96 protein-coding genes, 6 pseudogenes and 1 riboswitch (1 of these 103 running past the window's edge) are annotated in these 115,343 nt (G+C 57.1%); of the genes and pseudogenes, 64 read left to right on the top strand and 38 right to left on the bottom strand.

Annotated elements, in window-relative coordinates; translation table 11 throughout:
• A protein-coding gene (locus A6F49_RS04810) for a helix-turn-helix domain-containing protein (protein ID WP_052504738.1) crosses the window boundary here: on the top strand, positions 1–831 show its 3' portion. The gene continues 138 nt to the left of window position 1, outside the view; 831 of the gene's 969 nt are visible here — the last part of the coding sequence; its start codon lies beyond the left edge, outside the window; the stop codon is at positions 829–831.
• Here the strand turns inward: A6F49_RS04810 and A6F49_RS04805 are convergent.
• Positions 790–2,631 carry an FAD-dependent oxidoreductase gene (locus A6F49_RS04805; protein ID WP_052504739.1) on the bottom strand — a complete coding sequence of 614 codons (1,842 nt, stop codon included), beginning with the start codon at positions 2,629–2,631 and terminating at the stop codon, positions 790–792. The two genes, A6F49_RS04810 and A6F49_RS04805, sit on opposite strands and share 42 nt — an antisense overlap.
• A gap of 78 nt (positions 2,632–2,709) precedes the next feature.
• The gene (locus A6F49_RS04800; RefSeq protein WP_043057204.1) at positions 2,710–3,651 is read right to left on the bottom strand and encodes an MBL fold metallo-hydrolase; all 942 of its coding nucleotides are present in this window, start codon (positions 3,649–3,651) and stop codon (positions 2,710–2,712) included.
• Between the two features lie 133 nt (positions 3,652–3,784).
• Between A6F49_RS04800 and A6F49_RS04795 the strand changes: the two genes are divergently transcribed.
• Genes A6F49_RS04795 through A6F49_RS04785 form a run of 3 tightly spaced genes read left to right on the top strand, consistent with a single transcriptional unit; the run spans position 3,785 to position 8,309 of the window.
• Positions 3,785–5,509: a CocE/NonD family hydrolase gene (locus A6F49_RS04795; RefSeq protein WP_067605606.1), complete on the top strand. Its 1,725-nt coding sequence runs from the start codon at positions 3,785–3,787 to the stop codon at positions 5,507–5,509.
• Positions 5,510–5,538: 29 nt separating this feature from the next.
• Positions 5,539–7,005, top strand: a complete 1,467-nt coding sequence (locus A6F49_RS04790; RefSeq protein WP_327019938.1) for an FAD-dependent monooxygenase — start codon at positions 5,539–5,541, stop codon at positions 7,003–7,005.
• Positions 7,006–7,055: 50 nt separating this feature from the next.
• Positions 7,056–8,309 carry a type III PLP-dependent enzyme domain-containing protein gene (locus tag A6F49_RS04785; protein WP_043057207.1) on the top strand — a complete coding sequence of 418 codons (1,254 nt, stop codon included), beginning with the start codon at positions 7,056–7,058 and terminating at the stop codon, positions 8,307–8,309.
• Positions 8,310–8,316: 7 nt separating this feature from the next.
• Here A6F49_RS04785 and A6F49_RS04780 read toward each other — a convergent pair whose 3' ends face one another.
• Positions 8,317–9,447: an NAD(P)/FAD-dependent oxidoreductase gene (locus tag A6F49_RS04780; protein WP_043057208.1), complete on the bottom strand. Its 1,131-nt coding sequence runs from the start codon at positions 9,445–9,447 to the stop codon at positions 8,317–8,319.
• Positions 9,447–9,647 (bottom strand): ferredoxin, encoded by a 201-nt coding sequence (locus A6F49_RS04775; protein ID WP_043057209.1) that lies wholly within the window; start codon positions 9,645–9,647, stop codon positions 9,447–9,449. Before A6F49_RS04775 ends, A6F49_RS04780 begins: the two co-directional genes overlap by 1 nt.
• 109 nt (positions 9,648–9,756) lie before the next feature.
• Between A6F49_RS04775 and A6F49_RS04770 the strand changes: the two genes are divergently transcribed.
• From A6F49_RS04770 to acs, 4 genes are all read left to right on the top strand, one after another.
• A complete protein-coding gene (locus A6F49_RS04770; protein ID WP_201120240.1) occupies positions 9,757–10,716 on the top strand; it encodes a LysR family transcriptional regulator in 960 nt (319 codons plus the stop codon).
• Positions 10,717–10,792: 76 nt separating this feature from the next.
• Positions 10,793–11,986: a cytochrome P450 gene (locus A6F49_RS04765; protein ID WP_043057211.1), complete on the top strand. Its 1,194-nt coding sequence runs from the start codon at positions 10,793–10,795 to the stop codon at positions 11,984–11,986.
• A 66-nt stretch (positions 11,987–12,052) separates the two neighbouring features.
• Positions 12,053–12,940, top strand: a complete 888-nt coding sequence (locus tag A6F49_RS04760; protein ID WP_201120238.1) for a metal-dependent hydrolase — start codon at positions 12,053–12,055, stop codon at positions 12,938–12,940.
• Positions 12,941–12,985: 45 nt separating this feature from the next.
• Positions 12,986–13,076: riboswitch (SAM riboswitch) on the top strand.
• Between the two features lie 136 nt (positions 13,077–13,212).
• Positions 13,213–15,219, top strand: a complete 2,007-nt coding sequence (gene acs, locus A6F49_RS04755; RefSeq protein ID WP_082911602.1) for an acetate--CoA ligase — start codon at positions 13,213–13,215, stop codon at positions 15,217–15,219.
• 19 nt (positions 15,220–15,238) lie between these two features.
• Here acs and A6F49_RS04750 read toward each other — a convergent pair.
• From A6F49_RS04750 to A6F49_RS04740, 3 genes and pseudogenes are all read right to left on the bottom strand, one after another.
• Positions 15,239–16,477: pseudogene (locus A6F49_RS04750) on the bottom strand (winged helix-turn-helix domain-containing protein).
• Positions 16,477–17,280, bottom strand: a complete 804-nt coding sequence (locus A6F49_RS04745; protein ID WP_150119387.1) for a hypothetical protein — start codon at positions 17,278–17,280, stop codon at positions 16,477–16,479. The pseudogene A6F49_RS04750 and the gene A6F49_RS04745 overlap by 1 nt, the downstream one beginning before the upstream one ends.
• Before the next feature lie 178 nt (positions 17,281–17,458).
• Positions 17,459–18,352, bottom strand: a complete 894-nt coding sequence (locus A6F49_RS04740) for an alpha/beta hydrolase (RefSeq protein WP_052504741.1) — start codon at positions 18,350–18,352, stop codon at positions 17,459–17,461.
• A gap of 389 nt (positions 18,353–18,741) precedes the next feature.
• On the opposite strand from A6F49_RS04740, the gene A6F49_RS04735 reads away from it, so the two are divergent.
• Entirely contained in the window at positions 18,742–20,040 is a 1,299-nt protein-coding gene (locus A6F49_RS04735) for an MFS transporter (protein WP_043057213.1), read from the top strand.
• On the opposite strand, the gene A6F49_RS04730 is transcribed toward A6F49_RS04735, so the two are convergent.
• Positions 20,024–21,121, bottom strand: coding sequence for an alcohol dehydrogenase catalytic domain-containing protein (locus A6F49_RS04730; RefSeq protein ID WP_067605603.1), 1,098 nt, complete (start codon positions 21,119–21,121; stop codon positions 20,024–20,026). The two genes, A6F49_RS04735 and A6F49_RS04730, sit on opposite strands and share 17 nt — an antisense overlap.
• A 227-nt stretch (positions 21,122–21,348) precedes the next feature.
• Here A6F49_RS04730 and A6F49_RS04725 point away from each other — a divergent pair, with 227 nt between their 5' ends.
• Entirely contained in the window at positions 21,349–22,764 is a 1,416-nt protein-coding gene (locus A6F49_RS04725) for an aldehyde dehydrogenase family protein (protein WP_235604868.1), read from the top strand.
• 171 nt (positions 22,765–22,935) lie between these two features.
• On the top strand, positions 22,936–23,904 hold the full coding sequence (locus A6F49_RS04720; RefSeq protein ID WP_043057215.1) for an AraC-like ligand-binding domain-containing protein: 969 nt from the start codon (positions 22,936–22,938) through the stop codon (positions 23,902–23,904).
• Positions 23,905–23,961: 57 nt separating this feature from the next.
• On the opposite strand, the gene A6F49_RS04715 is transcribed toward A6F49_RS04720, so the two are convergent.
• Both A6F49_RS04715 and A6F49_RS04710 read right to left on the bottom strand, forming a co-directional pair.
• Positions 23,962–25,305: a flavin monoamine oxidase family protein gene (locus tag A6F49_RS04715; RefSeq protein ID WP_043057216.1), complete on the bottom strand. Its 1,344-nt coding sequence runs from the start codon at positions 25,303–25,305 to the stop codon at positions 23,962–23,964.
• 32 nt (positions 25,306–25,337) lie between these two features.
• The gene (locus tag A6F49_RS04710) at positions 25,338–26,840 is read right to left on the bottom strand and encodes an APC family permease (RefSeq protein ID WP_052504742.1); all 1,503 of its coding nucleotides are present in this window, start codon (positions 26,838–26,840) and stop codon (positions 25,338–25,340) included.
• Between the two features lie 218 nt (positions 26,841–27,058).
• On the opposite strand from A6F49_RS04710, the gene A6F49_RS04705 reads away from it, so the two are divergent.
• Positions 27,059–27,400 (top strand): cupin domain-containing protein, encoded by a 342-nt coding sequence (locus A6F49_RS04705; protein ID WP_052504743.1) that lies wholly within the window; start codon positions 27,059–27,061, stop codon positions 27,398–27,400.
• Between the two features lie 76 nt (positions 27,401–27,476).
• Here A6F49_RS04705 and A6F49_RS04700 read toward each other — a convergent pair whose 3' ends face one another.
• A complete protein-coding gene (locus A6F49_RS04700; RefSeq protein WP_043057217.1) occupies positions 27,477–27,779 on the bottom strand; it encodes an MGMT family protein in 303 nt (100 codons plus the stop codon).
• 321 nt (positions 27,780–28,100) lie between these two features.
• Between A6F49_RS04700 and A6F49_RS04695 the strand changes: the two genes are divergently transcribed.
• The 4 genes from A6F49_RS04695 to A6F49_RS04680 all read left to right on the top strand — a co-directional run bounded on the left by A6F49_RS04695 (position 28,101) and on the right by A6F49_RS04680 (position 33,939).
• Positions 28,101–28,952, top strand: a complete 852-nt coding sequence (locus A6F49_RS04695; RefSeq protein WP_043057218.1) for a Rieske (2Fe-2S) protein — start codon at positions 28,101–28,103, stop codon at positions 28,950–28,952.
• A gap of 85 nt (positions 28,953–29,037) precedes the next feature.
• On the top strand, positions 29,038–29,565 hold the full coding sequence (locus A6F49_RS04690) for a DUF488 domain-containing protein (protein WP_082911600.1): 528 nt from the start codon (positions 29,038–29,040) through the stop codon (positions 29,563–29,565).
• A 46-nt stretch (positions 29,566–29,611) separates the two neighbouring features.
• Complete coding sequence (locus A6F49_RS04685; RefSeq protein ID WP_043057219.1) at positions 29,612–32,131, top strand: excinuclease ABC subunit UvrA; 2,520 nt, start codon at positions 29,612–29,614, stop codon at positions 32,129–32,131.
• Positions 32,132–32,427: 296 nt separating this feature from the next.
• Positions 32,428–33,939, top strand: coding sequence for an MFS transporter (locus tag A6F49_RS04680; protein ID WP_067605600.1), 1,512 nt, complete (start codon positions 32,428–32,430; stop codon positions 33,937–33,939).
• A gap of 431 nt (positions 33,940–34,370) precedes the next feature.
• On the opposite strand, the gene A6F49_RS04675 is transcribed toward A6F49_RS04680, so the two are convergent.
• A complete protein-coding gene (locus A6F49_RS04675) occupies positions 34,371–35,246 on the bottom strand; it encodes a siderophore-interacting protein (protein ID WP_235604867.1) in 876 nt (291 codons plus the stop codon).
• A gap of 210 nt (positions 35,247–35,456) precedes the next feature.
• Between A6F49_RS04675 and gatC the strand changes: the two genes are divergently transcribed.
• From gatC to A6F49_RS04635, 8 genes are all read left to right on the top strand, one after another.
• Entirely contained in the window at positions 35,457–35,762 is a 306-nt protein-coding gene (gatC, locus tag A6F49_RS04670) for an Asp-tRNA(Asn)/Glu-tRNA(Gln) amidotransferase subunit GatC (RefSeq protein WP_043057220.1), read from the top strand.
• Positions 35,759–37,303, top strand: a complete 1,545-nt coding sequence (gene gatA, locus A6F49_RS04665; RefSeq protein WP_043057221.1) for an Asp-tRNA(Asn)/Glu-tRNA(Gln) amidotransferase subunit GatA — start codon at positions 35,759–35,761, stop codon at positions 37,301–37,303. The genes gatC and gatA overlap by 4 nt, the downstream gene beginning before the upstream one ends.
• A complete protein-coding gene (gene gatB / locus A6F49_RS04660) occupies positions 37,300–38,808 on the top strand; it encodes an Asp-tRNA(Asn)/Glu-tRNA(Gln) amidotransferase subunit GatB (RefSeq protein ID WP_043057222.1) in 1,509 nt (502 codons plus the stop codon). Before gatA ends, gatB begins: the two co-directional genes overlap by 4 nt.
• Before the next feature lie 204 nt (positions 38,809–39,012).
• Positions 39,013–39,777 carry a dihydrofolate reductase family protein gene (locus tag A6F49_RS04655; RefSeq protein ID WP_043057223.1) on the top strand — a complete coding sequence of 255 codons (765 nt, stop codon included), beginning with the start codon at positions 39,013–39,015 and terminating at the stop codon, positions 39,775–39,777.
• On the top strand, positions 39,770–40,273 hold the full coding sequence (locus tag A6F49_RS04650; protein WP_043057224.1) for a flavin reductase family protein: 504 nt from the start codon (positions 39,770–39,772) through the stop codon (positions 40,271–40,273). Before A6F49_RS04655 ends, A6F49_RS04650 begins: the two co-directional genes overlap by 8 nt.
• Positions 40,274–40,341: 68 nt before the next feature.
• Positions 40,342–41,097: a hypothetical protein gene (locus A6F49_RS04645; RefSeq protein ID WP_043057225.1), complete on the top strand. Its 756-nt coding sequence runs from the start codon at positions 40,342–40,344 to the stop codon at positions 41,095–41,097.
• Positions 41,098–41,173: 76 nt separating this feature from the next.
• Positions 41,174–42,529, top strand: coding sequence for an MFS transporter (locus A6F49_RS04640; protein ID WP_043057226.1), 1,356 nt, complete (start codon positions 41,174–41,176; stop codon positions 42,527–42,529).
• A 154-nt stretch (positions 42,530–42,683) separates the two neighbouring features.
• Positions 42,684–44,123 (top strand): MDR family MFS transporter, encoded by a 1,440-nt coding sequence (locus A6F49_RS04635; RefSeq protein ID WP_043057227.1) that lies wholly within the window; start codon positions 42,684–42,686, stop codon positions 44,121–44,123.
• Here A6F49_RS04635 and A6F49_RS04630 read toward each other — a convergent pair.
• The 6 genes from A6F49_RS04630 to A6F49_RS04605 all read right to left on the bottom strand — a co-directional run bounded on the left by A6F49_RS04630 (position 44,120) and on the right by A6F49_RS04605 (position 51,702).
• Positions 44,120–46,105, bottom strand: coding sequence for a BCCT family transporter (locus A6F49_RS04630; protein ID WP_067605598.1), 1,986 nt, complete (start codon positions 46,103–46,105; stop codon positions 44,120–44,122). The two genes, A6F49_RS04635 and A6F49_RS04630, sit on opposite strands and share 4 nt — an antisense overlap.
• Positions 46,106–46,199: 94 nt before the next feature.
• On the bottom strand, positions 46,200–47,783 hold the full coding sequence (locus tag A6F49_RS04625) for an arylsulfotransferase family protein (RefSeq protein WP_043057228.1): 1,584 nt from the start codon (positions 47,781–47,783) through the stop codon (positions 46,200–46,202).
• Between the two features lie 42 nt (positions 47,784–47,825).
• A complete protein-coding gene (locus A6F49_RS04620; protein ID WP_043057229.1) occupies positions 47,826–48,581 on the bottom strand; it encodes a hypothetical protein in 756 nt (251 codons plus the stop codon).
• Positions 48,582–48,641: 60 nt separating this feature from the next.
• A complete protein-coding gene (locus tag A6F49_RS04615) occupies positions 48,642–49,100 on the bottom strand; it encodes a GNAT family N-acetyltransferase (protein ID WP_043057230.1) in 459 nt (152 codons plus the stop codon).
• Positions 49,101–49,158: 58 nt separating this feature from the next.
• The gene (locus A6F49_RS04610; RefSeq protein ID WP_043057231.1) at positions 49,159–51,255 is read right to left on the bottom strand and encodes a helix-turn-helix transcriptional regulator; all 2,097 of its coding nucleotides are present in this window, start codon (positions 51,253–51,255) and stop codon (positions 49,159–49,161) included.
• 45 nt (positions 51,256–51,300) lie between these two features.
• The gene (locus A6F49_RS04605; RefSeq protein WP_043057232.1) at positions 51,301–51,702 is read right to left on the bottom strand and encodes an ATP-binding protein; all 402 of its coding nucleotides are present in this window, start codon (positions 51,700–51,702) and stop codon (positions 51,301–51,303) included.
• 386 nt (positions 51,703–52,088) lie between these two features.
• On the opposite strand from A6F49_RS04605, the gene A6F49_RS04600 reads away from it, so the two are divergent.
• Entirely contained in the window at positions 52,089–52,475 is a 387-nt protein-coding gene (locus tag A6F49_RS04600) for a PLDc N-terminal domain-containing protein (protein ID WP_043057233.1), read from the top strand.
• Between the two features lie 185 nt (positions 52,476–52,660).
• On the opposite strand, the gene A6F49_RS18820 is transcribed toward A6F49_RS04600, so the two are convergent.
• Together A6F49_RS18820 and A6F49_RS04590 are read right to left on the bottom strand one after the other, a co-directional pair.
• On the bottom strand, positions 52,661–52,927 hold the full coding sequence (locus A6F49_RS18820) for an ion channel (RefSeq protein WP_407643828.1): 267 nt from the start codon (positions 52,925–52,927) through the stop codon (positions 52,661–52,663).
• A gap of 444 nt (positions 52,928–53,371) precedes the next feature.
• Positions 53,372–54,736, bottom strand: coding sequence for a hypothetical protein (locus A6F49_RS04590; protein ID WP_043057235.1), 1,365 nt, complete (start codon positions 54,734–54,736; stop codon positions 53,372–53,374).
• A gap of 278 nt (positions 54,737–55,014) precedes the next feature.
• Here A6F49_RS04590 and A6F49_RS04585 point away from each other — a divergent pair, with 278 nt between their 5' ends.
• The gene (locus tag A6F49_RS04585) at positions 55,015–56,307 is read left to right on the top strand and encodes an O-acetylhomoserine aminocarboxypropyltransferase/cysteine synthase family protein (RefSeq protein ID WP_043057236.1); all 1,293 of its coding nucleotides are present in this window, start codon (positions 55,015–55,017) and stop codon (positions 56,305–56,307) included.
• A 9-nt stretch (positions 56,308–56,316) separates the two neighbouring features.
• The gene (locus A6F49_RS04580; RefSeq protein WP_043057237.1) at positions 56,317–56,829 is read left to right on the top strand and encodes a CoA-binding protein; all 513 of its coding nucleotides are present in this window, start codon (positions 56,317–56,319) and stop codon (positions 56,827–56,829) included.
• A gap of 114 nt (positions 56,830–56,943) precedes the next feature.
• Here A6F49_RS04580 and A6F49_RS04575 read toward each other — a convergent pair whose 3' ends face one another.
• A complete protein-coding gene (locus tag A6F49_RS04575) occupies positions 56,944–58,263 on the bottom strand; it encodes an HNH endonuclease (RefSeq protein ID WP_052504744.1) in 1,320 nt (439 codons plus the stop codon).
• A 224-nt stretch (positions 58,264–58,487) separates the two neighbouring features.
• On the opposite strand from A6F49_RS04575, the gene A6F49_RS04570 reads away from it, so the two are divergent.
• The 4 genes from A6F49_RS04570 to A6F49_RS04555 all read left to right on the top strand — a co-directional run bounded on the left by A6F49_RS04570 (position 58,488) and on the right by A6F49_RS04555 (position 62,113).
• Positions 58,488–59,096, top strand: a complete 609-nt coding sequence (locus A6F49_RS04570; RefSeq protein ID WP_043057238.1) for an STM3941 family protein — start codon at positions 58,488–58,490, stop codon at positions 59,094–59,096.
• Between the two features lie 164 nt (positions 59,097–59,260).
• Complete coding sequence (locus A6F49_RS04565; RefSeq protein WP_043057239.1) at positions 59,261–59,737, top strand: Fur family transcriptional regulator; 477 nt, start codon at positions 59,261–59,263, stop codon at positions 59,735–59,737.
• Positions 59,738–59,838: 101 nt separating this feature from the next.
• The gene (locus A6F49_RS04560) at positions 59,839–61,359 is read left to right on the top strand and encodes a catalase (RefSeq protein ID WP_043057294.1); all 1,521 of its coding nucleotides are present in this window, start codon (positions 59,839–59,841) and stop codon (positions 61,357–61,359) included.
• A gap of 79 nt (positions 61,360–61,438) precedes the next feature.
• Positions 61,439–62,113, top strand: a complete 675-nt coding sequence (locus A6F49_RS04555) for a mismatch-specific DNA-glycosylase (RefSeq protein ID WP_043057240.1) — start codon at positions 61,439–61,441, stop codon at positions 62,111–62,113.
• Here A6F49_RS04555 and A6F49_RS04550 read toward each other — a convergent pair.
• Complete coding sequence (locus A6F49_RS04550) at positions 62,110–62,928, bottom strand: SDR family oxidoreductase (RefSeq protein ID WP_043057241.1); 819 nt, start codon at positions 62,926–62,928, stop codon at positions 62,110–62,112. The two genes, A6F49_RS04555 and A6F49_RS04550, sit on opposite strands and share 4 nt — an antisense overlap.
• Positions 62,929–63,092: 164 nt before the next feature.
• Between A6F49_RS04550 and A6F49_RS04545 the strand changes: the two genes are divergently transcribed.
• Both A6F49_RS04545 and A6F49_RS04540 read left to right on the top strand, forming a co-directional pair.
• Positions 63,093–64,472, top strand: coding sequence for an aldehyde dehydrogenase family protein (locus A6F49_RS04545; protein WP_043057242.1), 1,380 nt, complete (start codon positions 63,093–63,095; stop codon positions 64,470–64,472).
• 36 nt (positions 64,473–64,508) lie between these two features.
• Complete coding sequence (locus tag A6F49_RS04540; protein WP_043057243.1) at positions 64,509–65,441, top strand: MBL fold metallo-hydrolase; 933 nt, start codon at positions 64,509–64,511, stop codon at positions 65,439–65,441.
• A gap of 110 nt (positions 65,442–65,551) precedes the next feature.
• Here A6F49_RS04540 and A6F49_RS04535 read toward each other — a convergent pair.
• The 5 genes and pseudogenes from A6F49_RS04535 to A6F49_RS04515 all read right to left on the bottom strand — a co-directional run bounded on the left by A6F49_RS04535 (position 65,552) and on the right by A6F49_RS04515 (position 71,813).
• Positions 65,552–66,871 (bottom strand): annotated as a pseudogene (locus A6F49_RS04535) (ISL3 family transposase).
• A 281-nt stretch (positions 66,872–67,152) separates the two neighbouring features.
• Positions 67,153–68,547: an MFS transporter gene (locus A6F49_RS04530; RefSeq protein ID WP_235604864.1), complete on the bottom strand. Its 1,395-nt coding sequence runs from the start codon at positions 68,545–68,547 to the stop codon at positions 67,153–67,155.
• A 131-nt stretch (positions 68,548–68,678) separates the two neighbouring features.
• Positions 68,679–69,878 carry a cytochrome P450 gene (locus A6F49_RS04525; RefSeq protein ID WP_067605589.1) on the bottom strand — a complete coding sequence of 400 codons (1,200 nt, stop codon included), beginning with the start codon at positions 69,876–69,878 and terminating at the stop codon, positions 68,679–68,681.
• Positions 69,879–69,893: 15 nt separating this feature from the next.
• Positions 69,894–70,874: a PDR/VanB family oxidoreductase gene (locus A6F49_RS04520; RefSeq protein ID WP_082911599.1), complete on the bottom strand. Its 981-nt coding sequence runs from the start codon at positions 70,872–70,874 to the stop codon at positions 69,894–69,896.
• A gap of 147 nt (positions 70,875–71,021) precedes the next feature.
• Positions 71,022–71,813 (bottom strand): IclR family transcriptional regulator, encoded by a 792-nt coding sequence (locus tag A6F49_RS04515; RefSeq protein ID WP_082911598.1) that lies wholly within the window; start codon positions 71,811–71,813, stop codon positions 71,022–71,024.
• Between the two features lie 130 nt (positions 71,814–71,943).
• On the opposite strand from A6F49_RS04515, the gene A6F49_RS04510 reads away from it, so the two are divergent.
• Positions 71,944–73,227, top strand: coding sequence for an MFS transporter (locus A6F49_RS04510; protein WP_043057245.1), 1,284 nt, complete (start codon positions 71,944–71,946; stop codon positions 73,225–73,227).
• Positions 73,228–73,506: 279 nt separating this feature from the next.
• Here A6F49_RS04510 and thrC read toward each other — a convergent pair whose 3' ends face one another.
• Both thrC and A6F49_RS04500 read right to left on the bottom strand, forming a co-directional pair.
• Positions 73,507–74,928 carry a threonine synthase gene (gene thrC / locus A6F49_RS04505; protein ID WP_043057246.1) on the bottom strand — a complete coding sequence of 474 codons (1,422 nt, stop codon included), beginning with the start codon at positions 74,926–74,928 and terminating at the stop codon, positions 73,507–73,509.
• Between the two features lie 5 nt (positions 74,929–74,933).
• On the bottom strand, positions 74,934–76,226 hold the full coding sequence (locus A6F49_RS04500; protein ID WP_043057247.1) for an adenylosuccinate synthase: 1,293 nt from the start codon (positions 76,224–76,226) through the stop codon (positions 74,934–74,936).
• Positions 76,227–76,831: 605 nt separating this feature from the next.
• Here A6F49_RS04500 and A6F49_RS04495 point away from each other — a divergent pair.
• Genes A6F49_RS04495 through A6F49_RS04485 form a run of 3 tightly spaced genes read left to right on the top strand, consistent with a single transcriptional unit; the run spans position 76,832 to position 79,963 of the window.
• Positions 76,832–77,437 (top strand): TRAP transporter small permease, encoded by a 606-nt coding sequence (locus tag A6F49_RS04495; RefSeq protein WP_052502276.1) that lies wholly within the window; start codon positions 76,832–76,834, stop codon positions 77,435–77,437.
• The gene (locus tag A6F49_RS04490) at positions 77,437–78,810 is read left to right on the top strand and encodes a TRAP transporter large permease (RefSeq protein ID WP_043057248.1); all 1,374 of its coding nucleotides are present in this window, start codon (positions 77,437–77,439) and stop codon (positions 78,808–78,810) included. Before A6F49_RS04495 ends, A6F49_RS04490 begins: the two co-directional genes overlap by 1 nt.
• A gap of 16 nt (positions 78,811–78,826) precedes the next feature.
• On the top strand, positions 78,827–79,963 hold the full coding sequence (locus tag A6F49_RS04485; RefSeq protein ID WP_043057249.1) for a TRAP transporter substrate-binding protein: 1,137 nt from the start codon (positions 78,827–78,829) through the stop codon (positions 79,961–79,963).
• Between the two features lie 79 nt (positions 79,964–80,042).
• Here the strand turns inward: A6F49_RS04485 and A6F49_RS04480 are convergent, their stop codons facing one another.
• Positions 80,043–80,303, bottom strand: a complete 261-nt coding sequence (locus A6F49_RS04480; RefSeq protein ID WP_043057250.1) for a hypothetical protein — start codon at positions 80,301–80,303, stop codon at positions 80,043–80,045.
• 12 nt (positions 80,304–80,315) lie between these two features.
• Entirely contained in the window at positions 80,316–81,677 is a 1,362-nt protein-coding gene (locus tag A6F49_RS04475) for a TRAP transporter large permease subunit (protein WP_043057251.1), read from the bottom strand.
• Between the two features lie 390 nt (positions 81,678–82,067).
• Here A6F49_RS04475 and A6F49_RS04470 point away from each other — a divergent pair, with 390 nt between their 5' ends.
• The 4 genes from A6F49_RS04470 (at position 82,068) to A6F49_RS04455 (ending at position 86,087) form a co-directional block, all read left to right on the top strand.
• Positions 82,068–82,820, top strand: a complete 753-nt coding sequence (locus A6F49_RS04470; RefSeq protein ID WP_043057252.1) for a GntR family transcriptional regulator — start codon at positions 82,068–82,070, stop codon at positions 82,818–82,820.
• 128 nt (positions 82,821–82,948) lie between these two features.
• A complete protein-coding gene (locus A6F49_RS04465) occupies positions 82,949–84,337 on the top strand; it encodes an acyclic terpene utilization AtuA family protein (RefSeq protein WP_043057253.1) in 1,389 nt (462 codons plus the stop codon).
• Positions 84,338–84,658, top strand: a complete 321-nt coding sequence (locus tag A6F49_RS04460) for a DUF4387 domain-containing protein (RefSeq protein ID WP_043057254.1) — start codon at positions 84,338–84,340, stop codon at positions 84,656–84,658.
• A 112-nt stretch (positions 84,659–84,770) separates the two neighbouring features.
• Positions 84,771–86,087 (top strand): amidase, encoded by a 1,317-nt coding sequence (locus tag A6F49_RS04455; protein WP_043057255.1) that lies wholly within the window; start codon positions 84,771–84,773, stop codon positions 86,085–86,087.
• 138 nt (positions 86,088–86,225) lie between these two features.
• Here A6F49_RS04455 and A6F49_RS18815 read toward each other — a convergent pair.
• Positions 86,226–86,369 (bottom strand): annotated as a pseudogene (locus A6F49_RS18815) (hypothetical protein); the annotation flags it as partial.
• Positions 86,370–87,419: 1,050 nt separating this feature from the next.
• A pseudogene (locus A6F49_RS18810) lies at positions 87,420–87,821 on the bottom strand (PucR family transcriptional regulator ligand-binding domain-containing protein); the annotation flags it as partial.
• 114 nt (positions 87,822–87,935) lie between these two features.
• On the opposite strand from A6F49_RS18810, the gene A6F49_RS04445 reads away from it, so the two are divergent.
• The 9 genes and pseudogenes from A6F49_RS04445 to A6F49_RS04405 all read left to right on the top strand — a co-directional run bounded on the left by A6F49_RS04445 (position 87,936) and on the right by A6F49_RS04405 (position 98,824).
• Positions 87,936–89,486 (top strand): CoA-acylating methylmalonate-semialdehyde dehydrogenase, encoded by a 1,551-nt coding sequence (locus A6F49_RS04445; protein WP_082911595.1) that lies wholly within the window; start codon positions 87,936–87,938, stop codon positions 89,484–89,486.
• An 8-nt stretch (positions 89,487–89,494) separates the two neighbouring features.
• Positions 89,495–90,865: pseudogene (locus tag A6F49_RS04440) on the top strand (aminotransferase class III-fold pyridoxal phosphate-dependent enzyme).
• A 173-nt stretch (positions 90,866–91,038) separates the two neighbouring features.
• Entirely contained in the window at positions 91,039–91,596 is a 558-nt protein-coding gene (locus tag A6F49_RS04435; RefSeq protein WP_043057257.1) for a DUF7010 family protein, read from the top strand.
• Positions 91,597–91,630: 34 nt separating this feature from the next.
• Complete coding sequence (locus A6F49_RS04430) at positions 91,631–93,031, top strand: plasmid pRiA4b ORF-3 family protein (RefSeq protein ID WP_043057258.1); 1,401 nt, start codon at positions 91,631–91,633, stop codon at positions 93,029–93,031.
• Positions 93,032–93,064: 33 nt separating this feature from the next.
• Positions 93,065–93,322: a PspC domain-containing protein gene (locus A6F49_RS04425; protein WP_043057259.1), complete on the top strand. Its 258-nt coding sequence runs from the start codon at positions 93,065–93,067 to the stop codon at positions 93,320–93,322.
• Between the two features lie 430 nt (positions 93,323–93,752).
• Positions 93,753–95,336, top strand: a complete 1,584-nt coding sequence (locus A6F49_RS04420) for an ABC transporter substrate-binding protein (RefSeq protein WP_082911594.1) — start codon at positions 93,753–93,755, stop codon at positions 95,334–95,336.
• Positions 95,333–96,283 carry an ABC transporter permease gene (locus tag A6F49_RS04415; RefSeq protein ID WP_043057260.1) on the top strand — a complete coding sequence of 317 codons (951 nt, stop codon included), beginning with the start codon at positions 95,333–95,335 and terminating at the stop codon, positions 96,281–96,283. Before A6F49_RS04420 ends, A6F49_RS04415 begins: the two co-directional genes overlap by 4 nt.
• On the top strand, positions 96,280–97,155 hold the full coding sequence (locus tag A6F49_RS04410) for an ABC transporter permease (RefSeq protein WP_082911593.1): 876 nt from the start codon (positions 96,280–96,282) through the stop codon (positions 97,153–97,155). The genes A6F49_RS04415 and A6F49_RS04410 overlap by 4 nt, the downstream gene beginning before the upstream one ends.
• A gap of 10 nt (positions 97,156–97,165) precedes the next feature.
• Complete coding sequence (locus A6F49_RS04405; RefSeq protein WP_043057261.1) at positions 97,166–98,824, top strand: ABC transporter ATP-binding protein; 1,659 nt, start codon at positions 97,166–97,168, stop codon at positions 98,822–98,824.
• Between the two features lie 429 nt (positions 98,825–99,253).
• Here the strand turns inward: A6F49_RS04405 and A6F49_RS04400 are convergent, their stop codons facing one another.
• The gene (locus A6F49_RS04400; protein ID WP_043057262.1) at positions 99,254–99,517 is read right to left on the bottom strand and encodes an antitoxin VbhA family protein; all 264 of its coding nucleotides are present in this window, start codon (positions 99,515–99,517) and stop codon (positions 99,254–99,256) included.
• 207 nt (positions 99,518–99,724) lie between these two features.
• On the opposite strand from A6F49_RS04400, the gene A6F49_RS04395 reads away from it, so the two are divergent.
• From A6F49_RS04395 to A6F49_RS04380, 4 genes are all read left to right on the top strand, one after another.
• Positions 99,725–101,443, top strand: a complete 1,719-nt coding sequence (locus A6F49_RS04395; protein WP_043057263.1) for a choline/carnitine O-acyltransferase — start codon at positions 99,725–99,727, stop codon at positions 101,441–101,443.
• Between the two features lie 292 nt (positions 101,444–101,735).
• A complete protein-coding gene (locus A6F49_RS04390; RefSeq protein ID WP_043057264.1) occupies positions 101,736–102,617 on the top strand; it encodes an ABC transporter permease in 882 nt (293 codons plus the stop codon).
• Entirely contained in the window at positions 102,614–103,483 is an 870-nt protein-coding gene (locus tag A6F49_RS04385) for an ABC transporter permease (RefSeq protein ID WP_043057265.1), read from the top strand. The genes A6F49_RS04390 and A6F49_RS04385 overlap by 4 nt, the downstream gene beginning before the upstream one ends.
• The gene (locus A6F49_RS04380; protein ID WP_043057266.1) at positions 103,483–105,138 is read left to right on the top strand and encodes an ABC transporter ATP-binding protein; all 1,656 of its coding nucleotides are present in this window, start codon (positions 103,483–103,485) and stop codon (positions 105,136–105,138) included. Before A6F49_RS04385 ends, A6F49_RS04380 begins: the two co-directional genes overlap by 1 nt.
• On the opposite strand, the gene A6F49_RS18680 is transcribed toward A6F49_RS04380, so the two are convergent.
• On the bottom strand, positions 105,135–105,335 hold the full coding sequence (locus A6F49_RS18680; protein WP_043057267.1) for an LLM class flavin-dependent oxidoreductase: 201 nt from the start codon (positions 105,333–105,335) through the stop codon (positions 105,135–105,137). The genes A6F49_RS04380 and A6F49_RS18680 overlap by 4 nt on opposite strands.
• 207 nt (positions 105,336–105,542) lie before the next feature.
• Here A6F49_RS18680 and A6F49_RS04370 point away from each other — a divergent pair, with 207 nt between their 5' ends.
• The 4 genes from A6F49_RS04370 to A6F49_RS17980 all read left to right on the top strand — a co-directional run bounded on the left by A6F49_RS04370 (position 105,543) and on the right by A6F49_RS17980 (position 107,968).
• Positions 105,543–107,237, top strand: a complete 1,695-nt coding sequence (locus A6F49_RS04370; protein WP_043057268.1) for a choline/carnitine O-acyltransferase — start codon at positions 105,543–105,545, stop codon at positions 107,235–107,237.
• A gap of 72 nt (positions 107,238–107,309) precedes the next feature.
• A complete protein-coding gene (locus A6F49_RS04365) occupies positions 107,310–107,564 on the top strand; it encodes a PspC domain-containing protein (protein ID WP_043057269.1) in 255 nt (84 codons plus the stop codon).
• Between the two features lie 37 nt (positions 107,565–107,601).
• The gene (locus A6F49_RS04360; RefSeq protein ID WP_043057270.1) at positions 107,602–107,841 is read left to right on the top strand and encodes a type II toxin-antitoxin system Phd/YefM family antitoxin; all 240 of its coding nucleotides are present in this window, start codon (positions 107,602–107,604) and stop codon (positions 107,839–107,841) included.
• Positions 107,831–107,968, top strand: coding sequence for a hypothetical protein (locus tag A6F49_RS17980; protein WP_161485768.1), 138 nt, complete (start codon positions 107,831–107,833; stop codon positions 107,966–107,968). The genes A6F49_RS04360 and A6F49_RS17980 overlap by 11 nt, the downstream gene beginning before the upstream one ends.
• 60 nt (positions 107,969–108,028) lie before the next feature.
• Here A6F49_RS17980 and A6F49_RS04355 read toward each other — a convergent pair whose 3' ends face one another.
• Together A6F49_RS04355 and A6F49_RS04350 are read right to left on the bottom strand one after the other, a co-directional pair.
• Positions 108,029–108,244, bottom strand: coding sequence for a helix-hairpin-helix domain-containing protein (locus A6F49_RS04355; protein WP_043057271.1), 216 nt, complete (start codon positions 108,242–108,244; stop codon positions 108,029–108,031).
• Between the two features lie 9 nt (positions 108,245–108,253).
• Positions 108,254–108,652: a DUF3151 domain-containing protein gene (locus A6F49_RS04350; protein ID WP_043057301.1), complete on the bottom strand. Its 399-nt coding sequence runs from the start codon at positions 108,650–108,652 to the stop codon at positions 108,254–108,256.
• 126 nt (positions 108,653–108,778) lie between these two features.
• Between A6F49_RS04350 and A6F49_RS04345 the strand changes: the two genes are divergently transcribed.
• The 6 genes from A6F49_RS04345 (at position 108,779) to A6F49_RS04315 (ending at position 114,961) form a co-directional block, all read left to right on the top strand.
• Positions 108,779–109,783: a methionine ABC transporter ATP-binding protein gene (locus A6F49_RS04345; RefSeq protein ID WP_043057272.1), complete on the top strand. Its 1,005-nt coding sequence runs from the start codon at positions 108,779–108,781 to the stop codon at positions 109,781–109,783.
• Positions 109,780–110,460, top strand: a complete 681-nt coding sequence (locus A6F49_RS04340; RefSeq protein ID WP_043057273.1) for a methionine ABC transporter permease — start codon at positions 109,780–109,782, stop codon at positions 110,458–110,460. Before A6F49_RS04345 ends, A6F49_RS04340 begins: the two co-directional genes overlap by 4 nt.
• A 55-nt stretch (positions 110,461–110,515) precedes the next feature.
• Complete coding sequence (locus A6F49_RS04335; protein ID WP_043057274.1) at positions 110,516–111,382, top strand: MetQ/NlpA family ABC transporter substrate-binding protein; 867 nt, start codon at positions 110,516–110,518, stop codon at positions 111,380–111,382.
• Positions 111,383–111,633: 251 nt separating this feature from the next.
• Complete coding sequence (locus A6F49_RS04330; protein ID WP_043057275.1) at positions 111,634–111,927, top strand: hypothetical protein; 294 nt, start codon at positions 111,634–111,636, stop codon at positions 111,925–111,927.
• 1,229 nt (positions 111,928–113,156) lie between these two features.
• Positions 113,157–113,909, top strand: a complete 753-nt coding sequence (locus tag A6F49_RS04320) for an OBAP family protein (RefSeq protein ID WP_043057276.1) — start codon at positions 113,157–113,159, stop codon at positions 113,907–113,909.
• A gap of 32 nt (positions 113,910–113,941) precedes the next feature.
• Positions 113,942–114,961, top strand: coding sequence for an SDR family oxidoreductase (locus A6F49_RS04315; RefSeq protein WP_043057277.1), 1,020 nt, complete (start codon positions 113,942–113,944; stop codon positions 114,959–114,961).
• 82 nt (positions 114,962–115,043) lie between these two features.
• On the opposite strand, the pseudogene A6F49_RS17650 reads toward A6F49_RS04315, so the two are convergent.
• Positions 115,044–115,208 (bottom strand): annotated as a pseudogene (locus tag A6F49_RS17650) (aquaporin Z); the annotation flags it as partial.
• Between the last annotated feature and the right edge of the window lie 135 nt (positions 115,209–115,343).

Below are 115,343 nucleotides of genomic sequence, written 5' to 3'. Positions count from 1 at the left end.
GGCCAAAACGATAGCCTTGGCCTTGATCTGCTGCAGGTGGAACGCCCGGGCCTACAGGTCCACCGCACCGCCGATCACATTGCACAGACGGCCCAGACCGCTCATATCATCGTTATTCAATTGGAAGGCCACAGCCTGCTGCATGCTGGTGATCGGGAGGACCCCATCGAATTAGGCCCGGGTAGCGTCAGTTATGGCAACCCCAAAGTGCCATATCGCTGGGAATTCACCGAGCCCATGACCCTGATGATGTTGCGTTCCACCGCCGCGTCGATGCCACTGGCCCCAACCGTGCTTCGGCCACTCATCGGACAGCCCTTTGATGCAACCTCCGGGTATGCTCAGCTCACGGTCGATATGGCTCGGCGCGTTCTCACCGACGACCAGCTATTGTCCGGATCTACAGGACCCCGAATACTCAACGATGTCGCCAGCATGTTTGCGACCATGTTGACCACGGCCCTTGACCAAGTAGAAAGCGCTCAGGACCCTGCCCTCGGCCAACCAGCGTTGCGTCGGGTCATGGACTATATCGAAAGCCATTTGCACACTGACTTGCGAGTAGCGCACATCGCTGAAGCACTTGGCATGTCGCCGCGTTATATCCAATCCTTATTTCAAGGCCAACAACTCTCGGTTTCCGAATGGATCCGACGGCGACGGCTCGAGACGATCCGTAATGCGCTCGTCGACCCGGCGTGGGCACACGCGGATATCTTCGATATTGCCTATGCCCACGGGTTCAGTGATCATTCGCACTTCAGCCGGGTCTTCAAAGCACAATTTGGTCTAACGCCCAGCCAATGGCGTCAAGACAACCTCATCATCTAACTGCGCATTCTCACGGTCCAGCACTGTCAGCATGGCCTGATAGAGCACGTTGACAGGGTCATCTGCTAGCTGTTGAACCCGCATCGCGATGTGTTGATCTGGACGAACCAACAAGCAACCATCTTCGTGAATGTCACTACGGCGACCGAAATCCCCATAGAGATCCTGCACGTCCCCGGCGTGACCAATTTTCACGGTTGCGATCTGAATGCCCAGCTTGGTAGATACTACCGCGGCGGCATCGATCCACTCCTGGCCACGATCACGTACCAACAGTGTGAAGCGCTCCTGTCCTACCAGATCCAGCGTGGAGACGGTCTTGGTCGCGTCACCAATCCAGGCGTGTGGGATGCGGGCCCCCGGATGCGAAGTCGGTTGGATATACAGTTGCGGATCGCGCTGGTAGACCAGTTCTGTTCCGTCGTCGATGACGGCATCAGAAGTATAGACCTGATTCATTTCCACGCCGTGGGCTTCGAAAATGTAGGATTCCTCATCCAGGACCGTCCGCAGGTGCGCGCGGCGCTGTTGACCGGCTTCGGAGTCTTCAGCAAGCTGGGCAAAATCGGCTTCGCGTTGTTCATAGGAATTCGTTGGTATTAACCCAAGAGCTGGAATTAAACCAGTACCAAGCTTCCAGGAATCCACTGCACGGTTGACGACCTGGGAACCGACCGGCTGTCGCTCTGTGCTATAGGACTTCAACAGGCCGGGTCCCGCATAGCCTTTCAGCACGTATGCCAGCTTCCAGGCAATGTTGAATGCATCTTGGATGCAGGTATTGGCTCCTAGCCCATTGGTTGGCGGATGACGGTGTGCCGCATCCCCGGCCAAGAATACCCGGTCATAGTCATAGCGTTCGGCAACCAGGCGGTTAATCCGCCATGGAAACAGCCCCTTGATCGTAATTTCGACGGAATCATCACCGATGGCCCGTTGCAGTTCGGCCTTTGCGGTCTCCGGGGTGAGGCTTTGTTGGTTCTTGCCCAGATAGACCAGCGAAGCGGACCACTCGGTCCACGGATGCACCATGCGAATCATCGCACGAGTTGGGCCCTCTGGACGGTTTTGAATAATTTCATACAGGGACCCTGGGCGGTGGGCGACCAAGTGGGTCAGATCGGCGGTGAAGCTGATGTTAAACGCATCGGCGAGCCCGGATTCGCCCTCAAAGGTGGCACCAACAGCTTTAGCCACCGGGCTGCGGCCGCCGTCAGCGGCCACCACGTATTGTGCGCGCAGGGTCTCAGCTTTGCCGGTGAGTCCGTCGACAACGTGAACGTCCACGCCGTCGTCGTCTTGATCGAGGCTGACAAATGACGTCTGGAACCGAATGCGAGCGCCCAACCGTGCCGCTTCACCTAACAGGATGGGTTCCAGGCGATCCTGCGGGATGTCACAGCCCTGCATCGGGCTGGCGGTGAGGTATTCGCCTTGCCGCGCAGGGTTATTGCCCCACGACCAGGCGCGCCCAAGTTCCGGACCGTTGAAGGCGGTGGCCACAACTTGGGAAGCCATGTATTCACGGGGAGCGGCTTTTTGCTTGACCTGGTCTTCCACACCGATGGCACGCAGCACCTCCATGGTGCGTTGGTTGGTGATGTGGGCGCGGGGCGAATCGGCAACCCAGGTCTCGCGAGTAATCACGGTGACCTGGATGCCGTGCCGTGCGAGCATGAGCGCGGTGCTGACACCGGTTGGGCCGGAGCCGATGACGATGACGTCATGGTGGGCTGCTTGACCTTCGATATGTTGGGTGGCGGACGACCAGGATTCACGGGTGAGATTGTCTTTTTTCATACTCTTATCGTGACATGGCGCACATTTGCCGGTTAGTCTATTTGCGCACCGTCGTTGGTCAATCCGCGCACCGAGGTGTTAGTGCTCGAAGATAGTCCGGTAGCCGTGCAACGAGGTGAAAAATGGTGCTGGCTCGCGGGTCGGGTCCCCCGTATAACCAATGGTCTGAGCGACATGATCAAACGGCGAGTACACGGTGCCGGTGTCGCTAAGGCCGGCATCCACGGCTTGTTGTGCCGCAGCGCGTACCCGGGCTTCGATCTCCAAAGATTCATTCAGCGCAGCCTGGGTTTCTTCGGCATTCAACTCCACCCCATAGGGTTCGCCAGCTGTGGTGCGGTACGGGTGGCCCAGATACAGGTTGGTGGGTTTGACCTCGTCGACGAGGTATTCCAGCGAGGCGCGGTATGTGTCGGGGTCCTCAAAACCTGGGAACCCATTGGCGGCGCCATGCACCTGGACAGAGTCGCCGACAAACACGGACCCTTGACCGAGCACTTCATAGGCGACGGAACCGGCGGTATGCCCCGGAATGTGGTGCACCTTTACTTGCACTCCCCCAAGGTCTAGCGTCTCTCCACCGTGAACAATGACGTCTGGTTCCATTTCACCGGAGATCGCAGCCTGGGCGTTGGATTCTTGTTCTTGGCGGGCGTTGGGATTGTCAATATAGCTGTCGCGGGCGGCGAAGTACTGGTCGACATGGTGCTGACGCGAACGCAAATATGGTGCATCGGCTTCGTGAATCACGACCTTGGCCTGACGCCCGGTCATCTCCCACAGTTCGTAGGCTCCCCCGAGGTGATCGATGTGACCGTGGGTCAACAAAATCCAGCGAACATCTTCAATGTTCTTGCCGAGTTTTTCCAGCTCCGGCTTCATGCCATCGGTTGGCGAACCGGTCACACCCGTATCCACGATGGCTGGCTCTGGTGCATCAATGAAGAAACTGTAGAGCCCAAAGCGCCCCCACGGGGAAACGAGGGGATGAATTGCGACTGGCGAGGTAGTATCGCTCATGCCTACTCCTTACTCAATTAGTTGAATTAGCACTCACGTCCTTGCCGGAGCACCTTTATTATAATAATATGTTGTTGATCACAAGGTGTACATACCCGAGCCCTCGGGACCTCGACATTAAGGAGATGATCTGATGTCGCATACCACTACCTGGACAGCAGGCAGTCAACAAATCAGAATCGAAAAGGACTTGCAGGTCCCGATGCGCGACGGCGTCAAACTTGCAGCCGACACCTACCGCGGCATGGACGACAAACCGCGTCCGGCGCTTGTGGCCCTGAGCCCCTACGGCAAAGAGCTGCAAGCCATGGCTTTGACGATGCCGCCGCAACGTCGCCCCTCGCCAATGTGGGATGGCTGTATCGAAGCCGGCGACATCGCCAAGATCGTCCAAGAAGACTACGTCCATGTTGTTGGGGACATTCGCGGTTCGGGTGATTCCGAAGGTGAACACATCGGCAACTATAACGCCGGTGGCGTCTCCCTGGGCCAAGACGCCTACGATTTCATCGAATGGGTCGCTGCTCAACCATGGTGTGACGGCAATGTGGGCATGGTCGGCATCTCCTACTTCGGGTCCATGTCAGTGCTGGCAGCAGCAGAGCGCCCACCAAGCCTGAAAGCAATCTTTGTTTCCGGTGGCCATTATGACTTCTATGAAACCACCTATCACGGCGGCATCATGTGGCTCATGCCGCGAGCTGCTCGTGAAGGCCGCGGTGGTGACTCCGGTTGGGCATTCACCGACCGCATCAAGTCCCGCATGCTGGAAGAATACTCGGAAGCCGAGCTGAAAGAGCTCGTCGCAGAGCGGCTGAAAGATCCGGATATTGCCGCCTGGCCAAACATGGTCCACACGCTGAACTATCCAAAACACCACGAAGCCTGGTTCGACATCATCATGAACGATCTCGACGGCGAATGGTACGAAGAGCGCAACCCGATCAACCTGGCCGACAACATCGATATCCCGGTCTGGTTGCAGATCGACAACGGCCGCGGATGGACCATCGACGGCACCATCGAGTTGTACAACAAACTCAAAGGACCAAAGAAACTCGACATTGGTCCTTCCCCGCCGATGCAGTCGCGTCCCTGGATTGAAGAACACGACAAGATGTTCCGGTGGTATGACTACTGGATCAAGGGCATCGACAACGGCGTCATGGACGAACCTGCGGTCACCGTCCACGTTGAAGGTAGCCACGAAACTTCCACCGGCAATCAGTACCCGACCAAGGACACCGAATACCGTCCACTGTATTTGCGTCCGCGGCACAAGTTGTCGGAAGAACCAGAACTAATGGGTTCAGAGCATGCGGCTCCGGATGGTTTCTTCCAAGCACCGCTGACCGTCACCGATACCGTGCACAACATCCGGTGGGAAACCGCACCATTTGCCGAAGACACCGAAATGATGGGCACCGGGGCTGCGCACATCTTCGCAGAAATCGACCAGGATGACACCAACTTCATCATGCGTCTCTGGGATGCCGCACCAAACGGTTCCCGCCAGCTCATCACCACCGGCTTTTTGAAAGCCTCCCAGCGTGAACTCGATGAAGAACGCACCACCGAGGGCAACCCGTATCACCCACACACCCGCAAGGTACCGGTCGAGCCCGGCACGATCAATGAATACGTGCTGCGCCTCTATCCGTTTGCCAATACGTTCAAACCCGGCCACAAACTGGTTGTTGAACTATCGAATAACGAACCCATGGAAGACGAGCACAATGCGCTGCTGCCACCAGATGCGTTCCACCTGCCGGTGGGTCGTCCGGTGACGCACAAGATCTACCGCGATGCCGAACACCCATCCCGGTTGGTCCTGCCATTTGTAAAGTCCAGCAACTAGTCAACGCCTGGTGATGGGCGGGCCGAACGATTACATTCGTTCGGCCCGCCCATATACTTTTAATCATGACTGCCCCGACCCAATCCCCTGACGTACTGGTCGTGGGTGCTGGACCCACGGGCCTGACCGCAGCCCTTGCGGCCGCCCAATTGGGGCTGCGCGTGAGAATTATCGATCAACGGCTCGAGCGCGCCAGATACTCAAAAGCGCTGGTCACCCATGCCCGCACCATGGAAATCTTCGAGTCGCTTGGCATCGCCGACGACGTCCTCGCGGCCGCAAGCCAACTCGAGGCTCTGAACCTGCGCGGCTCCTTCGGTGTCCACGGTCGCATCGTGCTCGACAAACTCGACTGGGGTGATACCGCATACCCGCACTGGCTGATCATCCCCCAATACGAAGTGGAAAACCTGTTAGAAAAGGCCCTGACCCGCCAGCAAGTCGCCGTAGAATGGGGTACCGAGCTCACCGGACTGCAGCGGTCAGCTTCGTCGGTGACCGCGGCAGTATCGACACAAGATCAACCGCAGACCATCACAGCGTCGTGGATTGTGGGTGCCGACGGCGGTCACAGCACGGTGCGCGCGAACATCGAGTCCAAATTCAAACGTGCTGAATCCCAGGCACCGTTCATTCTTGCGGATGCTTATACCACCGCCCACCTACCGGATCGCGAAGCCCAGGTCTCCCTCGCCCCGGAAGGTTTCCTGCTGTTGATCCCATTACCGACACACGGATTATGGCGCATCGTCGCGCATCTGCCGTATCAATCTGAAGATTGGGCAGAACCCATCACCCCCGAACTCCTGGATGGGCTCATTGCCTCACGTGCCCGTATTCACTTTGGTGCACACGAGATTGCATGGACCTCGCGATTTTCGCCGTCCTACGGCATTGCTTCACCGCTGCGCTCGGGCAGGGCTTTTCTCGCCGGCGACGCCGCCCATGTGCACAGCCCCGTCGGCGGACAAGGCATGAACTTTGGGGTCCACGATGCGCATAACCTGATCTGGAAGCTCGCGCTGGCCAACAAATTGCAGCCCAAACAAGCCGCGAGACTGCTTGACAGCTACGAAGCCGAGCGCCGTCCGGTCATCGAACGCATGGTGGCTCGGGTGCAACGGATCACCACCCTGGTCACGGATTCCCGCCGCGCCGGCCGACGCGTCTTGGGCACTGCCGCGCCCACGCTGTTGCCGCACACTGGCGCCCGACAAATCCTGGGCCAAACCATGGCCGGACTCAATATCGCCTACCAGCACGGACCCCTGGTCCTGGGCCGCGACAAACTCTCCGGCAAGCGCGCAGCCAGCAACATCAGCAAACACCAGTCGCCCGGCACCTGGTATTGGCATACTGACAACCACGGCATCCAACTGATTCGGCCTGACGGCGTCGTCGCCGTGTCCGGGGCGACACGCCGCGAGGTCGATACGCGTATTCGACGCAACAGCTTGCTCAAAGCCATTCTTGACGTCGTGGAACCGACACGTTGAGCGGTGCGACAATCGCTAACGTGTCCTACCTGTGCGCGTAGGATCGTGCCATGGCTTCTTTCGGATCTCGCATCACAACCCAGCGGTTGACCGCTGTGAAACGGCTCGCCCCGGCGCTGACGGATGCCACACCGGTGCTGGGTGTGGTCGATTACAACATCCTGGATCAACTCATCCAACTGGTACACGACACGTATGCCGAAGACTGGTTTCAGCCCGCAGTTTCCGTCGGCACCATGGCGCTACCCGGTGTGCTCGAGCATTTTCGCGCCCGCGGCATCGGCGTGCAAACCCGTACGGCCGTCGAACTTGAGATTGCCCGCCACAGTGGCTATTCCCTCCACGAAATCGTCCATAACGCCCCGGTAAAAACGCCCTCGCAGCTGCAGGAACTCACTGATGCTGCCCTGAGCTTTAGCATCAGTAATTTTGCCGAATTGACTCGCGTGGATGAATTACTGCGTGACGCCGCAGACTACGACGGCGCCATTGGGCTGCAGGTCACCCCGCAGGCTTCAGCCGATGACAACGCCACCACATTCGCCCACGTGGGCATTGGGCTGCGCGATCACCGCAAAGACCTCATTGAAGTCTTCCTCGAACGCCCGTGGCTCACCCAACTGCATGTCAGCTTTGACACCCCGCCCACCACGCTGCAACAGACGGCAGAACAAGTTGCCGCGGTCTATCAGTTCGCCGAAGATATTGAACATGCTGTGGGCGGTCCACGCATCCGGGGCTTGCATTTCAGTGCCGGAGACGCCGTGCAACAGACCACCGATGACTGCGATCCGGTGTTGGATAATCACCGGTTTGTCCACCAGGCGATGATTCCGGATCTGATACGTGGCAAATACGATTTCACGATAGATTTCAGCGGGTTTCTGACGTCTCAAGCCGGGATGATCTTGGCGCGCGTGGAATATACCAAGGACCTAGACGGACGGATGATCGCCGTCGTCCATGCTGATGCCCAACCGCACCCAGACATGACACGCGTTGTGGTCTTCGACGATGACGGCCACCCGAAAGACGATTTCCAGCAGTATTACTATGACGTTGCTGGACCCAACGGCCTGGTAGCCCAGAGCGTGCCACTGCCCGCGGTCAAAGAGGGCGATACGCTAGCAATACTTGATGTCGGTGCCTCAACTTTTGGCGCGCGGGCAGGCTTTAGCGCACCCGTTTACGGCATCCGTGCGGATGGGTTATTAACCGAATCCAGTGTGCTGGCCCCCGGTCATTCCGTGCGTGACCTGGCCAAAGCCGCCGGGATTTACCAGCCCGAAAAACTGCTGCATTAAGTCTTGTCTAAGCACTCACCACAGTCTCTCGAGCCAGTTTATGCAGCTTGGGTAGAGACATCCGGAGATTCCACGCTGCAGCTGCACCGTACTCTGGCCAATGTAGGACCGCAGCGCGCTCTTCCAAGCTGCCTCTGACCACCACGGGGGCGGTCTCGGGTAATCGCGCAGGACCGGAAATCTTGAGATTCATCCCCCACTGATCAGTCCAGAAGTATGGCTGAAAGTTCAGTTGGGTAGCATCTTGCGGGTTCAGGAGTGAAGCAGCAGCGATTTTGGCTTGTTCAATTGCACTGGTCCACACCGGATAGCGCTGCGGCCCCTCGGGCGTTTTGAGCCAAGCGACATCACCTGCGGCCACAATATTGTCCTGAACACGGCACTGCCGGTCAATGACTAAACGGCCGTCGTGCAAGAGGCCGGCCTGGGCTAGCCACTGGATATTGGGCGCATCTCCAATGGCTGAGATGACGATGTCAGAAGATACCTGTTGCCCATCGGCAAGCTGGACTGCCATGCCGGTTGAGAGTTCATCAACTGCATTCACCCGGCCGTCAATCAGCCGCAAACCATGTTCGATCGCAACCTGGCTGATCAAGCTGGCCAAGAGCGGACCGATGTGGTCGGTCATCGGCGTTCCGCAATGGATTAGCGTGACATCGCAGCCCATGGCGTTGGCACCGGATGCAAGCTCCATGCCTAATACCCCGCCGCCGATCACAGTGACTGAAGGCCGAGTTGCCAGACGGTTCCGAAGCGCGATCGCGTCGTCAACGGAACGCACGGTAAATTCACGATCACTAGTTGAAAAACGGCGAGCGCTCGTGCCGGTGGCGATAATCAAACCGTCATATCCCAGCGTGTTGCAGTCATGCAACGTGAGCCGTTGCTGCTGGGTATCCAGTGCGACTGCGGTAGTCCCCAACAACTGTGTTCCTGCGTGGGTTGCCTCGGGAAGATAACTGACCTGAAATTCTTGGTTTGGGTCCAAGGCCGTTTTCGACAAAGCAGGACGAGAATAGGTGGGTCGGTCTTCCTCGCCAACCAGCGTCATCTCACCATCAAAGTCCAAACGGCGCAGCGTGTCCGCTGCAGTCAGCCCGGCAATGCCATTTCCAACGATGACAATGTGGCGCATTAGGAGACCAATTTCAGCGCGGCCACCGGGCAAACACGAACGGCATCCTGTGCCGCTTGAAGATCCTTGGAATCGACCTCCACCTGGTCAATGATCAGTTCGCCGTCATCATCCAAGTGCATCAAATGTGGTGCGGCCTCTTCGCATAGGCCGTGTCCTTCACAGCGTGGCCGATCTAATGCAAATCGTGCGGTAGTCATAGCGGAGCCCTTTCATCCGAGATACAGCTTGACGGAGAAGAGATCTCCATCACGGTGTTGTTGCATGAGCTTTCCAGATCCCGCCACCACTGTCTAATGAATACTGCACATGAAGTACATTAGTGTCATGAATATCGAGGCTCCGAACCATCAGCCACCGGGCGTCAATTTGGCCAATGTTGACCTGAATCTCCTGACCTCCTTACATGCTTTACTCGAGGAAGGTTCGGTCACCGCTGCAGCGCAGCGGGTCGGGTTATCACAACCGGCCATGAGTCATGCACTGCGGCGTATCAGGCGGCTCTTCGATGATGAGATTCTGATTCGCCGGGGCAGTCGGAATGTCCTGACACCCAAGGCGCTGGAACTCATCGGACCGCTGCGCGATGTAGTTCATCGAACAACTCAGCTGCTTGGCGGCGAACCCTTTCGCCCCGAGTACAGCTCCCGCACGCTAACGATCGCAATGTCTTCGAGCGTGTCTTATATCCTTGGTCGCTCCATCACCCACCTTCTGGAACAGCAAGCACCGCGAATGAAGCTGCGGACCGTACCCATCCCGCAAGACCATGACACGATTTTTACAACCCACGGAGCAGATGTTCTCCTGCTGGCCGAGGGATATGAATCGGACTATCCGCGTGAACGGCTCTTTGACGACGAATGGGTTGTCATCGGAGGCACTCCGGAATTCCTCGAGAGCGATCCGATTATGCAGCTACAGGATTGGCCGCACGTTGCACTTGACACACCACACCGCACTCGGCCATACGAAGTGCTTCTACATCGTGGCATTGACGCCAAGATTCATGTTCGTGTCGACGACTACCTGCTGCTGCCACGCTATGTAGCGGGCGTGCATCGAGTCGGCCTCCAGCGTCGTCGGGTCATCGAACAAATGGCACGAACCGATGAACTCTACACCGCGAAATTTCCGTTTCCCATTCTCGGATTGGGAGTCGACATGGTGTGGAACCCTTGGCTTGGCGATGAGCCTTATAAGCAATGGGTGCGAGCATTACTCACCGAAGCAGACCGCATAAGCCAAATGAATGATGCCGATTCGTAGAATTCATTTGCATCATAACCCAGCCTGCGGTTGAGTATGGGGCACATCACACTTACCTGATCCAGTGAGGTTTCCTATGACCACCCATGGTGTTTTTCAGTCGGAGATCAATTTATTCTCAGACCACACCCTACTGAACACTCAAGAGGTTTTCACCCAACTGCGCGAAGCGGCGCCGGTTGTGTATCTTCCCGCAAATGACGTGTGGGCGGTGACTCGCTATGAGAATATTCGCGATGCTCTAAGCGACCCAACGTCATTTTCGTCCAAGGCTGTGGCCTTCAACCCACAAATGAATGAAATCCTCTCGGGCACCAGCCTGGCTGCTGATCCACCGGAGCACGGACCGCTACGTGCCGTGCTTACCGATAATCTCTCGCCCCGGGCGATGCGTTCAATGAAAGCCGACATTTACGCCAAGGCGGAGCAGTTAGTCAAAGATCTTGCCACCCACGGCAGCTTCGAGGGAATGGCCGATATGGCCGTTGCTTTCCCGGTCTCCATCGTGTTGGATCTGATCGGCATTCAGGGCGATTTACGGGCGAAAATCCTGCCGTGGGGTGAAGCGGCTTTCAACCTGTTGGGTCCGATGAATGAACGCTCCCAACAGTCCATGCCCATTGCAGGTGAGCTTTTCCAGTGGACGCACGAACAGATGCGCGGTACAGATCTGGCCGAAGGGTCGATCGGTCGCAATATTTGGGAGGCAGCCGAACGCGGCGACATCTCGCATGAATCTTTCGGGTACATTGTCCACCAGATTTTAGCGGCTGGCATGGATACCACGATCACCACAATTGGGAATGCTCTGGTGTTGTTGGGACAAAATCCCGACCAATTCGAATTGCTGAAACAGGATCCGTCGCTGGTGGCTGCCACGCTGACCGAAGTTCTGCGACTTCGCACGCCGGCACCTGTATTCGGGCGTCTGGCCACTAAAGATATCGACATTGATGGCACTATCATCCCTGACGGTGCCCAGGTCGCGCTGCTGTACGGCTCCGGCAACATGGACCCACGAAAATATGACAACCCAGAGGTCTTTGATATCACCCGCAACGCGGTGGATCACTTGGGCTTCGGATACGGTATCCATGCTTGCGCCGGCCAGGGCCTGGCCAAACTAGAAATTCATGGGCTGGTCGAGGCCTGGGCGAAACACGTCGAGAGCTACGAGATTGGCGACGTCGTCCAGCGGCTCAACAATATGACCCGCCCCTATGAGTCCATCGAAATCAAAAACATCCAGCTGGCAAAGGTGAACGCCTAATACGTCCACCACTAAAACGGTCGGTCTCCCTGGTGGGGAGGCCGACCGTTTTGCGTCTGCGTTAACATGTCCGGGCCACCGGCTACAGTCAGTGAGGATCATTTGCACGCAAACGAAGGGACAATAGTCATGGTCATGGGGCCTACCCACGCAATGAGTGGGGCAGCAGTCGGTCTGGCGGTGGCACAGATCCTGCCCGCCCAGTGGGGCGGGGTCACGACCATTCCGGATGCACTCATGTTTGCAGGCATCGCCGCTGGCGGGGCCTTGCTGCCGGACCTGGATTCTCCGCAGGCGACGGTATCGCGCTCCTTCGGCCCGCTGTCGCAGGGGTTGTCGCGTGTGGTGGAGAACGCAAGCCAAACCTTCGTCAATCTCACTCGCAGCCGCAAGGATCCGTACTGCCGCAATGGGCACCGAACAGCCACGCACACGCTCTGGTTCGCGCTGGGGACGGGTGCCGCCGCAGCAGCGCTGATGTCGGCGTTCGGTAAGGCTGCGGCCGTGGCATTGCTATTCGTGTTGCTTGGCCTGGCAATCCGGGGCCTGTTGCCCGAATGGTCAAAGAAAGCCGACTGGCTGGTGATCACCGGGGTGTCAGCACTGGTGGCATGGGCGGCCTGGCAGTGGGCGCCGAATTCGGGCAGCGGCGTCGTCATGGGCTCGGCGGTGACGATCGGCGTGCTCACCCACCTGGCAGGAGACTTCATTACCAAACGCGGCATCCCCCTGCTTGCACCCCTACCCTTGGGGCGGCAGCGGTGGCGCAACCTCGGCACGCCCAAGCCGCTGCGGATCGCGGCAGCAGGCCCAACGGACAAGGTGTTGCTGACAGCATTCACCCTCATGGTGCTGGTGCAGCTGTACCTGGTGATTACCGGCACGACCATCGCACAGCAGAGCCTTGTCCCGGCGCTCACCGAGTCGAAGCTTCGCTGGTGGCCAGCATTATGACCGGTAAATTTTCGTTCAGCCCAAATATTGCCTAAAGTATAGGCGTACCCATCCAGAGCGGCTAAGAGATCTGGCTCGACGACGCCGCAGCAACCCCACACCGTTGTGCAGGTGCTACCGCCAGAACCGATGGAAAGGTTTGATTCTTGACGCAATCCAGCATCACCGCCACTGACACGACCCTGGTCTACCGCACCGGGCTGGCCGCCGAACTCTTTGACGAACAATACGCCCCACTGCCCAACGGGCTACCCGGTCCCCTACCGCAAGTCATGGTCGATGCCGCAGACCCCGATGTGAATCCGGGCCGTGAGCCCGGCCAGGCGCACCACCGCGCAGATGCCACCGGCCAGCAGGTCGATGAGCGCGCCCGCATGGCCTACTGGGAAGCCGCCGGCCAACGCCTGGACTGGGATACAGAATTTTCCACCATCCATTCCTGGACCAAACCACATCCCGACGCCGAACACGGCCCGGTGGCCCGGTGGTATGAAGACGGCACACTCAATGTGGCCGTCAACTGCCTGGACCGTCACGTCGCAGCCGGCCATGCCGACAAAGTCGCCCTGTATTTCGAAGGTGAACCCGGCGACCGTCGCGCCGTGACCTACCAGGACCTGTTAGACGAAGTCTCCCAAACCGCCAACGCGCTGACCGAATTGGGCATTACCGCCGGCGACCGCGTGGTCGTCTACCTGCCGGTCATTGTGGAAACCGTGGTCATCGCCCTGGCCTGTGCCCGCATCGGTGCTGTGCACTCGCTGGTCTTTGGTGGGTTCTCGGCCGACGCCCTGAAATTCCGGGTCGAAGACACCGGTGCCAAACTGTTGGTCACCTCCGATGGCCAGTTCCGCCGCGGCAAGGCCGTGCCCGTCAAGACCGCCGCTGATGAAGCCGTCTCGGGTGACAACAACATCGAACACGTGCTGGTGGTCAACCGCACCGGCCACACCGATATCCCCTGGACGCCAGGCCGCGATGTCTGGTGGGACGATGTGGTCACCAAGCAACCAACAACCCACGAGCCAGAGTTCTTTGAGGCCGAGCACCCACTGTTCATCATGTACACCTCGGGTACAACCGGCCAACCCAAGGGCCTGGTGCACACCTCAGCGGGCTACCTGGCCCACGCCTCGATCACGTATGATTTTTTGTTCTCCAACCCGGATGTGACCCAGCGCGAGGCCGATGTCCACTGGTGCACCGCCGACCTGGCCTGGGTCACCGCCCACACCTACGAAATGTACGGTCCGTTGTCCAATGGCGCGACCCAGGTGATCTACGAGGGCGTGCCCAATGCACCACACACCGCGCGCCACTTTGAAGTCATCCAACGCTATAAGGTCACCAGTTACTACACCGCGCCAACCCTGCTGCGCTCGCTGATGGGCTGGCACGAAAACGGCCCGTCCACCGAGTACGATCTGTCTTCAATCCGCCTGATCGGCACCGTAGGCGAAGCCGTGAACCCCGAGGCCTGGAACTGGGCGCGCACCCACATCGGCCGCGACACCCCCGAGGGCGTTCCCATGGTTGATACCTGGTGGCAGTCCGAAACCGGTTCGACCATCATTTCCCCGCGTCAAACCGACACAACCTTCAAGCCCGGCTCCGGTTCGCGCCCGCTTCCCGGCGTCAATGTCGCGGTGGTCGACGACGCCGGCAACCCCGCAGAAACCAATCAGCAGGGCGTCATTGTGGTCACCCGTCCCGGCCCCGGCGCAGCCCGCACAGTGTGGGGCAATCCGGCGCGCTTTTATCACTCGTACTGGACCGATTTCCACTGGGCCGAAGACGGCCGCGGCTGGTTCTTGGCCGGTGACGGTGCGAAAACCGACGACGACGGCGACATCTGGATTCTGGGACGCATCGACGACGTCATCAATATTTCCGGGCACCGCCTGTCGACCATCGAAATTGAATCCGCGCTCGTTTCGCACCCCAAGGTCATTGAAGCCGGCGTCACCCCGGTCCCCCACCCCAAAACCGGCCACTGCGCCATCGCGTTTGTGGTGTGCCGTGGGGATTTCACCGACGAGGCCGCAAAAGCCGAACTCACCCAATTGGTCGCCAAGCAGATCGGTCCGGTCGCCAAACCCAACGACATTGTGTTCGTCCCGGATGTGCCCAAGACCCGTTCGGGCAAGATCATGCGCCGATTACTCACGCAGCTGTACACGGGTGACACCCTGGGTGATACGACGTCGCTCCAGAACGAACCAGCGGTCGCCAAAATCGCTGAGGTGCTGGAGCAGCGCTCAAGTAGCCAAGGCCGGTAGTTTTCACAGTCCGGTAGTTTCACCGCTTGCAGCGAAGCCGTTCTATCAGATCACCGTGCGCCTCATCGGTAATCACCACTTGGTTGGCGCCAAGCCACTGTGCCATGACCCGAAGTTCGGCGCACAACTCGTTGGCGACGGTCTGCCGATCCGGCAGGGTTGAAACTGTATCGTCTAGGTCCGGATCTTCTGCGTAGGCGGATGCCACTACGAGCGCGCCCCTGGTGCGGTCATGCTTGAGATCGACTCGGGCAACCAGGTGTTCGCCAAGTAAAAACGGCAACACATAGTAGCCGTAGACGCGCTTGGCGGCGGGCGTGTAGATTTCCAACCGGTAGTGCATCCCAAAAAGTTCTAACAGACGACGTCGCTCAAACACCAATGGATCAAACGGTGCTAATAACGCTCGCGCGTTGACCTGCCGCGGTACGCGGGCTGCGGCATGCATCCACACCGGCCGGTCCCAACCCGTCACCGCGACCGGGATCAGCTCACCAGTGGTCTCGAGTTCTGCAATAGCCTGACGAGTCTCGTCTTGCTTTAACCTAAAGTAGTCTGCCAAGCAGCGGACCGTGCCGATGCCGTGGGCACGAGCTGCGATTCGAATCAGTTCGGTGATCGCCGCTTCGCGTTCGATGGGTGGTTGTGCACGGACTGCAGGAGGTAGGACGCGTTCGGTCAGGTCGTAGACCCGTTCGAACTGAGCGTTTCGGCGTGCCGGGGTGAGGACACCGGCGTCGAAGAGAATTTCTAACGCCGTTTTGGCAGGAGTCCAGGCCCACCCCCACCCGTGCTTCGGGCGTTGTGCGTGTTCTTCATCGACGTGAGCCTGAATGTCACGGCTGGTCATCGGCCCGTGGTCGGCCACCACATTGCGGACGCGGTCCAGTAACCCGGGATAGCGATGTTCCAGGCGTTGGACATCCATACCGCCCCATCTCCGACGGTTCCACGTCAGCAAGGGGAACGTTGAAGCTGGCACATAGGAGGCCTCGTGCGCTCAGGTTTCTACGATTCTTCGTGGTGCGCTGCCTGAAGCGCGATCCACCAGCTCAGTGTTATAGGGACCAAGGCGTGCAAACAGTGGCAGCAAATGGGCTCGCGCTAAGACATTGACCGAATCAATCTGCACGACACCCAGTCGTTTCACCGTGTCAGTGAGGTGCCGAAGTGTCACGGTGTCGGGCCGCGGTCGGTGCAGCCCCTGGGCTGCGATGGCGACGCGTCGAGCCTGCGAGAGGGTAAGCGTTCGTGTCATTAAAACCCAGCCAAAAGCGACAACATATCTTCAACGCTTACCTTACGGAATGATTCGGTGCGCACGAGTCGGTCTCCGACGCGGTGACGACGCTGGGCTGTTGATAGGCGGATGGCATCCCGATCGACTTCGTCTTTGCGGCTTTGGACGTGATCGACCCACCGATCGGTGTCGGTTGGAACCGACGGGCCGGCCAAGCTCATGGACTCGGGTGCAGCATAATATTTTTCCAAGATCGGCTCGCGGTCCAAAGTACGTGGAATATTGGATTCAAAGGATGCATGGTCGGATGACAAGACGACGTCGGCATCGTCAGTACGGCCGCTGGCGTTATAGACAAAACACGAAGCCAACAGATTTCTGGCTGAGCCGATGTCGGCAAACGTATTGGCGCCGTCCTTGAGGAGTTCAGGATTGCCCGGTGTGATGTCTGGAACTGCGAGCCGGGTGATGCCTCGGTCTACGATCGCGGCGAGCAGGTCGGCAGGCTGGTGCGCTTGAACGAAGATTTCTTTACGCGCGGGCCAGAAATCAAATGAGCTATGGTCCCCGAAGGCCCCGCCGACGTGGAACATGTAGATTTCAGGGTACATGGGTTCGGTATCTCGTCGTGCGGGGTCGATGTCGTAGAAGTGTACGATAGCCGCTTGGATCAGCAAGCTTGCCCCAAAGCTACCGTATGGTTCGGTGATGAGGAATCCGTACCGGTCGAATTTGTGGCCATTTGGAAACAGCATATTCAAGTCGGCGTCCTGCTGATCAATGGTGACCTGCAGGTTTTCTTGTTTGAGTTGATGCGCCACGTGCACAGTATTCCTCCATGCTTGAGAAATTGGCTATGGACTGTGAGTCTAAGGACCGACCTTGGATCATTCAATATGCAATCGGCACACTGTGGAAATTCGTTGAAACCGGCACAGCCTGTGGATTATTTCCGCTCCGATTCCGAGTGCCGTAGCCGACGTCGGTTCGCATCTTAAACTAGGCGTGGGCCAACGCTCGTCGAAGGAAAGCAAGTTGGGATTTGATGATCTCATCAAAGTGACCCACGAATCCGTCAAAATGTCCACTTTCGAAGGTTCGAAGTTCGGCATTTGGCGCTTGCTGCGCTAGCCGACGGATGGGAGCCGCCGGAACCATCGTGTCACGGGTTGCCAGCCCGACCCAGAGTGGACAGGAAATTTCTTTGGCATGACGGATGGGACGAATCCGCACTTGCGGTTGGGTGGGTTTGACTAGGATTTCATTGAACCACAGTGAATTCTCTGAACGCATTGCTTCAAATCCAGCAACGGCTTCGGGCTGGTTGAACAAGGCCAGTTGGCGAGGTGGCGCGGTGACTAACATTCGAATGGGTTCGCGGACCCAAGAGGCCTTGGCCGCTGCTGCCATCCGTCGCAGTGAATTTCCGATGCCCGAAGTAGCCGAAAATACCAGCCCGTCAAGAAATGGGCACAGGGTCAACACTGCAGCCAACCGTTGGTCTTCAGCGCCCACACTGATCGCATGGCCGCCGCCAAAAGAAAACCCCCACAGAATAATCTGTGCGGGATCAACGCCGTCAAGCGTGCGCGCGAATTCCACTGCGGCACGTAGGTCTTCACGTTGTTGCTGATAGTCGACGAGCTGGCGGGGTTCGCCCTCGCTATCTCCGACGTATCGATAATCGAATACCAAGGCGGCATAACCTGCCGCCGCGAATCGTTCAGCAAAGCGGGGATATCCATCCATCCGCGTTTGATTCAGACTGGCGGCCAACACTACACAGGGCACTGGGCCATCGATCATGGCCGGCCGATACAGTGTCGCGGCACAGACAACACCTTCGGAAATGAAGGTTCGTTCTTCTGTTTGAAAATCAGTCTGCGGTTCCATGAGGGACTCCTGTCGGTTCCCTGACGCCAACCGATGCTGTTCACCGGATGAGCCACAGCGTCGAAGATATCCTCATTTTACCCTGTGCACTTCGCAAGTGAAGATGGCCAGAGCCTTGTCAGAGTTCCGTCGTCATCATTTGTGCATTATTGACTCGATATGAGGTCATGTTGAGTCGTTGGAGTTAGCGGATCTTGTCGTATCACACCGTCGACAATGTATGCCACGACGATCTTGCGTTGAGCGTCGTCTGCTTTCTCTGTGGCAACACTTCGTTTTCAGAATTCCCGTGTATGTCGTCGTTCGACATTTTCGTTACGTCTCGGCGTACCCTAGGAGGTTAGAGAGTCATCCCCTGCTGTCAACGGGGTCGAAGTAGAGAAGGTAACATGTCAGATCAGTCACGCGGCGCCAAACCTCTAGCGGATGCGTTTCAGATCTATGCGCCCTCGTTGATCTATGCGATTGGTCTTGGCGCCATCATGCCGGCCATTGCCGGGGCCTCCACAGGATTTGGGGTATCCCTAGCAGTGGCGGCCAGTACGGTCACACTCATCGGCATCGGTTCCCTGATCGCAAATGCTCCAGCAGCCCAACTGGCCTCACGTGCCGGAGAGCGTCTTACGATGATCGTCTCGGCTGGCGTAGGAACCCTGGGTGTCACGCTGGCCTGGGCGATGGTCGCCGGCTGGTTTCCGTTGGTTGAGCCCTATGATTTTGCAGGCTATACCGTGGGTATCTTGTTGATCGGGATGGCAGGGGCTGGGTTCAATCTGGCACGCCAGTCTTATTTGGCGGTGGCGGTTCCGGTCTCGCACCGTGCCCGGGCCATGTCACTGCTGGGTGGCATGATTCGCATTGGATCATTCGTGGGGCCCTTTCTTGGTGCCGGGGCTCAAGCGTTTCTAGGCATGCAGGGCGCCTTTGCCGTCGGAGCGGCGTGTATGGGCACCGCCGTCATCGTTTCGCTGTTTATTCAAGAACTGGCTGAACCCACCACGCCCACGCACTTGGAATCAACAACAACCAACCCGCTTGAGATCATCACCAATCCAACCATGACGTCGTTGGCCAAGGAGCATTGGCGGGTGCTGTTGTCTTCGGGCCTGGGCGTGCTGTGCCTGTCGGCGATGCGTGCCTCGCGCACCGCGGTGATCCCGCTGTGGGCCGAGCACCTAGGACTCAGCCCTGCCCAGGCATCACTCATTTACGGGGTGTCCGGGGCCATTGATCTGATCATGTTCTATCCATCCGGTCTGCTGATGGACCAAAAAGGACGTCGTGTGGTGGCGGTGTCCTGTCTCACCGGACTGGCCATCGGCACTGCGGCCGTGCCTCTGACGGGCACGAGTGGATGGTTGATGGTCGCGGCCGTATTAATTGGGCTGGGCAACGGCTTCGGTGCGGGCATCGTCATGACCCTGGGGGCTGACTACTCCCCGACCGTGGGCCGACCAAAATTCTTGGCCCTGTGGCGGTTGCTCTCCGACTCTGGAACATTGACCGGGCCGCTGCTGATCTCCGTGGTCACTGCCATCTCCACGCTGGCCTTTGGTGTTTGGGCCATCGCAGCCCTGGGGTTGGTGGGTGCTGGGATCTTTTCGCGTACGTTACCGCCAGGGCCCGGGCCGGTCACACGCGACGCCGCGCTCCACCCACCAACAACCAGCACTAAGAAAAGTCGGTGATAACGATTCGGTTCACCTTTGGATCGCGAATCATCTCATAACCCTTATTGACCTCAGATAGTTTGATCTCACCAGAAACAATGTCATCAAGGTTCAGGCGACCAGCTTGGTACTGTTCAACAAGCATGGCCATGTCGCGTTTGGGCCCCCCCGACCCCATGAATCCGCCCGGGACGGCTTTGCGCGAAACCGCGTTCTGCATGGGGCCCGTACCCAGCGTATCTGTGCCCGTCCCCATGCCATTTTGATACAGCGTCCCGCCGTTATCTAACATGTCGTAACCCTGACGTGCAGTGGCGCCAATTCCGACGACGTCAAAGACCGTGCGAACACCGTGGCCACCGGTCAGTTCTTTGACCGCGGCAACAGGATCAGTCTCAGCTGAGTTGATGGTGTGGGTTGCACCAAAAGATTTGGCGGCATCCAGCGATTCCTGGTTCAGGTCCACGGAAATGATTTTGCCAGCACTGGCCAGCACGGCACCGGAGACAACGTTGAGTCCAACCCCACCGGCACCAATGATCACCACATCTTCACCGGGCCGGACTTTGGCAGCGTTTAGGACAGCACCGGTTCCGGTGATCACCCCGCACCCCAGCACCGCAGCCTGGGCAAAAGGCATATCTTTGGGCAGTTTGACCAGCATATTCTCATGGACCAGCGCCTGTTGAGCAAATCCGCCCAGCGCCATGCCTTGCGTCACTGGGTTACCGTTGGCATCTTTGAGCCGTGGTTCTTCGCCGTCGGCACGCAGGGTCAGGTCTGGAGAACGGCACAGGCCTGGTTCGCCATCTAAACATTGCTCGCATTTACCGCAGAACTGCACCAGACAGGCGGCAACGTGGTCGCCTACTGCAAATTCTGTAACGTTAGGACCAATTTGTGTGACCACCCCGGAAATTTCGTGGCCCAGGACTGCCGAAGGCGGATACTGGACTTCATTACTCATTTTCATGAAGTCTGAACCGCACAGTCCAGAGGCTTTCAGCTCGATCAGTACTTCTTGACCGATCGGATCGGCAATCTGAATATCTTCTTCTACCCAGCCGCCACCGAGGTCTCGAACTACCATTGCTTTCATTGCAGGATACCTCCGTATCTTGTGGTCAACGTCGTATATTCAACGCCCTTTCGCTGTACAGAATCAGACCATCCGCTCCGCCCGCCACGCAGCCTGGCGACTTTCAGCCCTGCGCTGGAATCCAAGTGCCATGCACGTCAGTCCTAGCTCAGCGACCGCATTTTTTGGCAGCCTAGAATACAACAGGGACCCACTTTGCGATCCCATGAATGAACACGGAGGAATACATGTCTACCGATCTGACGACATTCGACAACCTGCTTGCCGCCGTCACCGTCACCGATGGCCAACCGGTGCATGATCCGGCCACCGGTGAGCTGGTTGGCAACACCAAAATGTCGAGCACCGACGACGTCGATGCAGCCGTTGCGATAGCCAGCCAGGCCCAAAAATCCTGGGGTGCCCTCTCCCATGCCGAGCGCGCCGATTACCTGCACAAGGCCGCCGACGCGGTCAACGCTTCGGCTGAAGCGCTCGCCCAGATTCTGGCCCGTGAGGTCGGCAAACCACTCAATGGTCCCAACGCTCGTTTCGAAGCCGGTGCGTGTGAAGCCTGGCTACGTGCCAACGCGGACTTCCCGTTGGAAGACGAAGTCCTAGTTGACGACGAATCCGGCAAATCCGTGCTGAGCTATGTGCCCATCGGTGTGGTCGGAGCCATTGGTCCGTGGAACTGGCCGATGATGATCTCGGTTTGGCAGTTGGCCCCGTCGCTGCGAATGGGCAATGCGGTTATTCTCAAACCATCTGAACACACCCCGCTGTCGGTCCAGGCGCTGGTTGCGGTGCTGAATCAGGCGCTACCCGAAGGTGTGCTGCAGGTCGTGCCGGGCGAAGGCGACATTGGTCAGGCAGTTTCCGAACACCCTGACATCGACAAGATTATGTTCACCGGTTCGACCAAAACCGGGCAGGCGATCATGCGCTCGGCTGCTGCGGATATGAAGCGTGTGACCCTAGAACTCGGTGGTAATGACGCCGGTATCGTGCTGGAGGACATCAACGTTGCGGACATGGCTCAGGATATTTTCTGGGGCGCGTTCATCAACACCGGCCAAACGTGTGCCGCGCTGAAACGTCTCTACGTGCCAGCCTCGATCTACGACGAGCTGGTTCAGGCACTAGCCAAGATTGCCGCCGAGACGCCAATGGGCCAGGGCGTATCCGAGGAGAACGTCCTGGGGCCACTGCAAAATGCCGCCCAGCAAAAAATTGTTGCCGATCTGGTCGAAGAGGCCCGCAAAGATGGCGCCACCATTGTCACCGGTGGCAACCCGGATGACCATCAGACCGGTTATTTCTACCCGGCAACAATTGTCTCGGATATCGACCAGAAGAACCCGTTGGTGCAGATCGAACAATTTGGTCCGGCACTGCCGATCATCAAATACGACGATCTCGATCAAGCCATCGAATGGGCCAACGAACTTGAAGTCGGGCTGGGCTCATCAGTATGGTCCTCGGATGCCGACCGCGCACGCGAAGTCGCCAACCGCCTGATTGCCGGGACCACCTGGATTAACAAACACGGTGCCGTGGACCCACGGGTGCCATTCGGCGGCGTCAAGAAATCCGGCATGGGTCTAGAGTTCGGAGTCGAAGGTCTCAAACAAGTCGCCCTGCCAAAGGTCACGACCCTCTAAGACATTTTCGCTGTGACGCAGCGCTGTCATCCCACCTTCTTATAGGTCGCGGGTGACAGCGCTGTTTGCTTTCGTGATCAAATTCCTCATTGATATAGTTAATCAATAATTCATATCTGACGGGTGTCAGCCAGGCCGCGAGACGTATAGAAGGGACTGGGCAAACTCGATATGCAACAACAGCAGCAAGACGCCGCAGTCCAACTCAATTCCGCTCCAGTACGAGACCAAGATTATTGGACCTGGGCCCAGAACGCTCAAGCAAGCTTTCCCAATATTGAACTCAGCACACCCGACCGACAAGCTTTCCGTGCAGGTCAGCACCACGTATCGCTGGGTGGGGTCGAACTTTTCGACATGTACACCGGTCCACATACGGTAACCCAAAGCAAGGTTGTACCGATTGCCGAGCATGAAGCGTTGTGCAAGCTCTCATTGCAATTTTCCGGGACCACAGTCCTGACTCAGGACGGTCGTGAATGTCTGCTCCAACCCGGTGACCTTGCCCTGTATGTCGCGCATCGTCCCTATACCCTGGACTATGCACAAGACCAGCGCAGTCTGATCATTCAGTTTCCACAAGAGCTGCTGCACTTGGTACAGAATCAGATCTCCCAAGTGACGGCGGTGCCCATTAGTGATGAATCTGGGCTTGGAAAAGTAGCCGTCCCACTCTTTAAACAACTCGCGCTGAACCTGCACATTTTGCAGGGACCACACGCGCTGCAGCTGGTACGGTCCGCTCTTGAAATGCTTGTCACGGTACTATTTGCAGCGGCCCGGAACCACGACGACCTGCAAGAAGACAATCCGCTATTTCAGCAGGCCGTGGCATTTATTGATGATCACTTGCACGATCCCCAGTTGGGACCGCAAATGATTGCCGACCATTTTTACGTCTCGCTGCGCCAACTCCACGGCAAATTCTCGGAAGAACATCAGACGGTCAGCGCCTATATCCGCAATGAACGCGTCCGACGAATCCGCGATGACCTTGCGAATCCGGCCTACCGTGATGAAACCGTTCAATCGATTAGTTCTAGGTACGGGCTCACCGATGCTTCACATGTTTCCAAATTATTTAAACAAACCTACGGTGAAACTCCTTCGGGTTATCGCAACTCCATTTTTAGTGTTTAAACGTCAACGGGTCACACGGCTGAAAAGCAGCAGCGTGACCCGTTGATTTTGTACGATTTATGCCTGCTGTCGGAAGTCTTGGATGATCCGACGTGCTGTTATCATGCCAGATTCTAGCGCGCCGTCAATGCAAACTCCGCGCCAGCCGTTCGACCATTCGGTCCCGGCAAAGAACATCTGAGTGCCAGTGTCTTTGAAGTTGTCCCAGCCATCGCTGAACTGGCCCCTCTGTAAGGTGCCCCAGGCCTGGCCGGACCATTTATCAGCAACCCAGTCATGCCCGGTGGAATCGACCACCTCAAGTTCCGGATTGAACTGGTTGATGATTTCTTGGGCTACCGCCGTATCGTTGAGATCAACCGCCGAGTGGTCCCCACCGAAGCCCACAAGAATGGTGGTGTTGTCATCGGTAAAGTACTCGGATCGCACCACCGACATCTTTGCGGGGAATGGCGCGTAGCCCAGGATCTTGTGGTGGCCTTTAATCTTGATCCAGATCTTGGCACCCTTGGAGTTCCAGCCGCGGTCGACCACCTTTTGCATCTTCTGCGGCAGTGCCGGAGAAAACTCGATCGTATTCATTGCCCCGGCTGGAACGGTGACAATCGTTGCATCAGCTGTGATAACTTCGCCATCTTCCAAAGTGAGTGATACGCCGTCGGTGGTGTGCTGAACCTTGGTCACTGGAGTATTCAGTCGAATATTGCAGGTCAGATCTTCAGCCATCGCGTTGTAGATGCCCTGCATCCCGTTGACCAGCTTGAATTTCAACGTGATGTCGTCCAGCAGTCCCAGATCCATATTCGACAGTGCCGCCCACTGCTTGGCCATCAAGGATGACCCGGTGTCTGGGTTGCCGATGTAGCCGGCTGCCCAGTAGGAGCTCATCAGATCGAGTTGTTCGTGGCTGAATTTTCCCGATTCACGGATGATGTCGAGCACGGATTTCTGGTCATCGGCCAGAAATTGTTCGCGCAGTTCTGCTGGTCCGTCATACCGGTCCGACAGAATCCACATTGGGTCTAACGGATTGGGAAAATATTCGTCGCCTCGGGCAAAGACTTCGGCCATGGCCGGACGCAGCAGTGCATCAACCTCGTCCATCGTGCCCTGGCAAGTTTCACCGGTAGAGCGATTCCAATACACAGTCTGCGGCTCGGGCGAGGCCACGATCGGTTGGTTGTAGCGCACGATCTCGGTCCAGGTGTGCGCCTGGTACCAGTGCACCCAGGTTGCCCCGAGTTCCAGCGGACGCCCCATCCGCTCCTCGGTCCAGGCACGCCCACCGATGCGATCCCGGGCTTCAATAATCTCGACGCTGATTCCGGCGGCTTGCAGTTCACGAGCTGCCATCAGGCCCGCAAATCCAGCACCGACTACAACAACATGTTTCTTCGTCACGACATTTGCCTTTCGTGTGAGTGTTCTGGGGTTTAGTTTGTGCTACGTTCGTTGTCATCAAGCGAGCCCTGGGCGATCGCAATTTCTTCGTCGTCGCTGATCATGTCCTGGTCACGCATTTCTTCGTAGTCTTGCGGACGACGGCGCTGAATAATTTCTCCCCAAATCAAGCCGAGTACGCCACTGAGAATAATCAGACCGGGCATGATGTAGATCAGCGCGGAGCCTGCTTCGGCATCGATCATCAAATCGAAATTGACCAGGATCATGATGAACACGGCGGTCAAACCGATGGTGGCGACGCTTGGTGCAATAACGCGCGTCCAAATGCCGCGCTGCAGCTGATTGGTACGGAACCATGCAATGATCGCAACCGAAGTGACGGCCAGCAAGAAGACCAGACCGAATGCCGCGGCGTTGGTCAGCCAGGTGAACAGCGTGATGACTGGGAACAGATCGCCCAGTTCGTGGCCAATGCCGGCGATCGCAAATCCCGCAACAACGACGAATGCAAGTCCTGACTGCATCATCGATCCGTTGCGTGGTGCACCGTTTGGTGCCGTCGTCCCCAGGGCCTTGGGTAGTACGGTTGAGCGGCCCAGTGCAAAGAAGTAGCGGGCCACGGCGTTGTGGAAGGCCAGCAGTACTGCCAGCAAACTGGTGACAAACAGCAGGTTGGCAAAATTCGCCAGCATCGGTGAGTGTTGGCCCAGCCAGTTGAAGATCAGATCTGGGCCGAAGGCCTGGGATTCTTCGACAACGCTGCTTGGCCCCACGCCAACGCCGACTGCCCAGGCAGAAAATGCGTAGAACAGTGCGATAACGATCAGCGCAATATAGGTTGCTCGCGCTACGGTGCGACGTGGGTCAACAACTTCTTCGGAGTAGATGGCGCCGGATTCAAATCCCATAAACGCTGCGACGCCGAAGGCCAGCAGCACGCCGATGCCGGGAACGAAGAACTCATCGGCGGCAAAAGCAGCGGCCGAAACACCTTCTGGGGCAATCGAGATGGCCATGATGTCAACAATGACCACGACCACGAATTCCAGCATGACGACGACGCCGAGCACCTTAGCTGACAGATCAATAGATCGGACACCAAGCAATGCAACGATCAGCCAGGCCGCCAGTGCGGTCAACCACCACGGTAGGGCTAGCCCGGTGAAGTTGGCGATGAGGTTGGAGGCGGCAAAACCGAACAGCCCGTAGAGCCCGATCTGCATCATGTTGTACGACACCAGCGCCAGGATGGCCGCGGCGATGCCCTGCCGGTTCCCCAGGCCCTCGGTCACGTACGCGTAGAAGGCACCGGCATTTTGAATTTCCCGGCTCATGTCCGTGTAGCCCACGGCAAAGAGCACCAGGATCAGTCCAAGCACAATATAGGTTTGCGGCACCCCGAGAAGTCCGGCAACCGCATAGTTGGTCGGAATACCTCCGGCCAGAACGGTTAGTGGAGCCGAGGCCGCGATGATAATAAAAACCAGCGATGCGGTGGACAGACGCCGCCGATCTAAACGTGTACTTTCCATTTGGGGTCTCCTAAGTCCAAACAATAATCCCAGTGTGGCCCACAACACGCAGTGATTGATTGGCCGTGCGTGCACGCCACTTGGTAAACAGTGCCGGACCTCACATTTGCCGTGCACCCCTGGGCAAGACCTGTGCACTGGGATCACAGAATCAGCAGACGCCCATCAGCCAAGATCAATGCGTAGCCAGTTTGAGTTGTCGAAAATAAGGAGACTTCATGACCTACGATATTGGCCGCCTGGCCGAGGCCGAATTCCAGCCCTTCCCCCACCCAGCCGACCCTTCGAAATCAGCCGGTGAGTTCGCGTGGATTCGCCAGGGCAAGGCCCAGTTCTGGCGTGGGACTCAAGACACCATGCCACAGGTAGCGCCCTACCCATTTGCCCGGGCCGAAATTATCCACGTCATCGAAGGCGCTGTTGACATTGAAATGCCCGACGGCGAGGTGATCCATCTGGGTGTCGGCGATGTCGGTGCGTTTGATCAGAACATCGACACCACGTGGACGTTTACCTTCCCGTTCACCAAGCTTTCGGTGTTTCCCGAAGACGACGCCTAACGGGTCTTCCGACCACGGGCCTGCAGTCATCCAAGAGCGGTGGCAGCAGGCCCGTCGTCGTTTTCTACAACTCGGTTTATTCGAGATCGGCGGGGTCGTCGTCAGGGTCCCACCGGTAGCGTTGCATATCGATTTTATCGCCCGGGATCTCGAGCCCTTCGTCGCGCAGCATGGGAAGTTGCTGAGGTTTGGCCACGGTGCCGTCGGTTCGCACGATGCGCTGCCATGGCAGATCGCCGCCGTCTTCTCTCAGAACCCACCCGATAATGCGCGGACTGGGAGCATCCGTCATCGCGGCAATATCTCCGTAGGATGCAACCCGGCCGCGCGGCACACGCGCAATGGCCGCACGGATGCGCTCATGTGTTTCTTCATCCATGGTTCCATTGTCACATGCCGCGCAAGAACCGGGTTCGGCGATCATCCGGCCAGGTGCAAGTACAGTGCTGGGCATATTGCTCTACGATTTTTCAAGCTCCCCCGCATGAGGGCGCGGAAGTCACGGCGTCGTCAGTACTCAACGGTATGGCCAGATCCGCGCCAACGGTATGACAATCATTGAATATCGCTGCATTGCGGCGAGTCTCAGGGGATGTCAAAAGCGCCTGTCAAAAGCTAAGGTGGCGGGTACTACGACCGATACAAATATTGGTGAACAGCAGCTGATCTGCCATCTGTTTGAAGAAAGAGGGAACAGCGCATGTTTGGGTTATCACGTGTCGTCAAACGTATCGAACAAGAAAAAACCTTGGACGAAATCTCTGAACCACTGTCCAAGTGGTATTCAAAGCTGACTGCTCCAGATCCGGTGAAGTATGTACTGTCCGGTTCTTGGCTGGGGCATCAACTCCACCCGATGCTCACCGACCTGCCGATTGGCGCGTGGGTTATGGCCAGCGCACTGGATGTCACCGGCGGTAAGAAGATGCAGCCGGCGAGCCAACGACTCGTGGCGCTGGGTTTCTTGTCCGCGATCCCAACCGCGATCACTGGCGCGTCAGACTGGTCCGAATCCTATGGCAAGGAACAACGCGTCGGCATGGCGCATATTCTCGGCAATGCCTGGGGCATCACTCTGCAAGGACTGTCTTGGGTGGCTCGCAAAAACGACCGCCACAAACTCGGTGCGGGTTTATCACTCCTGGGGCTCGGATTCACGACCTCTGCGGCGTATCTCGGAGGTCATTTGACGCTGAACGACGGCGTCGGAGTCAATCACACGGCATTTGAACAGCGGACGAAGAAATGGACCGACGTCGCGGCCGAAGATGACGTGCAGGAAGGTCAACTCATCCGCGTCACCGCCAATAAGACCCCCGTGGTGTTGACACGTCACCAGGGTGAACTCCACGCACTGTCGGCCACCTGCGCTCACGCGGGCGGCCCACTGAATAAAGGACACATTGAGGACGACTGCATTGTGTGCCCTTGGCATCACAGCAAATTCCGCATCACTGACGGGACTCCGATGCGCGGCCCGGCAGGTTCGGCTCAACCCACCTGGGACGTGCGCGCCCAAGAAGGCCGCGTCCTGGTCAAAGCAGCCGACTAACGCTGCCCACTATCTGTGTGACGCATCGGCAAGCACCTTGCGTGCTGTCGGTGCGTCACGTGTTGTCTGGTGAGGGGAATGTTCTGTGACGCAGGTGTTCTATACGATTGGTCACTCCAACCGGAGTATCGAAGAGTTTTACGAACTCCTCGAGGAACACCATATTGCCCACGTGGTGGATGTGCGGAAGCTCCCCGGGTCAAAGCGCTACCCTCACTTCAACGCCGATACCTTGGGCAACTATCTGGCAGAACACGACGTCCAATTTTCTCGCAGTGCGGGCCTAACTGGACGACGCAAGGTCAGCAAAGATATCCCCTTCCAGGTCAATGCCTGGTGGCAGAATCGCAGCTTTCACAACTATGCCGACCACGCCCTGTCACAGGAATTCCACGAGGCGCTGCGCGACTTAGAAAAGCGCGGCACCGAAACCTCGACGGCGATTATGTGTTCCGAGGCGGTCTGGTGGCGTTGTCACCGTCGGATCATCGCCGACTATCTGCTGGTGCATAACCATCAGGTGGAACACATTCTGGGCCCCGGTCAGCTGATGTCCGCAGAACTCAGTGACGGCGCCGTCGTGCAAGATGACGGCACAATCCACTACGCATGATCAATTGGCCGCTAGCGTTGAAGTATCAAACAACTGAAGGGTGGCCATGACAACATACAGTGACGCTGACTTTGTGCGCGTGGTAGACGCCAAACTGCACAACCTCAACAACGTTTCGGTGGAATTCCCGCGCGGTGCCGTCGTCGCCTTTACCGGAGTTTCAGGTTCCGGGAAATCGTCCCTGGCCTTTGGCACGATTCACGGTGAGGCACAGCGCAAGTATTTGGAATCAGTCGCCCCGTTTGCTCGACGGCTCATTGGATCGGCGGTTGACCCGCAAGTCGAACTGGTCGAAGGCATGCCACCCACGGTCGCACTAGAACAGCGCACTTCGGCTGGCGGGGCGCGTTCCGACGTCGGAACGATTTCAGCCCTGTCGAACTCGCTGCGCCTGTTATTTTCTCGGGCCGGGGATCATCCTGAACACATCTTGGACAGCTCACATGGGATCGCCGGTGGTCGGCTAACGGCTGGACACTTCTCGCCCTACACTTCAGAAGGCATGTGCCCGGACTGTCAGGGGGTGGGGAAACAATTCGAGCCGGCCGAAGAACTCATGGTCCCGGATCCCAACTTGAGCATTCTCGATGGCGCGATTGCAGCCTGGCCCGGGGCGTGGTTGGGCAAGAACTTCCGCGAAATACTGGAAACCCTCGGCGTCGATACGGCGCGTCCGTGGCGCGAACTCGATGAGGCCACCAAGCAGTGGATCCTGTATACCGATGAGACCCCAATCATCACGGTTCTACCCGTCCGAGAAGCCGGGCGCACCCAAGGGCCGTATGAAGGCAAATGGGAATCGGTGTCTCGGTATCTGCGTCGCACGGTGGCCGCGACCCAATCAGACAAAAACCGAGCCCGTGCCCTGAGTTTCTTCACCGCCAGCACCTGTCCAACGTGTCACGGTCACCGGCTCAACCCGGCCGCGCTGCAGGTGCGCTACCTCGATGCGGCCATCTGGGAACTGACACACCTGGATCTGGATGCGCTGCTGGCACTGCTACGGCGTCGTTATAACCATATCGCCACGCGTGCTCCGCGAGATGACGGTCCAGAAATCGGTGCCGAACGGATTCTGCTGCCCACAACGCTGGCGATCTTGGACGCGGTCACCCAGCTGGGCCTCGGGCACTTATCGATGGACCGCCCCGCTGACACCCTGTCCACCGGGGAACTGCAGCGGCTCCGTCTGGCCTCCCAGGTTCATGAGGGACTCTTCGGCGTGGCCTACGTGCTCGATGAGCCGTCAGCGGGTCTGCACCCGGCAGAAAAACACACGCTGTCGAAACTCTTCGCGCGCTTTATCGCTGAGGGGAACTCCGTGCTATTGGTGGAACATGACATGTCACTGGTGACCCAGGCCGATTGGGTTATCGACGTCGGCCCCAAAGCCGGGGTGCATGGTGGCCGGATCGTGTATTCAGGACCGACTCACGGTCTGGCCACTGTGGAGGAATCCATCACGGCTCGCTTTGTGCACCCCGGGCCGCTGCGCCTCAATGATGCACCGCGCCATCCCGTCCGTGGCGAATTGAAACTGGCAGGAATTACTGCTCGGAACATCGTGGACCAGGACGTCACTATTCCTCTGGGTCAGCTCACTGCCGTCACCGGCGTCTCGGGTTCAGGCAAGTCCACCCTGGTAACGCATGTGATCGGAAGTCTCGTCCGTAAAGCAGTGTCGACCACCGTGACGGATGAACCGGCTGGCGAGGAAGCTACCACCGACGACGCCGTTGCAGTCACCTCGGTGGCAGGACTGGAACAGATTCAGCGTCTGGTCCACATTACCCAGCGGCCAATTGGTCGGACTCCCCGATCCGTGGTGGCAACCTATACCGGGCTATTTGATCGAGTTCGCCGAATCTTTGCCGACACGGATCAAGCGCGACGACGCGACTGGGGCATTGGCAGGTTCTCGTTCAATGTAGCCGAAGGGCGCTGTCCGGAATGTTCCGGGCTTGGCCAGATCGAGGTGGAACTCATTTTTCTACCGGGCTCATATGCCACCTGTCCGGTGTGCCACGGTCAGCGGTTCAATCAAGAAACGCTGACCATCACCTGGCGCGGCTTTACGGTGGCAGATATTCTAGCGCTGTCAGTGGCTGAAGCGAAGTCGGTTTTTGAAGATGAGCCACACGTCTTGCGGGCGCTGCAGGCTCTGGAGGCCATCGGATTGGGCTACATTACCCTCGGCCAGCGGGCAACAGAACTCTCCGGCGGTGAGGCCCAGCGCATCAAACTGGCCACTGAGCTGCAACGCAACGCCGCGGCCCACACCCTATATCTCTTCGATGAGCCTTCCACAGGATTGCACCCGGCCGACGTCGATTTACTCAACGCACAACTGCATCGGCTCGTCGATCAGGGACACACGGTGATTGTGGCAGAACATCACCAGGCGATGATCGCCACGGCAGACCATGTCATCGACCTGGGACCTGGTGCTGGTGACGACGGTGGACGGGTTATTGCCGCCACAACTCCAGCTCGGCTCGCAGCGCTTTCAGGCTCGCTCACCGGACAATATCTTGCAGCTGAGGCTGACATCATAAAGGCGGGTTAGAAATATCACCATTCGGCTCTTAGCGACCCGAAAAACGAGGTGCCACAAAAAGGCAACAGTTGAGGCACGATTATTTTTTGTGACCGACTTGCGGTAACCCTGTGACCAATTGGGCAAATTTGTCCAGGGGCTTTGATTGAGTATGCAAAATATACGTCGCATCGCATTGTGACGCCTTCGGAGAGCCTAGTGCCCCGATTCACGAAAATGGTGGTTTTGCACCGAATTTGTAGATTTGCGTGACGGCAAAAAGAGGAGGAAAGTGGATTCGTTGCAATGAAAGGTGAAACACAGCTATGCGTCCACAGGTCACAAATAGCGCAGGCGGATCGTCTTCACAGCCGAGCCCCAGTGCAAAGGAAATCACACCGAAAGAACGTCGTCGCGTTCTGACTGGAACCCTGATGGGTACCGTCATCGAATGGTACGACTTCTTCATCTACGCTCTTGCGGCAAACATTGTTCTTGGTCCACTCTTCTTTGCCCCCGCTGGCCAAGAATTCGAGCGCATCGTCTCGCTGGTCACCATCGGTCTGTCCTTCTTATTCCGTCCATTGGGCGCAGCAATCGCAGGCCGCTTGGGCGACCGGTTCGGACGCAAACCGCTGTTGGTCATCACCCTGATCATGATGGGTCTTGCAACCACGACGATGGGCTTGCTACCAACCTACGAACAGATTGGCCTCTGGGCACCATTCTTACTGCTTGCACTGCGTATCCTGCAGGGTATCTCCGCAGGTGGTGAATGGGGTGGTGCGGTCCTGATGTCCGTGGAGTATGCACCAAAGGGCCGCCGTGGATTCTTCGGAGCGTTCCCACAGATCGGCGTGCCAACCGGTATGCTCCTGGCTTCTGCTGTGCTCGCCGTCGTGAACTGGATCGCACCCGGTCAAGCCTTCTACGATTGGGGATGGCGCATCCCATTCCTATTGTCCCTAATCTTGGTCGTTGTCGGGCTCTTCGTTCGCTCCGCAGTCGATGAATCACCGGTCTTCAACGAGATTGCTGAACTCAAGAGCAACGATAAAGCAGCTGGCAAAGTCAACGTCAAACCACCGAAACTTTTCCCGAAATTCGGCATCATCGTGATGTTCGGCATCCTGCTGATCGCAGGCAACGGCGCCTCGGGTTACATGATCACCGGTGGCTATATCCAAGGTATGACAACACGTCCAGTTGACGACGGCGGCCTGGGCTACGACCAGGTCGGCGTCCAATTAGCCGTATTGGTTGCCGCTGCCGTGTGGCTCATCTCGACACTGACGTCGGGCTGGTTAGCTGATAAATTCGGACGCCGCCGAGTCATGGCACTGGGCTGGTTCGTCCAGGCTGCCGGTATTATCCCGCTGTTTGAATTGATCAAGAACTTCGGCGTGCTGGGCGTCTTGGTGAGCACCTCGCTGCTGGCCATTGGCCTGGGTATGACCTACGGTCCACAAGCCGTGTGGTACGCCGAGCTGTTCCCAGCATCCGTTCGGTACTCCGGTGTTTCAATCTCGTATGCACTCGGTGCGATTCTGGGCGGCGCGTTCGCTCCGACCATCGCCGAGCTGCTGATGAACGGCTTTGGCACTACCTGGGCGATTGTCATCTACTTGTTGGTGATGGCTGCACTGGGTCTGCTGGGTACCGTGATGCTCAAAGAAACCCGCGACATCCGCATCGACTACCAGTTCGAAGCGAGCGGTGACTGGGATAAATGGAATAATCGTGAGCTCCCACTGTCCGAATGCCTCGTGGAAGATGAACCGCAACAGTCGGCCCCGGTCATGGCCGAAGCAGCAACGTCCGAACCCACGAAGCTGTAACACACAAGACTTCTCAAAAGTGTCGGGGTTGTATCTTCACGTGATGCAGCCCCGACGCTTTTGTGTCTTTATTCGCCTCACAAGCTGGTACGGCCCCAGCCGGCTACAGCTGGGGTGTGCGGAGAACATTATTGAGGGCACCAAGCGCTACTGCTGGTGACGCAAGGTCTTGCAGCTTCGTCAGCTGATGACTTCTTCCACGCTTCCCAATATAAATATCGCCGAGTCTTCTCTTGGGCGGTGGTCCGATATTATGTGCGCAAAACTTACACATTACCGCCGTGTGGCCAGCTGGGCGGGTGAGCGAAGGACTGTTTGAACCAAAACCGCGAACCCCACCAAGACGCCACACTTGAGGCATCTCGATGGGGTTCCGCGGTTTGTGGTCATGTGCCAACGGTCATTGCGTTGTCACTACAGACTGAAGGCCTCTAGTACTGTAGTCCAGCTTCTGGATAAATCTGGCCGATCGGCAATGTCTTTTCGGCCTGGAAATCATCTTCGGCGCGACCGTAGGCCCAGTAGGCCGACAGCGACATATCGCTCCGTTCGACGCCGCGTTCTTCGTTGAGGTATACGCGCAGGGACTTCATGATCTCGCGTTCGCCGTGCACAAAGGCCTGGACGCGTCCGTCACGCCACGAGAGAGCCTTGACGGCCTGTTCGATCACCGTGGATTCGGGAGTGAAGGGGCCACCGCGGTGCAACCAGGTGACTTCTACGCCTTTCGGGGCGGTCAAGTTCCATTCGTCGTCGCCGGTCGCAACCTCAATCAGCGCGTGGCCCACGGCGTCCTCAGGCATCGCTGCCAGGGCGGCGCCAATGGCAGGAATCGCCGCCTCATCTCCGATCAGCAGGTGCCAGTCGGCTGCTGGATCGGGCTGGAATTTGCCGCCCGGACCGGAGAATTGCAGCAGGTCGCCGACCTTGGCCTGATCAGCCCAGGGGCCTGCTAGCCCATCGGCACCGTGAATGACAAAGTCCATTTTCAGGGTTTTGGCGTCGTGATCGACCGAGTGCACGGTGTAGGTGCGGCGCAGGGGCATCTCATCTTTGGGCAGGGTTTTGCGCAGCTCATCAAGATCAAATGGTGGTACCAGCCCGGCGTCAGGGTTCTGCGGCAGCAGGAGTTTGACGTATTTATCAACCGCCTCGGAATCCTGAAAGAGGTCGAAATCTGGACCTCCGAATGTGATGCGCTTAAAGGTCGGCGACAGTTCCTCGACGTCGACGACCTCCATGACCATTTGGCGTTGACGTGGACGGCGGACACGAGCGCTCGCTTCGCGAGCAGACTGCTGAGTCAAGAAATCTCCTTGAATTAGAACACATGGTTATTGCCTAATATATAAGGCTAGCCTCAGATCGCGCGATTGTGAAGAGAAGTCTCGGCGAGCACAATGCTCTCAACTGGGCCAAGTTGAAGAAAAACTGCTGTACATATCACAGGTCCTATCCTGTACGGTCCCGACGGGTTTACACTGGCATCACAACAGCCCCCGAGGTGAAGGAGCGCCATGTCTGACCTGACCCGGGACCAGATCACCCACCTGGCCCAATTGGCTCATGTGAATCTGACCGAAGAAGAATTAAACCGGATGTCGCAGGAAGTCAGTAAGATCCTCGACTCAGTTGCCAAGGTCCAAGAAGTCGACACCGAACACGTGATGCCGACCTCGCATCCGATTGCCCTAACGAATGTGTACCGTGATGACGTCGTCGGGCCGGTACTGAGTCAACAAGAGGCGCTATCCGGTGCGCCCGACGCCGAGGCTGGCCGCTTCAAGGTGCCAGCCATTCTGCATGCGGAGGATGACCGATGACCCCCGAGCAGATGATTCGACTGACGGCCTTAGAGATGGCCGAGCACCTGCGGGCCGGGACGTTGACCTCGGTTAAGCTGACGCGCGCGCATTTTGACCGCATCAAAGCAATTGACGGCACGGCCGAAGAAGGCATTCACGCGTTTCTGCATCTCAACGAAGCAGAAGCGATGGCCGTGGCCGAGCAGGTGGATGCGATCCGTGCGTCCGGTGGCCCCGAAGCCGATGAGCTGCACCCGTTGGCCGGGGTGCCGATTGCGATCAAAGACAATATTGTCACGATCGGCCAGCCCACCACGGCGGCGTCGAAAATTTTAGAGGGCTGGATGCCGCCCTATGATGCCACCGTGATCCGCACAATTCGGGCGGCGAAACTGCCGATTCTAGGCAAGACGAACCTCGATGAATTCGCGATGGGGTCTACCACTGAGTACTCGGCCTACGGGGTGACTCGCAATCCGTGGGATCTGCACCGTGCCCCGGGTGGTTCCGGTGGTGGTTCGGCCGCTGCGGTCGGGGCCTTTATGGCACCGCTGGCCCTGGGCAGTGACACGGGTGGGTCGATTCGCGAGCCGGCGGCGTTTACCGGAACGGTCGGCGCCAAGCCAACGTACGGGTCGGTATCTCGCTACGGTTTGATTGCCATGGCGTCGTCGCTGGACCAGATTGGCCCGGTCGCCCGGACCACCGCCGATGCGGCCGCGCTGCACGAGCTGATTGCCGGGCACGATCCGAAGGACTCCACATCGCTGCATACCCAGTGGGATACGCTGCTGGAGGCGACCAAGCGTCACGACTTATCTGGGCTGCGCATCGGGGTGCTGCAGGAGTTACAGGGCCCGGGTTTTACCGACGGTATTTGGGAGAAATTCCAGGAAACCTTGGACATGTTGCGTAAGGCCGGGGCTGACGTTACCACGGTCGAATGCCCGCACATGCCCTACGCCCTGCACGCCTATTATTTGATTGTGCCCTCGGAAGTGTCGTCGAATTTGGCGCGTTTTGACGGGGTGCGCTACGGCAAACGGGTGGTCCCCGAGGGTGGTGGCACCGTGGCCGAGGTGATGGCCGCCACCAGGGCTGCTGGTTTTGGTGATGAGGCCAAGCGCCGCATCATTTTGGGCACCTTTGCCCTGTCGGCCGGGTATGTGGATGCCTATTATGGCACCGCGCAGCGGATCCGCACCCTGGTTATCAAGGATCTGCACGACGCGTTTGAACACGTTGATGTGATGGTTTCCCCGACGACGCCGACGGTGGCCGTGCGTCTGGGTGATCAGTTGGAGAACCCGTTGACCATGTATCTCAACGACGTCGTCACTATTCCGGCAAATCTTGCGGGGATCCCGGCGATCTCGATTCCGGCTGGCACCGCTGAACATGGCATGCCGGTCGGTTTGCACATTCAAGGCCCGGCGAAATCCGATGCCAGGATCTACCGGGTGGCCGCGGCCATTGAGTCGCTGGTCGAGGCCGATCTTGGCAAGCCGTTTTACGACCTCGCCCCCGAGGTTCCGCGCGTACAAGGAGCTCGTTCATGACCGCAACTACCACGCTGCCCTTTGCCGATGCCGTGGCGCAATTCGATCCGGTGCTCGGGCTTGAAATCCACGTGGAACTCAATACGGCAACCAAAATGTTCTCGGAAGCCCCCAATGCGTTCGGAGATGAGCCCAACACGAATGTCACCGAGGTGGACCTTGGCATGCCGGGCGTGCTGCCGGTGGTCAATCGCACCGCGGTCGAATCCGCCATCAAACTCGGGTTGGCGTTGAATTGCACCATCGCGCCGCGCTCGGAATTTGCGCGCAAGCACTATTTCTACCCGGATCTGCCCAAGAACTTTCAGACCTCGCAGTACGAACAGGCGATCGCCCAAAACGGTTGGGTCGACGTCGAGCTGGAGGACGGCACCGTATTTCGGGTCGACATCGAACGCGCCCACTTAGAAGAGGACGCCGGCAAGCTGACCCACGTGGGCGAATCCGGCCGCATTCATGCGGCCTCGCACGCGCTGGTGGATCTGAACCGCGCCGGGGTGCCCCTCATTGAGATCGTGTCAAAACCGATTCCAGGCGCCGGCGACCGCGCACCCGAACTTGCCCGGGCTTATGTCCAAACCATCCGCGATATTGTGCTGGCCCTGGGCATCTCGGATGCCCGCATGGAACGCGGCAACCTGCGCTGCGATGCCAACGTCTCGCTGATGCCCAAGGGCGCCAAACAATTCGGTACCCGCACCGAAACCAAAAACGTGAACTCGCTGCGCGCGATCGGTCATGCGGTGGAGTACGAAATTCGCCGCCAGGCCGCGATCCTGAGTGTCGGCGAACCGGTCATCCAACAGACCCGGCACTGGCAGGAAGAAACTCGGACGACGACGCCGGGCCGGACTAAATCCGATGCCGATGATTACCGTTACTTCCCCGAACCTGACCTGGTACCCATCGTGGTGGACCAGGCCTGGCTTGACCAGTTGGCCGCACAGCTTCCCGAGCTGCCCGCGGCTCGTCGTCACCGACTCAAAGCTCAATGGGGATTATCGGATGCAGCCTTCCGGGATATAGTCAATGCCGATGCCCTGGATGTTGTCGAACAGACCATTACCGCCGGGGCCTCCCCCGCTGCCGCCGGGAAATGGTGGATGGGTGAAATCGCCCGCCTGGCCAATGCCACCGACACCGGTGTCACCGAGCTAGGCATTACCCCGCAACACGTAGTTGAGCTTGAAATCCTGATCACCGCTGGCACGATCAATGACCGCCTGGCCCGCCAGGTGCTAGGGCATGTGGCCGACGGCGAGGGCAGTCCGGCCGAGGTGGTCGCTTCACGTTCGCTGGCGGTCGTCTCCGATGACGCCGCACTGACCGCCGCGATCGATGTTGCGATTGCCTCCAACCCGGATGTGGTGGCAAAAGTTCAAGCCGGCAAGACCCAGGCGATCGGTGCGTTAATTGGGCCGGTCATGCAAGCCACCGGCGGCAAGGCCGATGCCGGGCGGGTCCGTCAATTGTTATTCGAAAAACTCGGGCTGGGGAATACGTAACTCTTTCTTCAACACTGTTCTACTATTGGGAAAATGCACGCGGATTTTCCCAATAGTAGGGCAGCAGACTTTTGGCCCATACGTGCCCCGTTCGTTTGGTTGTAGAACGAGTCCTTTACCAGACGCTTCGCTTACGTGAGATCAGGATGATTGGGCGTTGGTCAAGCACAGACAGTACCCAGGCCGGATTCGTACACTGGCAGCATGAAAATTCTTTCACCTGGCAACACCTTAGATGACCCAATGGCCACCTATCTGGCGGTGGACCGCAGTGCTCCGCGCCATGAATGCTGGGTCGCTGGACACATGGTCGCGGGCCTGGATGGTACCGCGGCCATTGGCGGCAAGGTCGGCGCGTTATCCACCGACGTCGACCAAGATCTCTTTCGACGGATGCGCCAAATCGCCGATGTCGTGCTGGTCGGAGCAGAGACGGTCCGAAAAGAGGGCTATGGGCTGGTGCGATTATCCGATGAAGCCATGGCCGCACGCCAAGCAGCGGGCAAACCGCCCACTCCCCCGGTGGCGATCGTCAGTGGCAGTCTGGAACTGAATTGGAAACTCAAACTATTTCGCGAAGCACCGGAGCACGCCAAGACAATGATCATCACCGGTGAGTCAGCCGATCCTGCTGCACTGGCTGAAGCACAACAGCACGCCGAGATCATCTTTGCCGGCAAAGATCGTGTTGAGCCCGACGCCGCACTGCAGGCTTTTGCCCAACGCGGCTATCAGGTCGTGTTGTGTGAAGGTGGGCCGACCCTATTAGGCGAGCTCGTGGCCGCCGATCGGCTCGATGAGCTATTATTATCGATCGCCCCGGTCATGGGTGGCGATAATCTGCCGGTCAGTCTCAGGCCCGACGGCGCGGGCATCAGCCGGTTTCAACTCCAACACGTCATGGGCGAAGATCACACCCTGTTCTTGCGCTACGAAGCCCTCCGAGACGAGGATCCCAACCATGAGTAATCCCTTTGCCACCCTGATGAGCTCAGAAAACACGTCGTTGATCGTCGTCACGACCGCGGCAGAAAACGTTCGTGCCGGGTGCCTGGTGAGCTATCACACCCAGGCCAGCATGAAGCCCCAGCACTACAACATCTGGTTGTCCAAGGCCAACCACACCTATAAGATCGGGCTGCTGGCCAACCGGTTCGCCGTGCATTTCCTCGCCCAAGATGACCTCGCATGGGCCGAACACTTTGCGACCATATCCGGCCAACACACCGACAAATTCGCCGGGCTCGAAGTCGAGATGCGCCACGAGGTGCCATTGCTTACGGCGCTGCCAAATCGCATGATCGTGGAACAAATTTCCATGCTGGACGACGGCGGCGACCACGTCTGCGTCACCGCCCGCGTCATCGAGGCCGAAACCTCCGGGCACTTCACCCCGTTACGGCTCAGCGACATTGGCAACCTGCGCCCAGCCCACGACACCTCCGAGCGCATCATCGAACCATAAACCCCTGACACAGCCGGGCCCGGTTCGCACTGTCAGCTTCACCTGCGCGCAGTGTTTAGACTGAAGACATGACGATCTCTGGTTCCTTTCTGCTTCGTGCCACCGCAATCGGCCTGACCGCCGGTCTACTATTGGCCGGTTGTTCCTCCGATGACGCCGAATCCCCCAACGGCGGGGGTGGCCAATCGGATCTGGATGTCCCTGAAGCACCCGCAGAAACCCCACAAGAAACCGCACTCGCGGAGACCTTGGAAACCGATTTTGATGTCACCCAGGTCATGACCATGGAAGAACAGTGGCCGGATATTTACGCGATGGCTTCTGCATTATCTGGCACCGAGGACCCAGACCTCTGTCAGCAAGCCGGTGCCGCACAATATACCCTCCTGCTGGATGCCCAGCCCGCCAGTGTGCGCGCGACCTTTGAGACAGACGCCAATTTGGATGAGCACTCCAGCGGAGAAACCGTCACCATGTTTTACGCCAACGACGACGCCAGCTCAGCACAACTCCACGAAGCGTACGAACACACTGACACCTCGTGCGTTGAAGAATACGAAAACGCGATCGCACACGACGTCACCTCCGCAGAAGCTGGCGGCCGCCCAGTTGAGGTCCACACCTGGCAGGTCGTGGCGTCCAATCAGCTCACTGGGCGCATGATCGACGTCGTCTCCAATGACATCTTCCTGCGCTACGCGGCAGCCTATCCCCCGCAGGTTATTGCCGATGAACTCGAAGACGACGCCGAGCAGCAATTCAACGACGCCGCCACCCAACGAGCGCTGGAGATCTTTACGGCCGCCGTCGCGCCCGCAGAATAAGACTATTGCGCGCATTCTCAAGTATTCGTAACGCACACCATCTGCGGGCTATGCTCCGGCGGATTACGATGAAGGTGTGAGCCAAACCCAATACGTGCCATCCGGCAGCGAAGTCGTTCAGTCTCTTCCGTGGAAATGGAATGTCCAGGGCCGCATTTTTATTATCGGCGGCCTGGGTTTCATGTTCGATGCCTGGGATGTTTCCCTCAATGGGGTCCTCATCCCATTGTTATCCGAAGAATGGAACCTAGCACCTGGCCAAGCAGCCTGGATTGGGACGGCCAACTTGCTGGGCATGGCCCTGGGCGCCTTCGTATGGGCGACCATCGCCGACCGCATCGGTCGCAAAGCCGCATTTTCGGCGACCATCGCCGTGTTCGCGGCCTTCACGATCGCCGGAGTCTTTGCGCCCAACCTGGTGGTCTTTGCCATCCTGCGATTTCTGGCCGGCTTCGGATTAGGTGGAGCGATCCCGGTCGATTATGCCCTGGTGGGGGAATTTACCCCGCGCAAACACCGCGGCCGAGTACTCACCGCCATGGACGCCTGGTGGCCGGTCGGTGCCGCGCTGGCCGGGTTCGTCTCCGCGTGGCTTGTGACCATCTGGGCCGACTGGCGTCCACCACTACTGGTCATGGTCTTACCGGCCATCCTGCTGATCTTTGTGCGCCTGTGGATCCCCGAATCGCCCATGTTCCTGATCCGAACGAACCAACACGATAAGGCGCGCGAGGTCATCGATGGACTCGTCAAGGCCACCGGTGCCCAACCCGTGGCCTACCGACTCGACACAATGCAAGACATTCCCAAAATGTCGGCCGGCGCCGTCATCGACCAACTCCGACGCGTCTGGTCGTTTTCCTGGCGCACAACCCTGGCCATCTGGCTATTGTTTTTGACCGTCATGTTCGTCTATTACGTCTCCCTGCAGTGGCTGCCAACCTTCCTCATGGACGCCGGTTTTGCCCAAACTCAGGCATTTCTGACCACCGGTGGCATGGCCGCCATCGGCCTGGTGGGTGCACTGATCGCCACCGTGCTGGTTGAGACCACCGGCCGCAAACCCCTGCTATCCGTCGCGGCAGTCACCGGCTCCATTCTGTTGGTCATCGTCGCGGCATTCCTTCACGTCCCGGCTGCTGTGCTCCCGCTGGTGCTGGTCTACGGGCTGATCATCCAGATCGCCATCCCGGTCATGTACGCCTACGCCTCGGAGCTCTACCCCACAAGCCTGCGGTCCTCGGGCTTCGGCTGGGCATCGGCGGTATCGCGCATCTCAGCGGGCATCGGGCCGCTGATCTTCGTCACCCACCTCGTCCCGGCCTTCGGACTGACCGGGGCATTTACCTTCGCAGCGGCCACGGTGGTGCTGGCCGTCGTCGCCATGTTCATCCTGGCACCCGAGACCACGGGCAAAGATTTGCAGGATTAGCGGTTTTCGTGTTGGATCAAGGGGTGAACTTTCGTCAGGCTCCCTGACGAGGCCTGCACAACTTCTGGCAGGGTTCACCGCCTTCAATGTACTCACCACACCCGGTGGGTACCTTTTTGTCATTTCTTACACCTGCTGAAAGGTCAGTGCGGTCATGTCCCAACCCACGACGCAACCCGCTAGCCCGTTTCGCGTGATCGCTATCCTGTCGGTCGCCGCGTTCGTGGTCATCCTCAACGAAACCATCATGTCGGTGGCACTGCCCCGGCTCATGGTTGAGTTCAACATCACCGAAGCCACCGTCCAATGGGTCACCACCGCGTTTATGCTCACCATGGCCGTGATCATTCCCACCACCGGCTGGATCCTGACCCGGTTCAGGATCCGCAGCGTCTACCTGGCCGCGATGGCCATTTTTACCATCGGCACCGTTGTGGCAGCCATGGCACCGGTCTTCTTGCTCTTGGTGGTCGGTCGTGTCATCCAGGCCATCGGCACAGCCATCATGATGCCACTGCTGATGACCACCGTGTTAAACCTGGTGCCGTTTGAAAAGCGCGGCCGCGTGATGGGAATCGTCGGCATGGTCATCTCAGCCGCACCGGCCCTGGGCCCAACCGTGGGTGGCATCATTTTGGAACAGCTCGACTGGCGCTGGATGTTCTGGACCGTGCTGCCCATCGCCGTCCTCACCCTGGTAATCGGCGGGGCGCTGATGCGCAACATCACCGAAACCCGAGCCATGCAACTGGATATCCTCTCGGTCATCTTGTCCGCCGTCGGTTTCTCTGGCCTGATCTATGGGCTGAGCTCACTGGGTGAAGCCGCCCGCGGGGTGGCGTTCATTCCGGCCTGGATCCCACTGGTCATCGGTGGCACCTGCCTGATCATCTTCGTGTTGCGCCAGCTGACCCTGGGCCAGAACGCGTTTCTCAACATCCGCGTCTTCGCCGTGCCAACCTACGCATTTGCCATCATGCTGACCATCATTTCCTCAATGGCCATGTTCGGCACGTTTATTGTGCTGCCCATTTACATCCAACAGGTCCTGGGCTTTGACGCCCAGGTTGCCGGCATGGTTATGCTGCCCTCGGGCGTGCTGATGGGTGTGCTGGGTATCTTTGTGGGACGCATGTTCGACGCCGTCGGCGCCCGCCCACTGCTGATCCCCGGTTCGCTGATTGCAGCGACCGGCCTGTGGGGCATGGTGACTCTGCATACACAAAGTCCCCTGTGGTCGGTGATTTTGTGGAATATTCTGATGGCAGTAGGCATCGGAATGATGATGGGACCGTTAATGACGTCGGCGCTGTCCGCGCTGCCGGGCGGGCTGTATCAGCATGGTTCGGCGATCTTTTCCACGCTGCAGCAGGTAGCCGCAGCCGGTGGTACTGCCCTGTACATTACCGTCATGTCGGTGGCCGCGGTGGTCGGCGCGGGCCAGGGTGAAGACCCACTGGACGCGCAGATGACCGGCATGCACAACGCCCTGATCTGGGGTGCAGTGCTGATGCTCATTCCGGTCATCGGAGCCATCTTCTTCCGCCCGAAGCCCCACGCCGAGCAACCCGAAACTGTTGCCGTGGCTGACTAGTCGTCGTCGGCGGCTCCACGATGCTTGCCTTCTGATGGTGTAGAGCCGGGGCGTTCGTCCTTGACCTTGCGGAGATCGCGCATGCGCATGCCGGTATTGCCACGACGACGCGGCCCGGTGGTCGCAGAGATCCGGTAGTCAATGGGTTCGCCGTCGGGGCCGCGACGGCTGGCATGGGCCAGCTCCTCATTCAGCTGGTAGACGTCGCCGACGTGTTCAGAGAACAATTTCATACGACGTTCCAGTTGGGCTTGGGTTGCCAGGGCCGAGTCGAGTCGCAGCCCGCGATACACCGCGATCGCCATGAACACCATGATGATCGAAAACGGTAACGCGGTGGCCAGGGAGGCGGCTTGCAGGCCTTCAAGTCCACCGGCGAGCAGCAGACCGATCGCAATGGCACCTTCTAATACCGAGAACAAGATGCGCGACCATGTCGGCGGATTCGGGTGGCCACCGGCGGTGAGCATGTTTTGGACTAGGGATCCGGAGTCGGATGAGGTGATGAAGAACAGCACCACCAGGACAATCCCGATGATCGAAAATACGGTCCCCAGGGGCAGGTCTTGGAGCACGGCGAATAGCGATCCTTCAGGTGAGACTTCGCCGTCGGTGACCAGATCCCCTTCGCCGAAGAGTTGGCGGTAAATACCGGAACCACCCAGCACCCCGAACCACAGCATGCCGACCAGGGTGGGGACCAGCATGACGCCGATAATGAATTCTCGGATGGTCCGACCGCGCGATACCCGGGCGATAAAGATACCAACGAAGGGTGCCCAGGCGATCCACCAGCCCCAGTAGAACAGGGTCCAGGTCGAGTACCAGGCCCTGCCTTCCGGTCCGGCGTAGGCGCCGATGTCAAACGACATTTCAAAGAAGTTCGCCAGCCACACGCCCAGTGATTCAATGAAATTCTCGACCAGAAACAGGGTGGGGCCCAGCAGTAGTGCGGAGATGGTCAGCACCCCGGCCAACGACAGGTTGATTGACGAGATCCATTTCATCCCCTTGCCGACACCGGACACCACCGAAGCAGTTGCAATGAACGTGATGGCGATGATCAGGATGATCAACAGCGTATTGTCGGCTTGATCCACAACACCCAGGTGTTGCAGACCCGTGGCGATCTGTTGCACACCCAACCCCAGGGAGGTGGCAACACCGGCCATGGTGCCGAAAATCGCTAACACATCGACGACGTCGCCCATCCAACCTTTGACGCGTTTGGCGCCGATCAAGGGTTCAAATACCCAGCGGATCGACACGGGCCGACCACGGCGGTGGATCGTATAGGCCACCCCGAGTCCTAGTACCCCGTAGACCGCCCAGGGGTGTAAGCCCCAGTGTAAAAACGTTTGGGCCATACCCATTTGGGCGAGCTCTTCGGGGGTGCCCTCCCAGCCGGGTTTGGGGTCCACGGTTGCATAGGTGAGCGGTTCGCCAACGCCGTAGAAGATCAGCCCGATGCCCATACCTGTGGCAAAGAGCATCGAGAACCAAGCACCGCGGGAGAATTCTGGTTGATCATCGGGATCGCCGAGTTTGATCCTGCCGTATTTGGATAACGCCACGAACAGGCAGAAGATAATAAACCCGAACATGATCAGAATGTAGTACCAGCCCAGGGTGTCCACGATCCAGGATTGGGCACCCAGCAGGGCCCTGCCCGAGGCATCCGGAAAGACGATGGAAATGGTGGCGGTGAGTGCTAACACGATGATCGCCGGGTAAAACACGCGCGGAGTAATCAGGCCGCGTTTCAACCGCACGCCTTGACGCAGCAGTTTCAGGGTGGTGGTGTCATCGGAGTCCAGGTTGCGGATCTGGATGTCCCGCGGCAGCACATCGGAACGGTCTTGGGCCTTGAGGTCTTGGACTTCCTCATCGACCTCTGGATCAGTTTTTACCGCGGGTTGCTCTACATCTTCGGGCGGTAGGTCCGGGTCGGTGGATTTGCGGTCATCTGTGTTATCCGACATGCGCTGCTATCCTTTCCACGTGGTTCTGCAGGTGGTCAGTCTACCCATCCTAGGGAATCCATTGTCACAAAGAAATCTACTGGTCAGCCCAGCATCACGGGGTTGGTGTGCCGGTGCCTAACACCTCGCCTTCGGCATCCAGTGCCTCAACAGCAAGGTAATCGGTTGAAGTTTCAAGCGGGATGGCCGTTTCGAATCCCGTCTTCCCGACGACGGCGGCCTGGGTCGCGCTCTGAGCATTTTGCCCGGTCACAAGGCGCCATTGGGTCACCTCGGTGGCACCGTTCCACGAAACGTACACATGGTCTTCGCCCTGGGTACTTTGTTGTACAACTACGGCCGGATTTGTGGTCGGATGACCCTCCCAGGTGCCCTTATACGCACGATAGCTGCCACCGCCGCCCCCGGTGCCGTCATGGCAGGCATCGCCGTGACAAAATTCGTAGATCAGTTCGCCGTCCCGGGTAAATTCAGAAAAGTAGGGTTGTTGGCCCCAGCCGATGAACATATTGCCGTTGTCTAATGGCTGGGTGTTGGCCATGGAACCGGCCGGGCGCTCATCCCGGGGGAGATATTCGGTGACCACACTGGCCGTCATAGCGTCTTCATCAACGTCTAGGCGTAGCCCGCGAGAGGACTGATCGCCATCGGCATTGCGAGCGTGGTTATCGAAGAGCGTGATCGTGCCATCGTCATCTCGGGCCGCGGTATGTTGCCAGGCGAATACGGCGTCGTCGTCCAGGTCAAAATCGCTCGAGGTCCCACCCAGGATCCATTGGACGTCACCGGAATTGCGGTCGATTTTATATACCGCATTCGTGTGCCGGGCTGACGTCAGGATGGCGCCGTCGTCATCCAGTGTGGCCGAGTTGATGTGGAAGTAGTCAAAGGCATTATCGAATGTGCCGAGTTCGGGCTGGTCTTCTTCCGCATCGGCTGCAGCTTCTACTTCAAAATCTAACAATCCATCGGTGAGCGGAATATGGTCCAGTGCGCTCCATTCAAAGACCACCTCGCCGGTGTCAATGTCGACTTCCTGGATGACGCCGTCGTGCACCCACCCGTCCTCGGGGCCGCCGAACTCGGAGAGGTCGGCGGGTTTTCGGTGGTAGGCCAGGATCAACATGGTCTGGTCGTCGGTGATCACGGCGTCGTGGAAATCAGTCTCGTGCGGGGGTATCGAGCCGCCGGTCGTGACCGCATCGAAGACCTGATAGGTGTCATCCATGAGGAAGATGTCGCCGTAGCCATACCCGATGTCGGCTGGCCCCTTGAAGTAGGTCAGGATGGTTTGGTTTTGGTATTGCTGGGGGCGCAGATCAAAGTGGCCGTGGTCGTTGATGTGGCGTTTGGACGGGTCCATCCACACGAGCTCGCCGCGAGCATCGACGATCATCGCCGCGCTAGCGGGGGTTGCGGTGTCGTAGTCGACCGTGAGAAAGAAGTATTCGTCAGATTCCGCGTACTGTTGGGTCCAGGCCGGACCCTGGGAGAATTCAAATTCCGGAGGTTGCAGATCGGGCCGGGAGACGAAATTCTGGTGCGGAATCGGAGGGTCCGTGGACTCGACCTCGGCATCAGCACTGCCGCAGGCGGCCAAAACCAAGCCCAGCACGGCGGACCCGCTCAGTACCGCAAGTCGAGGTCGTGGGGATCGGGGGCGCACCTGGATATCCATAACTTCTGGTGTACACGATCTACCCGGTGCGAGCAATGGCCACTAGGCCGACCAGTGCTGATATCCGATCAGATCCGGCAGCGGACTCAGCGTGATCCCTAGCTCGGTGTCGGTGGCATCGATCTTCCAGTCGCCTTGCGCCCAGACCATATTCAGTAACACCGAGGTCCGGGAGGTTTCGGAGCCATCAAATGAGGTGACCGCCATATCGATCTGCGCGGTCTGGCCGTCATAGTTAACCAGGCGGAAGCCACCCAGCGCGGTGTCGGCTTCCGAAAACACCGTGGTGAACAGCTCTTGGGCTTCCGCGCGGTGTGCCTCGGCGTGCTCGCCGGCAAACAGCTGCAGGTCGCCTTCCCAAGAGGCCGGGTTGGTCAGCTGGCCGGTGTAGGCCGAGGCGGCAAACAACATGCCGCGCGGTGAGTGTTCAAAACAGCTAAATTCACCCTCGGAACCATCATCCCCCGGACCATATTCTTGCGAGGTGGGCAGCCAGACTCCGCGGTATTCGACCCATTGTGCATCCGGAGTATCGGCGATCGACCCCTCCAGCGCCACCCCGCCCAGCCCACATACCGAGTCGGTCGGGACATCGCTGTAGGTGGCCGGTTGGCCGAATTCGTTGTCGTTGCTGAGCGTAGAAAAAATAAACGTGATGACGACGGCGGTTGCGGCCACCGCGATCCCAATAATGGTCAGCACGCCCTTGCCCGTCGTCCAGAAGTTGGATTCATGAAGCTGTGGCGGGTTTTGGGAACTGGAGGGCTGCCGTTGGGGTTTGGACTCTGGCGTCGTCATGACTATCGAGTCTAACTGGCGCCGCTGGGTAGGCCCTAAGTGCTCCCCCGTCAGCTGATGTCACAGTTCGCGCAGATATAACAGCATCTGCGTGCCGGTGTCGGGTTCCAGGTTGGAAAAGCTGTGGCGCTCATAGAATCGGCGGGCATCCGTGTCGACGGCGTCTACACCGATATGCATTTCGCAGCAGCCGCGGGCCAGGGCGTCGTCGAGTGCGAATTGCAGCAAACGGGTGCCGATTCCGGCATCGCGCAGCGCCGGGCGGACATAGAGTTCCTCTAGATAGGCCAGTGGACCGTCGCAATATGGGGTCGGCCGGAAGGTGAGCATCGCAAAGCCAGCGGGTTCCTCGGCAGACTCGGCCAACAGCACCAGCACATCGTCGCGGCCCAACAGGTGACGAAACCGCTGCGCGAAGTCCTGGACAGTTGGGGTCTCGGCGTCGAATTCGGTGTTGAAATCCCACAGTAGCTGTGCCACGATTTCGGCGTGGTCAACTGTTGCGACAAAGGTCGTCATGATCGGACACTACCACGCGATACTCGCGCATTGACAGAGAAGCAAGAAACCACAGGCCTCACAGCAGACCATAGTGGCGCGCTTTAGCAACCGCTTCGCTACGCCCGGTGGCGTCGAGTTTCTGATAAATATTGCGCAAATGTGATTTCACCGTGTTCACACTCAGTGTCTTCTGATACGCGATTTCGCTGACACTTTGATACAGCGGTAGTTCATGAAGAATTTCGTGTTCACGTGCGGTCAGCAGGTCCTTTGGCGCTCCTTGAGATGCTGACACCGGGTAAAGCTCTGTGACGCGTTGGCGAATCTGGACGGCAAAATCTTCGAGCGGCCCCAATCTTCCAGCTCGAGAGGCAAGCATCTTTGCCCCCGCAGCTTCAAACGCCGCAAAAGGTTGGATTACTTGCACGCGGTGGGCATCCCGCAAGCTATTGAGCAACCGAGCTGTTGCCTCATCGTGTCTTCCTTGGCTCTCAGCTGCGCGGGCCAGCAAAAGCCAGGCGGCAACCGAGGCGCCCGCGTGCCAGGCTGTCATCGAGGAATTCGTGTGCCACGAACTGCCTTTTGGATCAATTGCCGCGATCAACTCGGATTCCGCGGGGTCACCAGCTCGATTGGAACGTCTGAGAAGAAAACGTATGGTCTTTGATTCCACACACTCAGGCCCAAGGGCAACAGCAAACCTCTCGGCCATCTCTGTGGCCCGCTGCCGACCATCAAGCCGAAGCGCTACATCGACCATCCGCAGCGCAACTATTGAAAACAGCTGCGGACTGTACATGGCATGTGCGCCCGCCAGTCGGTCCAGTGTTTCCAACGCGGGACGCGGATTGTCAACCGAGTCGAGCTCAGGGAAATTGAGCAGCGCTGCGGCCAGGACATCCAGCCCAAACATGGGACCGTCTGCGTCATCGGCGATAATCCGCTCAAGGCTATCGGCCGGTAGGGGCTCACCGAGGCGAAATGACCGTTTAGCAATCATAATGGCAGCTATGGCATTGACACGGTCTCCGACACGTTGAGTGTAGCGGCTCGTGACGGCATCAAGTTCTTCCTCGCACGCTGCCGCTATATGCCAATCACCCGTCTGGTTGGCTATATCAATGGCCAATTGGGTCGCCAAAAGATATAACCATGTATATCCGGCACGTTTTGTAGTAATGCGCACATCACGCAGCATCTTCTGGGCTTTCTGAGTCTCGCCCAGCTGACTCATGCCCCATGCCTCGGCAGTGCTGATGAGGGCATCCAATGCCAGCTCTCTCCGACGCAGGATGGTGATGTTAAAACCTCGAAGGCGAGTGAGCCGATCATTCAGCGGAACCCGCGAATCTTTCTGAAAGCACTGCAATGCCAGCACGGCAGCCAACCATTTGTTGTTTGTCAGCCGAATGGGGCGTGCCTCAGTCAACGCTTGATCGAACAGGTGGGAGACCTGCATCGTGTCGACGAAATCTGGGAGTTCAAGAAGAAGGTGCGTCACAATGACCATAAGGTGAGGCGTTTCAGAAGGCAGGCGTTCTACTGCCTGCAGCACCGGACTACTATTGCCCCGCAGGATGAGTTCAAGTCCAAAACGGTCAACCGCTGAAGTTATAACCTTTGGTTGCTGTGAAAGTGCGGCTTCGGCCAGTGCTTGTTCCGCTTCGCCACGTTGATAGTGCCATTGAGCAGCGATCGCGTGGGCCCGCAATAATGTGTTGGTGTCATGCAGCTCAGCGTTGGACTGAAGATAATTGAGCAGCACGGGATGAAAGTAGTAGTAGCCCCGCCGGGAAGTGACAAAGGAAATCCGCTGCGAGATCTGGTCCAAAATTTCGCACGCGGTCGGATTTTCTGTCAGTGCCACCGCTAGTGCACGTGGTACGTGGTGTCGTATGGCCGTCTTCGTCAGCACTGTGGCCTCTTTGGTGCTCAACGAATCCAGCACTTCGTGTTCTAATAACTTGGCGGTAGTCGTCTGCTCGTCGTTGATATGCAAGTCTGTCGCATCAACATCGTTGGTGGCGCGCAATTGCTGCATCGCCGTGACGATCGCAGCTGCCCAGCCGCCGGTCTCGTCTAAGAGTCGCTGATTAGCCGTTTCGTCGAGGGCAAGCCCGTACTTCTCACCGAGTCTGATCGTTTCAGTTTCGTCAAATGCAAGGTCGGCCATGTGCAATCCAGTCACATCCCCGAGAGCCTGCAGCAAGGAATGGCTTCATGGTGGTTGATACCGTCCAGAGAGCACCAGACCAACATTGGCAGGCAGTCCGTGCATGATTGACAGCGGGCTGTGTCGGCTTGTGTCTGTGGTTATTCGGTGAGCATCTTGCACGATACAAATGCTTTGCCGTGATGCTTCATCACCAGAGTTGGCTCGGTGGATTTGGTCTGCCAATGCTGCGGAGCCGTTGAACAATGCCTGACCGTCAACCACGAGAACGTCCACGTTGCGTGATGCTGCATCATGCGCCCATTGCCGAAGTAAGGTGCTTTTCCCAGATCCTGCCGCCGCCCAGATGGTGACGACTCGGCTTTCTCCGGTGATTAAACGTTCCAGAGGATAGGCGAGTCGAGGGCGATTAATGATGTGGCGAGATAGGCCTGACAAAGACTTCATCGAGAGGTCCCTTATGCGTTGAGTTCGACCCTGAGAAGATCGTATCGATCGAGTAATCCATTCACTTTCATAGTCATAAGGCCCCTACAGGATTGTGCAGGTACGAAAAATCTAGAATGGTGAGGGTGCTGACAGTGGCCAGCCCCGGACTTTTATTGGTCTTCAGAGGTACTTCATTTTACACCCGCAACAAGGTTAAAGTACCTGTGAACGTTGACGAGCAGCACAGAACTCGAAGCGATCAGGCGATCCCAGGCTAGGACCAGACAAGCGCTGGGTCTGGCGTGATATCACCCGTTCTGGGGGTGGAATCCTATTCCGAAGTCCAATACAAAGTAAATAGCCGAGGAATTCTCCGAGGCCATGATCCCAAAGGAGATGTGGCCATGATTGTTATAGATACCGTGTGGGAAGTTTTCTGGTGGTGTTTTTTCGTCTATCTGATCATCGCCTTCCTTTTTGCGCTCTTCACGGTGATTCGCGATCTCTTTCGCGACCATGAGTTGAATGGCTGGGCGAAGGCAGGATGGCTTGTCTTGCTGATCTTTGTACCCATCATCACGCTTCTTATCTACGTAATTGTCCGCGGAGAAGGAATGCATGAAAGAAGCGAGCATGCCCGGTTAGCAGCAAAGGACGCAATAGACCAATACATCCGCCACGTTGCAGGCGCTAGTCCGGCTGACGAAATTGAGAAAGCTAAAGCGTTACTGCTTGCTGGCTCAATCACCGAATCCGAGTACCAGAGCTTGAAAGCCAAAGCGATGGCTTAACAGGTCGCCGGCTCGCTCGTGAGTTCTTGCATGATCTCATGAGCGAGCCGCCAACTATGTTTGCACCGCTACGATATTCAACGTGACGTCGCGCTTTGAACAGGCGACCATCAGCTGCAGGGAACCACATCTGCCAGCTTTGATACCTCAGGAGTTTGCCCGAGACCAACGGTTATATAGTCTGCCTATTGAGTCGGGTTCCGTAGCGCGTGGCTCCACCCTGATGCAACATGGGCTACTGCGATAATCAGAAAAAGCTGTCCCGTGATGGCTTCACCAATTGCGATGCTCTGGACACCCGCACCGGCGGGGATCATATTCCCGTACCCAATGGTCGTCAACGTAGTAAACGAGAAGAACACTATATTCGTCAGGTGATCCGGCTGGCCCCCTGCAAAAATCGGCTCTGGGGTCCAAAGCGCGAGCGCGTGATAGAAATATGTGAAAAACATTCCGATAAAGAGATACGTACAGACCACCGCAAACAACGTTTGTTGATCGGTTTTTTGTCGGCGAAGCTCCGTCGAAAGTATGACAACTGGGGCTACCAGATAGGCAAGGGTCACTGCGATAGCCAGCACAACATCAAGGGTCTGACTCACCAAACCGCTGATCAGCACAGCGATACTCAAGACCATGCTGCTACCAAGAACCCACCAGGAGACCCGCTGAATAGATCGTCGTAACCGAACGGTGTGAAACACTATTGCCACGGTGACCAATTGGATGAGCAATACGATGGCTCGAAGGTTGTCCGTGTCTTGAAAAGCGGTGACCCAATATGAGCCTGCAATGAAAACAAGCACCAGCGGATAACCCGACAGCCACCGCAGCCCACCACGTTTCCGTTTTGGAGGGGTAGCGCGAGTCCGTTCTGTGTTATCCGATCCCACGTATCAGCTCAGCTCCTTCTCCGCCAGCCCCCGATCCTCGATGACTGGCGGACGTTGTAAGACTTGCAAGATAACAATGAGCAAGAGCGCGATCACTGCGGTGCTCAAGATGACACCGAGTGTCAGCGGGCGAAAGACGAGAATAATCGTTGCGCCACCCAGTGCGATCAGTACGTAGAGTGGAACACGCATTCTGTATAGCCATTCTCCGACTGAGCCCGTCGTTAAGTGATGTTCCTCCCCCATGCTTCGGATAGCCGTTGCCGCCGATGCCCCAGCGGCTCGTAAGCGGCGCGGGACCCGAAACGGCCCCGTAAGCCACGCCACAATCGCGACTACCACAGCTAATACAACCAGGGCGATAGTAGTTTGGTTGATCGTTTCGACAGTGGTCTCATACAGCGCATTTGCGGTGTCGGCAGGCATCATCGACAGCGCACTGACCGTCAGTGGTCTACCGATAGCTATGAGTGCAAGCAGCAACAGCGCTGTGAGCGCCACAGCAATCGCCGCCCAGATCAGTGCGCGCATACGTCGACGTGCTACCACCACACCTGCGGTAAGAGAGACTAGCGCGACCCACGGCAACCACACACCCAGCACTGTGGTCAGCGCATAGACCGTCTGCGCGGTGGGTGCTGCTTCAGAACTGGCAATGACGATCGTCCGGTCCACTTCGGGGATGCGTTCTGCAATACCAATGCCCCGGTCAATCAAAGCAGTTTTAACTTCTGCCACGATTGGGCCGAGTTCAATGCCAATCGTTCCGTCTGACTCAATATTAATGACAGCGTTTGGATCGCCCTGCATTGTGGCAATCATTTGCACATGGCCACGGCGCACTACGCGCTCAAAAATATCCGAGAACTGTTGGGATCCAACAAGTCGTTCTACTGTGCTGGTCACCAGCGATTCAATCGCCTGAGCAGCAGGACCCTTGAGGGCTAAGAGTGCCGACTCTGCCTGTGGTCTCAGATCCAGTTCTGCTATCCCGTCAAAAAGCTCTGTCGTGAGTTCAGATGCATCCAGATTCTCGTTGACTACCGCCGTGACCTGATCGGCTATATACGCTTGCACCGCAGGGTCATCAGCTAGCGGGGCAAAAGTCTCCACAAAATAATCTGTATCAGTCAGTTGACGCTCGGCCCAGGCGCTGACAAGTGCCATGGGTGCCAATAATGCGCCGATGATGATCAAAATAGTAGACAGCAGGGTCCATCCCCAGCTGTCACGCTTCCAATGGGCTGCGTCGACGTCATCGGGAGGTGGCGTGCTTGGGTCTGATTCCACACGCGCCCGAAGGTGGGCATTCTCAGCCTGCAGTTGCTCAATAACCTCGCGCAGTCGCTGGTCGTTTGATGTAGACATGGCAGGCCCGCTTTCTTAAGGCTTCTCCATTAGAAAACCATCTCACGATTCACCAGACATCGTTCGAAGAGGGTGATTTTGGACCGGTTGGGAAAATCGACTTCCACTGACCTTGTAGCACTGCCCTGCAGCTGCAACCCAAGGACGTCCCGGACCGCGGGTATGCTGTCAGAGGATGAATTGTAGCTCGAAGTAATATCAGCATGGCCTTGGCCACAGATTTAGGACAATAGGCACAGACCATAGTCTCATGCTGAGAATTCAACGAAAAGGATGCCATGGCAGATCACAAATTTGGGTTTCGTACGCGTGCCCTCCACGCCGGTGCCGTGCCGGATGCGGTGCACGGTTCACGTGCGGTGCCGATTTATCAGACGACGTCGTTCGTCTTCGAATCCCAGCAGGATGCCGCCGACCTGTTTGCACTGCAAAAATACGGCAGCATTTACTCGCGGATCTCCAACCCCACCGTGGCAGCTTTTGAAGAGCGCATCGCATCGCTAGAAGGTGGCATCGGTGCGGTGGCCACCGCTTCGGGTCAGGCCGCGGAATTCGTGACCTTTGCCGCCCTAGCCGGTTCCGGCGACCACATTCTGGCGTCGTCGAAACTCTACGGTGGTACCGTCACTCAGTTGGATGTGTCGCTGCGCCGCTTTGGCATTGACACCACGTTTGTAGACTCGACCGAGGTTGAGGCATTTGCTGCGGCAATCCAGCCGAATACCAAGGCGATTTACACCGAGATCGTGGCCAACCCATCCAGCGTGATCATGGACCTGAAGGGTCTGGGCGAATTGGCCGCCGAACACGGCATTCCGCTGATTGTCGACTCGACGCTGACGCCACCGTACCTGATCCGTCCGTTAGAACACGGTGCCGATATTGTCATTCACTCGGCCACCAAATTCTTAGGCGGCCACGGCACCACCTTGGGCGGCGTCGTCATTGAATCCGGAAAATTCCCCTGGGATAACGGAAACTTCCCACTGATGACCGAACCGGTCCCGTCGTATAACAATCTTTCCTGGTATGGCAACTTCGGTGAGTTTGGTTTCCTGACCAAGTTGCGCAACGAACAGTTGCGCGACTTTGGTCCGTCCCTGCCAGCGCAGTCGGCATTCCAACTGATGATTGGTGTGGAAACTCTGCCACAGCGCATGGATGAACACCTGGCCAACGCGATGAAGGTCGCCAAATGGTTGGATGAAGACGACCGGATCGCTTACGTGAATTACGCCGGCTTGGAAGACAACCCATACTACGAACGCGGTAAGGAATTGCTGCCGCTGGGTGTGGGTTCGGTATTCAGCTTTGGTGTGAAAGGGGGTCGTAAGGCTACCGCTGACTTCATGTCTAACCTACAGTTGGCATCACACCTGGCCAATATTGGGGACGCCAAGACCCTGATGTTGCACCCGGGTTCGACCACCCACCAGCAACTGTCTGCTGAGCAGCTGGTTGCCGCTGGTATTCCAGATGATCTGGTGCGCATTTCGGTGGGGATCGAAGATGTCGACGACATCATTTGGGACCTCGACCAGGCGTTGACTGCAACCATGAAAAACGCCTAAGGAGTATCGATGACTGTAGTAACTGAACGCAAATGGGTCGGACCGGGCGCCGTTGAGCGCCTGAAGATCCTTCAAGACACCAAGACCATCGCTATTGTGGGCGCCTCCGATAAGCTCGAGCGCGCCTCGTATTTCGTGGCGACTTACCTGCTGTCGTCCTCGACCTACGATGTCTATTTCGTCAACCCGATCCTGGCGGGCAAGAGTGGCACCATTCTGGGTCATCCGGTCTACGCGTCGCTGGCCGATATCCCGGTGGAGATCGATATGGTCGATGTGTTCCGTCGTCCAGACGATACTCCAGAGATTGCAAAAGAGGCCGCCGAGATTGGTGCCAAATACTTCTGGCTACAGTTGGGCATCTGGTCCGATGAAGCTGCTGAAGTTGCCGAAGACCTTGGTCTGCAGGTTGTGATGGATCGCTGCGTGAAAATTGAGCACGCTCGCTTCCACGGTGGACTAAACCTGGCCGGTTTCAATACCGGCGAGATTTCTTCGAAGCGCCAGCGCATCGACGCCTAACAAACACATTTTTTGTACCGGCCGTTGGGATCCTTTGGATTTCAACGGCCGGTACTTTTGTATGTTTATTTCCACAGTGGCTCCGCTCGCCAGATCGGCGAGGGCAGGTTGAGATCAGGCCGCGGTGGCCCAGGCGATGTCGATTGCGCCGAGTGGGGGTGGGTCGCTGTTCCAGTGTTTGATCTCGGCCAGGGGTGGTCGGGTGTCCACGGTGTAGGCGTGTCCGGTTGGGGTGGTGACGGTGAGTTCATCGCAGGTGCCGGTGTAAGACCAACCGCGGCGCTCTTTGCGCTGATTACAGCGTCGACAGAGCCCGGTGGCATTGGTCCAACCGGTCGCCCCTCCGTCAGCCCAACGGATGCGATGATCAGACTCTTGGAACGGGCTATTACACCAGGGGGTGGCACAGGTATCTTCACGAATTTTCAGCATCTTGGCCAGCCCGTCGGGGAAGCGGCGGGCTCGGGAGTCCATGGCCACCAGCTGCCCATCGGTGGGCCGGGTGTAGAGCCGGCGGAAGAATGTTGCGGCGTGGGGATCAGCTAGCCAGTCTTTGACCGTGCCGGCTGGCAGGGGGCCGTGTCCCAGTAGCCAGGCGGGTAGATTATCGTCGCCGAGGAATGTGGTGTCGTGCATGACCACGACAACTTCGGCTCTGACTCCATCGGCGGTGGTTTGCCCGGTGAGCAGTTCGACGAAGAGATCGGTCATGACCTGATCCCGGGTCAACGGCTGGCCATCTTCGTCGAGGGCCGCACCCGCGGAGATGCGTTTGTCCGTGAGTTGTTTGATCGTGTCCATGATTGCTAGGCCTTGGTGGGTGGGCAGTTCAGCGGTGACATACACCTGCCCATCGCCGGCCGGATCCAGACAGACCCGGCGCCGGGCTTTATGCTGCTCGGCCCGGGCTTCGGCGGCCTCCCGGTCTAACCGGTAGGCGTGGCCTTGAATGAGTCGACGCAACTGGGTGGTGGAGGCCTGACCCAACCGGTGGGCGATGGCCGCATCAATCTCGCGGCGGTGGGCTTCGGCAAGATGGCTGGTTTGTTCGGCGACCACCCGGGCGTGGTATTCACTGACCCGGCCCGCGTTGAGTGCCGCGAACGTCTGGGGTAACACGGTGGTCAATGCCGTGGCCGTAGAGGTCAGGGCCGCCCCCACATACGGGGATTCCCCGCGGGCCAACCCCACTTCTGCTTCAATGCCTTTGAGGCGATCGGAGGTCGGGACCCGCACGGCGGCCTCATCAGCTTCGCGGTAGTCCACAAACCTGGACGTGGTCTGGGCTTTATCGCCGGCCAGCATCCTGGTGGCTTGCTCCACCAACTGGAGCCGATCAATACAAGACTCCTGGGAATCAGGATCCGGCAACGAACCTAGCAGCGCCATCGTCCGCTGCACCGCGTTTCCTGCTGCCACATCCTGTGTATCCATATCCCCACCCTAGTCAGAGGGTAGGACACGATAAGGAAAAATCCTGCCCGTGTGCACTACCACCGTCTACACCCCACCCCTGTGGAAAACCGCCACATCGGGCAAATTCATATGCTAGATGTCCTTCGGGCATTATGAATTGTCGCAGAGGTTCGACACTTGCGCAGAGTAACAGCCTTGATCTTTTGTACGTTCAAACCCGGGTCGCGGTAATGTTTGCAGGTATGTCTTACGATGCTGTTGCTGCCGAACCTGTCATCCGCATTCCGTGGCGAAAGGGCCGCCGGATGTTGGTGTTATTCGGGTCAGGCGCATTCGTCATCGTTTCAGCCCTGATGCTCTGGCTGAGTGCCTCCAGTCTGCTCAATGATTCAACATCTAGTGGTCGCACCTGGATCGTGTGCATCGTTGGGATCATTGGGGTGGTGTTCTTCGGAGCAATCGCCGTCGGAGCGATCAAAAACTATTTTGGGCACAAGGACACCACAGCTCTGGCTCTCAGCGCCGCCGGAGTAACCGACCAGACCCAAATCGTGGGGCCATTACCAACGATGCCCTGGTCCATGATTGAGCAATACAACATCGCCGAGTATCAGCGGCAGCTCTTTTTAGTGTTTCAGCTGCGTGATGTTGAGGCGTATCAGCGAATTATTGAGTCCTCACGCACCATGCGTACGGCGTTCAAATTCAACACGAAAATCTTCGGCGTCCCCGTGCATGCCATCACCATCAAAAACTTGCAGGGCAGCCCCGAAGATATTATCGGCGCCCTGTATCAGGTCACGAATGTCCCGCCCGGTCATCCCCTGGCTCGGACAGACCAGACGCAATAAGTTGTTCACCGAACTGTGTTCATAATCTGTTGACCGCGGCGTCTTCGTCCGTTTGACGTTCGGCTAAGTCGACACGACGTCGGGCGATTCGTTCAGTATCTTCTCAGGCAGTGTGTGGGGAATGCCCCTTGTTACGAGCCATTCACCATTGTAATAATGGCGGTATGAAGGCAGCAGCTGGAGATCATGACTCTCCGTTCGCCGGAGATCGACCCACCGACTGGAGTCAAGCGCTCCGTGCCGCCGGACTGCGCGTAACGCGTCAGCGACTTGCGGTGATCGATGCCGTAATTCAGAAACCGCACGGCACCATCGAAGACATTCTTGATGAAGTCCGCCCGCACCTTCCCAGGATTACGATCCAGTCGGTGTACTTCGTCATGAATTCCCTGGTGGCAGCAGGCATAGTACGCAAACTCGAACTGCCCGATTCCCCGGCTCGTTATGAAGTCGAGGACCACGACAACCACCATCACGCAGTCTGTCGGTACTGCGGGCGAATCGAAGATGTTGCCTGCGTGACCGGGGAGGCGCCGTGCTTGCGGCCCGAAGCCCACGTGGATATGACCATCGAAGTGGCCGAGGTGATCTTCACGGCCGTGTGTCACGAGTGCGCAACGACGCAGCAGGCACGTATCTAATGCTGTACTTTTCCGTAATCCCCAGTATCCGCCCATGTCCATTGCGCCATGAACAGTTCTTCGAAATCTTAAAAACCACAGAACACGTTGATGAGAAAGGCATGACAATGACGAACCGAAAAACCCCGCACAGCACCGGATCCACCACCATGGCCGGTATTCCTGCTGTCAGTGACCGCAACTCGCTGACCGTTGGTCCAGACGGCCCAATCATGCTGCACGATAGCCACCTGGTGGAAACACTGCAGCATTTCAACCGGATGAACGTGCCTGAACGTCGTCCGCATGCGAAAGGCGCCGGCGCGTTCGGGACGCTAAAGATCACCGAAGACGTCTCGAAGTACACCTCGGCCGCGGTTTTCCAGCCGGGTACTGAAACCGACATGCTCGCCCGTTTCTCAACCGTTGCCGGTGAGCTCGGCTCGCCTGATACCTGGCGTGACCTGCGCGGCTTCGCCCTGAAGTTCTACACCACCGAGGGCAACTTCGATCTGGTCGGCAACCACACGCCGATTTTCTTCGTGCGTGACCCCATGAAGTTCACCCACTTCATTCGCTCCCAGAAACGCCTGCCAGAATCTGGCCTGCGCGATAACACGATGCAGTGGGACTTCTGGACCCAAAACCCAGAATCCGCTCACCAGGTTGCATACCTGATGGGGCAGCGTGGGCTGCCGCGCACGTGGCGCAATATGAACGGCTACGGTTCCCACACCTACATGTGGGTCAATGCCCAAGGTGAACGCTTCTGGGTCAAGTACCACTTCCTAACCAACCAGGGCATGGAGTTCTTCACCAACGAAGAAGCCGAAGAAATGGCCGGCGTGGATGCTGACTTCCACCGTCGTGATCTATACGAAGCCATCGAGCGCGGCGATTACCCATCGTGGGATCTGTGGATTCAGGTCATGCCGTTCGAAGAGGCCAAAACCTACCGGTTCAATCCGTTTGACCTGACCAAGATCTGGTCAAAGAAGGATTACCCGCGCATCAAAGTCGGCACGATGGAGCTCAACCGCAACCCGGAAAACTTCTTCGCCCAAATCGAGCAGGCCGCATTCTCGCCTGCCAAAATGGTGCCCGGCATGGGCATGTCGCCCGACAAGATGCTGCTGGGTCGCAACTTCGCTTACCAGGACGCACAGCGCTACCGCATTGGGACCAACTTCCAGCAGCTGCCGGTCAATGCCCCAATTGTCGATGTGCACACCTATAACTTCGAAGGTGCGATGACCTACCATCACCAGAGGAATATGCGTCCATATGTACCGAACTCGTTCGGTGATTCCTGGTCGGATGAAGAAGGTCGCGTCGACGCTACCTGGGAAACCGACGGTGAGCTGGTTCGCCAGGCTTACACCCTGCGCGAAGACGACGACGATTTCATCCAGGCCCACATGCTCGTCCGTGAGGTCATGGATGAAGCTCAACGCCTAGAACTCGTCGACACCGTGGCCGGTTCCCTAGAAACCGTCATCGAGCCGGTCTTGTCCAATGCCATCCAGTATTGGAAGAACATTGACGAAGAAGTCGGTCAAAAGATTGAGGAGAAAGTCCGTGGCGGCAGTCTCCAAGAAGGCGCACAGCAGCCAGGTGGCGATCCTCTCGATCTGAAGCGCTAACTATCAGCTGAAAACCACGCTACATTCCGGTGCTCCATCCCGGGGCACCGGAATTCGCGTTTAATTCACAAGGACGACTATGAGCACACAGTTACCAGCCAACTGGACCCCGTGGCGAGCCGACTCGCCCTTGGCGGGACGACGACCAACAAGAGCCGATTTCGCCACCGCGATTGACTCTGGCCTCGGGCGCGAAGATGTGTTGCCATACCCGACCGATGAGGCTTCCGCAGGATTGCTCCGCATGCTCATTGTCGGTATTAACCCAAGCCCGTGGACGGCGGCGGTCAACGCGCCTTTTGCGCGTCCGGGCAACCGGTTCTGGCCTTCGCTCGCCGAGGCCGGAGTGCTGCCGCATAGGGTAGATGCCTCGACCGGGCTATCCCGGGGCGATGAGCGCCTTCTTGCCGAACGTGGCATTGGCATAACCAACTTCGTCTCCCGACCGAGTGCACGCGCTGACCAACTGACCGCCGAAGAATTACACACCGGGGGCCAGCAGCTGGTGGACCGTGTCAACGTGTTGCAGCCCCGAGCAGTCGCAATCGTTGGTATTACCGCGTTTCGGACGGCTTTTTCACTACCGGAGGCACAACTGGGACGCCAAGATGTCGAGACCATTGCAGGCTGGCCCGAGCGCGTCCAGCTGTGGGCGTTACCGAACCCCAGCGGACTCAACGCTCACGAAACCATCCAAAGTATCGCTCACAAGTGGCAAGCGGTGTGGGATGTCTCCGCAAAAAGCTCACACTAAGCTTGGACGGGCTGCTGCGAACCATCTCGGAACTGAGCAGTTTCTCGGTACGCAGTCAGCCCACCGTCGACTCGCAGATCAGTGCCGTTGACCCACGCGGCTTCAGGACTCAACAGGTACGCGATGCACTGGGCGATATCGGCCGGTGCCCCGAAACGTCCTAGAGTGGTCGCAGCCGAATTCACTTTGTCGCGGCCGTGGTCGTTTTTGAAGTCCTCCAGGATCGGGGTCTCAACCGGACCGGGGCTGACCGAATTGACGCGGATGCCGTCGGCAACAAATTCAGCGGCAAAATACTCGCTCAGCAGGCTCACGCACTGTTTAGAAAACAGGTACGAGTGTCCCACGATATGGTCGTCAGCTAGAGCTTGGGTTATTGCTTGCTGCCGGTCGGCAGCTAATGCGAACTCCGCCAACTGTGCCTTATGTGCTCGCCACTGGTAAGCCACAGCGGAAGCTAAGTTGACAATCGATGAGCCACGTTGCAACTGGGGACGGACCGCTTGGATCAGATCTCGGACACCGAAAACGTTGATGTTCAGCACGACCTCTGTCGGTGCAGTACCGGGGACACCCGCGATATTCGCCAACCCGTGAATACCTGCCGGAGCCGTCTCACGAATCTTGTGAGCAATCTGGTTGACGCCGGTCGGGTCAGAAAGGTCGCCTTGAATAAAGGTACCGGCAAAGTCTTCTACGGGGGCTCGATCCACACCGATGACGTGATAGCCCTGCGAGCTCAGCAGCTGGGCAGTCTCCTTGCCAATACCTGATGCAACTCCGGTGATAACTATTTGTGGGCTGTTTGAAGTCATGGTGCAGCTCCTTTACCTTTGATGATTGCCAACCATATATAAGCATCATGCGGCATGGACGCACGGTCTACCCCATATTTTCTATCCAATGGAAAGTTCTGAGCATTTCGGTGTTTGGGTGGCGACACTGGAAGCATTCAGAACGTTAGATCGGAGGGAGTGTCATGTCGGCACCGACGTATGCGGTATATGATCCTGCGACACTGGAGCTCGTAGGTGAAGCGCCACAGCACACCGAGGAAGACGTGCGCCAAGCCATCAGGCACGCACAACAAGCCAGCACCAGTTGGGCGGCTGATCGGGAGTCCCGGCGGGCAGCGCTACGACAGATCGCCACCTTGATTCGTGACGACGCCAACCGGCTTGGACGGTTACTGTCGCTCGAACAGGGAAAGGTCCTGGCCGAGGCCATCGGCGAGTTCAAGACCGCAGCCGACCTGTTCGCGTACTATGCCGACCTGGAATGGGACGCAACCGAGACGCTGCCACCACGACAGGGTCGCACTATTGAGGTGCAAAACCGTCCGGTGGGCATTGTGGGGACCATTACCCCGTGGAACTTTCCAATCTCGCTGCTGGCGGTCAAGCTAGCCCCTGCCCTTGTGGCAGGGTGCACGGTGATCGCAAAACCCTCCCCTACAACACCGCTGTCGACCATTGCATTAGTAGAACTGATGAATCAGGCGCTACCCAGTGGTGTACTGCAAACACGTACCGGTAGTAATCGCACGGTCAACGTCGCACTGAGCACGCTGCCAGAGATTCGAAAAATCTCGTTCACTGGCTCCACCGACGTCGGTACCGCCGTCGCGGCCCAAGCCGCCGAAACAGTCAAACGCGTGACCCTGGAGCTTGGTGGCAATGACGCCGCCCTGGTTCTAGAAGACGCCGATATCGAGCACACGTCTCAGGGCATTCTCAACAGTGCCTTCCGTAACGCCGGGCAGGTGTGCATGGCCGTCAAACGCGTCTACGTGCCCCGCAGTATTGCCACAGAGCTCGCCGAGGCTATGGCAGCACAGACTCAAGAAATTGTCATCGGCCACGGTATCGCCAAAGAGACCACCATGGGACCAATGCACAACGAATCCCAGTTATCCACCGTACGCTCGTTGGTCGATAACGCGGTATCCTCAGGGGCTCAAGTGATCACCGGAGGCTCTTCCAGCTCCGAGCTACCAGGGTACTTCATGGATCCGACCCTCGTGATCAATGCCCACGCCGAAATGCCACTGGTCTATGAAGAACAGTTTGGTAGCGCACTGCCAATTGTCATCTACGACGATCTCGACACCGCCGTGGCTGAGGTCAATGCGGGTCCCTACGGCCTTGGAGCTTCGGTATGGTCTCAAGACCTGGATCGCGCCAAGGGTCTGGCTGGGCGTTTGGAATCCGGCACCGTATGGATTAACCAGCACACAGTCGTCGAGCTCGACGCACCATTTGGTGGGTGGAAAACCTCGGGGCTGGGTCGTGAACGAGGCCGCTGGGGACTCAACGAATACCTTGAACCTCGTACCGTTAACACCTTCATCGGCGCGTAGTTCAGCCGCGCCGAACAACCATTGCTAGGACATATTATGGAGAATAAGTCTTCAACCGAACTCATCACCCTCGGCACTGCTGCGGGGCCAGCCATCCGAGGTAGAGAAAATGGGATGGCTAGCGCCGTCGTCGTCAACAACCAGTTTTACATGGTGGACTTCGGCCTGGGGTGCGTTCGTTCTGCTCATGAGGCGGGCCTGCGCGGTAAGGACTTCAAAGCCGGGTTCATCACGCACCTGCATTCCGACCATGTGGCTGAGTTCCCCGCATTTCTCATGTGGAACTGGGGCGCACCGGTCGAAGGTTTCGCCCACCCGATTTCTATTCACGGACCCGGACAGGACGCCAACCACCCGCTTGGCACCAAACTATCGGGTACCCGCGGTCTTGTAGACCACACGTTGGAAGCATTCTCCTATGACTTGAATATCCGAGTCACCGATGAAGCCCGACCGGTGATGTCAGACCTTATCAATCCCGTTGAGATTGCTCTGCCCCAGACCTCAGCGACGGAACCATTCTTGGTCTACGAGGATGATCACGTCAAAGTGACTGCTGTACTAGTGGATCACCCTCCGGTCCATCCGGCATTTGGGTTCCGTTTCGATACAGCCGATGGTTCAATCACGTTCTCGGGGGACACCGCTGAAAGTGCGACGCTGGCCAAGCTGGCTTATGATACGGACATCTTGGTGCACGAAGCAGTGAACCTTGAGTTCTTCGCATCGAGGGGTTTCGATGCAGCGTTTTTGAACCACCAACAACAGTCCCACACCACGCCTGAAGGCGCCGGTCGGGTCGCGACTGCTTCAGGCGCAAAGCGCCTTATCCTCTCGCATCTGGCAGGAGTAGCGACTCCGGCAGAATGGGCGGCTGGTGCAGCAAGCACCTATGCGGGCCCGATCGATGTTGCCACCAGTGGACAGCGGTTTAGCCTCGTCGCCGACACTACCTACGCCACCATCTAGTCGCGAGCTTAATGTTCCTGGCCGTCTTCGGCAGCGTTTCAAGCGCTGCCGAACACGGCCAGAATGCTTTTAATAGGAGAAACTTTTCTGCCAGGAGTCCCTTTATGGGCTCATCGTAAAAGTGAGTGTAGTTGGTGTCTGAATCCGCCGGTGTCGAGCAGTGCTCTGGTGATGTAGTGCGTGAGGTTTCGGAAGCCAAGTGCTGTGCCGCGTAGGTGTTCAATTCTGCCGTTGATGGCTTCGGTGGGGCCGTTACTGGTGCGGTCGTGATCGAAGTAAGCCAGGATGTCATCGGCTCGGCGTTTCATGGTCCGTCCTAGGGTTCGTAGCTCGACAAGTTCGGGCGGCACTGCGGTGCTGATCGAGTCAATCACTGCCCTGAGGTCGTGTTTGGCCTGGGACCGGTTGGGATTGCGATACGCGGCCATAATCTGTTGATAGACCTGCCAGGTGGCTTGGACTGGGTCATGGTCGGTGTTTTCAAAGACACCGGTGAGTTTGGTGCGTTTTTGGTGCGTTGTTTTTCCGTGAGATAGTCCTGGCCGGTGCGCAGGGTTTTGCGGATCCCATAGAGCGGAGCCCCGGTTTTGCCGCGCCGACCCAGGGTGGCCTGTTGGATCCGTTGACGACACTTGTCCAACGCTGTGCCTGCCAGGGCCACCACGTGGAGTGGATCCATCACCGTGACCGCTTCCGGTAGTTGTTCGGTGGCGGCTGTTTTGTAGCCAGTGAACCCATCCATGGCCACGATGTCGATCCCTTTTCGGAAGGCTGTGGTTTGGGCTTGGAGCCAGTTAATGAAGGTTTGTTTGGACCGGCCCGGGACCATGTCCAATAACCGGGCTGGCCCTGTCCCATCGGCCACCGGGGTCAGGTCAATGACGACGGTGACATAGCGGTTGCCCCAGCGGGTGTGTCGCCACACGTGTTCATCGACCCCGAGGACTCTGACACCGGTCAGGCGGTTAGGATCACAAACAAGCCGGCGACCGGTGGTCAACACCGCGTGGTTGGCGGTATGCCATGACACCCCAAGATTGTCACCGACCCGGGCAATCGAGGCCCGGTCAATGACCACGGACTTCAACGCCCACAATGCCGCAGCATGCGACAATTTGGCTTCTGGTGCTACCACCCTGGCGGTGTCTTGTTGCCACACACAAGCGCAATCATCACACCGGTAACGGCGCAGGCGCAGATGCAGTTGGGTTGGTCGCCACCCCAGCGGCACGTGGGTGACCCGTCTCACCAGACTGCCACGAACCCGGGCTTGTCCACCGCACTGGCGACAGAACTGATCAACCTCAACGACCCGACACTCCAGCGCTGCTCAACTGGCTGGTGAGGTGTTGACCGGTCACGGTGACACCGTAGTTATGCAGCATGCAAAATGTGTCGAGAGCTGGGCTCGAGAAGGTAGGCTTAACCAATGTCGAGGTCTTTCTTCAGATGTGTAGTTTCGTCACTTCCATCATCGAAAGACCTCGACACTTTTATGCGCTCAACACGCCCAAACCCACAACCTCATCTACACCCAAAATTCCGAAGAGCCCCTTTATGCACCATACTTCGTGCAGGCCTACGCTAACCGCAGCCCATATATACACTGCACCTCGCGCGTGGCTCACTCCAAAAACGCCAAAGCCGGCAGCTCATCGAGTGTTCCGATGAGCTGCCGGCTGATGGACGAGCCGGTGGAGTGGCTATCTCATTAGATGAGGTCCAAGCCCAGCTTCTTGCGATCACGCTGCTGATTGATGCCCAGGGCAGCCAACAGACCGATACCACTCATGACACCGCCGGTGATCAAGAAGGATAGCTCGTATCCCATGGCCGGAGTGGCGGCGGCTCCCACGAGAATGCCAACAAACATGGGGGCACACAGCCCGCCCGTGGTAAGAAACGCGTTGGTGAATTGCAGCATCGCACCACGCTGACCGATGCTTGTCATCTCGGCTGCTACTAAATATGTCAGAGCAAAGAGAGCTGGTGCGGTACCAAAACCGAATGTGAAGCAGACTATCGCTAGAAGCGGTGTACTTGCCATAGTGCCCAGCAGCACCATAACGCCCGAGAAAATCGTGGACAAGCTCAGTACGAGTCCACGGGAATACCGTGTAGACCATCCGCGGCTACCTAAGACCTCTGTCAACCAGCTCAGTCCAACGGTTGCGATAGCGCCCCATAGGGCTGGTAAAGCGATAAGTGAGCCCGACTGTTGAGTATTGGCGCCCAGGACATTTTCAAAATATGCCGGTAACCAAGTGGTTGCGACTGTGAAGGTCCAATAGCCGAAGAATGAGCACAACACGGCCAGGATCCAACTTGGGGTCAGCAATGAACGACGGTATTTAACTTTGCTGTCAGCCGCTGCGGTTTGGGCCGCTGCCGCGGGGTCTGCGATGTCATCGACGGGGTAGCCTTCGATGTCCCGTTCGGCTTTGACAGAAGTATAGGGGCCCTCTTTTCCAATGAAGAGCCAGATCGCCGCCCAGACCACGCCGATGAGAGCGACAAAGATAAATGCAGATTTCCAGCCGAACGAGGAGGTAATCCACGCCAGGACGGGCGCGAACGCCACGATGCCCAGGGTCACTCCGGCTGAGGCAAGAGCTGCGGGGGTCGCACCTTTCGCCGCGGGGAACCATTTGTACACCGCGTGCATGGTGATCGGTGCCAAAGGGCCTTCACCTGCGCCCAGCAACAGTCTGCTCAACCAAAGGGCCGGCAACGACGCAAAGATGATCACTGGGACTTGAGCGATCGACCAGATCACGCACAAGATCAACAAGATCCATTTGGCTTGGACGCGGTTAGCAATAGGTGCAGCTACCAGCTGTGCGATCCCGAAGAGCATGAACACGGCACTGCCTAATAAGCCAAACTGGGCTTCGGAGATGTTGAGATCTTCCATCAAAGGCACCGCGACAATGCCGAGGATGGCCTTATCGGCCCAACTGATCATCATCAGGATCAGGAGCATTACGGTGATCAGCCATCCGTAGCGTTTTCGGCGACGGGCACTCCACGTAGCTGGGTCTGCGTTTTGCATCTTGTCGGCTGAACCCGTTGGGGATGACGGTCTAATTGATATTTGGCTAGCCATGAGCTGTTCCTATCGAGAGGTAACGTCAAAGAAAGGTGACGTGGTCAAAAGCCTGCGGCAAACAGACAGGTCAAATAAGCCTCCCGGTGTTCACGAGACCACCGGGAGGCCTCAGAAAATAAGACGCTACGTTAGCGCTTCGGAGAGACTTTTAGCGGAACCGATTCAAAGCCGCGCAGCACGTTGTGAATAAACGGCACCGGCTCGTCAGCAAGTTCGAGGGTTTCGAATTTCTCGAGGAGTTGTTGTAAAACGATTTCCATTTCGAGCCGAGCGATCGGTTGCCCCACACATTGGTGAAGTCCCATACCAAAAGCGACGTGGCCCGAGGAGCTGCGGTCTAGGCTAAACTCTGCGGCATCGTCACCCCACTTGGCGGGGTCACGATTGGCTGCGCCAACAAACACCAGAACCTTTGCACCTTCCGGCAGATCTACTCCGCCTAAAGTGGTGGCGGTTGCGACAGTGCGGTGGAATTTCTGGAAAGGTGACTCCACGCGAAGGGCTTCGTCGATGGCAAATTTGGCCATCGACGGGTTTTCGCGTAGGCGTTGCCACGCTTCAGGGTAACGGGCAAGCACCGACAGGGTGTTGCCGATACCGAAGATGGTGGTGTCGACTCCGGCGGACAGCAAGGCGCGAACCAGCAAGGCGGCTTGTTCTTCAGTGATCAATCCGTCGTTAATGCGCTCGTAGATCTTGGCACCAAAACCGCTGTCGTCCAACGATTCACGCTGGCATAGTTTCATAACAGCCGCTGAGTGCGCGTCGCCTTCGGCGAAAGCCTGCTGGTAAATGTAGTTTTCGGGACCGAAAGCATTAAAGACCATGTTCCCGTACGGCAACAGGTGTTCGCGTCCTTCTTGTGGCAGACCCACAGCATCCGGGAAGACGCGGATCGGGTACTTCTCGGCCAAGTCCGTGACGGCGTCGAAACGATCGAACTGTGTCAAGTCGTTGACAATCTCGACTGCCGGCGCGGTAAACGGTTCCCGCAGGGCTCGAACTGTGGAGGGGTTAATGACACCCGTAAGTGCGCGGCGCATGACGGTGTGAATCGGCGGATCCGATTCCAAGATGCTTGGTGGTCGCCAGGCTTCGTCTTTGCGAATATCGTGCGGACCCAAGCCTCCAGAGGAGATGAAGGTTTCGAAATCCATGAGCACTTCGTAGCCCTCGTCGTACCCGACGATCGCATACGAGCCGGTGGCTTCCAGATAACTTACGGGTCCGGCCTCGCGCAAACGCTGTAAGAACGGGTAGGGATCCTTCAGTGCGGCTTCGTCGAAGGGGTCTTCAGTGAAGACTGCTGGTTCAATAGTGGTGGTCATAATTACTCCTCAGACTCACAAATCAAGAACTAAACGACTGCAACCAGCGGCTGCGCGTGATACACAGGGCAGCATGACTTCGCCCGCTGCTTTATCTTCTTCGGTCAGGACAGCATCACGATGCTCTGGTTCACCTGCGATGATGCGGGTTTCGCATGTGCCACAGACTCCAGCACGGCAACTGGAGAGAACGCGAGCGCCGGCTTGTTCCACGGCGTCTACGATGGTTTCGTCTGGTTGCACGGTGACGGTTGTGCCGGTCTGGGCGAGTTCAACTTCGAATGGTTCGCTGTTTGCTGCGGCTCCAAATTCGGTGGCGACAAAGCGTTCGATGTGCAGCGCTCCGGGAGGCCAGCCCATGCAGAGGTCTTCGATTGCGTTGAGCATTCCGCCGGGCCCGCACGCATAGACCAACATGTGGGCGCGTGGCATAGCAAGGACCTGGGTGAGGTCTAACATGTTGTCTTCATCGTTAGCGTAGATGCGGATCCTCTCAGGCCCATATTTGGTCACCAGCTCGTCGAGAAATGCCATGCTGGTGCGAGAGCGTCCACCGTAGTGCAGCACCCATTCTTTGCCCGCTGTTTCAGCAGCTTCCAGCATCGGAATGATCGGGGTGATCCCGATCCCGCCGGCAATAAACATGTATTTGCGCGACTTTACGAGCGGGAAGTTGTTGCGGGGTGCTGAGATAGTCAGTTCGGTCCCGGGCCATAAGTTGTCGTGTACAAACGCTGAGCCGCCACGAGAGTCTGGTGTCCGCAGTACGCCAATTTGCAGCGTGGAGCGGTCTGCTGTGGGCGAGCAGAGAGAGTATTGTCGAATCAGACCGTTTTCGAGGTGCACGTCAACATGTGCTCCGGGCTCCCAAACAGGGAAGTTAGCACCATCGGTACGACGTAGCACCAAGGTGACAACTTCATCTGCGGCACGATCTACCGAGTCAATGACGGTATCGATCGTAGCGGGGGCTTTCGATGGTGCTGTGAGAGTCACGCGTTAGCTCCTTGTTGTTGGAAGGGCCACGGCTAAGCGGGCTTGGGTTACACCCAGGCTAAGAGTAGTGCATATCACAGGAAGAACTGCTTTCCATCCAATGGAAAAAAACTTTCGTGTTGCTATGACGCTCGGGGCTGAGTTGCTTTACGATAGCTCAACTGAAGTAAGCCTGCGGGCTATCCCCCGGGCAGCAATGCGCAGGACGGGGACGACAGATCCGATCGCGGGCGCTTTTTGGTGGACAACACCAAGCGCAGCAACTGCATAGCCCATCGCATCAAGTACCGGTACCGCCACAGCGTGATTGTCTAATCCTGTTTCCTGGCTCGAGATCGCATAGCCAGATCTTTTCACTTCGGCGACGGCGGCCTGTAATGCGGCCGGAGAGGTGATCGTGTACTTGGTCAGGCTGGTCATGTTGTTGATGGCTTGCGACATCAGATCCTGTCGGGAAAAAGCCAACATGACCTTGCCGGCGGCTGAAGCATGAAGCGGCAGGGGGTCACCCACCTTTCGAAAGGGGGTCCCAACCTTGGTGCCGGAGATACGCTCCAGCAGCAGCACCTTCGACGATTCCAAAACAAAAAGATTCACCACATTATGCGTCACAAATAAGACGTCTTGCATATGCGGGGCAGCAATTTCTGCAATGTTCTGACGTATCGGAGCCAACAGCCCCAGTTTCCACAACCGCTGTCCAATAACGTATTCATTATGCACTCGCTCTACCGCACCCCACTCGACGAGCTCGGCCACGAGACGGTGAGCAGTCGATACAGGCAAGTTTGCACGGCGCGCCATCTCGCTCAAAGACAATCGCGGGCGTTCGGCACTGAAGGCAGCTAGCAGTGCCAAGGAACGAGCGGTCACCGTTTCAGCTTTTGTTGCCGCATCTTGCGATTGACGTCGCGGCTCCCGTGGACGCGGGTTGGCCATAATGCCCTCCTTCGATTCGTCGCCTTATTGTACGGTGCCATCCAGTAGCTTTCCATTAGATGGACAATTATCCACTCCCAGGGCAGAGATCCAGGCAAACTCAAGGACGGAAGCCAAAAGGAGCCCAGTTGTGACACAATCGTCCGAACACCAGGTCTCGTCACCCACCCTGCCTACGACCCGCGCCTGGGTCACTGTAGTAGCAGTGGGAGTCGTTGCCGCTGCCCACATTTGGAAACTACCCGTTGCATTGCCGCTGCTTGAGGCAGAACTTGGCATGAGTTTGATAACTGCAGGCATGTTAGTCGGGATTATTCAGCTGGCCAGCATGGTCGGTGGTCTTTTCGTAGCCTGGGGCGGAGAACTCGCCGGTCTACGCCGCTTGATCATGCTAGGCCTGCTACTGCTCGCGATAGGCTCGTGTTTAGGTGCCACCACCTCGTCGACGCACTTCATGATGGTTTTTCGGGCTATCGAGGGAATCGGATTTCTGCTGTGCACGGTCTTGGCACCAGCACTGATCCGGCGCATTTGCCACCCCGCTCAACTCAACATTGCCCTGTCTTCTTGGGGCGCATTCCAGGGCACCGCCACGGTGATAGGCTTCGCCGGCGGAGGTCTCCTTCTGGAGCTCGTCAGCTGGCGGGTACTGTGGGTGGTGATGGCGGCTGTCACGATCGTGCTCCTCGTACTGGTCGCACGTTTTACAGAAGCGGATCCACCGCTACCAGACGATAAGCCTCTTCGAGGCTCCTTTAGCCGGATTCTCAATACGGTGCGTACGTGGCGCCCCTGGGTGGCCGGACTGGCCTTTGCGTCTTACACGTTGCAATGGATGGCGGTGATGGGATTCTTACCGACGGTCTTCGTCGCCGTCGATGTGGACCGGTTACCCGCCGCGCTGCTGTCCGCCCTGGTGGGCGGAGTAAATATTCTTGGCGCTTTAATGGTTGCCACTTTACTCAACAGAGGTTTTCGGCCACGCCACATCATCAACGTCACGTTTCTGGTGATGTCGATGTCATCGATCTCGTTCTTTGCACTTGATTGGGCTGCCAATCCCCTGGGCTTCGCCGGACAGCTGGCGTGCGCGATTGCTTTTTCGATGATAGGCGGCACGATCCCAGCATTATTGACTCGGATGGCGGTTGACCTCGCGCCGCAGGAGGGTTCGGTGGCCGCTGTCATTGGTTTGATGCAGCAGATCTTCAATGTAGGCAATTTCTTTGGACCTGCCGCCTTAGCATGGGTCGTCACTGCAACCGGCACATGGGAGGCCTCCTGGTGGGTCACGTGCTCATGCAGCCTGATCGGCATCGTCGCAACGTTTTACCTCACTCGCCAACCGGATGCTCCACCAGCTGGTGCTCATACCAGGCAAGAGCAAACGGCTCTTGGCGGAGGTTCATATTAAAAAAACCAGGGCCCCCATAAAACTGGGGGCCCTGACACTCATCACTCACACCTTGAAGAGGTAGTTACTACTATAGCTACTTACCCTGGGAAATACTTGAGAATTCCTGTAAATTCCCTCCAAATTCTGCAGAGCTTGCAAAAGCAGAACGCCCCGGCCGGAAACTTGCGCTTCCGACCGGGGCGTTCACTATTCACTCACACCTTGAGGTAGTTAAAGGTAAACATATCAGCCTTGAGAACGTGTGATAATTCCCTGCTGAAACCCTGAGAACTGAACTTAGACGTAGTGCAGCGCGATGTATTCGCGAAGCGCCTGAGCCTCGGTACCCAGCTCCACGGTGTGCTGCCCGAGCTCCAGGAGCTTGGCGTATTCAGGCAGTAGTTCTGGTTCAAAACCGAGGGCTTCGTTGACGATGTCGGTGAATTTCTCGGGCTTGGCCGTTTCTAATACCAGCATTGGCTGGTTGGGTTTCTGGTAGCCACGCGCCACGGTGACGCCGTCGGCGGTGTGCGGGTCGATGACCACTTTGGATTTCTCGTAGGTTGCACGAATCGTGGCAACCCGGTCCTCGTGGGTCGAGGTTCCCGAAACCATGCCGAATTCCTGCTGGAAGCGTGGCTGATGTTCGGACAGATCCAAGGTGCCGTTTGAATCCAGCTGTTCCCACGCTTGAGCGAGTGCCTGCGCATCTTGGCCGAGCACCAGGTAGATGAAGCGTTCCAGGTTGGAGGCCTTGGAAATATCCATCGACGGCGATGAGGTCGCCAGGGTGTTGGCAGCCGAGCGTGGCTCGTATTTACCGGACCGGAAGAATTCATCCAGCACGTTGTTTTCGTTGGTGGCCAGCACCAGAGTATCGATGGGTAGCCCCATCTGACGGGCCAGTTGACCGGAGAAGACATTGCCGAAGTTACCCGATGGCACAGCAAAAGACACGCTGAAACCTTCGCGCTGGTCGGCAGGAATACCGGTGGTCACACGCAGCCAGGCCCAGAAGTAGTAGACCGACTGGGCAATGAGCCGGCCCAGGTTGATCGAGTTGACGGTGCCCAGTGAGTGCTTGGCTTTGAAGTCCAAATCACCGTTGAGTTCTTTCACCAAGTTCTGCGCGTCGTCGAATACTCCGTCGATGACAATGTTGTGAATGTTGTCATCGGTCAGGGTGTACATCTGGGCGCGCTGGAACTGCGACATGCGGCCCTTGGGCGACAGCATGAACACACCGATGTTCGGTTTGGACCGGAACGCGTACTCGGCAGCAGAACCGGTGTCACCGGAGGTGGCGCCCAGAATGTTCAGGGTCTGGTCGCGCTGTTTCAGCACATACGGCAGCGCTTCACCTAGAAACTGCATGGCCATATCTTTAAAGGCCAGCGTTGGGCCCTGCGACAGGTCCACTAAAGCGGCCATCTGATCGATTGGGGTCAGCGGAACGACGTCGTCGGCATTGAACTGGTCCCCGTAGGCGGCCTGGCACAGTTCTGCTAAGTCTTCACGTGGGATGTCAGTCCAGTACAGACCGATTACTTCGGTGGCCAGCTGCGGGTAAGTTAGCTCGCGCCAGGATTCGATCGTGGCCGCGTCAACGGTTGGAATCTCAACCGGGACGACTAGGCCGCCGTCGGGAGCCAGGCCTTCAAGTAAGACATCGGAAAAGTTCGACGGCGCCATGCCGCCGCGAGTGGATACATATTGCATAAGCGTTAGTCTTCGTAAATCAGATCGCGAATTTGGATAACTTCATCGCGGCCCGGGCCAACGCCCACACCGGAAATGCGCACACCGGCCAGCTCTTCGAGCTTGGCGATGTAGTTGCGTGCGTTTTCTGGCAGGTCCTCGAGGGTTCGGCAACCAGAAATGTCTTCTTCCCAGCCGGGGAAGTATTCATAAATCGGCTTGGCGTGGTGGAACTCGGTTTGCGTCATCGGCATTGAGTCGTGGCGAACACCATCGACGTCGTAGGCAACACAGACCGGGATTTGGCTGATGCCGGTCAGCACATCCAGTTTCGTGACGAAGTAGTCGGTGAAGCCGTTGATCATCGCAGCGTGGCGGGCCATGACGGCGTCGTACCAGCCGGTGCGGCGCGGACGGCCGGTGTTCACACCGAATTCGCCACCGGTGGTGCGCAGCTGTTCGCCCATCTCGTCGAAGAGTTCTGTTGGGAACGGACCTGCACCAACGCGGGTGGTGTATGCCTTGACGATCCCAATGGTGCGGGTGAAGCGGGTTGGCCCGATACCAGCGCCGACGGAGGCACCGCCTGCGGTCGGGTTCGAAGAGGTGACAAACGGGTAGGTGCCGTGGTCGACGTCGAGGAACGTGGCCTGGCCGCCTTCCATGAGTACGACCTTGTCCTCGTCGAGGGCCTCGTTGAGCATTTGCACCGAATCAACGACCATAGGGCGCAGACGGTCGGCGTAGATCATGAAGTAATCCACGATCTCATCGACGGTGAACGCGCGGCGGTTGTAGAGCTTGACCAGCAGTTCGTTCTTCTGGCGCAGGGCACCTTCAATCTTCTGGCGCAGGATCGACTCGTCATAGAGGTCCTGGACGCGGATGCCCAGGCGCGCAACCTTATCCTGGTAGGTCGGGCCAATGCCGCGACCGGTAGTCCCGATGGCGCGTTTACCTAAGAATCGCTCGGTGACCTTGTCGAGGGTCTGGTGATACGGGGCCACCAGGTGTGCATTCGCTGAAATTCGCAGGTGCGAGGTGTCGTGACCACGGGCTTCGAGGCCGTCAATTTCTTCAAAGAGGGCTTCAAGGTTGATGACTACTCCGTTACCAATCACGGAAATAGCTTGTGGCGACAGGATACCGGCGGGCAGCAGTTTCAGTTCAAACTTCTCGCCGTTGACGACGACGGTGTGCCCGGCGTTGTTTCCGCCATTGGGTTTGACCACATAATCAACCCGCCCACCGAGCAGGTCCGTTGCTTTGCCTTTGCCCTCGTCGCCCCATTGGGCTCCCACGATTGCGATTGCTGGCATAAAATTCATCTCTCCCAAGGGGACGGCGTTCTACCGACCCACAACATAGAAAGGTTCTCGCACCCGAAAGCACGAAAGTTTTGGGCCGAGAACAGTTACAACCAGAGTTTACCAAACCGCAGCGCACCCCAGTGGATTACGAATGAGCTGCGTCACGCGAGACTCAGCGGGCTGCAGTGCCGGGAAAATCTGGATCGAAAACTTGTTGCGACGACGCTTTCCAGTTGGCGCACGAAATATGACACTTGGCGGACTTATGCTGACAGAAAACATGGATTTATAAATAATTGAAGCTTTCAACAACACGGACAACTGTGACTGAGCCGAAGCCGCACCGTGGTGCAGATCTAGTCGATAACGGCCTGGGCCTCACCATCGTATGGACCCCGTCACGGCAGCTCATTTAGACTGACTTGGAAGATCGAGAACCGAAATCAGGGTCCACAAAGGTGACCGCGGCTGCATGACCGTTCGGTTTCGTATATGATTTCTCAAGTCTCAGGTTTACTGTGGAATAACTCACTGCATATTGTGCGTCAAGCTACGATCGCCTGCAGATTTGTCTTTTGGGCACGAACGACTCGAGCACACGAAGGAAATTCATCATGGAAAAACTGATTCGCGGTATAGCCCGTACGCTTGCCGTGTTGTCAGCGGTTGCCATTGTGGTGATGGTTATTGCGATCGCGATTGACGTGTTCGTACGTAACTCCACTGGGGCATCGCTGGGCGGCATGATCGAAATCGCCGAAACGGCGATGGTCACAGCCGTGGCTTTTGGACTGGCCTGGGCCGGAGTTAATGGCGAACACGTGGCCGTCACCCTGGTGACCGACCGTTTCGGACCGCGGTTGGCCAAAATCACCAATATCTTTGTCTGGCTGGTCGTCGCGGCCTACACGGCGTGGCTGAGCTATGCCAATATCCTGCGGTCTATTGACTCGTGGGAGTCCAAAGAAACCCGCTTTGGGCTGGTGCAGTGGCCCATGTACCCGATGCGTTGGGTGTTGACCATCGGGATTATCTCGTTATTTGTGGTGGCCGTGGTCAATCTGGTGCGCACGCTCAAGGGTCAAGAGCCCATGGGCTTTGCTGACGAGGTCCAAGCAGCACTGGCAGACGAGACACTGCAACCTGATGTTGCAACCCAACCACCGGTGGTCGAGAAGCCGACAACCGACCGCCCCACTACCCAAGGAGAGCACAACTGATGACACTGGGTGCAGTAATCGCTGTTGTTTTAATCTTGATGCTGGCCCTGCTGCTCTTGCGGGTGCCCGTGGCCGTATCCCTGGGAGTTGCCGGGGCCATTGGCCTGTTATTGTTGCGCGGGTTCAACCACACCACACTGGAACTTGGGGCGATCCCGTTTTCCCAAACCGCCACGTTCTCTTTGACCATTATTCCCATGTTCATCCTCATGGGCATGTTCGCGGTGCGAGCCCACGTGGCGGAATACGTCTTCAAAATTGCCGACCGTGCCCTAGGACGGTTCCCCGGTGGACTGGGTATCGCCACGGTAGCCGCCTCCGCCGGCTTCTCAGCAGTGTCGGGTTCCTCCATTGGTACCGCAGCCACTATGGCACGGTTGTCGGTGGGAGAAATGCGCGCCGCAGGCTACCCCGCCTCGATGGCCACCGCCCTGGTAGCGGTAGCTGGCACCCTGGGCTCGATGATCCCACCGTCCACCTTCCTGGTGCTCTATGCCATCCTGGCCCAAGTCTCCGTGGCCGAAATGCTGGCTGCCGGTATTGTCCCCGGCGCCATCTCCGCGATTGCTTATGCGTTGTGGATCATGTTTGCCGGCTGGCGAATGCAGCAAAAAGGCCAAATCGTCTCGGAGGCCACCAGCGTCAAAGACGCCCTGGGCCAAGCCACCGACATTGCCACTCAACAAAAAGAACAGACTCCCCTGTCTAAACTGCCATGGCGCGGACTGGTCTATGTTGTGATCCTATTTGCCATCGTGCTGGGTGGCATGTACTCCGGGATCTTCACCGCGACCGAATCGGCCGCCTTTGGTGCGATTGCCGCCGTGCTCATCCTGCTATTTGAATTGCGTAAAGAAGGTTGGAAGGGCATTGCCGCCGGCATTAAAGGTGCCCTGGAATCCACGGCTTCCACCACAGCAATGGTATTTTTCATCGTCATTGGATCCGGAATCCTCACCGCGTTCTTCATCGCCGCACGCGTGCCCAACATGATCACCGACGCTGTGTTGTCCTGGAACATGTCACCCACCATGGTCATGCTCATCCTGCTGTTGAGCCTGGTTCCCCTGGGCATGGTCCTGGAATCGTTGTCGCTGCTGATGATCTCGGTACCCTTACTGTTGCCGGTCGCACTGGAATTCGGGTTCGATCCGATCTGGCTAGGAATTTTGATCGTCAAGTTCATCGAAATCGGTATGGTCACCCCACCGGTGGGCATCAACGCCTTCGTCGTGGCCGGCACCACCGGCATCCGATCCGAAACCGTCTTCCGTGGCATCATGCCCTTCTTCCTGATCGACCTGGTCCTGATCGGCATCTTCTTCTTCATCCCCGACATCATCTTGTTCCTCCCAAGCCTGGTACAACACTAGAAAGGGTTCGTAACCAATGAAAACATCACTCACATCTCGCTTCGGTAAGGTCGCAGCACTGGCTGCCGCCGGTGCCCTGGCACTCAGCGCGTGCGGCGACGGCGTCGTCGAAGGCGGCGGAGCCGAAGAAACCTTCGAATTCACCCTGGCCAACGGTGCCCTTGATGGCACACAGCACCACGTGGTCGCCGAAGAATACATGGATGCCGTTGAAGAGGCCTCCGATGGTGCCATCACATTTGAGCGCACCAGCTTCGAAGCCCTGTGTGCCATGAACGAAGTTGCCGACTGTGTTCGTGATGGTCGCGCCGACATCGGTATCACCGTGACCGACTACACCCCGCACCTGCTGCCGACCCTGTCGGTCATGTCGATCACCTTCTTGAATAACGACATTCAGGCCGCAGTGCAGTCGCTGTACGAAGTGCACGAAAACTACGAACCAGCCCAAGCCCAGCTGGAATCCGCCAACCTGGAATACATTTCCACCTGGCCCGTTGGCGCCCTGCTGATTGGTTCGAAAGAACCCGTTGAATCTATCGACGACGTCAAAGGCCTTTCGGCGCGTGCCGCCGGTCCGGTGACCCAGAAGTCGCTTGAAGCCGCTGGTGTCAACGTTAACGCGATTACCGCTGCTGAAACCTATGAATCTCTACAGCGCGGTGTCATCGACTCCGTCGCCTCCTCCCTGGACTTCGCTGTGAACTACAAAGTCACTGAGCAGCTGCCCTACTGGGCCGATCCAGGTCTGGGCCAGTACACCGCCTATGGCATGTGGTGGAATAAAGACTCCTACGAATCCCTGACCCCAGAACTGCAGGAAGTCGTTGACGGCGTCACACGTGAATTCAACGAAGGCCGCACCATCGAAATCGCAAACCGTGAACTCGAAGGCATCTGCCAGGGCATGCTCGACTCCCCTGATGTCGAAAGCTTCCACAGCTGGGACGACGCCGAAACTGAAGAATGGCGCGAACTGGCTGCCGAAGGCGCCCAAGACGCGTGGTTGGACATCATGGCCGATTACAACTTCGACGACGCCGAAGCCTACTTGGACGAATACGTTTCGACCTACGAAAGCCTGGAATCACCAGATAACCCAGTCGATGCTGGTATCGAATGTGCTTCCAAGTGGCAGGAACAGAATAACTAGTTCCTTTACTCTCCTAAAACACTTGTGGCTGCGAACCGTGAAGGTTCGCAGCCACAAGTGTTTTACGACATTCGCTATTTTAGTCCTGTTCCTTTTCTCGCTTTTTCGAAGGGGATTCCATCATTAAACTATGGCTGCCAGTGGCATAAATATAGATCATGCCACCTGCCATCGCTATGGCAGCCAATACGATCCCCCAGATCATGATGTCGCCAGCGAGTATGGCCCAATCTCCATCCCCTGCGATGAGCGCAGCTAAAAATACTAGCGCTACGACAAGCCCCAAGGCGAGCGCTATCGTCGTTAATATTCCATAAACTGTCGTGAGTAGTTTGAGCATCTAGTTCGCCTTTCACAGTACGAAGATGGGTAGAAGTCCTGCGAGCAACAGCATGCTCAGGATGATATGGAGCGCCACCCAGATCAGTGCATATTTTACGGTTGGGCCGAATTTCGAATCAGCAATACCCATAGCCACGTAGAGTCCAAGCGCCAACGGTGGTGTCATGCCTTCTAGGGCACCAGTCATCGCGGGAAGCAGCGCTGCTAGTATGAGTGGATCTCCGCCTAGCGTCGCGAAAACACTGATCATAGCGCCACCAAGAATTGCAATTTGGGCAGATCCCGGCAGAATCATGCCAAGTACCGCAAAGAACATCGGAATGACGATTACCAGTAGCCATAATGGAATGTCCATCGCTGAGAAAACTTCTTGAATAGCGTCGTCAACGCCCATTCCACCGAATGCCTCGGAGGTTGCGTAGGCGAAGTAAATGGTGGCGGCAATTGGAACAACACTTTTCAATGAATTAGCGAAGACCGCATAGCGTTCCTTCGCGCCGGCGCTTCCGTTGGAGAAGTTGCTGCGACCAATCAGAAAAGCGTACGCCGCAGCAATAGCCGGGGTGAACATAAGGACCGCACTTGAAAATGCCGCCGCGCCGTCTTCGCCAAGACGCGAAGTAAGGAAATCAGTTGCTTGGGAGTCAATGAACAGCGGGATGAAAATTACCAGCGGTAAGAATAACGCTGACCAGCCCTGCTTGAGCGACTCACGAAACCCGGGTATCTGGTCTTGCGGTACAGGTTTTACGTTGTTGATTTTCGCCAGCACAAATAAGGTGATGAGCCGCTGCAAGAAGAACCATGCACCAATAATGTAAGCGGCGAGCATCCAAGTGGAAAGTGGTAAATCATCCCCGGTTACATCTTGGTAGATAGCAAACGAAAGAAACACGATACCCGATGGCGGAATAATGTTTCCCAACATACTCGCTGACATTTCCGTTGTTGCCGCGAGATGAGGTTTGAAACCAGTACGTTTCATCATCGGGATAGTAAACACCCCGGTCGCGGCAACATTGCCCGGGCCAGTACCAGAAAGAGACGCCATAAATGTACTCGCCATGAGTGCAACGTACCCCGCCCCACCAGGGAGTTTGCCAATAACAGCCAACATTATTCTTATGATGCGGTTCACCGCATCGGTGGCATCGAAAACCGCTGCGACCACCAGGAACGCGAAAATAATGTAGAAAAGGTTATTTGTCGCAGGAAAAACGAGATATCCCCACAGCTCACTCCACTGTCCTGAAACGATGACGACGAAGATAAACGCGACAGCCATAATTTCGTAAATGGGCCGCTTAGCAAACAGAAAGAGAACCGCAATGAGAACGAATACGCCAATAAGTATGAGCAATTCGACTGGCATAGTTGAGAACGCCTAACGTAGAATCGAAATTTTTGAAGACCAGAGGATATAACCGGTAATATCATCCAGTGATGCATCTTACAATAACGACTGCTCGTGGACTTGACCAGTACTTTCAGAAAATATTTTAATTTTCTATGTCGATCACACCACCCGTCGCGCAGAGACCGCGAAAATTTGCGGCTGCGTATTCCACGCCCCTTCACCACCCAAACAGAGCCGACAGCATTTGCAGTCGCACGAATGGTTCATAACACAGGAATTTGAGTGCGACCACCCTAGTCACATCGCCCTTGGAGCTCGAAAGTCTTCGCTCATGCATGGTCCAAAAGTCGTAGATTGCGCTCCGGTACGATAGTGGCAATAACCTGAGAGCCCTAAGGAGTCGTCATGGATCAAGTAGATCCAAGCAGCAGCGTGCCACTATACCTTCAGTTGGTGGCCATTCTGCGCGACAAAATTCAGTCCGCGGACCTTCGCCCGGGCGCGAAACTTCCATCAGAACGCGAATTGTGCGACATGTACGACATCAGTCGTATCACCGTTCGCAACGCTATCAGCCGCGCTGAGAACGAGGGGCTCGTTGAGCGAATCCAGGGGATGGGAACATTTGTCTCAGCGCCGAAATACAAGCAATCCCTTAGTGAAGTAAAGAGCTTCGCCGCCACAATGATTGAAAGCGGAATGGTCGCCTCAACCGAAGTCGTCACGGCCGACAGCGTCTTCCCCGACTTTGGATTAGCAAGAATCCTCAACCAAGCGGTTGACTCTCCAGTGCGCTATCTACACCTACGCGGCATGGGCAATGAAACCCCAAGAGTGTCATACGAGAGCTATTTCCCAGAGAAGCGCGGGATCACCATCACCAACCGGGCACAGGAACTTGCCAAATCCGGTGAAGCGTTCACTACTTTAGATTTGTACCGCGATAGCGACGAGCATTCCGTCACACGAATGGAACAAACCTTCGAAGCGACCACGGCCAACGCTGAGATCGCACAGCGCCTGGCTGTCGACGAGGGTTGGCCCATATTCCGCATCGAATCGGTCATGTACGAAGGCCAAGATCCTATTGAATATCGCATCGCTCATTACCGCGGAGATCAATACAAATTCGCTCTGGAACGCTCACTCGACATCTAACCGAAGCTGCCGAGCGAAACGATCAGCTCTCTTTCGTCTGTAAAATTTGTGCGAGCTGTTGACAAAAGCGACCCAAGTCACCAAACTGGTTATATCTGGTACTAACCAGTCGAGATTAGGGAGATATCTTGAAAGACCAAATTCGAATTGTCAGCCCGAACGGACACCTAGGTTTCGCTCCGACGAAAGAAGAAAGCTTCCATATCGCAGCAGCGACAAAGCCAGACTATTACTGTGCCGATTCTGGAAGCGACGACATTGGTCCAGCTGCACTCGGCGCAGACCGCTCGGTCAGCATGTATAAATGGCAGAAGCACGACCTTGAGCTCATGCTCCTAGCGGCACGAGAACAAGACGTCCCGATGCTCATCGGAAGTGCGGGTGACTGTGGCTCCAACAGCCGTGTTGATATGTATGTTCAAATCATCAAAGATCTAGCCGAAGAACATAATCTACCGCCCTTCAAATTGGCCTACTTTCATTCTGAAGTAGACACCAACGACCTCATCAAAAAGCACAAACAGGGCATTGTTTTCGAAGGCCTTGACGGCAGGGAAAACCTCACCCTGGAACAGATCGAATCAACGGAGCGCTCAGTAGCGGTCACGGGGATCCACCCATACGTTGAAGCGCTCAAACAAGGTGCAGACGTCATCATTGGTGGGCGTTCATCTGATGTTGCAATCTTCGCGGCCCCAGCCATCTTCGAAGGCTTTCCCGAAGAACACGCCTATTACGCAGGAAAAGTCCTGGAATGCGCCTCGTTTTGTGCCGAGCCCTACGGTGCTAAGGAAAGCGTCATTGGCACCGTCAGCCACGAAGATGTGCAAGTCACCGCGATGGCTCCCTTCCAGCGCTGCACCCCGGCCAGTGTTGCGAGCCATGCCATGTACGAGCGAAGCAACCCCTACTACGAGTACTTCGCTGGCGGCATGCTGGACATGACCGACTGTGTGTATGAACAAGTTGATGAAAAGACCACCCGGATCACTGGACAGAAATTCGTCCCGATCGAAGGCGACATCAAGGTCAAATTGGAAGGCTCCGGTTTCGTCGGGGAAAAGTACATCGGTTTAGCGGGCGTTCGAGACCCTTATACCATCGAAAACATCGACGAAGTAGTGCGCCTAGCCAATGAGCAGATTGAAGAAGAATTCGCAGGCCTGGACTACCAGGTGAGCTTTAGAATCTTCGGCAAAAATGGCGTCATGGGCGATCTTGAGCCAATCACCGAGGTTAAGAGCCATGAGCTCATGCTCGTGATCGAAGGGATCGCTCCCACCAAAGAAGAAGCCGAAGCAGTGGCTCTCATGGGCACCCGTCAGATCTTCTATGCACGACTGCCAGAAGTCAAAGGGACCGCAGGAACAGCGTCCTTCGTTGTTGACGAGGTACTCCCAGCGACCGCGGCCTACACCTGGACTATGAACCATACTGTTCCCGTCCAAGATCCAGCAGAACTTTACCAACTGTCTTTCCAGACCATCGATTCGGCAAAAGCAAAAGTAGGAGCATAAGTGGCAACGAAAACTCTTGGCGAACTCGCCAAAACACTGCGCAGCAAAAATGCAGGAACGGATCGCATAACCTTTGACATCGTTTTTGCAGACGAGGAAACATACGACTTGGTTCGCAATAGCGGGGCGCTCACCCGCAAGACTGTCACGGATCTCTTTCGGATCGATGACGACCGCGTTACAGACTTCGTCGAGTTTCAACCCGCGCTTGCTATCAAATTCACCATCCAACGGGAAACCCCCAGTGGCAGCCCTGGCGAAGGTGATATTTTCGGCAGTCAGCAGTATCCGCCGCTGCTAGATATCGAAATTCCGGTCTAGCCATAACGGGCCAGGTGTCACCAAGATGAGACCTGGCCCGCTACTGTCCCCACTGGGCTTGAACTGGGGTCCCGTACCAGCCAGTGTTTGTCACGTGAAGGAGCCAACGCCGTTGAGCACCACGGATCATCTTGAACATGTTCTTCACGAACTCGCTATCATTGACCAGACGTTAGCCACGAGCATTGAACTGTTGAGGGATGCAGCGTTAACCATGGCTGCAGAATCGGACCGTCAGCAGGCCGCAAATACTGCCCGCCCCCTCGAGGGCATGCCGTTCACTGTGAAAGACGTCATCGACGTGGCTGGCGCACGTACCACCGGGGGTTCCAAAACTCGTGAAAATATCGAACCTGCACACGAATCAGCACAGGTTATCCAACGCCTACTCCATGCAGGAGCCATCCCCGTGGCAAAGGACTCGACCAGTGAATTTGCCATTGGTGATATGCACACCCCGCTCAAGGGTCCATGCAGCAACCCGTGGGATGTCAGCCGTTGGGCTGGCGGCTCATCGAGCGGTACTGCAGCAACCGTTGCAACCGGTGTCGTCCCATTTGGCATCGGAACCGACGTTAACGGCTCCGTTCGTATGCCGGCCGCGTTTTGTGGCGTAGTCGGGCTCAAACCCACACGAGGCCTCGTTCCCAGCCACGGGGTTATGCCCATGGCCTGGAGCACTGAGGTCGTTGGACCCCTCGCTAGGGATGCAACCACGCTACGCGAGGTCTTCCTCGTCATGCGTGACTCTACTCCTAGCGCGGTGCCATCACCCGTGCCGGATCGACAACTTCGGTTAGCAGTACCGCAGGACGACATATTCTTGGACTGTGACGCGTCAGTTCTGGCAGGGCTCGAAGATTTTCTAACGACAATGCAGGCTTATGGTACTGAGTCGGTTCTCACGACAATGCCGGAAGCGGCATTTGCAGCACAATCAACCAGACAGATTGTTGCTACCGAATCAGCCTATGTGCACTGTCACGACTCAGACTTGTGGCGTGAATATACTGTGTTCACACAACAGCGACTACAGTTAGGGTTGTCAACCAAAGCCACCGATTACATTCATGCCCAGCACCAAAGTCGCGCCTTATCTCGGGTTCTCACAGCCATGCTGAACGATGCAGATGCGATAGTTATGCCGACCGTTCCGGGGACGGCTCCGAAGATTGCTGACGCGATGATGACGATCAATGATCAAGAAGTAGAGACGTACCTTCATCAGTCGCGTTTCGTTTCATTGTGCAGCGTTACGGGGTTTCCTGCCATCAGTTTCCCCACTGGTTTTGACCACGGCGGCAGACCCGTCTCCACTATGCTCATTGGTGCACCGCGGCACGAAGAACAACTCATCGCCATCGTTGAAACATATCAAGCGCACTCGGACCACCATCTGGTGAGCCCAGACTATAACCGAGCAGCCTGATGCAGTTTGGTTCGCCTTCGATATACACTTTGCACGATGTGAGCCCGGAAGGCTCCGCCAAGTCGGTGTCAAGCTCCCTGCGGTTGATACTGTGACAAAATATTGCAATTGAATTAGCGAAAAATGTATAGGGACTAATTACCTAGTGTTGCTACCCAATAACGTATAGATATGATCTGGCGTTAGGCGATAGGCCAACAATGCTAAATGTATCGCAGTACGACGCTCTTTGTCGGTTTCTAGGTTGTAGCCAAGCTGTAATTCCAGACGCTTCAGCCTGGCATAGAGCGCAGGACGAGAGACATGTAGCGTACGGGCAATGCCTGCCTTATTCTCCGAATGTACGACAGTTTCTATAAAATCCAGCTGCTCCTCAAAATCCCGGCGCGTTCGAAAATGGGAATACAGACCTGAAAGCTCTGTGACAACAAAACTCTGGAAGTGCTCATTACCGTCAAGTGTCGCTAACAACCCCGGAAGACCTAAATCTTGAGCGTAGAAGAAACTACGTTGCTGGCCGGTAGTAGCAACATAGGCTTGAGCCGCTTGAGAGATTTGACCTGCATCTACAAGATTTTGAGCAGCAACTTTAGCCGAATCTGCCGCAACTGCAATACCGGCCACAAGTCGGCTGAGATTTCTCAGTCGGCTAGTGAAACGCGCTTTCGTGTCTTCGATAAGGTCGTGTAGCTCCTCTGAACTTCGAGAAGGGACCAGCACATCGACCACACCAATCTCACTACGTGCGGCAAATACCGGCAACTTTTGGACAGATCCAATTTCTTCCAGAATATCTAATAGCACACCTGACCATCGGTTCAGCCGTTCTTCATTCTGTTGACGTCCAGAAATGCGAAACACCATAGGAACCCAGATAGCGGCTGTGATTGGAGAGTATCCAAAAGTTTCCGTTAGACGCCATTGAACTTCTTGAGCGGAAAGTTCTGTGCCGCCGCGGAGCTGATAAAACAACGATGATGCGGTCGAACGCCGCATTTCGCGTTGTGATCGTGAGGCAAGCATAGAAATTGCGACGGCTTGCCCCGCTCGTTCTAGAACTGTCTGGATCAACGCCTCATCAGCGGTGCAGGTCTCACGAATGACCAGTCTCCCGAGTTCTTCATCACCCGCAACAACCGGGTGCGCGACGCCTACTCTGCCTGGCTTGCGCTGTTCAATTGATTCCCATTCGACCTGACAGCCCAACAGCGCGGTGGCTTCAGCCACGATCCTGCTGGTTGAAGCCGAACCGACGGACAAGCGCGTGAACGCCTCGTGGATGCGTCGATCTGTTTCGACTTCCTGAAGACGCGCTGCGGCAATGTTTTCGTGAACAAATTGGGTCAGCTCCACAAAGCGGATGCGATCATGGAGCAAATAGATTGGAGTTGTTCGGTCACGTGCGGCCTCCTTCAATGCGTTGATGACGCGAGGCCGGTCAGGAAGCACTTCAGCCACTACGGCTACCGCACCGGTGGATTCGATGGTGTCGAGGAACTGGTTGGCGGCTTTAATGCCTTGGTCTGCTCCGTCAACAACGGTGTCCAAGAATGTAGCCGTCGTCAGGATAAATTCACCACCGGGCAGCAAACCCTCTGGGCGTGCAGTTTCTAAAATATGCATCCATCGAACCGGTTCGTCACCAGCAGTTTCATCCGGTTTAGATATCAGATGCGGCGGAGTACTGACGAAGATTTCCAATGCCAAAACTGAATCGACTGTGACATGACGCATGAGCACAGTGTAATCGTTATGCCTCAGATTCGATACAGAGTGTCACTGTCTTGCGGCGTTAAGACCGGGCATGGTGGGAACGTACACATCTTCCGTGAGCAAAGGATGCACTGCATGAACACGATCAACCAGTTGGATCAGACGACCTCCGCTGAGTCCGCCGAAACCCTCAACATCATTGATCACTGGATCGACAATGCTTATACCGAGGGCGTCGAGCCAAACATTGAACGAGCCGACGTCACCAACCCGGCAACCGGCGTCACAACTGGTCAGGTTGTCATGGCCGGACAAGCAACTGTGGACCAGGCCGTTGCCTCGGCAAAGGCCGCGTTCCCGGCATGGCGTGATACTTCGCTGTCCAAACGCACGCAGATTCTGTTCCGCTACCGCGAGCTGCTCAACGAACGCAAAGAAGAACTGGCAGCGCTGATCACCGCCGAACACGGCAAAGTCCTCGACGACGCATTAGGCGAGGTCAACCGCGGCCTAGAAGTCGTCGAATTCGCCTGCGGTATGCCGAACTTACTCAAAGGTGGCTACACCGAAAACGCTTCAACGAATGTCGATGTGCATTCTAAACGCCAGCCGCTGGGCCCCGTCGCGATCATCTCGCCGTTCAACTTCCCAGCGATGGTACCCATGTGGTTCTTCCCGGTTGCCATTGCCGCGGGCAACACCGTCGTCATCAAACCATCGGAGAAAGATCCTTCGGCAGTCAACTGGGAAGCTGAACTTTGGAAAGAAGCCGGCCTGCCAGACGGCGTCTTCAACGTCGTCCACGGCGGCAAGCCTGCCGTTGATGCCCTGTTAGAGCATGACGATATCAAGGCGGTATCGTTTGTTGGCTCGACACCGATCGCAAAATACGTATACGAAACGGCAACCGCTCACGGCAAACGCGTCCAGGCCCTGGGTGGTGCAAAGAACCATATGCTCGTCCTGCCGGATGCCGATCTGGACATGGTGGCCGACAACGCGATCAACGCGGGTTTCGGTTCAGCTGGTGAACGCTGCATGGCCATCTCCGCGCTGGTGGCCGTCGGTGATATCGCTGACGAGCTGGTTGAAAAGATTGCCGAGCGTGCGCGCAACCTGCGCACCGGTGACGGCACGCGTGGCACCGATATGGGTCCGCTGGTGACGTCTGAACACCGCGATAAAGTTGCCGGCTACATCGATGCCGGTGAGCGCGAAGGTGCCACCGTCGTCGTTGATGGCCGGGACGGCGACTTTGATGCCGACGGTAACGGCTACTTTGTTGGTCCGACCCTATTTGACCACGTCACCCCTGAAATGACGATTTACAAGGAAGAAATCTTTGGTCCGGTGCTCTCGGTGCTGCGCGTCGACACTTATGAAGAGGGCCTAGAGCTCAGCAACGCCAACCCGTATGGCAACGGAACCGCGATCTTCACCAACGATGGTGGAGCCGCACGTCGGTTTGAAAATGAAGTGGAAGTCGGCATGATCGGCATCAACGTGCCCATCCCCGTCCCGATGGCCTACTACTCTTTCGGTGGTTGGAAGAACTCGCTATTTGGCGATACGCACGCCCACGGCGCTGAGGGTGTGCATTTCTTCACCCGAGGCAAGGCCGTGACCACCCGTTGGTCGGATCCATCCCACGGCGGCATCAACTTGGGCTTCCCACAAAACCAGTAAGGATTGTCATGACTGTTACCCATTCTTCTGATGTAACCCAAGCGTTGCGGGCCGAGGGCGAGCGCGCTTATGAGCTGGATCGAGCACATGTGTTCCACTCGTGGGCGGCGCAGGATCCGTTTAGCCCGATGACCGTGGTAAAAACCGAAGGCTCCTTCGTCTGGGATGAAACCGGAAAACGCTATATTGATTTCTCCTCGCAGATGGTCAACACCAACGTCGGACATCAGCATCCGAAGGTTGTTGCGGCCATTCAGGAACAGGCCGCGACCATTGCGACCATCGCGCCGGCACATGTCTCGGCACCGCGCTCGGAGGCTGCTCGCCTGATTGCCGAGCGTGCACCCCAGGGTATGGACTACGTGTTCTTCACCAACGGTGGTGCGGATGCCAATGAGCACGCCATCCGCATGGCCCGTTTACACACCGGCAAAACCAAGGTGCTGTCAGCCTATCGCTCCTATCACGGTGGCACGCACCTGGCTGTCAATGTCACCGGCGACCCACGGCGCTTCGCATCGGATACTGCCTCGACCGGGACCGTACACTTTTTGCCGTGCTACCCGTACCGTTCCTACTTCCACGCCGAGACCGAGGAACAGGAAGTGGCTCGTGCCCTGGAGAATCTCGAGAACACCATCGTGCTCGAGGGCCCGGATACCATCGCCGCGCTGATCCTGGAATCTGTGCCGGGTACCGCGGGCATCTATGTGCCACCGGCCGGCTACATGGCCGGAGTGCGAGAGCTGACCGAAAAATACGGCATCGTCTTCATCGCCGATGAAGTCATGTCCGGTTTTGGTCGCACCGGCAAGTGGTTCGCCATCGACCACTGGAACGTCACCCCGGACCTGATCACCTTCGCCAAAGGGGTCAACTCCGGCTACGTACCCCTGGGCGGCGTCATCATCAACGAGGCGATCTTCGATACGTTCCGCAACCGCGTCTACCCTGGCGGGCTGACCTATTCTGGTCACCCGCTGGCCACTGCCGCCGCTGTAGCAACCATCAACGCGATGGAAGACGAAGGCATGAACGCCAATGCCACCCGGCTGGGCGACGACGTCATTGGGCCGAGCCTGCGCCGTCTACAAGAAGCACACCCGTAGGTGGGTGATGTGCGCGGTCTGGGCTGTTTCTGGGCAATCGAACTGGTCACCAACCGAGACTCCAAACAGCCGCTGGCACCCTATGGTTCCAGCTCCGAAGCGATGGGCAAGGTCATTGCCAAATGCAAGGAACTAGGCCTCATCGTATTCGCGAACTTCAACCGCATCCATGTGGTGCCGCCGTTGAATATCGACGACGACGTCGTTGCCGAGGGGCTCGCCATTCTGGATGAGGCACTGTCGGTGGCTGACCAGTATTACCAGCACTGAAAGCCTCCAAACGAACACACACTCAACGGTGGGCTGCAGCATGAGCTGTGGTCCACCGTTGAGGTTTCTCCAGCATGACGCGAGCATCGAGCACCCACAAACTGCAGACCCATTGCATGGTTGGCTGCTAAACTGCGCCCACAATGGAGCCCACACGTTGAGGAAGACCAAGCATGGATTTGGCCGATGCATTAGGACAACTCGCCGAGCAAAATCTGTCAGGGGTCGCGTTTCTGAGCGCCTATGGTTTGACCTGGCTGGTGTGTGCTGTGTTTTGGTCACGCGCGTCCCAACGCACTGCCGCATACGCGACCCTGTTCCAAGGCATGGTGGCGTTCCCCATCGCGCTAGGCTTGTCTGCGCTGATCGGAGCCATCGGTCAATCCAGACCTGTCCCCGACGAGATCACACAGCTATCCATTCTGATCGGTATTTCACAGCTACTTGGTCTACCGCTGCTGATCTATCTGATCAGCAAACGCCAGTACGGGCTCGTGCCGGTCGTATTTGCCACGATCACCGCGGTGCACTTCGTCCTATATTCGTGGCTGTATCAAACACCGCTCTACATTGGCATGGCTGTCTTGATCGCTCTTTCAACGACGGCGGTCATGGGTACCGCAGAAGAAGCCAATCCCCGCTCCGGCCCGGGTCGGGTCTGCCTGGTCACCGGTGGCCTGTTAGTGCTTACCGCTGCGGTCCTTGCGTCGATTCATCTGGTGACCAGCTAAACGGCTCGCCTCATCCGGCCGGTAAACTGCACCCATGGACTTCATGAGCAGCTTTGGATACGAGAGGCCCCCGCGACCAGTTAGACGACGCGATCGGCTTGCGGAAACCTATATTTTCCAGTTACGCATCGATCTAGACGGCGCACGGCCTCCCATTTGGCGCCGCATTGAAATTCGCTCCGACGTTTCCCTACTCACCCTGCATCGTGTCATTCAGGGCGCATTCGAATGGTATGACTACCACTTATATCGTTTCTCTCTTGGCCACCCGTTTAGTTGGGATAGTGAATACTTCCTCTGTGACTACGATATGACCGACGGCGAGGATGAAGGCACCTTCGTTGACGACGTTCGCCTTGACGAAACCTTGCAAGAACCCGGCGATAAGCTGAACTATGTCTATGACTACGGTGACAGCTGGCACCACAGCATCAAACTCGAAAAGGTCCGTCAGGCCATGCCGGATGATCCCATCGCGGTCTGCATCGCTGGCCGACGAGCAGCACCGCCGGAGGACTCCCGCGGCATGACCGAACAAGAATTACTCGACGAGTTCGACTTCGACCCAGCCTATTTTGACCTCGATGAGATTAATGAAGCGATCGATAGCTGGCTGGTAGCTCCCGCTGGTTTCGCTCCGGCAGGACCTGTCCCAGAGCTCTTCGGCTTCGACCAAGAAACACGAACACTCATCGCTCAGTTTCCGCAGTTCAAGAGCATTCTGAACCAATGTCAGGACCAACAGGCTCGCTCCGAGATGATCCATCGTTTGGAAATACTGGCCTCAGATGATCCAAGGTCAGGTCGTCCAGTGCCAGAAGAACCCGAGTTGGTCGATTCACTCAGCGCGGTGCAGCTCCTCCTTGACGAGATTGGCACCGGGGTACGGCTCACGAGCGCCGGATATCTTCCTCCCAAAATCGCGTTTCGTTTTGGTGAAGAGCTCGGGTTGAGAGATTTTGAACTGTCTACCGGCGGTGAGTCAAAAATGCTAGCGGTGATGCACGTTCGCGAGGCTCTTCAACAGGTCGGATTGCTGCGCAAATATAAGGGCGACCTGTTACTCACCAAGGCGGCCAAGGACGGCCGAGAAACAACATCACTGTTGTGGAATCACTTAGCAGCCCGTCTCTTACCCTCTGAACCATCCGCTCGCACGTTCTCCCATGATGCGGCACTACTGTCCTTATTATTTGCAGCAACCTCAGATGACGGTTTTGAACTCCAGACCGTAGCCGAGATACTCACCGCATCTGGATGGCGCATCAATCATGAGCCTGTGCAAAGCCACGACGTCGTATTTCAGGGCTCATGGCAAACGATCTTGTTGTGGTACATCGCGCCGAAAGATCAACGGGCGTGGTTCAATGGCACCGTCAGCCCTGCGGCGGCCGAGCTTGCCAGGGCAACACTTTTGACAGCGAAATCGCTATAGTGCGAACAAAAGATTTCGCGTAGCGTCAATGCCATGAACACCATCTTCGACTCCATCCGCCACATCAGATTTCGCCGAGGACCACAACGCATCTTAGGTGGTATCGCCGGAGGGATCGCCTCACGTTTTGGTATCAACGTCTGGCTTGTCCGGCTCTTGGTCCTGGTCTCATTTTTGCTACCAGTTATCGGTTGGATTCTCTACGTCGTCGTCTGGATCGTTACGCCATGGCGCGATAACAGCATTCCGCTGGAACGAATGCTCGAAGGCAAGCGTCCTCCGAAACGCTAATGCCAACCCTGTCTCGCCGTTTATGTTCTCGCGGTTAAAGCCCGAAGATTCGACGTGCCTCGTGGACACGCGGCGTTGAGGCCAGCACTTGATAGCGTGATGCTTCCAGTGCACGCTGCCACATTGTTTGAATTCATCGAACGTTGGTTTTGCCAAAGACCTGACTAAGCTTTCAAACCTTGCGACCCTGCGGGGGTGTTGTTAGGTTCAAGATCATGTCGGCTATATCATGTTCTCAGAGTTCAGTCTCGGTCCGGCGTGCCAAAAAAGTGATTCGAGATGCCAGTCCCGCCCAGCGAGCAATCGCAAAACACCTGGGTATTGACGACACGAAATTATCCAAAACACTGGCCGGCAGGCTCCAAGAACCTCATCCACTGTAAGGCTTTGTGTTTCACCGTCTGTATTAGATTCAACATTTGGATAGTGGATGAGATCAACACCTGCATATAATTCGCTGACGATGCCGTTCAGTCGGCGCACGCTTTTGGGCGGCGTCCTTGGGCTCGGAGCTTTGGGGACACTGACAGCCTGTAACACGGGCCCGCTGGTTGAATACCGCACCGATAGCGGCCCCGTCCAAGGCGGCATCTTGCGAGTCGGGCTGACAGGTGGCGACGCCGCTGACACGTTGGATGCGCATATTCCGACAAACTCGGCCGACACCGCCCGCTGCGTGAACCTGTACGAACCGCTGTTGCGTCGCAATGATGACTATGAACTGGAATACCGGCTAGCCGAATCGTTTGAGCCCAATACGGATGCGACCGTGTGGACGGTTGTGTTGCGGGAGGGGCTGAAATTTTCCGACGGTAGTGCCATTACGTCCGATGCTGTAAAAGCCACGATTGCCCGCATTACTGACCCGGATGATCCGAAAAATGGTGCCGCGATGTTGACGCACGTGTCCGACGTCGTAGTAGTCAATGACCGTACCGTGAACATCGAGTTATCCGCTGCCGATGCGGAGTTGGATGACGCATTTTCACAGTATCAAATGGGGATTGTGCCGGTGGATTACGATCCGAGTGACCCGGTGTCCTCTGGAGCGTTCAAGCTCAAAGACTTCGTACCGGCTCAGTCCACGGTATTGGAACGCAATGAGCATCATTTTGAGGGACCAGCACACCTGGATGAAGTCCACCTGCTGAATTTTTCTGAAAACGATGCGATGATCAATGCGCTACTGTCGACTCAGGTGGATGCGCTCGCCCAGCTGCCGCCGGCCCTGGCAAAAGTGCTGCGGGCCGATGAACGGTTACGCGTCCTGGATTCAGAAACCGGAATGTGGTTGCCCTTTACGATGCGAGTTGATGTCGCACCCTTCGACGACGTGCGCGTTCGGCAAGCCTTCCGGTTGGCCATTGATCGGCAGCAAATGGTTGACCAGGTGTTTTCCGGTCACGGTTTTGTGGGAAATGACATGTATGCCGTCTTTGACCCGGCTTATCCGCAAGATCTGCCCCAGCGGGAACAAGACATTGCCCAGGCCAAACAGCTACTGGCCGAGGCCGGCTATCCGGACGGGATAAGCGTGGAGCTTGTGGCTGCCCCCATCCAATCTGGAGCGGTGGAAGCCGCCCAGGTATTCGCCCAACAAGCCGCTGCAGCCGGGATCAATATTTCGATTCGTCGACTGGACGAGACGGCGTTTTGGGAAAATTATTTGGAATGGGATTTCGCGCTGTCGTTCTGGTATACCCGAAACTTTTTAGCCCAAACTTCACAGTCCACCGTTGAAGGCGCACCGTTCAACGAGACGCACTGGCTCGATGCAGACTATGCGGCAGCGGTGGCGGCAGCTCGTGCAGAACGCGATGATGAGCAACGCTATGCGATGATCCGTCAACAACAGCAACGTCTCTATGAAGAAGGTGGCTATATCATCTGGGGTTTCTTCAATCAGGTGGATGCCTATCACAGCTACGTGGTTGGGTTGCAAGAAAACGCGACCGGTAGCCCCCTGGGTGGTTATAACTTCCACCGCGTGTGGATCGCGGAGGTGGCCGAATGACCAAGATGATTTTCAAACGCCTGGGCATCAGCGTTTTCATTTTGCTGGCGGTGTCCATTGTGGTGTTCGTGGCCACCCTGTTACTGCCGGGTGACCCGGCTCGGGCCATCCTGGGGCAGCAGGCCACCCCCGAACGCATCGCCGCGCTCAATGCACAAATGGGGCTCGATGAGCCACCCGTGCAACGCTATTTCGGGTGGCTGGCCGGACTGTTTACCGGCGATCTGGGCACCTCGGTGTCCACTGGCGGTGCGGTGACCGAGCTCCTGGGCGAAACCGTTGTCAACTCATTAGTCCTGCTGGCAGCCGCGGCCATCATTGCTGTGCCGGCTGGGATCCTGCTTGGGATCTATTCTGCATTCCACCGTGCCACGAAACGCGAAACTGGGATCACCTGGTTATCGCTGATCCTGGCGGCGATGCCAGAATTCGTCGTCGGGATTGCACTGATCACCCTATTTGCCACCGGAGTGTTCCGCATCCTACCGGCCGTGACGATGGCCCCGCCGGGCACCAGGGTGTGGGAGTATCCGCTCCAACTGATCCTGCCGGCCTTGACACTGGTGATCGTTGTGACCCCATATATTGTGCGCATGACCCGTGCGACCATGATCGAGGCGTTAGGTTCCGGCCATGTTGAAATGGCGCGTCTCAAAGGCGTTCCCGAACGCCAGGTCACCCTACGCCACGCGCTACCGCATGCCATCGGCCCGGTAGCCCAGGTCATTGCCATCCAGCTGGCCTGGCTCGTGGGTGGTGTGGTTGTGGTGGAATACCTGTTCCGGTATCCAGGGGTGGGCCAGGCGCTGATTGATGCGGTCAATAACCGCGATGTGCAAGTAGTCCAGGCCATTTCGCTGCTGGTCGCCGTCGTCTATGTGATCGTCAACCTACTGGCCGATGTGGTTGGTATCCTGGCCAATCCGCGGTTAAGGAGCGCCAAATGAGCCAAGCCGAAGCACTCAAAACCTCCGGGTCCAAACCCCAACCACTCTTGGTGCGAGTATGGCAGCAGCCTTCTGGCAAGGTGGGGACCATCCTGACGGTTTTCATCATCCTGTTGGCAGTCATCGGCTACCTGTTTGCCGAAGCCATCGCAGGCTACTCCCCGACCGAATTCATGGGCCAACCCTTTGAATCCATTGGGCTGTTTGGCACCGACGATCTGGGACGCTCCGTCGCCTCGCGCTTCCTCACCGGAGGCTTGGCCTTGCTGTGGTATTCCGTTGCGGCAACCGCCATCGGAGTGGTTCTTGGGTCGATCATGGGTATGATCGCCGCGTATTCAGGCGGTGTGACCGATTCGATCATCATGCGAACTAATGACGTCGTACTGGCCTTCCCACAACTGGTCCTAGCACTATTGGCCATCGTGATCTTCGGGCCCACCGGATGGGTCCTGGTGTTAGTCATCGGATTCACCCATGCACCTCGTGTCGCCCGCGTTGCACGAGCCGCGACCCTATCGGTAACGTCGCAGGACTACATCCTGGCTGCGCAAATGTATGCGATGCCGCGCTGGCAAATCCTGTCCCGCGAAATCTTCCCCAACATCACCGGTCCTATTGCCGTGGAAACCGGGCTGCGGTTGACGTACTCGATCGGTACGATCGCCTCCCTGTCCTTCCTGGGGCTGGGCATGCAGCCGCCCACCGCCGACTGGGGGCTGATGATCAACGAAAACCGGATCGCATTATCCATCCAGCCCTGGGGTGTGCTGCTGCCGGTCATCGCGATCGCCATCTTGACCATCGGCACCAATTTACTGGCCGATGCGATCGCCCGGGCCACCGCAACTACTGCTACACAGACCAGTTAGGACTACAACCATGACCGCACAGATCGAACCCGTGGTGGCCGTCCGCAACCTGCGCGTGGCCACGACCGACGGTACCGAAATCATCCACGGAGTGGAATTTGACCTCTATCGCGGCGAAGTCCTAGGTTTAGTTGGAGAATCCGGTTCGGGTAAAACCACCGCCGGGCTGGCCTGCCTGGCCCACTACCGCGAAGGCCTTCAACACGCCGGCGGCTCCATCATGATCACCCCGGTCAATGGAACCGAACCCTTCAACCTGCTTGATCTGGATGCCGAGACCATCCGATCGTTGCGTGGCCGCCGAATCGCCTATGTGCCACAGGATCCGGCGCTGTCTTTGAACCCCGCTATGCGGGTGGGCGACCAAATTTTAGAGGTCCTGACCATCCACAAGTATGGTTCCAGTGACGCCGAACGTCGGGCCCGAGTCGCCGAAGTCCTAGCCGATGTGGATCTGCCCAATAACGATGCCTATCAACGCCGCTGGCCGCACCAACTGTCGGGTGGTCAACAGCAACGCATCGGTATTGCGATGGCGTTTGCGATGAACCCCGATGTCCTGGTGCTGGATGAGCCCACCACCGGCCTGGATGTGTCCACCCAGGCCCACGTGTTAGAGACGATCAGGCACATGACTGTCACCCACAATGTGGCCAGTCTTTATATCACCCACGACCTGGCCGTCGTCGCGGCCCTTGCCCACCGAGTTGCCGTCATGTACCGGGGCGAAGTTGTGGAAACCGGCGACTGGGAGCAAATCCTCACCCGACCAGAACACCCTTACACGCGTCGTCTGATTGCCGCAGTCCCAGATTTGGCCGGTGAAAAGGATCTGGAATCCACTGCCGAGCTGCCACGCGCCCGCACCGTTCAGGCATCCGATACCTCCGAGGATGAGCCAACGGTGTGGGACGAAAAATACTTGCTGGAAGTGCAAAACCTCAACGTAGCCTACGGTGACACCACCGTTTTGAACAACATCAGTTTGGGCATTGAACCGGGTCAGTGCACCCTGTTACTGGGCGAGTCCGGATCCGGCAAAACTACGTTAGCGCGCTCAATCGCAGGCCTCCTACACCACTACGAGGGGACTGTGAAACTGCGCGGTGAGCAACTAGCCACCGGCACCCGCAAACGCAATCTGGCTCAGCGCCAAGACTTGCAGTATATTTTCCAATCCCCCTACGCTTCACTGAACCCGCGCCGTACAATCGGCCAATCCCTATCGGTACCCCTGGATATGTCCGGAATCCTGCCTAAGAAACAGCGCCGTGCCGTGGTCGAAGAAACGCTGGAAGCCGTCCAATTGGATGCGTCGTTTTATAACCGTCGTCCCGGCGATTTGTCAGGTGGTGAACGCCAGCGCGCAGCAATCGCCCGAGCTCTTGTGAATGCCCCATCGGTCATGATCTGTGATGAGATCACCTCAGCACTCGATGTCTCGGTGCAGGCATCGATCATTGCCCTGTTGAATTATCTGCGCGAATCCCGCGGATTGACCATGCTGTTTGTCACGCACAACATCACCCTGGCACGCCACATCGCAACCCATATTGCGGTACTGAATGAGGGAGACCTCGTCGAATACGGCACCGTGGACAAAGTCCTAGATAATCCCACCCACGAATACACGAAGTCCCTGCTAGCCAACATCGTGGAACTCAAATAACGTCAAGTTAGAGACGGCTTCTGCCGGAGTTCATGGGTTACGTTTTTTAGTTCGAATCAGGCTAACTCGCTCCGTCTGATTCCTACCTGAGTTCTTCGGGTTGTAAGTGACAGGACCAGCCACCACTTTACGAAGGAGCTCACGCACTATGGCAAGATCTCCCGTCACCACTGCTTCACGGAAGCTAGGTCATTCATCTATCCCGAAACATGACGCCATTCCAGCTTCCAACCAGCGTTGTGGGCGACTTTTAGCCAGATGGTGCGCTGTGCTCGACCGTGACCTTCCTGAAAAGGGTGAATGTTCTCAGAAATTCAGCCGTTCTAGCCATGACTAAGTCGGCTTCTATCTGAGTTAGATCTTCAAGAGATTCGGCCCCGACTTTATTTGTTAAAACGCCGGTTCTCGGATTCCAAGTACGGATCGTTTTTAACGCTCAAGACCGTGTAGGGCTCTCACACGAGCCACCAACGTTTCAGCATTAATTTCGCCCGATATATAATCGTAGGTTTCCAATATCGCTTGCTGGCTAGCTTCCATACCTTCCATATTGGAATTATGAATAGCCTGTCCGATATGCCTTGCTCGTTCCGCCGCGGTAATCGCCTGCGTGGAGTTGACGACTTCGTCTTCGTTTGTTTCAGAAAGTGCTGTGATTCGGAAACTATGCGAAACGTCTGGATCTAGAAGCATTTTGGTGTTCCTTTCCCGCTACTACCAATTCATGCTCTCCAGAGCTCAAGCATAGAAATCAGACCTCAATGGCAGTCGAGGTCGGTCACGACCAATACCCAAGGACACCGACAGGTGGTTGGAGCCCGCTAGCAACATACCTCGAAACTTTCGTACCTTCAACGACTAGACTAGCCATGCTGCTTTCACCAGGTAAAGGAAACTTTTGTGCGTACGTATCCGCATCATCTCACCGCCGATCTGCCACCATTACCGGTGCCTACCCTGCAGGAATCCTTTGAACGATTCCGGAAAGCAACGGCAGCCCTATTGGATCCGGCCGAAGCCAGCGGGCTGAATCAGAGCATCGCGGACTTTGTGCACGATCACGCCCCAGCGTTGCAACAGACGTTGGAAGAATACGCAGCAACCATGACGGAATCCGGTTCCAACTGGATGGCCGAACAATGGCTGGAGCGATACCTGAACAACCGTGACCCACTGCTGTTAACCGATAACGTTACCTACCAACTCAACCTGCCCACCGAATCCACCGGCATTGAGCGGATCGTGGAGTTATTGCAGCGCATCGGCAGTATCCACATTCTGCAGGCCAAACGTGATACGCCAGCCGAAGTTGATCCCAAAGGCCGTCGAATGTCGATGGATAGTTGGGCGGATTTCAATGGCGGCATCCGCACCCCTGCCGACGAGGTCGACATTTGGATGCGTGCCGGCACAGGAGCCACGTATCGAACCATCGGCATCCTGTATTTGGGACGCATGTGGGAAATTCCGTTCACCGGCGCCGAGGGCAAACTCCTGGATGCTAACCAACTGCGCTCTTCCGTCGAATATGTCTTGCAACAGACCACACCGGCTACCCAAAATTTTGTTGCTTTCTCGGCGTTGGGTTCCGAAATCCTGGCCGCCGATGCACCATGGACGACACAAGAGAACCAGCCGGTCTACAATCAGTTGGCCAACATGTTGTTCACGCTCACGATTGACCCGGACGCTAGCGATGACATCGCCACGCTCCAACGCTGGGCCTTCCAGACCGGCAATGCCTGGGTGTATAAACCGATCAGCTATCTCACCGCTTTGGATTCGAACATGTTGGCCGCCAGTCTGGAACATTCGGTCATTGACGGCGGAACGCTGGCCACCGCTGTCACCCGGATGCAGCACATCAATCTTGCCACGCTGGATACCCAACACGATGCGCACATAGAAGCTGCCCAGGAGTTGGTGTGGCACGACGTCAACTATGATCTCGCAGGCATTACCGAACAATCCTCCCGGTTGTCTGCGAGGCGCGTCGTCGCCAGGCGAGATGAACCGCTGCTATATGAGATCAGTGCGGATGCTCGAGCACAGTTGATTTTGATGATCGCCCAGCACCTGACTTTCGGAACAATCCGGTCGCACTATGAGTCCTGCGATATGCGGCACTATCGTGGTGGACGCACGGAAACGATCCGGCCGGTGACGATGGAAGCCCTTACGTTTGTGACCGCGCTCGTTGAACAGCAGGCCACGGAATCACAATTCACCGCGGCGGTGTCGGCGCACACCGACTGGATTAAGGCCGCCAAAATGAGCCAGGTCTTTGACCGGCACCTATTCATGATGCAATACATTGGCCAAGAGCTCGGTGGCGCCGATGCCGCGATCTTTGCCAATTATCCTGTTGCTCAAGAAGATTTCCTATCGACATCATCATTAGGTACTCCCGAGGCGATTATCCGATTTGTCTTTGCACCCACCGCCCGGCATGGGTTCGGCGTGAACTACACGACTGTAGATAACGGGACGGAGTACGTGGTCACCTGGACACAGGACACTTCTAGAGCCGAGGAATTCTGTGACAATCTACCGATTGCTGCCGATCTGCTCTACGACTTCTTCGGGTCGCTGGCGCCGGTCATTCACAGCGAACACTAGAGGTCAGAAGACTCATCATTCGTGTGGCGACCTGGCCACCTCAGTTTTGCCTTGAATCGCGACTCTGATAAAGCACCAGCTCAAACATAAGAGCACCGTATAACCCTGACCATTGGCACGCTGCGAATTGGCCCAGGCAAATCACGCTGTCCCCGTTGGTCTGCCTGACGTGGTCTCGCAGGGTGTATACCGCACCCCAAATCTTGTACCCGACCTGGCGCATTGTTATGTTCGGTGTAATATACGTCACACCAACCCCCGCGCATCGCGGGTGGAGTGCGGAGGTGGCAGCATGAAGATTCAGATTCTTCGTCGCGTAGGGATCAGCCTGCTGGTCGCGATAGCGCTGTCCGCCGTCGTATTTGCCGCCGTCCGACTGCTACCGGGCGATCCTGCCAGTGTGTCCCAGCCACCTGTACAACACTACTTCGAGTGGTTAGCCGGCGTGATATTCGCAGATTTCGGCGCCTCGCACACTGGCCGTCCGGCGTCAGAAGTTCTAGCTGCCACCATTCCGTACTCACTGGCACTGCTGGCGGCAGCCGTCATCATCGCGACGACGTTGGGTCTCTGGATTGGCAAAGCCTCAGCTCGGCGCCAAGTGACCAGGGCCAAGCATCGTACCGGCTGGATTTCGCTGATACTGACCGCCGTGCCCGAATTCATCGTGGGGATTGTTCTCCTTGGGATCTTCGCAGCCTTGGTAGTTCCCTTCTTGCCGGCAGGGCCTGCATTAGAGACACCGTGGTGGGAAACTCTGCTGCAATGGATGCTGCCGTTACTCACGCTGGTCCTGGTGGCCACACCGTATATGGTCCGGGTGACCAGGTCCGCACTGGTTGCAGCCCTGGATTCCGATGCTGCAGAAATGGCGCGGCTCCGAGGCGTCCCGGAGAACGTCGTCGTGAGTTCTCATGCCACGCCGCTCACAATTGGGCCTATCGCCCGAGGGGTCGCGATGCAGCTGACGTGGCTGATCAGTGGCGTCGTTGTGGTCGAATACCTTTTCCAGTACCCGGGTGTGGGCCAGGCGTTGGTCAATGCGGTGAGCACTCGCGACGTGCAGGTCGTGCAAGCCATTGTCCTGGTGTTGATTCTGGTATGCATTATTGTCCATCTGCTGGCCCAGGTGGTGGAGATTTTGGCCAACCCGCGATTGAGGAGTACCACATGACCGCACAGGAAACGCTCCGCCAATCCGCCACCCGGCCGCGTTCGCTAGCGCGTTACGTGTGGGCGCAACCATCCGGCAAGATCGGTGCGGTGCTCACCGCCATCATGCTGGTAGTGACCGTACTCGGGTATCTTTTCGCCGAATCCCTGACCGGTCACTCCCCCACTGAGCTCATTGGTCAGCCCTTCGAATCAACCGGTGCCGCCGGCACAGATATTCAGGGCCGGTCGGTACTGTCCCGAGCGCTGGCCGGGGGCGTGACCTTATTGGGATATGCGATTGCTGCGAGCGCCATCGGTGTTGTGCTGGGCGCGGTGTTCGGCGTCATTGCCGGGTATTTCGGCGGGGTGATCGACTGGATCATCATGCGCATCAACGACGTCGTGCTGGCATTGCCCACGCTGGTGCTGGCTCTGTTTGCCATTGCGATTTTTGAGCCCACCGGGTGGGTCATTGTGGTGGTTATCGGGGTGATGCAAGCGCCTTGGATTGCTCGGAGCCTTCGGGAGGCGATCCAGGCGGTCAAAGACCAGAACTATCTGCTGGCCGCGCGCATGTATGCGGTGCCGCACTGGACCATCCTGACGCGTGAGATGCTGCCGCACATTTCAGGTCGCGTGCTGGCTGCAATCTGCCTGCGGTTTACGTACTCGATTGGTCTGATCGCGTCGCTGTCCTTTCTTGGTCTGGGCATCCAGCCACCCACCGCCGACTGGGGTGTGATGCTCAACGAAAACCTTGTCGCCCTGTCCACGCAACCCTGGGCAGTGGTGCTGCCGGCTCTGGCTATCGCGGTGTTGACCATCGGTACCAGCCTGTTGGCTCATGCCATAGACCAAGCTGCCAGCGTGAGAGGAACCCGATAATGCAACCGTGCTCCCCTGTGCTCAACGTTCGAAACCTGCGCGTGGTCGCCGAGGATTCCACCGAGGTGTTGCACAAAGTGCACTTCGGCTTATTCCGCGGTGAGATGCTGGGACTCGTTGGCCAAACCGGTGCCGGTAAAACCACGGCCGGGCTCGCCTGCCTGGCCTATTTCCGCCGCGGTGTGGACTACGTCAGCGGATCATTGATGCTCAACCCGGTGGACGGGACCGAACCCTTTGAACTCTTGGATCTTGACGCGGAGACCATCCGGTCGCTGCGCGGTCGCCGCATTGCCTACGTTCCGCCGAATCCCGCGACGGCGCTGACCCCGGCCATGCGGGTTGGGGAACACCTCCTGGATGCCTTAGCGATGCACAACTACGGCACCACCGACGCCGACCGTCGCGCCCGAGTTGCGCAGGTGCTGGCAAATGTCGGATTGCCTCAGGACGACGAGTTCCAGCAGCACTGGCCCCACGAACTAGCCGGTGACCAACCACAACGCCTCACCCTGGCCATGGCCTTTGTGCTGACCCCCGACGTGGTCATCTTTGATGAGCCCACCCTCGGCCTCGACGTCGTCGCCCAGCACCGAGTCGTGGAAACCATCCGACACCTGAGTCTCACCCACAACATTGCCGGTCTTTATCTCACGCGCGATCCGGGCATCGCGGCATCCATCAGTCACCGTATCGCCGTCATGCACAACGGTGAAATCGTCGAGACCACCACGCCCGAGCAGGCACTCACCGCACCCGAACATCCCGTCACGCGCAGCCTGTTTTCCGCAGTTCCAGACGCGGCTGCGGCCAACGATTTGACGGCCACTCCGGGACCCACGCCCGGTAGGAGCGCGCAGCACGGCCGAAGAGCCGGGGCCGGCGAACACCTCCTCGCGGTAGAGGACCTCAGCGTTTCCTACCGCAAACATCAGGCCCTGCGGAGGATCACGCTCGACATTGCACCCGGTGAGTGCACGTTTGTCTTTGGCCAGACCGGGGCGGGTAAGACGACGCTGGCCCAAGCAATTGCAGGGTTGTTGCCGCGGTATCAGGGTGCCGTCAAGCTCCGTAGCAGAACGCTCTCCCGGCGGGTGCGTCGTCGCAGTCCGGCAGACCGCCTCGATGTGCAGTACCTGATTGGTTCCCCGACTGCTTCGTTCAACCCGCACCGCATCATCGGCGAGTCTTTGTCGGTCCCGTTAGAAACCTCAGGCTCAACGCCCGCCGACCAGCGCCGCAAGACCGTTGCAGCAGCCCTGAAGGCAGTGGGCTTAGATGCGGCATTCTATGATCGTTACCCGGCCGAGTTGTCTGCGGAACAACTCCGACGGGCGGTGATCGCCCGAGCACTCGTGTCCGCGCCGTCAGTTCTGGTGTGCGACGATGTCACCGCAGCATTGGACGCCACCGCGCAGGCCTCAATCATTGCGCTGTTGAAGTCGCTGCGCCATTCCCACGGACTGACCATCTTGTTCCTGGCAAGTGACATTCGATGGGCCCGCCACGTTGCCACCCGCATCGCGGTGCTGTATCAGGGTCACATCATCGAACACGGCACCGTGGACGAGGTCTTGACCAACCCCACCAACGACTACACAAAAGCCCTACTGAGCCACACCGTAGGACTCAATCCCGGGGTGCCACGCGCCTAACCGTTGGTCGCATACAGCGTGAGCTCAACGCCGTTGACTTCACGATTGCCCAGGATGCATACAATATTGCGCGACCCGTTATCCTGTGTGCCGGTCACGATATTCCAGACGATGCGACCGTTGGAAATGTGGTGCAGCGTGAAGATCTGACGGGCAAATTGATACGGGTGGGATTGGAAATTATTCGGTGTCCCCACTGACCCTAGTGCATGTGACTGGTACACCTCAGATGCCGGAAAAAACAAGCTGGCACCGATTTTCCAGCATCTTGGGATGGTCATACTTGCCCACGTCGGTGTTGCGTTGGGTGTGTAGGCCGGCCAGTGGATAGGGTCCGCGTCAATGGGTCGAGTAAGCGAAGTAGACTGATACGCATTATTGCTATCTGTGTTCTAGGAGCCTTCGTGCGCACGTATCCACACCATTTGACCGCCGATCTACCGGAGCTTCCGGTGCCGCGGCTTGATGAGTCGCTGGAGCGCTACCGCACCGCATCGGCAGCACTGTACGGCCCCGAGGGCGAAGCCGACGTCAACCAGGCCATCGCCGATTTGATGATGGGCTACGCCCCGGCGCTGCAACAAACCCTAGAAGACTACGCGGCTACCATGGCCCAGACTGGCTCCAATTGGATGGTCGAGCAGTGGATGGAACGCTACCTGACCAATCGCGCGCCGCTGCAGCTGACCACCAATGCCACCTATCAACTCAACCTGCCCACCGCTGCTACCGGCGTCGACCGGATTGTCGAACTGCTCCAGCGCATTGGCAGCATCCACATCCTGCAGGCCAAGCGCGCGACTCCTGCGGAACTTGATCTCCAGGGACGCCGCATGTCGATGGACGGGTGGGCCGAATTCAACGGCGGCATCCGCACCCCGGCTATTGATGAAGACCTGTGGATGCGCGCCGGCACCGGACCAACCTACCGAACGATCGGCATTTTGTACCAGGGTCGGATGTGGGAGGTTGCCCTGACCGGGCCAGAAGGCAAACTCTTGGATCCCGACCAGCTGCGATCGTTTGTGAAGACTGTGCTGCAACAAACGGAACCTGCCCACCAACATTTCGCGGCGTTCTCCTCGATCGGGTCCGAACTGTTATCGCTCGGGGCTCCCTGGGACGCCGCGGAAAACCGGTCCATGTATAACCGGTTGGTCAACATGCTGTTCACCCTCACGCTGGATCCGGAAGCAACCAACGACGTCGATACCCTGGCGCGCTGGGCATTTGAACCCGGCTACGCGTGGGTCTATAAACCGCTGAGCTATCTGGCTGCGCTGGATTCGGATCTGTTGGCGGTCCACGTCGAACATTCGGTCATCGAGCCCGGAACACTGGCAACGGCTGTGGCACGAATGCAAGCAGTGGATCTGGAAGCCCTCGACGCCCAGTACGATGCCTACGTTGCAAAGCCCCACGAGTTGGTTTGGCACGGGGTTGCCTATGACCTGTCGCCCGTTGAAGCTGCGGCACATGCGATGCATGCCGAACGCGTGATCGTTCGTCGAGATGAAAATCTCCCGTTTCCGATCAGTTTTGAAGCCGGGGCGCAACTTATCCTGATGATTGCTCAGGTGTTGACCTATGGCTATATCCGGGGGCAATCAGAAGTATTCGATATGCGTCACTTCCGCGCCGGTCGTACCGAGGTGATTCGTCCGGTGACGGTTCAAGCCGTGAACTTCGTGACCGCTTTAGTTCAAGGCCAGGCGACTGAGGAACAATTTGCTGCAGCACTCACTGCGCATCGAGATTGGGTCGGGGCGGCCAATATGGGCAAGGTATTCGACCGGCACCTGATGATGCTGGAGTACATTGCCCAAGAACTCGGTGGCGCTGAAGCAGATTTCTTCACAAAAAATACCAAAGCTCGTGAGAACTTCCTGTCAACATCAACGTTAGGCAGCGCCGAGGTAGTTGTTCGTAGTCTGTTTGCTCCAGCGTGTGTCGACGGTTTTGGAGTGAGTTACACTTCTACTCTGGATGGCATCGAGTTCATGGTGACTTGGGGTGACGAAGCTCGGCAGGCTGAAATCTTTCTGAGCAAGCTGGAACCAGCAGCCGAGCTTCTCTACAACTTCACCACCGCGATCTAGCCCTGGGTGGCAGTACGCTTGGACCATGATTTTGTATTGTCGAGGGCACAGAATTAGCGTAGCGTCAGGGTTATGAGCGCACTATTTGATTCAATCCGTAAAATGGGCTTTCGCAGAGGTCCCAAACGGATGCTGGGCGGTGTTGCGGGAGGCCTCGCCTCCAAGATGAAGCTCAACGTCTGGCTCGTCCGACTGTTGGTGCTGATCGCATTCCTCTTGCCCGTCGTCGGATGGGTTCTCTACTTCGTCATTTGGATCATCACGCCGTGGCAAGACGGCAGCATCCCGTTAGAACGGCTCTTCGGTGGACGCCCGAGAGCGCGATAAATACCCCTCCTCAGAAATTTTGACTGAGTGAGGAAGTATGCGAACGGTTAATTTGCATGAGGCAAAGAGGAAGTTGTCGCGTCTTCTTGACGCAGCGGCAGCCGGCGAGCAGATTACGATCACTAAAGCGGGCAAACCGATGGTGAAACTTGTACGCGTCGGGGCTGAAGAGAAAGTCGCACGGACAGGATTTCTCGCGGGACAAGGTCATATCCCCGAAAACTACGACACTTTGTATTCTCAAAAGATCGCAGAGAGTTTCGACGATGCAGTTTGATGAATTACCAGTGACCCCTGAAGAAGCAACACTGGTGGAGCAGCGGCTAGCAGCTCGGACTGCAAACCCAAATGACAAACTAATTTCCGCAGAAGTTTGGGATCGGATCAAGCGGCAGTATGAGTGATCTAATTTCTTTCGTGGAGATCCGAGAATACCAATGCCTGCCGAACGTATTTACGTCGTATTATTCCTGACGAAAGCCGAGATTCCTCTCAACCAGTGCTTCAGCCAGGATACGGAGAGCTTTTGGCCCCACGCCATGCAGGGCCAAAAGCTCCTTTTCGGTATGCAGGCTAACCTTCGTTAAGGAATCCACACCGGCTAGTTGCAACTCGCGAGCCACCGTCTTACCGATAGCATCGGGCAGGTCTCCTACAGGACGAACATCCGGTGTGGCCATAACGGGCTCCTACTTTGCGGCTTCGATCTGTTCGGAAGCAGTTGGGTCCGAATCGTTCAAGAACTTGGTGATGCGGTCAACCTCGTCGGTTTCGCCAATGGCCGCAGCTGCTCGGCCCAGTGCGTACAGTGCGCGCAGGAAACCGCGGTTTGGTTCGTGGCTCCATGGGATCGGGCCGGTCCCCCTCCATCCGGCTCCGCGCAGCGAGTCCAGGCCGCGGTGGTAACCAACGCGAGCATAGGCATAAGATTCCAGCTCGCGTCCGTCGTCCCAAGCATCTTCGGAGGCCATAGCCCAGGCCAGTGAGGAGGCGGGGAAACGTTGGGCAATTTCCTCGGGCAGATCGCCAGCATTGTAGCGAGCCTTGACCTCGGGTTCTTCGGGCAGCAAGGTTGGTTCTGGTTCCATCAGATTCTTGCCAATGAGTGACGACACGTTTATTTCCTTCCGCTAAGCCAATAGGGCTGAGTCTACGCTGTCTGAGTCTGCCAGTGTTTATACTGAGTCAACAAGTAAACCGTTCATAAGGACACCATGATTTCCGTTCGAGAGCTTACCAAGGTGTATCGACAGCCCACCAGGGATGTCGTGGCCATCGACGACATCAATTTAGATATTGACGACGGCGAAATCCACGGGATTATCGGCCGTTCGGGTGCGGGTAAATCTACCCTGGTCAGATGCCTGACCCTGTTGGATCGCCCCACCAAGGGCCAGGTCATTGTGGGCAGTCAGGATCTCACCGCGGTGTCCGATACCGAACTGCGCAATGCGCGCCGTCGGATTGGCATGGTGTTTCAACACGCAAACCTGTTGTCCTCGCGTACCGTTGCTGAGAATGTGGCGATGCCACTGGAGATCGTCAACACGAAGAAGGCTGAGCGCCGTGCCAAGGCCATCGAGTTGATTGAACTCGTAGGGCTGAACGGTCTGGAAGATACCTACCCTGCCCAATTATCGGGTGGGCAGCGTCAGCGCGTGGGCATTGCCCGGGCCCTGGCTGCTGATCCGGATGTACTGCTGTGCGATGAACCAACGTCGGCACTGGATCCCAATACCACCGAGGGCATTTTGAATCTGATTCGCTCGGTTGCTGAGCGTCTGAATCTGACTGTGGTGATCATTACCCACGAAATGTCAGTGGTCAAAAACCTGTGCGACTCGGTGTCGCTACTGGATGCCGGCAAGATTTTGGAATCCGGCAAACTCTCCGAGGTGGCAGGCGACGTGAACTCTCAGCTGTCGAGGTCGCTGTTGCCGCTGCCAACACATGATGAAGTCACCGCCGATCTGGTCATTGAGGTAGTGGGCAAGGCTGATGCGGTCAATACCCCGATCGGCACGACCATTGCCGCCGAGAACCCGGTGACGGTGGACATTGCCGCAGCCAATATTGAAACCCTGAGCGGCACCCGATTTGCCCACTATCTGCTGGGCATCAACAGTGACAAGCCCATTAACTTGACCGGTATCGAAGCCACCCTGGCCCGCCACGGATTCTCCGTACGTGTACGCGCCAAGCAAGGAGTCCAAGCATGAACTGGTTTGAAGAACTCCTGAACAACCGCGCACTACAGACCGCGCTGCCCGAAGCAATCTGGGAGACCATTGTGATGGTCGCCATCGCCGGTGTTGCCACGGTGATTATCGGTGGGGTTATCGGCATCATTTTGCACCTGACCCGCCCCGGCGGGCTGGCACCGATGCGCGTGCTGTATATCATCTTGTCGTCGATCATCGTGAACATCACCCGCTCGATCCCGTATGCGATCTTGATGGTGGCGCTGATTCCATTTACCCAGTGGCTCATTGGCACATCGATCGGACCGATTGCCGCAACGGTCTCACTGACCATTGCCACCGCCCCGTTCTTTGCTCGCCTGGTAGAAACCGCACTGCGCGAAGTCCCCTCCGGCACCGTGGACGCCGCTCAGGTCATGGGCATGTCCAACGGCCAGATCGTTTCCAAAGTCTTCTTACCCGAAGCCCTGCCCGGGTTGATCTCGGCAATCACCAACACCACCGTGGTGCTGATTGGCTACTCGGCAATGGCCGGGTTGATCGGTGGCGGCGGTCTGGGACGGCTGGCTTATAACTACGGCTACCAGCGCTTTGATTCCCAGGTCATGATCGTGACCATCGTCGTCATGGTCATTGGGGTCCAACTGATTCAATGGATTGGCGATAAAATAGTAGCGGCTGTTGACCACCGCTGAACCGCGCTAACACCAGCGCACGGTCACAAGACAAAAAACCATGTCAGGAGTACACATGTTCAAATCATCACGCACCTCACGCCGGTTGGCTCTCACCGGTCTTGCTGCGGCATCAGCCCTGGTGCTGGCCGCATGCGGTGGCGGATCCGAAGAGGCTGAAGGCCCCACCGCCAACGAAGATGGTGTCACCACCCTGACCGTCGGCGCGACCCCGGTCCCCCACGGTCAGATTCTGCAGTACGTTTCCGAAGAACTCGGCTCCGATGCCGGCCTGGAAATTGAAATCGTGGAATTCGATGACTACCAGCTGCCAAACCGTCAGATGGACGAAGGCAACCTGGACGCCAACTACTTCCAGCACATCCCATTCTTGGAACAGCAGATCGAAGACCACGGCTACGAGATCTCCCACGGCGAGGGCGTGCACATTGAACCCTACGCGCTGTTCTCCTCCCAGCATGACAACGTCGAAGACATCGGCGAAGGCTCCACCATCGGTATTACCTCCGACGCCGGCAACCAGCCACGCGCCCTACTGCTGCTCGAAGCCGTCGGCTTATTAGAAAACATCGACGGCGACTCCGCAGCCCTGACACTGACTGAAGAACAGAACCCCATGGGTCTGAAATTCGAAGAGAACCCACCAGAAATCCTGGCCCAGGTTGTGGACGACGCCGCAATCGATGCCGCAATCATCAACGGCAACTACTTCCTCGAAGCCGGCCTGGACGTCAACGACGCGCTGATCGTTGAAGAAGCCGACGACTCCCCATACGCCAACGTTCTGGCATGGAACACCTCCAACGACGGCAACGAAGCCATCCAGAAACTCGATGAACTGCTGCACTCCCAAGAGGTCGCAGACTACATCACCGAAACCTGGCCCGAAGGTGAGATCATCCCGGCCACTCCAAGCGAGTAAGCCCTCACACTACGCACGCACGGCGCGGTATCTGTCCAACAATGTGGCAGGTACCGCGCCGGTTGTTTAACTGCACTTACTCGTCAGCACGGTAGGACAACTCAACACCGTCACCGATCGCACATTGACCCACATTTCGGGCGCGTGTTGTACTGAAAGACAACGGCATACGGTGAAATTCACCATGTCCCAACAACAGCTGAACACAATCGCCTTGCAGTTGAGGTAACTGCACAGCGAAAGGAGTGCTCATGAAAACACCATGGGAAAAATCCGCCGCCCTACTCGGTTCTGCCCTGTTAGCCATCACGCCCAGTGCCTGCGGTGCCGACGACGACACCAGCCCGGTCGAGGAAGAGCCCACCACCGAACAGTTCGATGAATTCGAAGACGACGCCAACCAGCCTGATCAAAGTGGCACCCCGCTGGATGACGACGGCGCCACCGGCACAGAACAGGGCGAAGACCCCGATACCAATCCCGAAGAAGGCGAAACTGACGATTCGGGACCAATGAATGAAGAAACGTCCAACGACGATGAATGAGACGATTTCGGAGAATAACTGCACGAAGCCAAGGATTCAGGTCGACTGAGGTCTCAGGTCGACTCTGTAGTGTTAGGACGGTGCGTTCCCCAAGTGGGAGCGCACCGTCTCTCTTTGGTACATTGCAGAGTCGAGAAAATAGCACTCCGTGCATAGGTGGAAACCAAGAACTAGAAAGTATTCTCGCAACGCTATCCCAGTCGAGGGTAACTGATCTCGAGGAAGAGGACGAAGTGAGGGATCCGCCATTTGCTCCTACAAGTTTTCCACAGACCAGGATATAGCGCGCTTTTCCATACTATGAACCTGATAAGCATAGATGCAGACCTGATTACTGTTTAACGCCGAAAAACAGTAACTCCGGCGATATACCCAATTTTTCAGGGCAGGGATCGTTCCGGAGCTTTCAGGTAAATGCTAACACGATCATGCGATGCAGAGAATTCAATGTTCACACCTGATGAGTCCTTGTTAGAACAGTGGGTCAGTACCGAGCGATTAAACCGGTACCGTGCTGCCGACGCGCCAACCACAGAACTGTATTTGTGGAATGCTGAATTATCCGCAGCCTATTTTGAAATAGTCGGACACGCAGAAGTCCTACTACGAAACGTATTCCATTCAGCTCTAGCTCCTCATAGCGTTGGAGGGCGTTGGTATCAAGATTCCGCCTATCCTTTCTCTGCACATGCTCAACGCGACATCCGATCAGCCATACGCCGCGCAACACGAGACCAACAGTTTGAATATCCAGGCAAGGTGGTAGCCGGGTTCTCGTTCGGTTTCTAGCGTTTTCTCCTCGAGAAACGATATAAGACGACGATATGGCCGCTCATTTCGCCACAGTTGCAAGGAGTTCCGCGACATCTACGAGATAGACACCAATTAGAGCAAGTCACGACACGAATAAACGAGCTGCGCAATAGAGTAGCCCACCACGAACCAATCTTTCACCAGGCTTCAAATCAGCATCTTTCAGATATTTTTCTTGTCGCACGGTACGTTGATATCCGAGCCGAACAGATGCTGAAGGGCATCTCTCGTGTAGAACAGGTTCTCTTGAGACGTCCTAGCCTTCGAAACTAGGTCGAATGCTTGTGCAACAAAAGTTGCTGCGTCGCAGCTGACCATTCAGCGAGTATGCACAGTCGGATCATCTATTTTGTATTGAATCATTTCGATATCTGGGACCTATTTCTATACCTATGCGCAGTCGGTAGAGTCGCGACATGGGACAGAATTATCTGAAAAGTATTGGCCTCGGGATTGCGGCAGGCGCAGCAACCGCAGCCGGAATTATCGCTGGCCAGAAAGTTATGACCACCGCCAAAATTAGTCAGGGTCACCCGATCAAACACCGCATGTTGGATATCAGCTCGAATCTGATGCAACATAAATACCCACTAGATGCTATGAGCACCTATCTCAATGGCTTCCACTTCTACGCAGACGATAGGGGCCGCCAAGTCGAAGCCACACACTTTTGTATTCATCTGCGCCATGACCTGCACCAGTGCGTGATCTTCGATAGCAACGAACCCGATGCGCGGCTAATCGGTATCGAATACATCATTAGCGAAGAGCGGTTCAAAACACTCGACGAAGACGAAAAGCAGCTGTGGCACAGTCACCACTATGAAGTGAAATCCGGTGCGCTCGTTGCACCCGGCGTCCCACAACTGGCAGAGCACGCGTATTTTGAAGATCTCGTAACCACCTACGGCAAAACCTTCCATACCTGGCAATACGATCGCGAAGACTTTCCGTACGGTATTCCACAGTTGATGATGGGTTTCACTGCTGATGGTCAGCTGCGCGAAGACCTCCTGCAGCATCGCGACCGGACGCTGGGGATTTCAACACAGAAGATCCGGCAACAGCGTGAGGACATTCCCACACCAATGGTGCAACCCGGTGCGAATGCTTGGGAAAGTGGACAAACCGCTCAGACTTCGCTGGACTACATGGAAATGCAAGAGTAGGTCAACCGCTTCGACACCGCTAGGAGGCATAGATGAAATCGAAGGTTCGGCTCAAGGATGCCGTTGTGGTGATCACCGGCGCATCCAGCGGTATTGGTCGGGCCACGGCTCGACAATTTGCACGTGCTGGCAGCAACGTCGTCCTGGCGGCCCGAGGTGAAAAAGCATTAGAGAAGACCGCCAAAGAATGTCGCAAATTCGGTGTGAGGGCACTAGCTGTGCCGACCGATACAACATCTGCACAGGCTGTTGAGGCGTTGGCTCGGCATGCGATGGAACGCTTTGGCCGGATTGATGTTTGGGTCAACAGCGCAGCGGTCCATCTCTTCGGAGCAGTCGATACCGTGCCACTGGATCACTTCCAACGGGTGCTCGAGACCAACGTCATGGGTTATGTACACGGCAGTCGCACTGCGATCTCCCACATGAAAAACCAGGGCCATGGCGTGCTGATCAACGTCTCATCCTCCGTGGCCAATGTGCCCCAACCATTTACCGCAGCATATTCGATGTCGAAGGCTGCCGTGAGTGCGCTATCGGTGAGTCTGCGTTCAGAACTGTGGCTGGCCAAAGAACAAGACATTCACGTCGTAAACGTGCTGCCGCCCGCAGTTGATACTCCGCTATTTAGTCGGGCAGCCAACTACAGCGGACGTGAAGTCCGAGCGATGCCACCGGTGTACCCGCCCGAAACGATTGCTAAAGCCATCGTCAAAGCGGCCGTAAAACCGAAATCAGAAATTGCTGTGGGTGCAGGAGCCAAACAAATAATCAAACGACATCGTGCCGCACCGGGAGCTACTGAACGTCTGATGGCGCTGCAGGTCGACCGAACTCATCTATCCCGCAAGCATTCTGCCCCCGATACTTCAGGAAACCTCTATGAATCGAGGGCTGGTGGTGATGCCCTAGCCGTTCGTGGAATATGGCATGGAAAACATCGTCAGCGACGTAGGAAAATCATTGGGGTCGGGCTACTTGTCGGAGCTGCCGGTGCTGCTGTTGTAGCAAAGAAGTTAGCTCAACAACCCGCAGCAAAGCTCGTTGGATAGCTCCGTAAGGCCAATCGTTATAAGACGTACTGTTCGGAACTCAAACATCGGTTGAGTTCCGAACAGTTTGAGGAAGTAAATGTTAGAGCTCTTCCAGCGGAGCTGATTTGGCTTCCTGGACGCCATCGAGCAGTGGACGGAAGAGTAGTCCAGCGATCACAGCACCCACGACCGGGAAGATAAGGAAGACCCACAGCTGCATCAAGGACTCTCCCCCACCATAAATCGCAGCGGCAATGGAACGGGCTGGGTTGACCTGACTTGCACAAGTTTAGTGACCCGTTTTAGGTTGTGAGCTTGAGTCGGTCCAGGATGTGGGCTGCGCCGGGGGTGATGTCTGGCGGGAAGGTGATTTCGTGGTCGCCGATGCGGCCGGTGAATT

Origin of the sequence: Enteractinococcus helveticum (assembly GCF_001657475.1) — a bacterium.
GTDB classification, from domain to species: Bacteria; Actinomycetota; Actinomycetes; order Actinomycetales; family Micrococcaceae; genus Yaniella; species Yaniella helvetica.
The sequence above is the reverse complement of the archived record's forward strand: the minus strand, read 5'-3'. Positions and strand labels throughout refer to the sequence as shown.

Coding starts and splice junctions, on each gene's coding strand:
- A6F49_RS04805 (WP_052504739.1), bottom strand. CDS start 2,631: ATGAAAAAAGACAATCTCACCCGTGAATCCTGGTCGTCCGCCACCCAA.
- A6F49_RS04800 (WP_043057204.1), bottom strand. CDS start 3,651: ATGAGCGATACTACCTCGCCAGTCGCAATTCATCCCCTCGTTTCCCCG.
- A6F49_RS04795 (WP_067605606.1), top strand. CDS start 3,785: ATGTCGCATACCACTACCTGGACAGCAGGCAGTCAACAAATCAGAATC.
- A6F49_RS04785 (WP_043057207.1), top strand. CDS start 7,056: ATGGCTTCTTTCGGATCTCGCATCACAACCCAGCGGTTGACCGCTGTG.
- A6F49_RS04780 (WP_043057208.1), bottom strand. CDS start 9,447: ATGCGCCACATTGTCATCGTTGGAAATGGCATTGCCGGGCTGACTGCA.
- A6F49_RS04775 (WP_043057209.1), bottom strand. CDS start 9,647: ATGACTACCGCACGATTTGCATTAGATCGGCCACGCTGTGAAGGACAC.
- A6F49_RS04770 (WP_201120240.1), top strand. CDS start 9,757: ATGAAGTACATTAGTGTCATGAATATCGAGGCTCCGAACCATCAGCCA.
- A6F49_RS04765 (WP_043057211.1), top strand. CDS start 10,793: ATGACCACCCATGGTGTTTTTCAGTCGGAGATCAATTTATTCTCAGAC.
- A6F49_RS04760 (WP_201120238.1), top strand. CDS start 12,053: ATGTCCGGGCCACCGGCTACAGTCAGTGAGGATCATTTGCACGCAAAC.
- acs (WP_082911602.1), top strand. CDS start 13,213: ATGGTCGATGCCGCAGACCCCGATGTGAATCCGGGCCGTGAGCCCGGC.
- A6F49_RS04740 (WP_052504741.1), bottom strand. CDS start 18,352: ATGGAACCGCAGACTGATTTTCAAACAGAAGAACGAACCTTCATTTCC.
- A6F49_RS04735 (WP_043057213.1), top strand. CDS start 18,742: ATGTCAGATCAGTCACGCGGCGCCAAACCTCTAGCGGATGCGTTTCAG.
- A6F49_RS04730 (WP_067605603.1), bottom strand. CDS start 21,121: ATGAAAGCAATGGTAGTTCGAGACCTCGGTGGCGGCTGGGTAGAAGAA.
- A6F49_RS04725 (WP_235604868.1), top strand. CDS start 21,349: ATGTCTACCGATCTGACGACATTCGACAACCTGCTTGCCGCCGTCACC.
- A6F49_RS04720 (WP_043057215.1), top strand. CDS start 22,936: ATGCAACAACAGCAGCAAGACGCCGCAGTCCAACTCAATTCCGCTCCA.
- A6F49_RS04710 (WP_052504742.1), bottom strand. CDS start 26,840: ATGGAAAGTACACGTTTAGATCGGCGGCGTCTGTCCACCGCATCGCTG.
- A6F49_RS04705 (WP_052504743.1), top strand. CDS start 27,059: ATGACCTACGATATTGGCCGCCTGGCCGAGGCCGAATTCCAGCCCTTC.
- A6F49_RS04700 (WP_043057217.1), bottom strand. CDS start 27,779: ATGGATGAAGAAACACATGAGCGCATCCGTGCGGCCATTGCGCGTGTG.
- A6F49_RS04695 (WP_043057218.1), top strand. CDS start 28,101: ATGTTTGGGTTATCACGTGTCGTCAAACGTATCGAACAAGAAAAAACC.
- A6F49_RS04685 (WP_043057219.1), top strand. CDS start 29,612: ATGACAACATACAGTGACGCTGACTTTGTGCGCGTGGTAGACGCCAAA.
- A6F49_RS04680 (WP_067605600.1), top strand. CDS start 32,428: ATGCGTCCACAGGTCACAAATAGCGCAGGCGGATCGTCTTCACAGCCG.
- gatC (WP_043057220.1), top strand. CDS start 35,457: ATGTCTGACCTGACCCGGGACCAGATCACCCACCTGGCCCAATTGGCT.
- gatA (WP_043057221.1), top strand. CDS start 35,759: ATGACCCCCGAGCAGATGATTCGACTGACGGCCTTAGAGATGGCCGAG.
- gatB (WP_043057222.1), top strand. CDS start 37,300: ATGACCGCAACTACCACGCTGCCCTTTGCCGATGCCGTGGCGCAATTC.
- A6F49_RS04655 (WP_043057223.1), top strand. CDS start 39,013: ATGAAAATTCTTTCACCTGGCAACACCTTAGATGACCCAATGGCCACC.
- A6F49_RS04650 (WP_043057224.1), top strand. CDS start 39,770: ATGAGTAATCCCTTTGCCACCCTGATGAGCTCAGAAAACACGTCGTTG.
- A6F49_RS04645 (WP_043057225.1), top strand. CDS start 40,342: ATGACGATCTCTGGTTCCTTTCTGCTTCGTGCCACCGCAATCGGCCTG.
- A6F49_RS04635 (WP_043057227.1), top strand. CDS start 42,684: ATGTCCCAACCCACGACGCAACCCGCTAGCCCGTTTCGCGTGATCGCT.
- A6F49_RS04630 (WP_067605598.1), bottom strand. CDS start 46,105: ATGTCGGATAACACAGATGACCGCAAATCCACCGACCCGGACCTACCG.
- A6F49_RS04625 (WP_043057228.1), bottom strand. CDS start 47,783: ATGGATATCCAGGTGCGCCCCCGATCCCCACGACCTCGACTTGCGGTA.
- A6F49_RS04620 (WP_043057229.1), bottom strand. CDS start 48,581: ATGACGACGCCAGAGTCCAAACCCCAACGGCAGCCCTCCAGTTCCCAA.
- A6F49_RS04615 (WP_043057230.1), bottom strand. CDS start 49,100: ATGACGACCTTTGTCGCAACAGTTGACCACGCCGAAATCGTGGCACAG.
- A6F49_RS04610 (WP_043057231.1), bottom strand. CDS start 51,255: ATGGCCGACCTTGCATTTGACGAAACTGAAACGATCAGACTCGGTGAG.
- A6F49_RS04605 (WP_043057232.1), bottom strand. CDS start 51,702: ATGAAGTCTTTGTCAGGCCTATCTCGCCACATCATTAATCGCCCTCGA.
- A6F49_RS04600 (WP_043057233.1), top strand. CDS start 52,089: ATGATTGTTATAGATACCGTGTGGGAAGTTTTCTGGTGGTGTTTTTTC.
- A6F49_RS18820 (WP_407643828.1), bottom strand. CDS start 52,927: ATGTTTTTCACATATTTCTATCACGCGCTCGCGCTTTGGACCCCAGAG.
- A6F49_RS04590 (WP_043057235.1), bottom strand. CDS start 54,736: ATGTCTACATCAAACGACCAGCGACTGCGCGAGGTTATTGAGCAACTG.
- A6F49_RS04585 (WP_043057236.1), top strand. CDS start 55,015: ATGGCAGATCACAAATTTGGGTTTCGTACGCGTGCCCTCCACGCCGGT.
- A6F49_RS04580 (WP_043057237.1), top strand. CDS start 56,317: ATGACTGTAGTAACTGAACGCAAATGGGTCGGACCGGGCGCCGTTGAG.
- A6F49_RS04575 (WP_052504744.1), bottom strand. CDS start 58,263: ATGGATACACAGGATGTGGCAGCAGGAAACGCGGTGCAGCGGACGATG.
- A6F49_RS04570 (WP_043057238.1), top strand. CDS start 58,488: ATGTCTTACGATGCTGTTGCTGCCGAACCTGTCATCCGCATTCCGTGG.
- A6F49_RS04565 (WP_043057239.1), top strand. CDS start 59,261: ATGAAGGCAGCAGCTGGAGATCATGACTCTCCGTTCGCCGGAGATCGA.
- A6F49_RS04560 (WP_043057294.1), top strand. CDS start 59,839: ATGACAATGACGAACCGAAAAACCCCGCACAGCACCGGATCCACCACC.
- A6F49_RS04555 (WP_043057240.1), top strand. CDS start 61,439: ATGAGCACACAGTTACCAGCCAACTGGACCCCGTGGCGAGCCGACTCG.
- A6F49_RS04550 (WP_043057241.1), bottom strand. CDS start 62,928: ATGACTTCAAACAGCCCACAAATAGTTATCACCGGAGTTGCATCAGGT.
- A6F49_RS04545 (WP_043057242.1), top strand. CDS start 63,093: ATGTCGGCACCGACGTATGCGGTATATGATCCTGCGACACTGGAGCTC.
- A6F49_RS04540 (WP_043057243.1), top strand. CDS start 64,509: ATGGAGAATAAGTCTTCAACCGAACTCATCACCCTCGGCACTGCTGCG.
- A6F49_RS04530 (WP_235604864.1), bottom strand. CDS start 68,547: ATGGCTAGCCAAATATCAATTAGACCGTCATCCCCAACGGGTTCAGCC.
- A6F49_RS04525 (WP_067605589.1), bottom strand. CDS start 69,878: ATGACCACCACTATTGAACCAGCAGTCTTCACTGAAGACCCCTTCGAC.
- A6F49_RS04515 (WP_082911598.1), bottom strand. CDS start 71,813: ATGGCCAACCCGCGTCCACGGGAGCCGCGACGTCAATCGCAAGATGCG.
- thrC (WP_043057246.1), bottom strand. CDS start 74,928: ATGCAATATGTATCCACTCGCGGCGGCATGGCGCCGTCGAACTTTTCC.
- A6F49_RS04500 (WP_043057247.1), bottom strand. CDS start 76,226: ATGCCAGCAATCGCAATCGTGGGAGCCCAATGGGGCGACGAGGGCAAA.
- A6F49_RS04495 (WP_052502276.1), top strand. CDS start 76,832: ATGGAAAAACTGATTCGCGGTATAGCCCGTACGCTTGCCGTGTTGTCA.
- A6F49_RS04490 (WP_043057248.1), top strand. CDS start 77,437: ATGACACTGGGTGCAGTAATCGCTGTTGTTTTAATCTTGATGCTGGCC.
- A6F49_RS04485 (WP_043057249.1), top strand. CDS start 78,827: ATGAAAACATCACTCACATCTCGCTTCGGTAAGGTCGCAGCACTGGCT.
- A6F49_RS04480 (WP_043057250.1), bottom strand. CDS start 80,303: ATGCTCAAACTACTCACGACAGTTTATGGAATATTAACGACGATAGCG.
- A6F49_RS04475 (WP_043057251.1), bottom strand. CDS start 81,677: ATGCCAGTCGAATTGCTCATACTTATTGGCGTATTCGTTCTCATTGCG.
- A6F49_RS04470 (WP_043057252.1), top strand. CDS start 82,068: ATGGATCAAGTAGATCCAAGCAGCAGCGTGCCACTATACCTTCAGTTG.
- A6F49_RS04445 (WP_082911595.1), top strand. CDS start 87,936: ATGAACACGATCAACCAGTTGGATCAGACGACCTCCGCTGAGTCCGCC.
- A6F49_RS04435 (WP_043057257.1), top strand. CDS start 91,039: ATGGATTTGGCCGATGCATTAGGACAACTCGCCGAGCAAAATCTGTCA.
- A6F49_RS04430 (WP_043057258.1), top strand. CDS start 91,631: ATGGACTTCATGAGCAGCTTTGGATACGAGAGGCCCCCGCGACCAGTT.
- A6F49_RS04425 (WP_043057259.1), top strand. CDS start 93,065: ATGAACACCATCTTCGACTCCATCCGCCACATCAGATTTCGCCGAGGA.
- A6F49_RS04420 (WP_082911594.1), top strand. CDS start 93,753: ATGAGATCAACACCTGCATATAATTCGCTGACGATGCCGTTCAGTCGG.
- A6F49_RS04415 (WP_043057260.1), top strand. CDS start 95,333: ATGACCAAGATGATTTTCAAACGCCTGGGCATCAGCGTTTTCATTTTG.
- A6F49_RS04410 (WP_082911593.1), top strand. CDS start 96,280: ATGAGCCAAGCCGAAGCACTCAAAACCTCCGGGTCCAAACCCCAACCA.
- A6F49_RS04405 (WP_043057261.1), top strand. CDS start 97,166: ATGACCGCACAGATCGAACCCGTGGTGGCCGTCCGCAACCTGCGCGTG.
- A6F49_RS04400 (WP_043057262.1), bottom strand. CDS start 99,517: ATGCTTCTAGATCCAGACGTTTCGCATAGTTTCCGAATCACAGCACTT.
- A6F49_RS04390 (WP_043057264.1), top strand. CDS start 101,736: ATGAAGATTCAGATTCTTCGTCGCGTAGGGATCAGCCTGCTGGTCGCG.
- A6F49_RS04385 (WP_043057265.1), top strand. CDS start 102,614: ATGACCGCACAGGAAACGCTCCGCCAATCCGCCACCCGGCCGCGTTCG.
- A6F49_RS04380 (WP_043057266.1), top strand. CDS start 103,483: ATGCAACCGTGCTCCCCTGTGCTCAACGTTCGAAACCTGCGCGTGGTC.
- A6F49_RS04365 (WP_043057269.1), top strand. CDS start 107,310: ATGAGCGCACTATTTGATTCAATCCGTAAAATGGGCTTTCGCAGAGGT.
- A6F49_RS04360 (WP_043057270.1), top strand. CDS start 107,602: ATGCGAACGGTTAATTTGCATGAGGCAAAGAGGAAGTTGTCGCGTCTT.
- A6F49_RS17980 (WP_161485768.1), top strand. CDS start 107,831: ATGCAGTTTGATGAATTACCAGTGACCCCTGAAGAAGCAACACTGGTG.
- A6F49_RS04355 (WP_043057271.1), bottom strand. CDS start 108,244: ATGGCCACACCGGATGTTCGTCCTGTAGGAGACCTGCCCGATGCTATC.
- A6F49_RS04350 (WP_043057301.1), bottom strand. CDS start 108,652: ATGGAACCAGAACCAACCTTGCTGCCCGAAGAACCCGAGGTCAAGGCT.
- A6F49_RS04345 (WP_043057272.1), top strand. CDS start 108,779: ATGATTTCCGTTCGAGAGCTTACCAAGGTGTATCGACAGCCCACCAGG.
- A6F49_RS04340 (WP_043057273.1), top strand. CDS start 109,780: ATGAACTGGTTTGAAGAACTCCTGAACAACCGCGCACTACAGACCGCG.
- A6F49_RS04335 (WP_043057274.1), top strand. CDS start 110,516: ATGTTCAAATCATCACGCACCTCACGCCGGTTGGCTCTCACCGGTCTT.
- A6F49_RS04330 (WP_043057275.1), top strand. CDS start 111,634: ATGAAAACACCATGGGAAAAATCCGCCGCCCTACTCGGTTCTGCCCTG.
- A6F49_RS04320 (WP_043057276.1), top strand. CDS start 113,157: ATGGGACAGAATTATCTGAAAAGTATTGGCCTCGGGATTGCGGCAGGC.
- A6F49_RS04315 (WP_043057277.1), top strand. CDS start 113,942: ATGAAATCGAAGGTTCGGCTCAAGGATGCCGTTGTGGTGATCACCGGC.